The sequence below is a fragment of the Butyrivibrio sp. M55 genome (assembly GCF_900116865.1).
Lineage (GTDB): Bacteria > Bacillota > Clostridia > Lachnospirales > Lachnospiraceae > Butyrivibrio.
Genome location: NZ_FPCD01000004.1, coordinates 229,383 through 330,037, shown reverse-complemented (window position 1 = coordinate 330,037; position 100,655 = coordinate 229,383). Strand labels below are relative to the sequence as shown.

The 100,655-nt window shown below is 40.5% G+C and carries 77 protein-coding genes; 2 read left to right on the top strand and 75 right to left on the bottom strand.

What is annotated here, in order from left to right:
- Nucleotides 1–187: 187 nt before the first annotated feature.
- Nucleotides 188–1,507: an IS4 family transposase gene (locus BM398_RS07415; RefSeq protein WP_026655762.1), complete on the top strand. Its 1,320-nt coding sequence runs from the start codon at nt 188–190 to the stop codon at nt 1,505–1,507.
- 195 nt (nt 1,508–1,702) lie between these two features.
- Here the strand turns inward: BM398_RS07415 and BM398_RS07410 are convergent, their stop codons facing one another.
- The 64 genes from BM398_RS07410 to BM398_RS07095 all read right to left on the bottom strand — a co-directional run bounded on the left by BM398_RS07410 (nt 1,703) and on the right by BM398_RS07095 (nt 83,219).
- On the bottom strand, nt 1,703–2,995 hold the full coding sequence (locus tag BM398_RS07410) for a UDP-N-acetylglucosamine 1-carboxyvinyltransferase (RefSeq protein ID WP_092337095.1): 1,293 nt from the start codon (nt 2,993–2,995) through the stop codon (nt 1,703–1,705).
- 227 nt (nt 2,996–3,222) lie between these two features.
- Nucleotides 3,223–4,824: a LysM peptidoglycan-binding domain-containing M23 family metallopeptidase gene (locus BM398_RS07405; RefSeq protein WP_092337094.1), complete on the bottom strand. Its 1,602-nt coding sequence runs from the start codon at nt 4,822–4,824 to the stop codon at nt 3,223–3,225.
- A gap of 26 nt (nt 4,825–4,850) precedes the next feature.
- Nucleotides 4,851–5,336, bottom strand: a complete 486-nt coding sequence (locus tag BM398_RS07400; RefSeq protein ID WP_092337093.1) for a hypothetical protein — start codon at nt 5,334–5,336, stop codon at nt 4,851–4,853.
- A 307-nt stretch (nt 5,337–5,643) separates the two neighbouring features.
- A complete protein-coding gene (locus BM398_RS07395) occupies nt 5,644–6,258 on the bottom strand; it encodes a GTP pyrophosphokinase (protein WP_442857304.1) in 615 nt (204 codons plus the stop codon).
- 48 nt (nt 6,259–6,306) lie between these two features.
- Nucleotides 6,307–7,236 (bottom strand): glycosyltransferase family 2 protein, encoded by a 930-nt coding sequence (locus BM398_RS07390; RefSeq protein ID WP_092337091.1) that lies wholly within the window; start codon nt 7,234–7,236, stop codon nt 6,307–6,309.
- 186 nt (nt 7,237–7,422) lie between these two features.
- Nucleotides 7,423–8,703: an LCP family protein gene (locus BM398_RS07385; RefSeq protein WP_092337090.1), complete on the bottom strand. Its 1,281-nt coding sequence runs from the start codon at nt 8,701–8,703 to the stop codon at nt 7,423–7,425.
- 149 nt (nt 8,704–8,852) lie between these two features.
- Nucleotides 8,853–10,241: an undecaprenyl-phosphate glucose phosphotransferase gene (locus BM398_RS07380; RefSeq protein ID WP_092337089.1), complete on the bottom strand. Its 1,389-nt coding sequence runs from the start codon at nt 10,239–10,241 to the stop codon at nt 8,853–8,855.
- Nucleotides 10,238–11,209: a glycosyltransferase family 2 protein gene (locus BM398_RS07375; protein WP_092337114.1), complete on the bottom strand. Its 972-nt coding sequence runs from the start codon at nt 11,207–11,209 to the stop codon at nt 10,238–10,240. Before BM398_RS07375 ends, BM398_RS07380 begins: the two co-directional genes overlap by 4 nt.
- 5 nt (nt 11,210–11,214) lie before the next feature.
- Nucleotides 11,215–12,618, bottom strand: coding sequence for a glycosyltransferase family 2 protein (locus tag BM398_RS07370; protein ID WP_092337088.1), 1,404 nt, complete (start codon nt 12,616–12,618; stop codon nt 11,215–11,217).
- A 114-nt stretch (nt 12,619–12,732) separates the two neighbouring features.
- Nucleotides 12,733–14,472 (bottom strand): phospho-sugar mutase, encoded by a 1,740-nt coding sequence (locus BM398_RS07365; protein ID WP_092337087.1) that lies wholly within the window; start codon nt 14,470–14,472, stop codon nt 12,733–12,735.
- 65 nt (nt 14,473–14,537) lie between these two features.
- On the bottom strand, nt 14,538–16,598 hold the full coding sequence (locus BM398_RS07360; protein WP_092337086.1) for a glycosyltransferase family 2 protein: 2,061 nt from the start codon (nt 16,596–16,598) through the stop codon (nt 14,538–14,540).
- Between the two features lie 26 nt (nt 16,599–16,624).
- On the bottom strand, nt 16,625–18,736 hold the full coding sequence (locus BM398_RS07355) for a glycosyltransferase (RefSeq protein ID WP_092337085.1): 2,112 nt from the start codon (nt 18,734–18,736) through the stop codon (nt 16,625–16,627).
- A 9-nt stretch (nt 18,737–18,745) separates the two neighbouring features.
- The gene (locus BM398_RS07350; protein WP_092337084.1) at nt 18,746–20,905 is read right to left on the bottom strand and encodes a class I SAM-dependent methyltransferase; all 2,160 of its coding nucleotides are present in this window, start codon (nt 20,903–20,905) and stop codon (nt 18,746–18,748) included.
- The gene (locus BM398_RS07345; protein ID WP_092337083.1) at nt 20,889–22,295 is read right to left on the bottom strand and encodes an ABC transporter ATP-binding protein; all 1,407 of its coding nucleotides are present in this window, start codon (nt 22,293–22,295) and stop codon (nt 20,889–20,891) included. The genes BM398_RS07350 and BM398_RS07345 overlap by 17 nt, the downstream gene beginning before the upstream one ends.
- A 42-nt stretch (nt 22,296–22,337) precedes the next feature.
- On the bottom strand, nt 22,338–23,414 hold the full coding sequence (locus tag BM398_RS07340) for an ABC transporter permease (RefSeq protein WP_242949778.1): 1,077 nt from the start codon (nt 23,412–23,414) through the stop codon (nt 22,338–22,340).
- Nucleotides 23,411–23,956 carry a dTDP-4-dehydrorhamnose 3,5-epimerase gene (rfbC, locus tag BM398_RS07335; protein ID WP_026655779.1) on the bottom strand — a complete coding sequence of 182 codons (546 nt, stop codon included), beginning with the start codon at nt 23,954–23,956 and terminating at the stop codon, nt 23,411–23,413. The genes BM398_RS07340 and rfbC overlap by 4 nt, the downstream gene beginning before the upstream one ends.
- Before the next feature lie 14 nt (nt 23,957–23,970).
- Complete coding sequence (locus BM398_RS07330; protein ID WP_092337082.1) at nt 23,971–24,345, bottom strand: hypothetical protein; 375 nt, start codon at nt 24,343–24,345, stop codon at nt 23,971–23,973.
- Nucleotides 24,346–24,378: 33 nt separating this feature from the next.
- Entirely contained in the window at nt 24,379–25,248 is an 870-nt protein-coding gene (gene rfbA, locus BM398_RS07325) for a glucose-1-phosphate thymidylyltransferase RfbA (RefSeq protein ID WP_092337081.1), read from the bottom strand.
- A 15-nt stretch (nt 25,249–25,263) separates the two neighbouring features.
- Nucleotides 25,264–26,349 carry a dTDP-glucose 4,6-dehydratase gene (rfbB, locus tag BM398_RS07320; RefSeq protein ID WP_092337080.1) on the bottom strand — a complete coding sequence of 362 codons (1,086 nt, stop codon included), beginning with the start codon at nt 26,347–26,349 and terminating at the stop codon, nt 25,264–25,266.
- Between the two features lie 19 nt (nt 26,350–26,368).
- On the bottom strand, nt 26,369–27,877 hold the full coding sequence (locus BM398_RS07315; RefSeq protein ID WP_092337079.1) for a hypothetical protein: 1,509 nt from the start codon (nt 27,875–27,877) through the stop codon (nt 26,369–26,371).
- 24 nt (nt 27,878–27,901) lie between these two features.
- Nucleotides 27,902–31,186, bottom strand: coding sequence for a glycoside hydrolase family 25 protein (locus BM398_RS07310; RefSeq protein ID WP_092337078.1), 3,285 nt, complete (start codon nt 31,184–31,186; stop codon nt 27,902–27,904).
- Nucleotides 31,187–31,369: 183 nt separating this feature from the next.
- The gene (locus BM398_RS07305) at nt 31,370–31,726 is read right to left on the bottom strand and encodes a multidrug ABC transporter (RefSeq protein WP_026655786.1); all 357 of its coding nucleotides are present in this window, start codon (nt 31,724–31,726) and stop codon (nt 31,370–31,372) included.
- Complete coding sequence (locus BM398_RS07300) at nt 31,719–32,084, bottom strand: transporter (RefSeq protein WP_092337077.1); 366 nt, start codon at nt 32,082–32,084, stop codon at nt 31,719–31,721. The genes BM398_RS07305 and BM398_RS07300 overlap by 8 nt, the downstream gene beginning before the upstream one ends.
- Complete coding sequence (locus BM398_RS07295) at nt 32,081–33,634, bottom strand: hypothetical protein (RefSeq protein ID WP_092337076.1); 1,554 nt, start codon at nt 33,632–33,634, stop codon at nt 32,081–32,083. Before BM398_RS07295 ends, BM398_RS07300 begins: the two co-directional genes overlap by 4 nt.
- 7 nt (nt 33,635–33,641) lie before the next feature.
- Nucleotides 33,642–35,108, bottom strand: coding sequence for a DUF6056 family protein (locus tag BM398_RS07290; protein ID WP_139233793.1), 1,467 nt, complete (start codon nt 35,106–35,108; stop codon nt 33,642–33,644).
- Between the two features lie 16 nt (nt 35,109–35,124).
- Nucleotides 35,125–36,195 carry a hypothetical protein gene (locus BM398_RS07285; protein ID WP_092337074.1) on the bottom strand — a complete coding sequence of 357 codons (1,071 nt, stop codon included), beginning with the start codon at nt 36,193–36,195 and terminating at the stop codon, nt 35,125–35,127.
- Between the two features lie 68 nt (nt 36,196–36,263).
- Complete coding sequence (locus tag BM398_RS07280; RefSeq protein ID WP_092337073.1) at nt 36,264–37,724, bottom strand: MBOAT family O-acyltransferase; 1,461 nt, start codon at nt 37,722–37,724, stop codon at nt 36,264–36,266.
- Nucleotide 37,725: 1 nt separating this feature from the next.
- Entirely contained in the window at nt 37,726–38,439 is a 714-nt protein-coding gene (locus BM398_RS07275; protein ID WP_092337072.1) for an IspD/TarI family cytidylyltransferase, read from the bottom strand.
- Between the two features lie 2 nt (nt 38,440–38,441).
- The gene (locus BM398_RS07270; RefSeq protein ID WP_092337071.1) at nt 38,442–39,320 is read right to left on the bottom strand and encodes a LicD family protein; all 879 of its coding nucleotides are present in this window, start codon (nt 39,318–39,320) and stop codon (nt 38,442–38,444) included.
- A gap of 13 nt (nt 39,321–39,333) precedes the next feature.
- Nucleotides 39,334–40,212, bottom strand: a complete 879-nt coding sequence (locus BM398_RS07265; RefSeq protein ID WP_092337070.1) for a hypothetical protein — start codon at nt 40,210–40,212, stop codon at nt 39,334–39,336.
- 1 nt (nt 40,213) lies between these two features.
- The gene (locus BM398_RS07260) at nt 40,214–41,308 is read right to left on the bottom strand and encodes a DUF6077 domain-containing protein (protein ID WP_092337069.1); all 1,095 of its coding nucleotides are present in this window, start codon (nt 41,306–41,308) and stop codon (nt 40,214–40,216) included.
- A 61-nt stretch (nt 41,309–41,369) separates the two neighbouring features.
- Entirely contained in the window at nt 41,370–41,990 is a 621-nt protein-coding gene (udk, locus tag BM398_RS07255) for a uridine kinase (protein ID WP_092337068.1), read from the bottom strand.
- A complete protein-coding gene (locus BM398_RS07250) occupies nt 41,980–43,470 on the bottom strand; it encodes an SGNH/GDSL hydrolase family protein (RefSeq protein ID WP_092337067.1) in 1,491 nt (496 codons plus the stop codon). Before BM398_RS07250 ends, udk begins: the two co-directional genes overlap by 11 nt.
- 36 nt (nt 43,471–43,506) lie before the next feature.
- On the bottom strand, nt 43,507–44,184 hold the full coding sequence (locus BM398_RS07245) for a DUF4956 domain-containing protein (RefSeq protein ID WP_092337066.1): 678 nt from the start codon (nt 44,182–44,184) through the stop codon (nt 43,507–43,509).
- A 43-nt stretch (nt 44,185–44,227) separates the two neighbouring features.
- A complete protein-coding gene (locus tag BM398_RS07240; protein WP_092337065.1) occupies nt 44,228–44,920 on the bottom strand; it encodes a polyphosphate polymerase domain-containing protein in 693 nt (230 codons plus the stop codon).
- Nucleotides 44,921–44,940: 20 nt separating this feature from the next.
- The gene (locus BM398_RS07235) at nt 44,941–46,797 is read right to left on the bottom strand and encodes a CotH kinase family protein (protein ID WP_175531872.1); all 1,857 of its coding nucleotides are present in this window, start codon (nt 46,795–46,797) and stop codon (nt 44,941–44,943) included.
- A 50-nt stretch (nt 46,798–46,847) separates the two neighbouring features.
- Nucleotides 46,848–48,302: an MBOAT family O-acyltransferase gene (locus BM398_RS07230; RefSeq protein ID WP_092337063.1), complete on the bottom strand. Its 1,455-nt coding sequence runs from the start codon at nt 48,300–48,302 to the stop codon at nt 46,848–46,850.
- Between the two features lie 40 nt (nt 48,303–48,342).
- On the bottom strand, nt 48,343–49,293 hold the full coding sequence (locus BM398_RS07225; protein WP_092337062.1) for a glycosyltransferase family 2 protein: 951 nt from the start codon (nt 49,291–49,293) through the stop codon (nt 48,343–48,345).
- Between the two features lie 63 nt (nt 49,294–49,356).
- Nucleotides 49,357–50,940, bottom strand: a complete 1,584-nt coding sequence (locus tag BM398_RS07220; protein WP_026655808.1) for an NAD(P)/FAD-dependent oxidoreductase — start codon at nt 50,938–50,940, stop codon at nt 49,357–49,359.
- Between the two features lie 778 nt (nt 50,941–51,718).
- Nucleotides 51,719–52,918: an SGNH/GDSL hydrolase family protein gene (locus BM398_RS07215; protein ID WP_092337061.1), complete on the bottom strand. Its 1,200-nt coding sequence runs from the start codon at nt 52,916–52,918 to the stop codon at nt 51,719–51,721.
- Between the two features lie 164 nt (nt 52,919–53,082).
- Entirely contained in the window at nt 53,083–54,321 is a 1,239-nt protein-coding gene (locus BM398_RS07210) for a lipopolysaccharide biosynthesis protein (RefSeq protein ID WP_092337060.1), read from the bottom strand.
- A 14-nt stretch (nt 54,322–54,335) separates the two neighbouring features.
- Nucleotides 54,336–55,277 (bottom strand): glycosyltransferase family 2 protein, encoded by a 942-nt coding sequence (locus BM398_RS07205; protein WP_092337059.1) that lies wholly within the window; start codon nt 55,275–55,277, stop codon nt 54,336–54,338.
- A 35-nt stretch (nt 55,278–55,312) separates the two neighbouring features.
- Entirely contained in the window at nt 55,313–56,470 is a 1,158-nt protein-coding gene (locus tag BM398_RS07200; RefSeq protein WP_092337058.1) for a hypothetical protein, read from the bottom strand.
- 120 nt (nt 56,471–56,590) lie between these two features.
- Nucleotides 56,591–58,408 carry a DUF6044 family protein gene (locus BM398_RS07195; protein ID WP_092337057.1) on the bottom strand — a complete coding sequence of 606 codons (1,818 nt, stop codon included), beginning with the start codon at nt 58,406–58,408 and terminating at the stop codon, nt 56,591–56,593.
- A 28-nt stretch (nt 58,409–58,436) separates the two neighbouring features.
- Nucleotides 58,437–59,456 (bottom strand): radical SAM/SPASM domain-containing protein, encoded by a 1,020-nt coding sequence (locus BM398_RS07190; RefSeq protein ID WP_026655815.1) that lies wholly within the window; start codon nt 59,454–59,456, stop codon nt 58,437–58,439.
- Between the two features lie 27 nt (nt 59,457–59,483).
- Nucleotides 59,484–61,109, bottom strand: a complete 1,626-nt coding sequence (locus tag BM398_RS07185; RefSeq protein ID WP_092337056.1) for a hypothetical protein — start codon at nt 61,107–61,109, stop codon at nt 59,484–59,486.
- Nucleotides 61,084–62,634 (bottom strand): glycosyltransferase family 39 protein, encoded by a 1,551-nt coding sequence (locus BM398_RS07180; RefSeq protein ID WP_092337055.1) that lies wholly within the window; start codon nt 62,632–62,634, stop codon nt 61,084–61,086. Before BM398_RS07180 ends, BM398_RS07185 begins: the two co-directional genes overlap by 26 nt.
- Nucleotides 62,615–63,859 (bottom strand): hypothetical protein, encoded by a 1,245-nt coding sequence (locus BM398_RS07175; protein ID WP_092337054.1) that lies wholly within the window; start codon nt 63,857–63,859, stop codon nt 62,615–62,617. The genes BM398_RS07180 and BM398_RS07175 overlap by 20 nt, the downstream gene beginning before the upstream one ends.
- Before the next feature lie 15 nt (nt 63,860–63,874).
- Nucleotides 63,875–65,011 carry a DegT/DnrJ/EryC1/StrS family aminotransferase gene (locus BM398_RS07170; protein ID WP_092337053.1) on the bottom strand — a complete coding sequence of 379 codons (1,137 nt, stop codon included), beginning with the start codon at nt 65,009–65,011 and terminating at the stop codon, nt 63,875–63,877.
- A gap of 252 nt (nt 65,012–65,263) precedes the next feature.
- Nucleotides 65,264–66,208, bottom strand: coding sequence for a glycosyltransferase family 2 protein (locus tag BM398_RS07165; protein WP_092337052.1), 945 nt, complete (start codon nt 66,206–66,208; stop codon nt 65,264–65,266).
- An 8-nt stretch (nt 66,209–66,216) separates the two neighbouring features.
- Nucleotides 66,217–66,636, bottom strand: coding sequence for a sugar 3,4-ketoisomerase (locus BM398_RS07160; protein WP_026655823.1), 420 nt, complete (start codon nt 66,634–66,636; stop codon nt 66,217–66,219).
- Nucleotide 66,637: 1 nt separating this feature from the next.
- Nucleotides 66,638–68,206: a DUF6056 family protein gene (locus tag BM398_RS07155; RefSeq protein WP_092337051.1), complete on the bottom strand. Its 1,569-nt coding sequence runs from the start codon at nt 68,204–68,206 to the stop codon at nt 66,638–66,640.
- A 15-nt stretch (nt 68,207–68,221) separates the two neighbouring features.
- Nucleotides 68,222–69,313 (bottom strand): GDP-mannose 4,6-dehydratase, encoded by a 1,092-nt coding sequence (locus BM398_RS07150; RefSeq protein ID WP_092337050.1) that lies wholly within the window; start codon nt 69,311–69,313, stop codon nt 68,222–68,224.
- 10 nt (nt 69,314–69,323) lie between these two features.
- On the bottom strand, nt 69,324–70,778 hold the full coding sequence (locus tag BM398_RS07145; protein ID WP_242949777.1) for a sugar transferase: 1,455 nt from the start codon (nt 70,776–70,778) through the stop codon (nt 69,324–69,326).
- 95 nt (nt 70,779–70,873) lie between these two features.
- The gene (locus BM398_RS17390) at nt 70,874–72,316 is read right to left on the bottom strand and encodes a WecB/TagA/CpsF family glycosyltransferase (RefSeq protein ID WP_242949776.1); all 1,443 of its coding nucleotides are present in this window, start codon (nt 72,314–72,316) and stop codon (nt 70,874–70,876) included.
- A 58-nt stretch (nt 72,317–72,374) separates the two neighbouring features.
- A complete protein-coding gene (locus BM398_RS07135) occupies nt 72,375–73,763 on the bottom strand; it encodes a hypothetical protein (protein ID WP_139233792.1) in 1,389 nt (462 codons plus the stop codon).
- A gap of 267 nt (nt 73,764–74,030) precedes the next feature.
- Nucleotides 74,031–75,074: a 5'-3' exonuclease gene (locus BM398_RS07130; protein ID WP_092337047.1), complete on the bottom strand. Its 1,044-nt coding sequence runs from the start codon at nt 75,072–75,074 to the stop codon at nt 74,031–74,033.
- A gap of 17 nt (nt 75,075–75,091) precedes the next feature.
- Nucleotides 75,092–77,377, bottom strand: a complete 2,286-nt coding sequence (locus BM398_RS07125) for a glycosyltransferase family protein (RefSeq protein WP_092337046.1) — start codon at nt 77,375–77,377, stop codon at nt 75,092–75,094.
- 139 nt (nt 77,378–77,516) lie between these two features.
- Nucleotides 77,517–78,146, bottom strand: coding sequence for a cytidylate kinase-like family protein (locus BM398_RS07120; RefSeq protein WP_092337045.1), 630 nt, complete (start codon nt 78,144–78,146; stop codon nt 77,517–77,519).
- A 112-nt stretch (nt 78,147–78,258) separates the two neighbouring features.
- On the bottom strand, nt 78,259–78,972 hold the full coding sequence (locus BM398_RS07115; protein WP_026655879.1) for an ABC transporter ATP-binding protein: 714 nt from the start codon (nt 78,970–78,972) through the stop codon (nt 78,259–78,261).
- 122 nt (nt 78,973–79,094) lie between these two features.
- Nucleotides 79,095–79,853: an ABC transporter ATP-binding protein gene (locus tag BM398_RS07110; protein ID WP_026667453.1), complete on the bottom strand. Its 759-nt coding sequence runs from the start codon at nt 79,851–79,853 to the stop codon at nt 79,095–79,097.
- Between the two features lie 12 nt (nt 79,854–79,865).
- Entirely contained in the window at nt 79,866–80,912 is a 1,047-nt protein-coding gene (locus BM398_RS07105; RefSeq protein WP_092337044.1) for a branched-chain amino acid ABC transporter permease, read from the bottom strand.
- Nucleotides 80,913–80,925: 13 nt separating this feature from the next.
- On the bottom strand, nt 80,926–81,822 hold the full coding sequence (locus BM398_RS07100; protein ID WP_026655883.1) for a branched-chain amino acid ABC transporter permease: 897 nt from the start codon (nt 81,820–81,822) through the stop codon (nt 80,926–80,928).
- A 185-nt stretch (nt 81,823–82,007) separates the two neighbouring features.
- Nucleotides 82,008–83,219, bottom strand: a complete 1,212-nt coding sequence (locus BM398_RS07095) for an ABC transporter substrate-binding protein (RefSeq protein WP_092337043.1) — start codon at nt 83,217–83,219, stop codon at nt 82,008–82,010.
- Nucleotides 83,220–83,451: 232 nt separating this feature from the next.
- Between BM398_RS07095 and BM398_RS07090 the strand changes: the two genes are divergently transcribed.
- A complete protein-coding gene (locus BM398_RS07090; RefSeq protein ID WP_092337042.1) occupies nt 83,452–83,955 on the top strand; it encodes a hypothetical protein in 504 nt (167 codons plus the stop codon).
- Between the two features lie 79 nt (nt 83,956–84,034).
- Here BM398_RS07090 and BM398_RS07085 read toward each other — a convergent pair whose 3' ends face one another.
- The 11 genes from BM398_RS07085 to cobT all read right to left on the bottom strand — a co-directional run bounded on the left by BM398_RS07085 (nt 84,035) and on the right by cobT (nt 100,651).
- The gene (locus BM398_RS07085) at nt 84,035–84,307 is read right to left on the bottom strand and encodes a hypothetical protein (RefSeq protein ID WP_092337041.1); all 273 of its coding nucleotides are present in this window, start codon (nt 84,305–84,307) and stop codon (nt 84,035–84,037) included.
- A 128-nt stretch (nt 84,308–84,435) separates the two neighbouring features.
- Entirely contained in the window at nt 84,436–87,495 is a 3,060-nt protein-coding gene (locus BM398_RS07080) for a family 43 glycosylhydrolase (RefSeq protein ID WP_092337040.1), read from the bottom strand.
- A 76-nt stretch (nt 87,496–87,571) separates the two neighbouring features.
- A complete protein-coding gene (locus BM398_RS07075; protein ID WP_092337039.1) occupies nt 87,572–89,683 on the bottom strand; it encodes an endo-1,4-beta-xylanase in 2,112 nt (703 codons plus the stop codon).
- 184 nt (nt 89,684–89,867) lie between these two features.
- Nucleotides 89,868–90,941, bottom strand: a complete 1,074-nt coding sequence (locus tag BM398_RS07070; protein WP_092337038.1) for a hypothetical protein — start codon at nt 90,939–90,941, stop codon at nt 89,868–89,870.
- Between the two features lie 9 nt (nt 90,942–90,950).
- Complete coding sequence (locus BM398_RS07065) at nt 90,951–92,393, bottom strand: MBOAT family O-acyltransferase (protein ID WP_092337037.1); 1,443 nt, start codon at nt 92,391–92,393, stop codon at nt 90,951–90,953.
- A gap of 70 nt (nt 92,394–92,463) precedes the next feature.
- A complete protein-coding gene (locus BM398_RS07060) occupies nt 92,464–94,074 on the bottom strand; it encodes a spermidine synthase (protein ID WP_092337036.1) in 1,611 nt (536 codons plus the stop codon).
- Nucleotides 94,075–94,130: 56 nt separating this feature from the next.
- Nucleotides 94,131–95,198 carry an adenosylcobinamide-phosphate synthase CbiB gene (gene cbiB, locus BM398_RS07055; protein ID WP_242949775.1) on the bottom strand — a complete coding sequence of 356 codons (1,068 nt, stop codon included), beginning with the start codon at nt 95,196–95,198 and terminating at the stop codon, nt 94,131–94,133.
- Nucleotides 95,199–95,217: 19 nt separating this feature from the next.
- Nucleotides 95,218–97,503: an EAL domain-containing protein gene (locus tag BM398_RS07050; RefSeq protein WP_092337035.1), complete on the bottom strand. Its 2,286-nt coding sequence runs from the start codon at nt 97,501–97,503 to the stop codon at nt 95,218–95,220.
- Nucleotides 97,504–97,671: 168 nt separating this feature from the next.
- Nucleotides 97,672–98,490, bottom strand: a complete 819-nt coding sequence (locus BM398_RS07045) for an adenosylcobinamide-GDP ribazoletransferase (protein WP_092337034.1) — start codon at nt 98,488–98,490, stop codon at nt 97,672–97,674.
- The gene (locus tag BM398_RS07040) at nt 98,487–99,509 is read right to left on the bottom strand and encodes a bifunctional adenosylcobinamide kinase/adenosylcobinamide-phosphate guanylyltransferase (RefSeq protein ID WP_092337033.1); all 1,023 of its coding nucleotides are present in this window, start codon (nt 99,507–99,509) and stop codon (nt 98,487–98,489) included. Before BM398_RS07040 ends, BM398_RS07045 begins: the two co-directional genes overlap by 4 nt.
- A gap of 2 nt (nt 99,510–99,511) precedes the next feature.
- The gene (gene cobT, locus BM398_RS07035; RefSeq protein ID WP_092337032.1) at nt 99,512–100,651 is read right to left on the bottom strand and encodes a nicotinate-nucleotide--dimethylbenzimidazole phosphoribosyltransferase; all 1,140 of its coding nucleotides are present in this window, start codon (nt 100,649–100,651) and stop codon (nt 99,512–99,514) included.
- Nucleotides 100,652–100,655 lie beyond the last annotated feature (4 nt).

Sequence of the window (100,655 nt, the reverse complement as noted above, 5' to 3'; positions counted from 1 at the left end):
ATCAATGTCATTAAGTTAAGATGACAGCCCAAAAGATCTCTATGTCAGAAATGACATAGGGGTCTTTTTTTCTTAAAAGGTATTGACAGATTATCGTAAATGTGTGGCCGCTTTCGCTACTGATGTTTTAAAGGTAGCGAAAGCGGCCCTTGTAATTAAGGAAAACTTGATTGCAAGGAGGTCACATATGAAACCAAAACACATTAAAAAGCTTTTATTATCTGAAATCACTACCACTACTCAAAACATGTTGGATTATGTTGTTAATCCCAAAGTAGATTTCACTAGGAATCGTAAGCTTCCATTCGAAAAAATAGTCAGAGCTATCATCGAGATGGAAAGCAAGAGTATAACCAATGAGATGATTGATATCTTCCATGATGTCAGTTCATTGCCATCTGCCTCGGCTTTTGTTCAGCAAAGACAAAAGATTAAGCCCGAATTTTTTAGAGACATCTTTAAAGGGTTTACAAATAAACTACAAAATCATTCGCATTCTGATTTAACTATTCTTGCAGTTGATGGTTCTGATATTCAAATTCCAACTAATTCTGAAGATAAAAAATCTTATTATCCCAGTGTTAATGGACAAAAGCCCTACAATTTGTTGCATTTAAATGCACTCTATAATCTAGAAAATCATTTATATACTGATGTAGTACTTCAAGGAAAGCATGATGCAAATGAGCACTCTGCATTGCAAGAGATGGTAGATAGATCGCCTATTCCCAAAGCATTAGTAATTGCTGATAGAGGATACGAATCTTATCACAGTATGGCACATATCCAAGAAAAAGGTTGGTATTATCTCATAAGGATTAAGGATGGTACACGAGGAATTAAGAATGGATTAGACCTACCTGATGAAGAAGAATTTGATGTAAATATTGATTTAAAACTTACGCGTAAACAAACAAAGGAAATGAAGGAATTATTTTTGAAGGACAAGAATCACTACAAATTGATTGCACATTCACATCCGTTTGATTATCTCCCAACAAAGCTAAGGAAAAAGGATTCAGTAGCCTTTTATGAGCTTAAATTTAGAATCGTACGATTCAAGATTACTGAAGACACATATGAAACCGTAATTACTAACTTGGACGCTAAGGAATATACGCCAACAAATTTAAAAAAGTTATATGCAGCCAGATGGGGGATAGAAACTTCATTTAGAGATTTAAAATATACTATTGGAATGCTAGATTTTCATTCAAAAAAGGTGATGTGTATTCAGCAAGAAATATACGCACATCTGATAATGTATAACTTTGCGGAAATGATTACCTCGCACGTAGTCATTGAAAAAAAGCAAAGAAAATATACATACAAAGCGAACTTTACCGTTGCTGCTCATGTCTGCAGACTATTCTTGCGTGAAAAAACGACATCACCTAATTTAGAAACTATAATAGCTAGAAATATAATTCCAGTTAGACCTAATAGGCATCGTAAACGAATACTGACAGGAAAAGTATTTCATAGTTTCTTATATAGAGTAGCATAAATAATCAAAATAAAACATGATTAGTAGGTGGATTTTAGATCCGCCTGTTTGTTATGCCTAAAAAGGAAGAAACGGGAATGAAGGTTATCATCTTCATTCCCGTTTCTCTCATCCAAAGCATTATCCCAATGTTAACTTAATGACATTGATCACCTGATTGACCGTCTTATTTATTATCAAAAAGATTATTATTCTTTATGCATTTCTAAGTTTGAATTTCTGCATATCTCTGTCGCTCTCAACTTTCTCGATGTGAGCTCCGAGTTCGCGAAGTTTCTGGTCGAAATCTTCATATCCTCGCTCGATATACTTAATATCTTCTATCGTAGAGATACCGTCTGCAGTAAGTGCCGCTATTACAAGTGCCGCACCTGCTCTTAAGTCAGGAGCCGAAACTGTTGCTCCCGTATATTTGCTGACTCCCTCTACTATTGCTGAGCTGCCTTCAACTTTAATGCTGGCGCCCATTCTGGTGAGTTCGTCTACATACTTGAATCTATTCTCAAAAATACTCTCCGTAACAACACTGATTCCACTTGCAAGTCCAAGCGCAACTGTCATCTGAGGTTGCATATCCGTAGGAAATCCCGGATAAGGAAGAGTCTTAACATGTGTATTCTGAAGTCTCTTTGTTGCAACTACTCTTACCGCATCATCTGATTCATGAACCTGGCATCCCATCTCAATAAGCTTGGCACTTATTGATTCAAGATGTTTGGGAATTACATTTTTTATAGTAATGTCGCCTCTTGTTGCGGCAGCGGCAAGCATGAATGTTCCAGCTTCAATCTGATCGGGAATAATAGCATACTCAGTGCCATGAAGCTTCTCAACGCCCTGAATTCTGATAACATCTGTACCGGCACCTTTTATATTGGCACCCATACTGTTAAGGAAGTTTGCAAAATCAACTACGTGAGGCTCCTTGGCTGCATTCTCGACAACAGTCTGTCCCTCTGCCATAACAGCCGCCATCATGATGTTAATGGTAGCACCTACGCTGACAACGTCGAGATAAATATGATTTCCAACAAGTTTATCGGCATGTGCTGCGATAATGCCATGTTCAATATTTACTGATGCTCCGAGAGCGTTAAATCCTTTTATATGCTGGTCTATAGGTCTGAGACCGATATTACACCCTCCGGGAAGTGCAACTCCCGCCTTATTGTATTTACCGAGAAGGGCTCCCAAAAGGTAATATGATGCTCTTATTTTTTTGATGTAATCGTTCTCTATAACATAGTCATGAATCTGCGAAGCACATATCTTAACTGAATGTCTTCCGGTTCTCTTAACAATTGCTCCGATACTCTCAATAGCCTGCAACATCACATTGGTATCCGACTCATCAGGCATATTCTCTATATGAACAACTTCATCCGTCATAGTTGAAGCTGCTAAAATCGCAAGTGCAGCGTTTTTAGCTCCTCCAATCTCCACCTCACCTACAAGCGGATTTCCGCCTTTAATAATATACTTTTCCATATATAACCTTTCCCTGCCGGGCAATCTCACCACATATGTAGCACCAACCTAATTACACTCGGCATCTAATATTAATAGCACAATACCAACACTGTGTCAAAACAAGCAGAGCCCCCATGGTACCGTGTTTTTTCTGCAAAATGAGCAGGTTTTACATGCATTTTGCTAATATTTTATTAATGATTATATCATTTTAATTAATATATTCCAATGGTTTAATCAAATTATCATTGATTAAGATATTCCAACGGGTTAACCGGATTATCATTGACACGAATTTCAAAATGTACATGAGGTCCCGATGAAACACCGGTATTTCCTGACAATGCGATCTTATCTCCCTGATTTACTTTCTGTCCTACCTGACACGTGATCTTAGAAAGATGTCCGTATCTTGTCTCTCTTCCGTCATTATGCTTAATGTATACGCAGTAACCGTATCCACTACCCCAACCTGCTCTTGTTACGGTTCCTGATGAAGATGCCACAACAGTAGTTCCTACAGGAGTTGCCCAGTCAACACCCTTATGGAATGTACTGGCACCTTTGGTAGGTCTTGCTCTCTTACCGAATCCTGAGGACAATCTTCCTCCGGATATAGGCTTGATGTATGAAGGCGGCTCGATTGTTCCACGCTCGATAACCTTTGGAACAGCTTCCTTTATTTTTACAATCTTTTCAATCTCAGGAGTACCTTCAGCACGATTATCCACATAAGTCGTAAGAAGAACGGCATCACGGATTCCCGGAACCGCTTCCTGAATAACCTGGGTTTCAGTAGTAAACCATTTCTTATTTTTGATCTCTGATATGGGAGCCTGATAGCTCTCATGTTTACGAAACTCTTCCATGACATATCTTACAGAAAGCTCATGTCTCGGAACCACAACAGTTAAGTTATCGTGATCTCTTATGGTTGAAGCTGCATCCTGAAGTTTATCACGGTTCATCTCAACAAGCTGATCGACAGTCAGATTATGATGAACAGCTATACTGTATAAGCTGTCACCCGTCTGAACTTCATATGTTTCTTCTTTATTTTTATCTCCTGTAAGATCGGTGAAAGCCGTATCGGGATTTGCTAATTTATCTGCAGGAAGGTAACTTTCAACGATCTCAATCTTATCTTTGAAATCAATTTTTACAAGTCCGTATTTGAAATCATCAAACTCTTTATAATCGCCCTTTAAGTCCGCAGCATCCGCTGCTTCTCTTATAGTCTTATTAACACCGATATTTGAAAGAAGGGGCTTGAGCGTTCCTTCTTCTTCCTGAATTTCCTCCTTACTCTGAACCTTTGGCATCAGTACATTTACTTCTCTGGTAGGATCAAGTTCGAGACTTACATCAAACATATCCTTTTCATCGTACATTGAAATAACTCGTTCCAAAAGATTCTGTACTTCATCAATACTTGCCAGATTTAAGGAAAACTTATTTATTTTTACAGAATATGTCTTCTGAACCGTATCAAACTTACTCTGATTGAGAATACTTGCCATCTTGGCTGCTATTCTCTCAGGGGATTCTACAACACCCCACATCCTGCTCTCACCTTCGATAGAAAGATCTGCCATTGTAAGAGTCAATCCCTCATTGCCCTTTGCAATTGCTCTTCTGGCATATCTGTAAGCTTCGTAAGCATCATTTCGAGAACCCACGTTACCCACAACAGTTCCATTTATCTTTATCGTAAAGTAGTTATTCTCATTCTTTTCGTAATTGGTCATGTTTGGCATGAACAATATCCACAAAAAGATAATTACCACAGCCGATTCCAAAAACCATATTTTAATCTTCTTTTTAAATACCGTATCTCTTAAATTCATCGCATTAAAGTCTTTCTATAAGCTGGTTAAAGTACTCCGAATATCTTTAGAACATTAAATAAAAGATCTGCAAAAACCATAAGCACTATAATTATCAACAACGGTCCAACCGCATTATTCTTATATTCAACAATATCAAGTACCGTTTCCATCTTCTTATTGATCTCTGCTATCTCTTCCTCGATCTTCTCACGGTTTTTATCAACAATTGCCTGAACATTTCTGTATATCTGTACACCGACATCATGAGTCTTTGAATCACTCTCATGTATTCTATTGATAACTTTTTCAAACTCTTCAGTATAGTCCCTTGAAGCTTCCATCAATTCCTCAAGCTGTTCAAGTTGCTGGCTGTACTCTGCAGCATGCTTGCGCAATTCTTCGATTTCTCTTCTGTAATGCTCGGCTTCCTTCTTGATTCTCTGGGCTTCGGCCATCTCCGCTTGGGAATTGGCTTTTATTATGTCCTGTGGGCTAAACTTTTCAGCAAGTTTGTCCATAAAGTTTTCCATAACTATCCCTCCTCATATATGCATTACTCCCCTAATCTGCATACAATATAGCTTATCATCCATTATGCAAATTAGACAAGATTGTATTATCAAAAAGTTTATTATTGTGTACTTTTACTATTTGTTCATTGGTCGTTCATATTTTATTCATATTTAACTTGTATAGTAATTTCAGAGCAAAAAAACGACGAACTTAATTTAAAATTTAGATAGATTTTTTCATAATAGGCCGGGCGCAGCGATGTGTCTGGCCACTCCTCATTAATACGGTTTTTTAAGGCATTTCCCCATATACCTGTTACTACCGTCAATCGGCGGTAGTATTTTCAATTGCCTGAATTTCGTCATTAAGGGACAACATTCTCGCATCCAGATCCGCCACCATCTTGGCGCATTCATAGAGCTCGGTATTGATATGTACCGGTGCCTTCCCTTCAAATTTATATTGAATCTTGTGCTCCAGCGAAGCCCAAAAATCCATTGCAACAGTTCTTATCTGAATCTCAACTTTTACATTTACTATTCTGTCAGAAAGGTAAACAGGCAGCGAAACAATCATATGATAGCTTCTGTATCCGCTGTCCTTGGGATTCATTATGTAGTCTTTGATGGTCAGCACCTGAATATCCTTCTGGCTGCTGATCATCTCTGCTATTCTGTATATATCGGATGTAAAAGAGCATATTATACGAATTCCGGCAATATCATTCACATAGCGCACCATGTTCTCAATCGTGGACTCGTATCCGTTTCTCTTAAGCTTTTTTACGATACTTTCAGGGCCTTTAACTCTGGCCTTGACGTGCTCAATAGGATTATATCTGTGAACCTCCTGAAATTCCTCGTTAAGGATCTCAATCTTGGTCTGTATCTGCTTGAGCGCAGCATTATAAAGGAGGTTGACTTCCTCCCATGTGTGCATGTCATCGGATATTTTAATATTGCTTCCTGAAAGATCTAATTCCATTATCTACACCCAATATTCCTTGTTCATCGAAAACGCCGTTATCAAGCTCTGCGGCAGTTTTTTGTAATTTCTGCCAAGCTTGTAACCCAGCCATCTGAAGCCGCACATAATTATATAATGCGGTATAAGGTAACCCTTTCCTATATGTCTGAAATGCTTAACGGTCTGTCCGACCATCTTCTTTCCCTCTGACTCGGAACTTATATTACCGAATATCTCAGGATGATCTGTCTGTGATACTCCAAGGTCAAAATTTCTGTGGAACTGCTGCATGCAGGTGTAGTTATGTGAATGAACCACTCCCGCCTCCGGAACATAGCATATAGCATATCCCTTCTGGCATGCATTTCCCGCATATACCATATCTTCATTAAAGATTGTCTTATGCGTGAATCCACCTATTTTATCGTATATATCGCGCCTGTACATGGCACATACATTTGAACAAAAATAAGTTTTTATTCCCAATCTGCAAACATCCGCCTGAGTCTTTCTGATAAACTCGTTAGGATAGTTGAATTTTCTCGAATATCTCTCCGCAAGATTGCAATCAGGCTTCGGATACTGCCTTGCATATGCAGCGGCAACATCTTCATCAAGTGCCTTCGCAAGAGAAGCTATCAGCGCCTTATCTCTCGGAAAAGCATCCTGTGTCATCATAAGGAAATAATCTGCGGAAGAAAGCTTCACACCACGGTTTCTAGTCTCTCCGTGATCAAATTCTTTTTTGCTGACATGTTCAACGATAATATTTTCGTATTTATCTGTCGGATTCGCACCTGCTTTATCTATAAAATCATTCCAATACTTTTCTTCCGTATTCATGATGATAATATGCTCAGGTCTTATCGATTGCTTTTCAAGATCATCGATCAGTTCGAAAAGAGATTTATCCGGCTTATACGTTGGTATTATCACATCAACTTTATACATCTCTACCTCAATTATATTAAATAATCAGTCCCAATCAAAGAGTAACTGATATTTATAATGAACAAAAAGGGCTGAGCTCATACAGAACCCGGCCCTTCTATTTATATTCTGCTAAAAATCGCCTTACTTTCCTGTAACTGCGCTAGTCTTCTTACTTTACTATATTTCTTAATACCCGTAGGTTAATTATTTGCCTGCGCCGGTATCTGTACTGATCTTCTGACTGTACTTCTTAACATCTTCAGATACAGCATACTCAGTATCATTGAAGAGGAATCCGTGAAGCCACTTAACATTGCTCTCAAGATCCACAGGTGCTACAACACTCTTCTTTCCAACTCTGGCATTAGGATTAATCATGCCTTCGCTGGGGAATCCGGCCTGATCTACGATTTCATACTTAGGTACGTTCTTGATCAGTTTAAATATTGCATCAGACTTAAGTGTTGTATATGATTCCTTCAAAATCTTACTTGCAACATCTTCAAGTTCTGAAGGACTCTTCTTTTTAGCCTCTACAAGACAAGCCTGAATTACTTCTCTCTGTCTTGCCGCACGGTCGATATCACCGTTTGCCGTATATCTTACTCGGCAGTAAGCTGTAGCCTGAAGACCTGTAAGTCTCTGAAGTCCTGCTTTCTCTACAGGCTTATATTCCATCTTAAGCTCCTGAGCCATTGTGTTCTCGTAGTTATTAAGGTGCTTAACAACGTTCTCGGGAACATCGATCTCTACACCGCCCAAAGCATCAACAACATCTGTCAATCCTCTGAAACCGATTGTATAACAATGCTTAATATCCATATCAAGGTTCATATTGAGCATCTTGATTGCCTGCTCAGGACCGCCGTATACATATGCAGCATTACACTTATCATAAGAGTCATCACTAAGATTAAGCCATGTATCACGATATACGGAACAAAGTCTGATCTCACCTGTATCATTGTTGATAGAGCAGATTATGATCGAGTCTGTTCTTGTCTTCTTATCAAGCTGACCCTTTCTTGAGTCAACACCAAAAAGAGCAATATTTGTATATCCCTTCATGTGCTCACTGTCTGCAGCTGCATCACTGATACTTTCATTAATCTCAGACTCATCAAGATCGACTCTTCCGACCTTTGTAGCTCCCATCTTAAAGAATATGTTATAAGCAGCAACCAAAAGTAACAACGCAACTGCGATCTCACTTATAAGGAGTATTAATGCTTTATTATTTTTCTTACCATTTCTGGGTGCACCGGGTCTTGAAGACGATCCACCTCTTCTGGGGTCATCGTATCTGGAGCCTCTTCCGTCAGGTTCTCTTCTTCTGACAGGACGCTCATCATAATCATCATAATCACGTCTAGATCTAGAGTCTCTGCCTCTTCCTGAGGCTCTCATATCGTCTCTGTATCTATCATCTCTCTGAGAAGGTCTGCGACCGCCTCTGTCATAATATTCATCATCACGATTAGCCATATTACCTCTCCACTTCTCCATGTTGTCCCAACAAATTGGTCATTGATTATTAAAACTTCCATGCAACACTTTTTAACATTTGCGTAAAAAAGTTAGCGTATACCCAATACATTTTGCCACAAAAGTGAAAAATATACAAGTCTATACGCTCAATATGCATTTTTATTGACAATTCCGTATCTTATCGTCCCGATTATTATTCTGAAATCAAACATCATCGACCAATTTTCGATGTAATAGAGGTCATATTCAATTCTTTTTCTGATAGAAGTATCTCCTCTGTAGCCGTTTATCTGAGCCCAACCTGTGAGCCCGGGTCTTACCTGATGCTTAACCATGTATCTCGGAATCTCTTCCTTAAACTTTTCAACAAACTGGGGTCTCTCAGGTCTTGGTCCGACAATACTCATCTGTCCGATCAATATGTTAAAAAGCTGCGGAAGTTCATCTATACTTGTTTTTCTGATGAATTTACCTATCGTTGTAACTCTCGGATCGTCCTTCGTGGTCCAGCCCTTTTTCTCTTCAGATTCGGTCTGGACTCTCATGCTCCTGAATTTATACATATTGAATGTTTTGCCGTTAAGTCCCACTCTTTCCTGCTTAAAAAGTATTGGCCCGTTGTCCGTACTCTTTATAAGAAAAGCCACAACAAACATCAGCGGCGAACACAATATAATTCCTATCAGAGAGCCGATTATATCCACCATTCTCTTTGCAAGCCTGTTAAACGAATTTGTAAGCGGCACATATCTGATATTAATAACAGGAATTCCCTGTACATCCTCTGTAAACGGATTACTCGGGAAAAGAGATGAATAATCCGGAATAAACTTGGTATGTACTCCCGAATTCTCACACTTTGCCACAAGTTCCTCAAGTCTGTCGTAGTCATTAAGAGGAAGCGTGATAGTTATCTCATCATAATTGTTGCCCTGAAGATAATCTGCAAGTTTATCAATGTTTCCGATAACTTCTATTCCGTGATAGCTTGTTCCGATCGGTACAAAATCATCCAAAACACCTGCGATCACATATCCCCACTGGGGATTATCAAGAATTCTGTTGATATACCCTTCTGCTGCTCTTGAATAACCGACCAGCAAAATGTGCTTTATGTTATAGCCTTTTTTCCTGATAAATTGCAGGAATTTTCTCAGAAGCCCGTGAGCTATCGTCGTCGCAACAACGTTTATCGCAAAAAAGATAACCGTAAGTTTTCGGGAATAGTCGCCCTTGTTAATTACAAACAAAAGTACATACAATCCCAGCACTCCAAGCACATTGGCCTCGAATATATCAATAAACTCATCCCAGAGTTTAAGTGCGCGCCTTGATGTATACAGCTGCATAAGATAATAAAGAAACAAATACGCCGGAACAACATATATCAGATATCTAAAATATTCTTCCTGCGAATACTGTCCTATAGTGGGATCCTTGATTATAAAATAAGACGCAATATATGAACCGGCTATGATCAGCCCGTCCACAATGACATGCGCTCTATTTAAATGTACCTGATTGTCCTTGATCATACTCTTGTTGCCCCAAATCTTCTTGCAATATTAATCCACAGTTCAAGCTGAAGGCCTGCGCATGCAAGAAACTCCTTCTTTCCAAACTTCTGCCTCCTGTCCGCATTTTTCAAGATCTTGGAAAAGCCGGCCATGATTCCCCTGACATGGCTCATTCCCAATCCTTTACGCACATAGAAGACATGCTTAATAATAATCCCGGCGATAATAAAAGGTAAATTTATAATTATCTGCAAAACCGGCATATTCTTATAAATAAAGTATAAGTTATTACCTGCTGTTAATTCAACCTTAAAAGAGTTGTATCTTGAGCCCGAAGTTCCGCTTCCCGCGTGATAAACAAGGGCATCCGGGTCACAGGCATTTATATATCCCTTTATTCTTGCCCTGTATCCTATATCAACGTCCTCAAGATAGCAAAAATGTTTCTCGTCAAAATATCCGATTTCATCAAACAAAGCACGCCTGTATATCGCAGCACCTGCGCAAGCAGATGTTACGGCTGTCTGTTTCGTAAGAAAGCTGCTCTTTTTATCTCTTCCCGGTGAAAATGCCCATCCCAGAGCACAATAATAGTCACCGCAATCGTCAATAAACTCGGGATTTTTGAGCTGAAGAAGCTTTGCCTGAACACTGAAGAGTTTTTTTCCTCTGTTCATGGTTCTGACCAAAGACTCGACTGCCCTCTCATCGCATACCGTATCATCATTAAGTAAAAAAACATACTCGGAATCTGCTGCCTTTATTCCAACGTTCACGGCATTTGCAAATCCGGTATTCTCGTCAAGAGCAATAACTTCGACATCGGTGTACTTACCCATGATATATTCAGCGCTTCCGTCCGTTGAACCGTTATCGACAATGATAACGCGAAAGTCGCTATACGTCTGCTTTTTAAGACTTCTAAGGCAGTCATCAAGATATTTTTTTCCGTTATAATTGGGTATTACCACCGTAACTGTTTCCATAGCGATCATATCCTCTTAACAACCTGCGGATCCCACATAATTCTAAGTCCGCGTTTTCTAACTTCATCGCACACGCGGAAGCTGAACTCTATGATTTCTTCCTCAGAGAGCCCTGCAAATCTGTCATCTGCAGTATTATCATTAAATGTATCTAAATATTTCCGGCCCGTAATCTCTTCATAGGCGCCGATAAACTCAGGTCTTATCGCCATGCATCTTATATCAACCGCATAGCAATCCTGCTGAACTACAGCTCTGTGCTGAAGCCCTCCGCTATATCCTACTAAAAGCCCTTTATAAAGAGCTGTTTTGTCCTTTTCATATATTCCGCCCGCGATCTTCTTTTTATCATCTACGAGCTTACCGCCCACACATCCTATATCTTTTCTGCATGTCAGGATATCGGGCTTGTAATCTACCCTGTAGAAACCAAGATGCGGAAGATTTGAAACTTCTGCTTCTATCTTTGCATCATTAAATGCCGATTCAATCGCACGAAGCCCCGCCTCGTAAGCATACATCTTACTTGCAGGGTTGGCAGCGGTAGATTCGCTGTGGCATCTCCAGTGATAGAGAACCTTACTTATATGCGCCATCTGTCCCGAAGCCATGTCCATAGAAAGAGCCGCTTCGCAACTTGTTCTCAAAAATAAGTCAAAATCCTGCGCACCGTCAAACTTTGACCTTAGTTTTAATCTCTTTATTATATCCCCTCTTATAACCGTAAAGTGGCAGATATAATTATTTGAAAAAAGATAGTCCATGTTAAAAGAGGGCTTTGCATGATGCTCGTAAAAGCGCCTCTCGCCATTGCTGTCTTCAAACTTATCCTCATCTGAATATATAAGCCTTATAGGGCAGTTTTTATATCCGGACAGATGATTTTGCTTCATGCTCTTTTTAATGACTCTAAAGACCTCATAAAGAGCATCAGGAGTAAGAAGATCGTCGTGGTCCAAAAGACCTATATAATCTCCCCTCGCAAATTCAATTGCCCTGTTTGTATTCTCGGAAATCCCTGCATTTTCCTCAAGGCGATGATACTTGATCCTCGGATCGTTCTTCGCATATTCTTCCGCAAGAGTAAGAGCTTCAGGCGAAGCATCTGCGAGCACGAGCTCCCAATTTGCATAGCTCTGCGCTATAACAGATTCGATCATCTCCTTAAGGTACTCCGAAGGAGTGTTGTATATGGGAACAACAATGCTGAAGTTCACCGTCTCCCCTTCCTCTGCGAATCGCCTGTACTCAAGGTTCTGTTCCTTAAGGACATCTTCGGAAAGAGAATGAAATTCGTAATTCTCAGAAGCACGTAATGAAGTTTTTTCAAGGGCAGCAAAAAATGCGGCCTCAACACCATTGCGCTTAGCATATGTTATTGTTTTTATGACCGCATTTTTGATTCCCATAATTATTTATATCCTAACTATTTATTATTTCATATATAAGGAACTTACCTCTCGCTACGCTCGACGTAAGACGTTCGAACCAGCTTCGAAAGAACCTCAGCAGGTTCTCTCAGCTTAGCCTACCGCATTCTTAACAGCTTCGGTAAGTTCATTCTGAAGCTTTTCGGCATCTTCCAAGTTCTTACCTTTTACGCCCATGTAGAACTTGATCTTGGGCTCTGTTCCTGAAGGTCTTGCACAGCACCATGAATCATCATTAAGTGCAAAATACAGAACGTTTGAAGAAGGAAGTCCTGTCTTGGACTCTGCACCTGTCTCCATGTTTATAACTTTATCTGTCTTATAATCTCTGAACTCTTCAACTTTCCAGTTTCCGAATGTCTTGGGAGGATTATTTCTGAGCTTCTCCATGATAGCTGCGATCTGCTCAGCGCCTTCCTTACCCTTCATTGTGATAGAATACTGACCTTCTTTGTAATAGCCGTACTCTTCGTACATATCGATCATTGCATCCCAAACGCTCTTGCCCTGCTTCTTATAGAAAGCTGCAAGCTCGCAGAGGCACATAACGGCAACGATAGCATCCTTATCTCTTGCATGTGTTCCGGCAAGGCATCCGTAAGACTCCTCCAGACCGAATACATAGTTATGAGACTGATTGTTCTCTTCATAAATCTTGATCTGCTCACCGATATACTTAAATCCTGTAAGAACCTCAGTATAATAAAGTCCGTACTTTTCAGCAACACGTTTTGCCATATTTGTGGTAACGATAGTTGTTACAAAAGCAGGGTTTGCAGGCATTGTTTTTGTATTTGTACGCTCTCTTAAGATATACTCACCGATAAGCATACCGGACATATTACCTGTAAATCCGACATATTCGCCTGTCTTAAGATCCTTAGCGTAGATTCCGAGACGGTCTGCATCGGGATCGGTTGCAAGAACGATGTCTGCATCCTTTTCTTTTGCAAGTTCAAGCGCAAGCTTAAATGCCTTGGGATCCTCGGGATTGGGATATTCCAAAGTTGTGAAATCAGGGTCGGGAGCTTCCTGCTCGGGAACCACATACACATTCTTAAATCCAAGCTCTTTCAAAACTCTTCTAACCGGAAGGTTACCTGTTCCGTGGAAAGGTGTATATACAATGCTGAACTTATCAGCCATCTCATCGATAACATCCTGATGGATGATCTGCTTCTTAAGCTCAGCCATGTACTTGTCATCTATCTCTGTTCCAAAAGAAACATAAAGTCCCTGTGCGATTGCATCCTCTTTGGACATTGTCTTAACTTCATGATAGTCCTTTATAGCCACAACCTCAGCAATTATTCCGGTATCATGAGGAGGTGTTACCTGTGCGCCATCTTCCCAATATACCTTGTATCCGTTGTATTCCGGGGGATTGTGAGAAGCCGTTACCATTACACCTGCGATACATCCAAACTCTCTGAGCGCAAAAGAAAGCTCGGGTGTGGGACGTAAGATATCACTTACATAAGCCTTGATTCCGTTTGCAGCAAGGCAAAGAGCAGTCTCATCGGCAAACTCGGGTGAGAATCTTCTGCAGTCAAAAGAGATTGCAACACCCTTCTTAGCTGCATCGGGGCCGCCGTTTTTCTTGATATAATTTGCAAGTCCCTGTGTTGCTTTTCTTACAACGTACTTGTTCATTCTGTTTGTTCCGGCACCTATAACGCCTCTAAGTCCGCCGGTACCAAACTCAAGCTCTCTGTAAAATCTATCCTCAACTTCAGCCTCATCATTTCTGATAGCCATTAATTCCTGTTTAGTCTCGTCATCAAAATATGGATCGTTAAGCCAATATTCAAGCTGTTTTGATGCTTCACTCATTTTTTCTTCCCTCCTTAGGATAAAACTACTGATTTATTATAGCATGATTTATATTTCATCACGCTTTATTGATCCCTTAAACTCGAATACCCCTCAACATTCAGACTGTAATCGCTTCTGTCCAGAGAAAAATTCGGATTGTAATACGGATCTCCCTTATCAAGGATTTCCTTCCACTTTGTTCTAAAGTGTTCCGACTCATCTTCATAGCGTTTCGCATTCTCTCCCTCAAGGTCAAGACCTCTTGAAAGAGATTCGTAATGAAACATCTCAGCAAAAGGAGTAAACACGTTTAGATACCCTTTTTCTCTGAGTTTAAGGCAAAAATCAACATCGTTTAGGCTCACTTCAAAAGTCTCGTCAAGTCCTCCGACCTCATCGTACTTCTTTCGTGAAACCATGAGACACGCTCCCGTAACGGCACTTACATTCTGAGCATAGCAAAGTCTGCCCATATATCCCAGATTCATACCTGCCTGTCCGTAATGGGAATGTCCTGCTGTTCTGTGGGCGCCGAGCTTAAGAACAACACCTGCGTGCTGAATCTTTCTGTCGGGGAAATAAAGCTTTGCTCCGACCGCTCCGACATCCGCTCTCTGAGCGTACATCAAAAGTTCCTCTATCCAGTTTACGGTTATAACCTTTGTGTCGTTGTTAAGAAGGATGATGTACTCACCATCAGATGCCTTCACACCGTAATTTACAACCTTAGAATAATTAAACTTAGGTTTTGAACCGTCAGGATTAAGATTGCTCTTATCTTCGTAGAAGTCTACGACCTTCACAATATCTTTTAACGATCCTGACTTAAGTTCATCATAGTAGCCCTTTATCTCAGAGCCCTTACTTCCGTTCTCAACAACTATGATTTCATAGTTGTCGTAAACAGATTTCTCATATATTGAATCTATGCACCTTCTAAGATCCTCTGCATGTTCGCAATTGGGAATCACAATACTTACCTTAGGTGTTCCCACAACCTCATAGCTTATCTTAAAAATTGTCTCAAAAGCTCTGGTGCTTGTAATCTTAAAGTGATCGTATCCGTGGCGCCTTAAGTGGTCTGCCACGGCTCCCTTTGCAGCCTCTATCGCATAGGGTTTAGCGCTTATATCCGACGCAACGCTTCCCGCATGAGATCTCCAGTAGTATAAAAGCTTTGGAATATGCACGATATGCTCTGCTTTATCTGTAAGCCTCAATATCATGTCATGATCCTGGCTTCCGTCAAATTTAGTTCTAAAGAGCTCTGTTCCGTCAAGGAGAGTTCTTTTAAATACACTGAAATGACAGATATAATTGTTTGCCCTTAAGTTATCAATAGCATAATCAGGCTTAAAGTGCATTGTTATCATCTTGTTGATGTCATCGCCCTTAAAGGTCGTCTCATCGCAATAGATGTAATCCGCATTCTCCTCATTTATAGCCTTAACATACCAGTAAAGTACTTCCGGATGAAGAATATCATCATGGTCAAAAAGACCTATATACTCGCCCTTTGCAAGCTCAAGACAGTGATTTGTATTTCCCGAGATACCCTCGTTCTTCTCAAGCTTTTCGTAGGAAATCTTGCAATTTCCCTCTTTGTCCAAAGCTCTGCCTTCTTTCATATATTCGCTTACAATCTGCGATACAAGTCCGACATGCTCATCATCGGAACCGTCAGCAAGGCAAAGTTGCCAGTTTGAATATGTCTGAACAAGAACAGACTCGATCATATCTCTAAGGAATTTCTCAGGTGTGTTGTAAAGAGGCACCAGTATTGATATCAAAGGCGCTTTCTCGAAAACAGTCTCTTCCTGCTCTTTTCTTACTTCAGGAGTGGGAAAACTCTCCGTTCCGTAATGAGTCATGGCCTTTTTTTCTACCTGCTTGTACTTTATCTTGGCGATAACTCCCTTTACAGAGCCCTGATTTCTCACCCTGTCGATCTGCCTTATCGTAAAGTGCATGGCATTTCTCGCAGGTGTACTTGCCTTCCAGATAGGATTGTTCTTGATCCTTGAAAGCTTAAATTCAAGCTCGCTGTTCTTATCTTCAAGTTCCGCAATCCTTGATGCAAGATCTGCGCTCTTTAACTTTTCTTTTTCATATGCTGCTTTAAAATCAAAATCTTTTTCTGACATAAAAACTTCCAATCAATTCCTTACATTCAATTCTTAACATGTAATATGTTCGGTACCCAGTTAATGAGCTTAAGCCTGCTCGTTCTGTCTATTGCAAGCATTCCGATCTGATAAAATCCGGGTTTTAACTCACCCTTTTTAATCTTAAGCTTATATCCCGTAAGGTCCACATTGACCTGATCCTGGAGTCTGACCCTTATGTCAGGTCTGTACCAGATATAAGGCGTAAAGCTGTAAACTTCAGGTCCCACAGGTCCCGCTCCGTCCTCGTATCTCTCAACAAGTCTCAAAAGGAGCTTTTTATCATAAATCGCATTATCAGATCCGATAACAAAACTGTATCCCTTGAGATAATATCCCTCCATGTTATCGGCGGTGTTAAATCCATAAAGCCAGTTGTCCATAGACGCATTGTACTCGCAACCTACTCTCAGGCACTGGTCTTCTCTCGCGCCCTTGATACCCTTCTCGTGAAGAACGGGCGACATGTAGGGAATATCCTCAACAGGCGTATAGTCTTCTCTCGGAATGATCGCCGATATCGTCTCATCTTCCGTAAGATGCGGGCTGTAAAAAGGATCCTTGTTATACAGGTGTGCGTGTCTCTTCATGAGCACCTCACCCTCGGATGCCAGTCTCTCCATCTTCTTCGGATCAAGGTTATCAAGTCCCCTTGTAAGAGACTCATGATGCAAAAGATATGTATGATTGCAACAAACGTTGTAATAACCCTTTTCAAAAACACTATAGCAGAAATCCACGTCATTGAAAGCAACCTTAAGGTCTTCGGGGAAACCTCCCACATCGTTGAACTTGCGTCTGCTTATGAGAAGGCAGGCCGCAGTCACGCCTATCATGTTGTGTATTCCTCTGTTATAGCCAAAATAATGGCTCTTATTGTCATGCATCTTCTGAAGCTTGTGAACAGGGCCTCTTCTTACATTTGCAATTCCCGCATGCTGTATAAGATCGGTCTTAGGATAGATAAGCTTTGCTCCGACAGCTCCCACATGTTTAAGCTGGGCCTGTGAAATAAGCTCCGTCAACCATCCGTCTTTAACCGCCTCAATATCATCATTGAGGAAAAGAAGATACTCTCCCGTACAGCTTCTCGCTCCCTGATTACACATAGCCGAGAAATTAAAGTCCTGAAGCTTGTATATATAATTTATCTTGGTAAGTCCGTTTTTTCTTGGTGCTCTCGATGCATACACACCGTACTTAACCCTGTTTGACGCAGAACTTCCGTTGTCTATGACAACAATGTCATATGTTATTCCGGCATCCTTAGTTGTCTCGATTATCGAATTAAGACACTGCTGAAAAACCTCCGGATGATCCTTTGACGGAATAATAATACTCACCGTCACTGGCTTAAGCAGCATATGTCTTGAGTTATGAAAACCTCTTCCGTAAAAGACATCCTGCCCTGCGTTTCTGTGAAACAAAACCTCTCTTATATGACCGATCGGAAGCTCCGTTCCCGTCCTCTTCGCAAACGCCCTCTCATGAATAGCGAGCATGCAAAAGAGAACGTCGGCTGAAAGAAGTGATGCTTCAAGTCCGATCTGCTCGGGAGAATTTTTCTTATTCGCCGTTCCTCCGAGCATCTTGACAGCATTGTCATATTCAGGTATTGCATCGTGTACAGTCTTTGATCTGCAAGCAAAAACACTGCCTATATAAAACGCATTTAGATATGAATCCGGTGACCAGTCGGGCTTAAAGAAAGGATGGATATACTTTCCGCCGCTTCCGATCTCATCCTCGTCCGCATAAACAACGTTATGCTCCGGATGCGCTATAAAATACTGTTTTATTACTTCTCCGGCTCTTTTCGTAAGTTTTCCCTTTGGACTTACAAAAATGTATACCGTGTTTTCATCGTTTTTGGCGTCAGTCATCTCCCATACTTTTGCATATGGAACAACCTTTACCTTAGGTTCCGGAAGCTTATGCGGTATAAGTTCTCCGTTCTCTCCCGTCTCATACTGAACGGGCGCTTCCGCCTGGATAACAGGGCTCTTCTCGATGTTCTTTTGCCATTTGTCATAAGCTGATGCCTTGGCATTGACCATCCTGTTGTATTTAGCTGTTCTTTTTGTTGCAAGAGTACTTTTAACTAACCCCTTAAGCATTCCCCGTTTTTACTCCTCGTCTCTGTAATAACGTGCCTCACGCTTTTCAACAATCTTTCTTCCGATTTTCTTTATTATCCCCACTTTTTCCTTTTGCTCAGCACTAGGCTGAAGATCAACGGAATTGATAATAGCATCTGCGGCGTTTTTAGGAACCATCGTAGTAAGAAGTCTCACCGTGAGATGATTATTCTCCTTTACACTGAGTCCGCTTGCCGTAAGATCGAACTCAATATTCGGGTCGTCTGTATTAAACATGAAGGAATCATCTGTGATCCACTCGCCGTTTACAGGCTTAAGTGTAATATCCGCCGAGCCGTCCTCGATAGACAATCCGTTCCATGCAGCCTCTATCACTGTAACCATGCAGGGAGCAAATGCAGGATCAAGCCTCAGCACCTTGCACCTTGAATCTACCGGAATATCGAGACTTATCTCGTTCTTGTCATCGTATTGCTCCTCGGGGAATATCGAATCATCCTCCGAATATCCAAATCCCTCGTCAAAGTAAACCTGAACGCAGTCTGCAGCTCTTGCCGCATCCGCCGACTTTGAGAGTTCCTTTGGAACAATAACTTTTCTTCCTATATCTTTCCAGATCTCAACGAGAGACTTTCTGTTTCCCGTAACATATTTCTGGAATGCATATTCTTCATCAAGAAGAACCTTCATCTCTTTTTCTTTTAACCCAAGTCTCTCATATACAGGCTTCGGATCAAACTTCTCTCTCTTCCTGTCTTCGAGTCTGTAGCAATAGAGTGCTCTCCACACCTGCTCCTTGGGCGGAATACATTTTCCGTAAGTCCACTCATAATCAATTATAGTCCAGATAGGTCCGTTTACCATTATGTTGGAAAAGATAAGGTCGTAGTCGGACACAGGATAATCCGGCTTATAATTAAGTCTCTTAATATACTCATTTATAAGTGCATCGAAGGCTTCCATATCATCCCTGTCTATGCACTGATCAAGAAGTGACGCAAGAGGAACACCGTTTACAAAAGAAAAAACAGCACATCCTTCCGTCTCATCTATCTGGCAATCATTTATCTCAAAATCGCCGCCCCTGAACTTCTCCTGAAGTCCGAGATAAGCATCCCTTAGACCGAAAACATGCTCTCGTGCAGCCTCAGTCAGCGGGAATTTCTTAATAACTTTTCTTCCCGTTCTGCTTATGGCGATATCTGTTCTTATCTTGAATTCATCAACTCTGTCGTTGCTGTACTTACTGTATACGGTATCAAACCCGGGTCCCAGTATTACTTCAAAAGAGTTGGCAAAATCCGGATACATTCCGTCTTTGACAAGATCCTCATATGCATGTTTCTCGTTAAAGAGGATCATTCTGTCCCTGTCAAAGTTTCTGACATTGTCCTGAAGCTCTCCGAACTTAGGGAAATAAGAATCGGAATGGATCATTGTCATGAGCTTGTAATCAGGGTACGGATAGTAGAAATGATAATCATTCATTCCACACTTTTTAAATATATTGATAAGTCCGTTTCTTGTAAAAGTCTTGGCAACGCTGTCAGCCGTATAACCTTCGATTCCCTTAAAGTATGTTCCGAGATGATCTTCCGAACATCCGGCAAAATACTTAAGTCCAAGACGGTTCTCTATGGCAATTACAATTCTTCCGCCCTTTTTAAGGTGTCTGTTAAGCATTCTGAGGAACTTCTCGTACGGATTGTCCGTTCCGATATATCCCTGTCCGTACTCAAACACGCCGATAAGGAATATATAATCAAAATCTCTGTCAAGATCCGGCTCAATATCCCTGAAGTTTCCCACGTGAATGGTCACGTTTCCGCATTCTTTGTTCCTGTAGGCATTGATCTCTGATCTTCTTCTCGAAAGATCGCACGAAACAACACTCGCTGCTTTCTTTGAAAGCATTCCCGTTATCGCTCCGCATCCGGATCCGACCTCAAGTACCTTTGCGTTTGGATCCATAGGAATCCACTCGACAATATTCGCTCTCTGCTCAGAAAGATGGTAGAGGATAGGCCAGCTTGCTTTTTTCTCTATAATTTCCTGAAACTCTTCTTTTTTATGATTTTTTACAATCTCAAGAAGATCGTTCTCTACAGCACCGTCACTGTACAGATCGACCCCGGAATAATGTTTGAAATTAAGTGTGACATTGCCAATCTTAATCTGTTCCTGCATCTATATCTCTCACTTTACATGTTGTGTTCATGTCATAATATCCAACCGTATTCTTATCGGATACGACCGTGATATTAAGGGCATCATACAGCCTGTGGTATACAGTAAAATCATTCTGCTCAAATCCTGTAACCCCAAAGCTTAAAAGATATTCTCCGCCCTGTAAAGACATATTCTGTGTGAAGGTTATCTCCTTCTCATCACCTGCTTTTACAGGTTCCAAAAAAGCTTTCTCAACCATGGAATTGGTACCTGTGATCTCAATTCCCATGATATTCTTGAAGGTAAGTGCAAAAATAGGTGCCGCAACATCCTTTTCGAACCTGACCTTCATGTGCACCGTAAATTCAGTACCCTTGATTATTGAGTTCGACCTCACTCCGTTTGAATCGGTAGCAAAGTACTCATAAATCTTAGCCGATCCGTCGCCGTACTCAAGAGTATCGGGATTTGCACCCGCATCTTCCTCGGAAGCCCATTCACTAAAGGTTTCCTTTCCGTCTTTTCTTTTTCCTTTTTTACCGGCATTTGCGGAGCCTTCGGAACTACTCTTCTTTATCTTGGAATCAGCTTTTTTGTCTGCTTTGGCGGCAGCTTCCCTGATATCGTCATCGTAGAGAAGATTCTCTCCGTCGCTGCTCGGAAGAGGATACTGTCCCACAAGAACCTGCTTGTAGATATCTATCATCTTCTTAGGAGTTCCCTCTCCGATGAGCACTCCCTGATTCAAAAGAACCGCTCTGTCACAGTACTTACTGATACTTGAAAGATCGTGTGACACAAAGAGGATTGTCTTACCTTTTTTCTTAAATTCCTCAAACTTATGATAGCACTTTGCCTGGAAAAATACGTCTCCTACAGAAAGTGCCTCATCTACTATAAGAATTTCGGGATCGATGTTTATCGCAACCGCAAAAGCAAGTCTTACAAACATACCGCTTGAATAAGTCTTAACCGGCTGATATACATAATCTCCGATGTCCGCGAACTCAAGGATTGCGTCCATTCTCTTTTTTATCTCATCTTCGGAAAAGCCGATCATCATACCGTTTAAGTAGATGTTGTCGATTCCGTTATATTCCATGTTAAATCCGGCTCCAAGCTCCAAAAGAGCTGAAATATGGCCGTTTACGTTTACTTCACCAGATGTCGGAGTAAGAACTCCCGTAATTATCTTAAGGATTGTAGATTTTCCGGAACCGTTTGTTCCGATGATACCTACAGTCTCACCCTTTTTTACCGTAAGATTTACGTTGTTCAGGGCAATCTTTTCCTTAAACTTTTTCCTCTTGGCAAGGCCGAGTGAATCTTTAATCCTGTCCCCCGGCTTTTCGTAAAGCGTATATGATTTAGTGAGGTTTTTTACCTCAATAGCTATATCATTCTTCATGTAAATTTCTCCATGATCTATGGATTGTTTCAAAATTATGTATCAAAGCACATCCGCAAAGTGCGGCTTAAGGCGCTTGAATAAAACTGTTCCTATACAGAAAAGAACTACAACACACAGCCAAAAATATGTCGATGAATAAAAATGTTCATAAAACCAGGTTTCACCGTAAATTGAGCTTCTGTAACCTTCCACGATATATGCCATGGGATTAAGCTTTACAAACACCTTTATAAGATCTTCATACATTCTTATTTGCTCTATTGGCATCTGTAAATCATCAGTAAAATGTTTCCTGACAGGCTCTATAATATTGCTGTTAAGATCCCAGAGAATCGGAGTATACCACTGTAAAAGCTGAATTATAATACTTATGATCTGAAGGAGATCTCTGAAAAAGACAACGAGCGCACAGGTTGCATAGCTGATAGACAAAACCAGTATAAATTCACAACCAATGTAATATATGAGCTGAATCCAGTAAATACTGGGTTCATATCCCATAATCCATGCCATCGCAAGGAGCACACCCAAAAAGAATATATGAATAAACATTGCTGCAATTATTTTGATAATAGGAAGAATGCTTATTTTAAAAAGAACTTTTTTTACAAGATAGTTATATTCAAGAAGTGCTGTTGTTCCGTTATTAAGTGCTTCCACAAAAAAGAACCACGGTACAAGACCTGCTGTGAGGTAAAGCAAATGAGGAACTATCTCCCCGTTAGGAAGAACATGAGGATCAGTCGGAAAGACTTTTCCAAAAATAATGCTGTAAAGAATAACCGTAACAACAGGCTGAACTGCGGCCCATAAAGCGCCCCATGAAGATCCGGCATATCTTTTTTTGAAATCATTGACGGAAAGTCTCACGATAAGTTTTCTGCTGTTCCAAAGTTCAACAGGAAGAACCGTAAGTTTGTCATACCAAAAATAGACCAGAATACATCCGACACCTAACAAAATACATCCGCATATTTTTTTAAGCATCTCTGTATGTTGGTCTGCAAGAGGGTTGTTATGCAAAAAAATTATCAGCGCAACCATAAACGCCAATACATAGAAAACGCCCAAGAATTTTTTCTTGGGGGGTTTTCTGATTTTCATTCTTTTTTTCAAAACTCTTTAATTCCTCCCCATTTTTTGTCCTTATCGGAAAGGTTGAGTTCTACACCATCTATAAGCGGCCATTCTACTCCAATATCGGGATCGTTCCACTTAAGTCCGCCCTCATCATTGGGATGATAGAAATCAGAGCATTTATAAGCAAATTCGGCATACTCTGAAAGAACATAAAATCCATGAGCAAATCCCTTTGGAATAAAGAACTGCTTTTTGTTCTCAGCTGATAAAACAACACCGAACCATTTTCCAAATGTAGCAGAATTTCTTCTAAGATCAACCGCAACATCAAATACTTCTCCGTTAATGCAACGAACAAGTTTATCCTGAGGATAATTTTTCTGGAAATGAAGTCCTCTTAAAACGCCCTGCTTGCTTGCAGACTGATTGTCCTGAACGAATTCAACATCAATGCCTGCTTCCACAAAGTCATTCTTGTTATAAGTCTCAACAAAATAACCTCTGGCATCTCCGAATACTGTGGGAGTTATAACCTTAAGTCCCTCTATTTCACATGTTTCAACGCTAATCTTACCCATTTCTTATCTCCAATTCAATTTGTCCCCACAACAGCTGCGGGTTCTATATAATCATTATATTCTTCGTCATCCGTGTCATCGGTAGACGCTTCGGAAGCAGAAGATCCCGCCTCATCCTTTTTTGTAACCACTACAGAAGGTATTTCCTCATTTGCATCAAAAAAACCTTCTTCAAACAAAAAGGCTTGCGTATTATCACCTATCTGCTCTCCGTACATACCGATATCACTGCTTGAAGAGGTCGCGGCAGAAGCCCCCTCGCCGGAAGCTCCTTTCTTACCGAAAATCTCATTTATTTTGTCGGCATTTGTAGCATAGACTATGACCAGCACCAAAATTAGCGCACTGACAATAGCAAGCACCGCCGTCCTGAATACCTTATAGTCCATCTGCAACCTCAGATTCTTATCTTATAAGCCCGATCAAAGTCCGTTAGCAACCTCAACCAGATATTTACCGTAGTCGGTCTTCATAAGAGGCTCAGCAAGCTTAAGAAGCTGCTCTTTGTTAATGAAGCCACGCTTATAAGCAATCTCTTCGATACATGAAACATAAAGTCCCTGTCTCTTCTGGAATGCGCATACAAAATCAGCGGCATCAAGAAGAGAATCATGATTACCTGTATCAAGCCATGCAAATCCTCTTCCCATTGTCTCAACGTGAAGAGTTCCTCTTCTCAAATACTCATTGTTTATGCTCGTGATCTCAATCTCACCACGGGCTGAAGGCTTAACATTTCTCGCTATATCAACAACATCGTTGTCGTAGAAGTAAAGTCCCGGAACCGCATAGTTACTCTTGGGATTCTCAGGCTTTTCTTCAATGCTGATAGCCTTTCCGTTCTCATCAAACTCAACTACTCCGTATGCTCTGGGATCTCTTACATAGTATCCGAAGATTGTGGCACCCTTTTCTCTTGCCGCAACATCTCGAAGAAGTTTTGAAAAACTCTGTCCGTAGAAAATATTGTCTCCAAGAACAAGTGCAACCGAATCATCACCGATAAAGTCCGCACCGATGATAAATGCATCGGCAAGGCCTCTTGGCTGATCCTGAACAGCATAGCTGAAATTCATTCCGAGCTGCTCTCCTGTTCCAAAAAGATCCTCAAATATAGGAAGGTCTCTCGGAGTTGAAATTATAAGTACATCCCTTATACCCGCAAGCATAAGAGTTGAAAGTGGATAGTAGATCATCGGCTTGTCATATACCGGCATTATCTGCTTTGAAATAGCTCTTGTAAGTGGATAAAGTCTTGTTCCTGATCCCCCCGCCAAAATTATACCTTTCATCGTAAATCTCCTCTTTTATCTTCCTGAATACATCTTTGTGTAGTATTTTTCGTAATCGCCGCTTGTAACATGCTCCATCCAGTCATTGTGATCAAAGTACCACTTAATGGTCTTTCTGATACCTTCTTTGAACATGGTCTCAGGCTCCCAGCCGATTTCCTTCTTGATCTTATCGGGAGCGATGGCATATCTTCTGTCATGACCCTTTCTGTCTGTTACATACTTGATAAGGTCATAGCTGAGCTTAGCCTTTCTGGGGTCGCTGTCATCAAGCTCTTCTCTGAGAACATCGATGATTGTCTTAACGATCTCGATATTCTGCTTCTCATTGTGTCCGCCGACATTGTATGTCTCAAAGAGTCTTCCCTTCTCCTGTACCATGTCGATTGCCTTTGCATGATCCTCAACAAAGAGCCAGTCACGTACGTTCTTACCGTCTCCGTATACAGGAAGATCTTTTCCTGCAAGTGCATTATTGATCACAAGAGGAATAAGCTTCTCAGGGAACTGATAAGGTCCGTAGTTATTAGAACAGTTAGTAATGTTTGCGGGGAACTTATATGTATCCATATAAGCCTTTACAAGCATATCTGAACTTGCCTTACTTGCTGAGTAAGGGCTGTGCGGATCGTAAGGTGTTGTCTCATAGAAATAAGCATTCGGATCATCATCGAGTGAACCGTAAACTTCATCAGTTGAAACATGAAGGAATTTCTTGCCCTCTTTGAATGTTCCGTCGGGAAGTTCCCATGCTTTCTTAGCTGCATTGAGCATAGTAGCTGTTCCGAGAACGTTAGTCTCAACGAAAATCTCGGGATTGACAATAGATCTGTCAACATGGCTCTCTGCCGCAAAGTGAACAACTCTGTCTATGTCATTCTCTTTAAAAATCTTGTTGATGGCATCTCTGTCGCAAATATTTGCTTTGACAAAAGTATAATTGTCGCGATTCTCAACATCCTTAAGATTCTCAAGATTTCCAGCATATGTAAGTGCATCAACATTTATGATGCGAATGTCGTCGCCATATTTTTTGAACATGTAGTGAATATAGTTAGAACCGATAAATCCGGCCCCTCCGGTTACAAGATAAGTTTTCATCAAAGTATACCTTTCCTTTTCATTTTTTCGTGGCTATTATATCACAAGTCAGTGCCAAGTAGAAGAGTCCCATACCGTAGCACATATATCTGGGCTGCGGGAATATCATCGATCCCGTAACCACAGAATTTATCGCAATTCCCGAAAGCGTAAGAAATGCAAATAACAGAAAATCAACCTTCACATCCTTTTCATTTCCACGATTTCCAAAAACGCTGCTCAGGAACAAGAGCACAAACGAAGTCAAAAACAGCAGATACATAAAGAATGATATCGGGATAAGAATCTTAGGACTGATATTTGCAACCGATATAACAAACGCTTTAAGTACATTTGCGGTAAATACATATATTATTGCTTTGCCGTCGCCTTTTTTTATTCTCTCAAAAGCATGTTTTAACAGAGTTTTAAAAAGAATTCCTTCTATCTCATCTTCTTTTAGCTGAGCATCACACAGCTCAAGTCCCGGAAAATGACTCGCAACATATTCATCACACTTAACCTGCACGATATCAAATCCTATGACATCATAGCTCTCCGCGTAATGCGATGCCATTGCGGGCCAGTCCGAATTAAATACATTTGCCTGATCTCTCTTTTCATAACCCGGAGCATATTCTATATTAAGCTGCTGCTCATTACAGGTGTTAAAAATATCCGTATATAACGCATCGAGATCCGGATACCCTTCATAATCTTTAAAAAGTTCCGCATCTTCGCTTCTTGCCGTGTACATAACCGTATCAAGACCGCCCTTGCTGTTTCCGATATGCTCAACAAATCTTCCGCGAAGAGCCGAATTATACATTCTGTCAATTCCTTTTATACTTGCAACAGCCGCAACTATCATAAGTATGGTTATAAAAAACTTATGAATGCCTTCCTGCCTGTTTATAAAAAGATAGATCACAAATGCAGAAAAACCCCATAAAATAAGGCAGATAAGCATCTGTTTTCTGATACTTGCAATAAGTATCGCAAGCACAAATACTCTCACAAGATTTCGCTGAAGATATACTCTGTGCAAATTCCACAGCTCTATTGTAAAAACAACAAAGAGAGGTATCGCAAGCGATTCGGTCATAATGCTCTCGGAATACATCGAACCTCTTTTGGCCGCAAATCTGTTGAGCGACGCAACCGCCATCTGCGAAAAGACACCTGCGTATCCAAGAAGCAACGCCCCGCCTGTCTTCAGATAATGGCTTGCAACATTGTAGACTTTATTTCCAAGCCGCCACGACGCATATACCCACAATAGGCTTTGAATTATCACGGCACAGAAAAGATATGAAGGTTGCCCCTTATATTCGCCTGAGAATTTAAAGGTTTCAAATATCTTTCTGATAAGCGCCAAAAAAAGCGGGTAAACAGGCTCTCTTGAGAAATCCATGCTTACATAGCTCTGGGAATCAACGCACCATACAGGGCCGTCCAAAACCGCAATTCCGATATAAAAAATTAAAGGCAAAACAAAGGACAGAATCTTAAAAGATTCCAATCCTTTGTCCTTGTTGATGTTACTCATATATTGTACCTATATTCACATTTATTATCTGTACAAAATGTTAAGGTCAACATTTCCGGAAATACCGGACACTTTACCCTTTGATGTATGCTGCCACATATCAAATCTTGTAGCGTTATATGTAGGATTTGCAGCATACTGCGCAAGCCAGATCTTGTAGTTTGTAATCTGATTGGTATTGATCTTGCTTGTAAACCATGTCTTGTTTGCGTATACACCGGCCTTGTATCCCGCATTCTGGATTGTTCCGCAAAATGCCTTGATGTTGGCAGTTCTCTGCTCAGCACTGATAGTATCGCCTCGACCGTTACTTCCCTCTACATCAAGATATACAGGGAACGAAAGTCCATATCCCTTACAAAGCTCTATTACCATTGAAGCTTCTTCAACAGCTTCCGCTTCGTTTACAGCCTGTGTAAAGAAATAAACACCAACCTTAAGTCCTGCTGCCTGAGCACCCTTAATATTAGTTCTGAAAGTAGGATCCTCGATAAGTGCACCCTGAGATGAACCTCTGTAACCGCATCTGATGATAGCGAATTCGATTCCTTCGTTTCTTACAGCCTTCCAGTCTATAGATCCGTTCCACTTACTTACATCGATTCCTCTTGCTCCCGCAGAAGTTGTAAGGACGCCGTCGCTTCCAAATACGTACTCAACGCCCTGAATAACCTGCTTACCTGTTACGTACTCACAGTTCTTGTTGTAGTAATAGGTCTTTCCGTTTATTGTCTGCCAGCCTTTGTATTTGAAGTTGCCCTCTCCCTTGTCCTTAAGGAAGAAATTCTCTTTGTTATAGTAATCGGCATATGTTGCCTCTCTGAAACCACCTTCTGAGCTCTTTACATAAACCTGCTCACCATCACGAGTCTTAAGAAGCGCCTTCTTATCTACTACCGTTACCTCAATATCAAATGCATTATAACCTGTTGCTGTATATGTAACAGTTGTCTTTCCGGCTTTCTTACCCTGAAGTTCTGTTCCTGAAACGCCTACGATAGAAGCGTCTTTAGCTTTTCCTGAGAATCCCGGATAATCATTTGCATTTATTCCGATATTTGTCTTCTCGTCCTGCACAAGTGTAATCTTCTTGAACTTGATAGGAAGATCTCCTGCTTTCTTTGCATTAACAGTTACAGTGATATATTCGGTCTGATAATTCTCTGCTGTAACAGTCAGCTTGGCTGTTCCTTTAGCTATAGCTGAAATTGTATTGCCGCTGCATGATACGCATCCTGTATTGTCAGAAGTAATCTGAATCGCCAATCCGGATACTTTTGTTTCTATAGCCTTTTTATCACCTTCAGTAAGTGTTATCGCTGTCTCTTTTACAGGAACCTTGCCGTTTTTCTCAAGAAGTGCCTTCTTATCGGCTTCCTGCTTAAGCCTTGAAGCCTCTGCTGCCGCTGCTTCCTCTTGCTCTTTCTTAAGTCTTGATGCTTCTGCTGCCGCTGCTTCTTCTTTCTCTTTCTTAAGTCTTGACGCTTCTGCTGCCGCAGCCTCTTCATCTGCCTTTTTTTTCGCAGCCGCTTCTTCATCAGCTTTCTTTTTTGCTTCCTCTGCTGCCTTTTTTGCAGCTTCTTCATCTTCGCTTTTCTTCTTTGAATCTTCGTTCGGATTATTCAAATCTTCCCCAGACTTTAATGTATCATCTTTGTTTGATTCATCGTCCTTTTGGGAAGTATTGTTTGTTTCCGCTTCACCGTTTGTCTTAAGGTCTCCAGTGGCGTTATTCTCTCTAGCACGCGCAACCGTCCTAAAGTTAGTGAAGTCAATTATCGATGACTGTGACATAGGATCAGCAATGCTGTTTTTATCAATTTCCTTATATGTACCGTTTTTATCGGCAGCCGATCCGTCTGCGGGAATCTTCTCACTCTCAACATACTCAACAGTATCTTTGAGTGTTGATTCCACAACGTTCTTTACGGCTGTATCTTCTTTTGCAACGTTGATCTGTGATTCTTTCTTAACCTCGTTGCTGACATCAACCGGCTTCATCTCTACCTTATCTTTTACAGTTACAGACTTTGTAGATGTATCAAGGCTGTACTGTGAATACTCGGCAGGAAGTGCATTCGGTGTAACCTTATAAGTTCCGGCTTTCATTTCCTTTTTATAGATGATACCGTCTTTGTCGTCATCCTCGTAATCAACTTTAGATCCGTCGGGATTTTCGACAGTTACCTTAAAGGGAACTTTTGCAACGAGCTTTTTATTGCTTCCGATAAACTTTATCTTAAGGTCGCTCTTGATAGAAGAAACACTGAAGCTAACTTTTCCGCCTGTAACTTCTTCCTCTACCTTCTCTTCTACTACTTCTTCAACCTTTTCTTCTTTTGCTTCATCAATGATATTTGCGGTCATCTGCTTTGCTTTTTCAGCATCGGCAACCGCAACAAGTCCGCTCTGTCCAACAATCTGAACATCGCTCATAGTCGATCCGACATCTGCAAAAGCACTGATTTCATGACTTCTGCCAAGTGCTTTTGTATAGAAAACTCCTGTCGCGATCGCACCACCAAGAATCACAACAGCAACAACTGCTGCAGTTCTTTCTACCGCACTCGGACTCTTTCTTGTCTTTCCGGATCTACGTGCACCCTTTTTAGATGCTTTATGTCCACGGCTGTATTCTTCGTTGTCATATCTGTCGTCATATCCGCCGTCATACTCATAATCACTGTCGCAATATCTTGTGTCATACTCATTATCGCCATTAAATGCGCTTGCAAGATCTGCACTCTTAAACTGGCGATCATCTTCCGCATAGTCGCGATCGTCATCCGCATAATCTCTGTCATAATCGGAATCATCATACTTTTCATCGATCATGCGCTCATACCCGCGAACTTCATCGTCATAACTACGGGCATTATTTGAATAATAGCGATCATCATCCGCATATCCGTGGCCGTAATCATCTCCGTTTTCGTAGTCACGATCATCATCGGCGTAATCCCTATCATAATCTTCTTTTTCACATCTTCTGTCGTAGTCATAGCCTGCATCACTATATTTGCGGCTATCTACGTAATCTTTATTATCTTCATAATCACGGTCGTAATCGTAATCATCATAATCGCGTCCAACTTTGTAATCGCGATTATCATCAAAAACCTCATACTCCCTGTCATAGCGACGATCATCATACCCACGATCATCTACATAATCATCATATCCGTCGTACTCACGATCGTCACGAACATCTCTGTCGTATTCTTCTCTATATTCCCTGTTGTCTCGTTTTTTTCTGCCTTTAGAAGTCTTGCGGCCGACAAATAATCCGCGCTTAGTTATCTTTTTCATATACACTCCTCGTACGATTGATCAATTAACGTAACTAAATATATCCTCCCTCGATAACCCCCTATACCATATATAGCATTTTAACATTTTCGAAATACAATAACAACTTTTTGTTATCATTCGGATTTTTTATTTCTATATATCGTATATCGCAGATTCACGCCCCCAATCTGCATATTCATTTTACATAGGTTTATTTAGAAAAAAGACTGCTATCCCACATATAATGAGACTCATCCCCACAATCTTTCTCTTTGATATCTTCTCCTTAAAAACAATCCTCGACAAGATCAATACAAAAACATAGCTTATGGGCTCCATAACTACGGTTCCCATATATCCAAGTTTTTCTTTATTATAGCCAAAGACTACCGTAATGACCATTGACACCATAAGTAGCGAATATCCGCCTATAACAAGGCAGTTAAGATACTCCCTTATGGCCGACGGATAGCTCTTTTTCGAACTCATTTTCAAAAAGATCTGTGAAGAGGATGCTATAAGCTCAGCCAAAAGCATCATTAAAAAATACTTATACACTTTCCGCTTCCTCCTCCGATGAACTGTTCATAACTATAACTCCGGCAATAACAATAAGAACGCCGATTACCATCCCCGGTGTAATATTCTCTGAGAAAATAACAAAATTCCAGAGCATTGACCACATCAATGTTACAGCCTTATTGGAATAAGCTATAGAAAGCTGAAATTTCTTAATGACCTGCTGCCATATAACGGCATAAATTGCCAAAACAACAAATTCAAGTGCAAAAAAGCCGATCCATCCGAGAGATAATGTCGGATATTCGGAAGCGCATTTTGCTGCAACAGTTGAAAGCGAATAGACAATAACTGCTCCCTGCAACTGCAAAATAGCGGCTATACTGTTCTTTTTCATTCTTCCGATTTCCCTTCTTCTCCCGATCCGCTTTCCGTATCCACAATATTCTTATAGACTTCCGCAAAATGCTCCGCTATATGTTTGTTGCATTCGACATTTACATGAATATTGTCAACGAGAAGATCCTTACTGTTCTCCTCTGATATATCTCCGTTATAATTGTCGACAACACTTACACCTGGATTCTCAGCCTCTGAACATACCGTCATCATTCCGAGATAGTACTGGAAAAGATCGCCGTTTCCAAGTTCCAGCTTATCTCCCGCAACTACATTTCCGTCCTTGTCAAAGCCGTAACAGAAAGTAACGGTCATACCGATGATCCTCATATAAGGAAACTTTTCCTGAATCTTCTTGATTCCGGTAGCAAGCGCTCCATTATATGTAACTTCATCAAACTGATTGTCCGGGTTTCTACCTATCCTTCCCTTAAGAAGATCCTGCGCATTGTAGTAGATAACCAGAGTATCAACCTTATCCATATCAACATCTTCAAGTGTTTTTATACTGTCTTCAAACATTGAAGAATTATCAACAGAACTTGTCGCCTCGTGAAGCTTGGAATAATCTCCGCTTGTGATCGCATCTATTACGTTCGGGAAACAGAAAGCATCAAGTGGGTCGCTACCGTTTGCCGAACGAGCAACAGTAGTCTCAGGAAATCCCGCAGCTATGCATTTTGCGCCTGAAGCCTTTTCAATCTGAGCGGCAATTCCTGTATCGCCCAAATCGTGAGTTATAGCATCGTTTCCGACCATAAGAATTGTCTCTTCACCGTCGTTCTTATGTGCTGCCTTCTGCTCTTCAGACAAATAGGTAATAAAATCCTGAACCTCGGCCGCAATATTTTTCTCATCCGACTCCTTCAGTTCCATACTGCTGTGATCCCATTTCACGATCTGCAAAACAAAATACAAGACAATAGCTACAATTACACCTAATACAATAAAGTGAGCCCAACGCGGAATCTTGCCTTTTTTCTCGTAGTCTCCGTCGTCATCATCCTCGGAGTATCCTCTCTTGCCGCTTCTCCTTGCGCTCCTGCTATCCTCATAATACTCTTCATCGTCATAATCATCCCTGTAACGTCCGGATCGATTACCCTTACGTCTGCTGCCTTTGTAATCTCTCATATACTCGTCCTCCTGCCCGTCATCCTCGTAGTCTTCAAAAAACTCATCATCATGATCTTCATCTTCGTAGTCTGCAGGATAATCGTCTTCATATTCTTCATAATCGTCGGAACGACCTCTTTTTCCCGACGATCTTACATTCTCTTTATCAAAATCATAGAAGTCATCCTTGAAGTCGTCTTCATAGCCTTCTTCAAAGCCCTCTGAGTAATCATCCTCATAGTCATCCCTATAGCCGTCGTCTTCATAATCATCTCTGTAATCGCCATCATATCCGGCTTCATCTTCATAGTCGTCGGCGTCTCTGAAGTCATCATCGTTTTCAAATTCTTCCATACTGTCTCCTGCGAGGATATCAAAATCATCATCGCTGTATATATCAAAATCTTCTCTTTTATTTCTCTTATTTCTCATTACTGCATCATTCCTCTCTTATATTGGATATAGAGCTCAATCCGTATACCTTTGCCACATCACTGTTGATCCTGCTGTCCGGATCGTCAAGCAAAAAGAAGGAATAAAAATCCCCGATAGTTTCAGGATTTGTCGGGGCATCAACTTTAACATCCTTGCCTTTCATATTAGCAAAGCTGTCTGTAAGTTTCTTTGTCTCAACATAATTTTTTTGAAGTTCACCACTATAAAGCTTCTTGTTAAGCATAACAACGCTATACTTTCCGGGTGAAAAAGGTGTCGCTATAAAGCACACGAAAATAATTGCATAAAGAACCGCAAGAACGGACATCTTCTTATGTCCTTTCAAAGCTCTTCCCATTAACCATCCGATAAACAATGCCAGATTATCAAATGCGGCAGTCGTAGCCATCACTGTGATAAAAAAGCATCCGTTCGGAATCTGCTCCATGCCATATCCCATTACCTGCGCAAAAGCCGTTACCACCGGAGAAGCAAAAAACATAACTCCGACCACTATCCAAGCTGCCTTACAAAGCTTTATCCTGTCATAGATAAGATATCCGACAACCATAAGGCTGATAACAAGAACAAGATAATTCCTGTTAAAAAAAAGCCACCTTACCACATACTTATAATGCTCTGCCGCATAACCAATTCCGGCTTTTACATCAACTGCGCCGCTGTTTTCAATTCCATGTCCCGTCAAATTCCCCGGCGCGATCATATTTATAACCGCTCCTGCAAGACATGTAATAAATACTATCATATTATCTTTTTCAAGTCTTCTTCTCTTAATCGCAAAATAGATAATAGTACACAAAAGAAAATACACAAATATCCCCGTTATTGCAAGGGATGCTCCGACCGTCGCCGCTCCGAGTATTGCCGCAAAAAAAAGTGGCTCTCTTCCTGTCAGCGCAACTTCCTTGTTAAGGTTATAAATGATAAAAAGACCGATCGACGTAAGTCCAAATGAAATAGGAACCCCATACGCACAGGCTCCGGAAAACCAGTAAAACACTTCCCTGAACGAATCATACGCCGTAAGCGGAAACACAACGATCACGATCACAAATAATACAACATGCACGCCAACATCCGCAGTTTTCTTCATTATGACACAAGTCAAAAATATAACCGCCGCAAATACAAGCACCGCATTGATCACCATAGTGCCCCTCATTGCGGAAAAGCCGCCGTAGATTATGGGATTAAAAAACGAACCGATAAATGAAGTAAAATATGCGCCCTGTTCATGTCCGTATGCCTCATGCGTAAACTTACACGCAGAAACTATACGATTAAAGAATCCATCGACTCCGATTCCCGATCCCGCGTACCAATAATCATCCGACACCGGCACAACAAACATGGCTACTCTTACGATTGTCCCTACCAAAAACGCGATAATCGGAACCGATACGATCACCATTCCCCAATTTAATACTCTTTGCGTTCTCTCGTGTTTCATATACCCGCGATCTTTCTTACCATTTCCTCGAAAAAAGGTCTGCATAATCAAAGTCTGCAACCATTTTTCTAACAGTTAACAACCCCTTATCCATTTCCTCAACGGATTTAATTTCATATTTTCCATCCTTAAAGCATTCTACCATAAATTTGTTAATTGCGGGTTTATAATGTGAATAATCCGCATAATTACTAAGATTCAGGGTCTCCTCCATAGTCTGGAAATAAAACACCCTCGCATTTTTATACCCAAGAAGCCTCTCGGCGACATATCTGTATTGCTCCATCGTCGCCTCAAATGTATTCTCGCGCTTCACATTGTTCCAATACAGGATACTGTAAGGGGGGAAAAAGAAATAAAACTCCGTATCGGGATTTGCCTCCACAAAAGGAAGAATATTCCTTGAAAGATTTACTTCCGTTCTCTCGATAAGCCCATCTTTTTCAGTTTCCACAGGATTTATCTCAGGCTGCTCGTAATTGTGCATAACCCACTGAATATTGTAATACTCAGGTGTCCACCAGCTAAAATAGATTTCCGAAAAATCCGAACCTTTTCCCTGGATAGCGGGACGAAAAATATATTCAAATAATACATCCTTGTTTATGAGATATTTTACATCATTAATGACACTCTTGTCATATAAATACATCGGAAGCGGATACTTTGTTTCATCCGGATCTGCCGTCATAGTCGGAATATCTACGGCAAAGTACACCTGCTTTACAGGCTTTTTCTTCCTCGCATAGGTATTTTTATCAAACACGAAAGAAAGGATATTGTAGTCGTCCCTAGGATACGCCCCGCTGTAACTAAGTTTTACGGTATCGGTTCCAAGGATATCTTTAAAATCATCCGTGTCAAAATTAACTGTCATGGACGATCCTATGATACATCCGTCATATGCCATATTCCTCGCCATTCCGGGATTCTGACTAAGCTGATTGTCAACAATATACGGAAATCCCGCAACAGGAGTATGGAAATGAAAAAAAGGATCCACATACACCACGATTGCCCCACAGATGATAAACACAGCAATAACCATACTTATTAAGATGAAAAAGTACTTTTTATAGCTTTTCATAATTTTCTCCGCCCCCGTGCCGCCTGTTCATCCGGCCGGCACAAATGTATTATCAAATTGAAAATACATTAAAAATTCATATAAAGAAATGTACTTACACCCGAAAAACTGATTATGCTCCAGACCAAAAGCACCGCAGTAAGTACCGTCGTGCCAAAATTTATCTTGCACTCCTTAGAATATGAGACAGCGTTTTTTCCAAAAAAGATAATCACACTGCCCGCAATAAGAAAAAGCCAAAGACAAAGATCCCACGCAATGCTTAACTTCATAAGCGGAGTCATCTTTATCACATACCATATCTCATCGAGATTAAATCCATCGGCAAACGTGCTGTAAAAAGGCCTTATTCCGCCGACAACCATCCTCTCAAAAAGAAGAATAGCATCAGATATGCTACCCGCCCTAAAGAACACCCATGCAGCAGTTACATAAACAAAGGTAAAAAGAGTTCCACAAATTTTCTTACCTGCTGCGATAATCCGGTTTTCCTCACTCTTTTCCGATATCTTTTTCGCTCTTTTCACCATCCTTGTAATGATACTCAGAACGCCATGCATGATTCCCCAGACAACAAATGTGCTTCCGTTTCCATGCCAGATTCCGCTGAGCAAAAATATGAAAAAGATATTCAGATACGTCCTAAGCTGCCCTTTTCTGCTACCTCCGAGAGGTATATATACGTATTTGGTAAAAAACTTAGTGAGTGTGATATGCCATCTGTCCCAGAAATCACCTATATCAACAGCCTTATAAGGTGAATTGAAATTAAGCGAAAGCTCAAATCCCATCATCATACAGACAGATGCCGCAATATCGCAGTAACCGCTAAAATCAAAATACAACTGGAAAGAAAAAAACACAGCGGTAAGTATCGCCTCCATCCTTCCAAGATTGGGAATCGCAGAAAATCCGTACTCGACAGCCTTTGCAAAAGTATCCGCAAGGATTACCTTCTTAAACAATCCCATGGATAAAAGAAGCAATCCACGCATCAGTTTTTCCCAATCCATATCATCTTTATAAGCTTTTTTTAGCCCATCGTTAAATGCCGCAAAGCCCATCAAAGGCCCTTGCAGAATCTTTGGGAAAAACAAAATATAGATGAGATAGTCCATCAGATCATGTTCTTTGATCTCACCGCGATAAAAATCAACAATATAGGAAATCTGATTGAATGTGTAGAAACTGATTGCAACAGGAAAGAACATTCCAGCGTAAACAACGCTGTACTTAAAGAAAAACAATATCGCAATATTTACCGCTACGCCTGCGATCATCCAGATCTTCGTGTTCTTCTTTAACCTGATGCAATTTATGACATTTATGTTGAGGAAGATACTCATACATAAAATAACTGTGTTTTTAATCTCAAAAAGACTATAGAAAATAAGAGAGCCCAGAATCATCAATATATTCAAAAGGCTTTCTTTTTTCTTATAATCTTTGATTTTTGTCCTTATCAGAAAATACGCCGCAAGAAATATCGGCAGAAATAAAAGCATGAACTCATATGAATTAAAAAGCATTTTACTTCAACCATTCACTCCTTTTGCTCATGAGGAGCGCCTTAAAGATGTCAATATCGTCTACTGTCGTGAGTTTTATATTTTTCTCAGAGCCCTGTGAAAAATATACTTTCCTGCCAAGTTCTGTCATAAGCGTACAAGATGCGACAGAATTTGTTATCCCTTTTGAAAGAGCTTCTCTGTGAAGATCACAGATCTCTCCGAGCCTGAATCCCTGCGGAGTCTGAGTTCTCTTAAGGTTGTCTCTTGGGTATGTCTTATCAGACATTTCGCCATCCGTTGTGGTAAGCATAGCTTCCGCACAGGGAATAGCCGTGATGGCATTTCCGTACTGCTTTGTCTTCATGATGCAGTCGGATATGATCTCCGCAGAAACCATAGGTCTTATCGCGTCGTGGATAAGCACTATCGAATCGGCTTCAAAGTTTTTCTCAAGTTCATACACACCGTTTCGTATGGAACCCTGTCCGTTCTCTCCGCCCGGAACGACGTGCTCAAGTTTTGAAATATTGAACTGGCGGGCATAAGCCATAAGCATCTGCTCCCAACCTTCAACACACACTACGGCGATAGAATCAATCTCGGGATGATTCTGAAACGCCTCAAGCGTATATACAATAACAGGCTTCTCATTTACCGTAAGAAACTGCTTGGGAATGTCCTGCTTCATTCTGGCTCCCGTACCGCCGGCAATTATAAGTGCTATTGTTTTCATAATTATAGGTCCTCGTTTTTCTTTATAACATTAACGTGCATTGGAACTCTTTTATCCTCAGGCGGAAGACTCATGTAGTCCTTGTAAGTCTTCTTAAGCCACTTGTCGTGGTTCTTCGGAATAGGGAATTCCTTGCCCCTTATCATGGCTGTATCAGGTCCGTATATAAGGTGATCCGCATCAAAATCAAGTCCCCAGTATCTTGGATCGGGCTGCTCATTTGAGATGAAAAGAGTTGTCTCATCTCCCGAGCCCTTCTCATTACCCGGCGCTCTCTTTGCAAGTCCTCCGAGTGTCTGAAGCTTAATATATTTATATGCTATAACCTTAAATGGTATGCACTTTCCGACAGTTGTAAGAAGATAGGAAACAATCTTCATCACGCCCTTAAACTTCGAATAATCGACATAAGGTCTGTGCCCCATGGCAAGTGCATAGAGAAGCTTCATCCTGATAAGCTGCCACTTGTGATTATCCGCCTCTTTATCAAATACAAAAAGGTCGAGCGTAGGATGAGAATACCTGTGATCGTAGAAATCTTCCGCTCCAAAAGCTGTCTCCTCATAAGTAAGATCGTAATCCGCAATCTTGGTTATAAAATCAAAAAACTGAGGATATCTCTCAAATCTAAGAAGTTTAAATCTCTTATCCGCCTCTTTTTCATATACGTCAAGAAATCTCTCGTAATCTTCACGCAAAAAGAGAATGTCCACATCGTCATCCCACGGAATAAAATCCTGATGTCTTACAGCACCAAGGAACGTGCCTCCGTGAAGATAATACTGTATATTATGTTTTTTACATATTCTGTCAACCTCCGATAGCATTGCAAAATCCGACTCATGCACCCTGTCGAGGTATTGTTGTACTTCTTTATCCATTTAATATATTTCCTTAGTTCTTCTCTGCTGCTTTCTTTTCCTCAAGCGCTTTAACTACAACAGGATCTTCATAAACATAAAACTTACCGACTTTATCAACAACCTTCAGCCCGAATGTCGTAAGATCCTTACTCAGCTTCCTTTTCTCGGTATCCTCGGGCATAATGACATATCGGCACTCATCATTTCTTGTAGCATCGACAAGTGCTTTGGCATCCACTATTTCAACGCCTTCCGGTGTTACCTCAACATTTTTCATTGCATCATACACAGGATCCCAATACATACCTTTGGCTTCGCCTTCAATAATATCCGCTCCGTAAGGCATAAGGATATGCGTATCATACTGTCTCACAAACCATGTAAGTTCTTCGGGAAACGCCGCTCTGGGATTGTCTTCTCCCTCAGCCGGCTTGATCAGCTCACATATATCAATAACGTCCTGCTTAATATGATAAATATTCTCCGCCTTGTACATGAATTCGTTAGTATATACAAGCTTACCGGTAAGCATTATCACAATAACCACAGCGACCATTACAGCTCTTCTTATCGCGTCGCTCTTCATTTTCATCATGACCAAACATGCAGCATATGCAATAACGATATACATAGGTATCAGCCATAATATCCTGTAATATGTTTCAGGACTGTCCGGATCAATATGGCCGACATATATTTTCCTTGTGATCGGTAAAAGAAATCCCACGATCATAACCAGTGGCATTATTCCGAAGAGTATCTTTTTAACTTTATCTTTTTCCTTGACTATAATAAAGATAACAGAAGCAAGGAAAACGGCCATGTTCAGATAAGCTCTTATATCAGTTGCCGATTCTCCGCCAAAATACCGCCTGAGCGCGACAAAACACTCCATAAATATTCCGAACATATTATGCCCCACCTCCCATCAAAAAATATATCGCTATATAGATGAGATTTGGAACAACCGACAAAAATGCTCCTATAAGCACAGTCCATCTCTTTGATACATATAACAAAACAAGTGTAAGGATTGCAATAAGTCCGCACCCAAACGCAACTCCAAGTTCTGTACAGATACATGAAAGCACATTTACAAGAGCAAGCATTATCCACCATGTCGCAGTATGCTTAAGCTTTTCTTTAGTTCCTGTCGTCTCGCTTACTTTTGATGCATCTTCAAACATAAGCAGAAACATCCAAGCAATCATCGGAAGAACAAGATTGGAAAAAACAGCCTTACCCTGCCAGCTTCTCATCAAAAGAAATGTCGCAGGAGTACTGAGTGATACATTTCCAAACATAAAAAGAACATTTATAAATATCATAAACACGGGAAGGATTTCTTTTTTCTCCTTAAAAAGAATCTTTCCTATCCGATAATACACGTAATAAACAAGCGGTAACACAAAGAGCGGCATTACTGCATGTGACACTATCGTAGCATGTACGGATGAGCTCTTGGCTATAAAAGCTATCCACATCGTAATGGCAGCAAGTACATTTCGAACTTTAAGATCTATAGGTCCTCCGACATTGGGATCAACCCTGTTCATAGATCCCCATTGCTGCGCTATAAGAGAATTTGTCACATATTCGGCATCGTCCCCATTAAACGGAGCATACGCAAAGTTCATTACCAGCTGAAAAAGTACAAGTGCTATAAAGATTCCATAATAAATCTTGGTCTCCGTCTTAAGATCACAAGCAATCTTACGTGTAAACATTGCCTTGTTAAATCTGAAAGCACCTCCGATCGCAAGAAGTGAAACTATCACTACATAGAGTTGCCTGCAATGCGTAAATGACTCATAAACATAATTGATTATGCAGGGAATCGCGATTACTTCAAATATAGCAATGTAAATAAGAAATCCAAGAACAAAGGTTATCCCTACCGTCTTTTTTTCCTCAGGTAATATAAAGTTAAAAAGCTGTCCGATAAGATATGGCACTATTAACATCCAATAGATCAGGCGCACTACGGACCATGCAACCATTAACATATGTCATTCTCCTAAAGCAATTTTCTTATACTTAAAGCCGCATCACAGCAAACCATGCTTATCATATGACAAGCATGCTCTTTATGTGCTGCTGCAAAATATTGATTCCCGTGAGGTTTTCGCCACCTCTGGGAATAATAATATCTGCATATTTTTTACTGGGTTCGATGAACTGCTCATGCATAGGCTTAACCGTATCTGCGTACTGATTAAGTATCGACTCTATACTCCTTGCACGCTCGACCATATCACGCCTTATTCTTCGCATAAGTCTTTCATCAGCATCCGTATCAACGAAAACCTTGATATCCATAAGGTCTCTTAATTCTTTATTTTCAAGAACCAGGATTCCCTCAAGAATTATAACATTCTTGGGAACAATGTGTACTGTGGCATCTGCCCTGTTATGAACAGAAAAATCATAAACGGGAATATCAACTTCCTCGTTATTCTTAAGTTTTTTTACATCCTCGATCATCATCTGTGTATCAAATGAATCCGGATGATCGTAGTTAAGCTTGGACCTGTCCTCATACGAAAGGTCGTTGTGCGCTTTATAATATGAATCATGGTTGATGACAACAATATCATCTCCAAAATTCTCTTTTATCTTTCTTACTATTGTCGTCTTGCCCGAAGCGGTACCACCCGCAATTCCGACAATACAGATCTTACCTTGCATATCTTCCTCCTTTTGAAGTGTAATACTCCTGTTCCACCACTTCTCCGGTCTCTTTATCATATATTATTATCTGAATATCGGCACTCGCATGAGCGTCGTCATACAGATAGTTTGTATCCTGGTCGTCCGCCTCATAGAAAAGTCTGAAATCCTGCTCAACAGGCTGATAATACATATGTCCCATCGCTGTCTCAACATTCTCAAGATTCCCGTCGCCTGAAGCCTCATATGTCTTGCCCGTCTTTGGATCCTTGATAAGTATATACGGTCCCGACGTAGTCTTTATCATATTTGAATCCGCCAATCCACTGATGACATGTTCCATTGATTTATCCGTAAAGACCTGTGAACCTTCATTACAGTAGAAAACAAAGCCATACTCTTCAAGAGACAAAAGGCTTAACTTGGAAATAAGATTGCTCTCATCAATCGTATCATCTCTTATCGAATCATAGAAATTATCGCTCTTCTCATCCCAGTACGCATATGCCTCGTCGCCCCTGTGATCTACAAGCTTTGAATTGCTCTTAAGCCACTTTCCTATCGCTTTGGTCGTCTTTGTAGATCCGACAGCGTTCAGATGGCCGTGATCGTTTAAGTCTGAATATATATCGATAACATCCGAGTTAAGCATATTAAGATAAGGCACATTGTAGGCTTTTGCTATCGCTCCCGCTGAATTTGCGGCAATAATATCTTTATACTCAGGATTAAATGGATCGAAAGTCACAAGCACTCCGATGTTTCTCTTCTTACACTCTTCAATGATAGCCTCAAGATAGCGCTCTCCAACCGTTTCCTCGGGAAGAACTTCTCCCTTTTCAGGTTCCTTACAGAAAGTAAAAGAAGTCTCAACATCATATCTCATCTCTGCGCCGAACAATTCGTTCTTGGACTCATCTCCGAATACCGACTTAAAATCATCCTCGGAAATATATTCCCACCTGTTGTGATAAACAAGGAAATTAAAAAGAAATTCCCTTCTGATCGATTTATCCTGTATTAAATCGTTTACCGCCTCAACTTTGAGGTCGTTAAACGGCCACACGTCCATATTTAGGTGAAGCTGCTCAATAGAAGTATTTACTTCATCCTCATCGGGATTAGTCTCCCTGTCATCAAGATAACGATAGTTCTTCTCAAGCATATAGGCATCAACAACAACCCACTTCGGAGTTGTATACTGAAGTGCCTCTCTAAGTTCCCAATATGTCGATTGAAGGAGCGAACCGTGTCCTCCCATATTGTAAGAAGTATAACCGTACTCATTATAAAGAACCGTAGGGTTTATAGCATTTATTACGTGTGACGAGCCGATAAAAAGAACGTCTATCTGATCTTTTTTAGCCATTTCAAAGAAATCGGCATACTTATACAAGCTGTCTTTTCTCTCCAAAACTATCGTCGTTGCATATAAAATAATACCCACGGTTATAGTAAAAAATATGCACTTTAAAGCTATGTTTATCTTTCTTTTCATAAATTCATGCCCTTGTCAGTGCCTTCAGCACTACGCTTAATATGTTACTTCGCCGTCATGCTTAAGGAGTGATACACTGTTTACTCCGTCAAGTCCCGAAAGGCTGCTGCAAAGTTTTCTTCCGTCAGATGTTCTGATCTCGAAAGCCAGACTAATCTGTCCGTTTGTTATTGTTCTGCTCTTCTCACTGTAATAACTCTTACTCTCTGTAAGTATCTTCTCAACACCGTCATTAGTCTCGTCGCTGTCTCTGAAGCTTATCAGAAGAATCTGAGGAGCTTTTGCCTGAGGAACAAGCTCAAGAACAAGAATGAGTATCGTGATCGATGCGGAAAGCACCAGCGCAATCCCAAACAATCCGGCGCCGCAGATGATTCCGACAGCTATTGACCAGAACAGGAACACAAGATCCATGGGATCCTTTATCGCGGTACGAAATCTTACAATAGAAAGCGCACCTACCATACCCAGAGAAACAACAACGCTTGACTGGATAGTCAGTATGATTGCCGCAGTTATTATCGCGATTGATGCAAGAGAGATATTAAAACTCTTTGAATAAAAACTCTTTTTGGTAACAACTCTGTAAAAAAGATAAATGTATATTGCAAATACACATGTAAGCGCGATTGCTATTATTATTGTCCTAATGCTCATCTCCGTCTGAGCATAATTCTCCAAAAAAGATTTCTTTAAAATATCTTTAAAACTCATTTCTCATCCTCCGTTATAATGCTGTGCTTGATATGTCATCCTATCAAAATGCCCGCATCGGCATTCGACGGCACAATTCGTATTTAGAAAAAGATGTATATCTCATATTCTCAAGAATCATCACCTGTCTCAAATGATCGGGCAAAAGCGTATCGAACTTCACCTCGAGAAGATCAAGGTCTCTTGCCATAATAGGTCTTATCGGCAGGTCTTCATCAAAGAACCGGTCAAACATCTCGCTCGAAGAAAGACATCTGTCGATCGTGATACGAACATTTGAAGGTCTCCAGATATACGGAATCCTCTCGTATTGAACAATTGTTGCCGGTCTGAAGCCTTTCGTCATAACCTGCAATGCAAAATCATTCCATAAGGGTTCTCTGTTCTTATCCGGCTCGATATTTCCGGCAATTGCCGCTTCAACATCCGCTCTTGAAATCGTTATGCTGTCTTTATGTGTCATATTGCCCAGTTTTTCTTTACATTCAAGATGTATCACTTTGTCGCTGCAATTATATATTCTGATTCTCCATTTTCTTCGGAAATTAACTCCGTCTTCCTTCTCATGAAGGCAGGAATTGTACGGATCGTCAAAATACACACTGCGAATCAGATAAGACGTGCCGTCACGCACATGCGGATCTTTTTCCATCATGGCATCAAGCCTCATCTTAAGGATAGCGACGTCAGCTTTATTCATAAGATACTTCTGTTCGTTTCTGTATCTGTTACCCATAAAACTCTGCTCTGTCCTTCCTAATGCTGTTTCTGCGTAAGTACCATGTCTTTTGTGACCACGGTTTCGGGAGTAAATAACTCCTTGCCATAGTACCAATCATTGCTGTCATTGTAAATCGGGAGCACATCCTCACCTATCGTATATCCCTTTTTAACCGGAACCATCAGATCAATTCTGGCTTCATCCAAAACAAAAGTCACAATATAATAAGCATCTTCATTCTTATAATATGCATCAAGGAACTTAGTCCTGTCAGCAAAAACTCCGGTAATTTTCTTTACCGAATTTGCAAAAGAATCCGCCGGATCATTCGGCTCATCAATATCTTCACCGGACCACCTGTAAGCATCTGCAATTGCTGATTTTTCAATTTCTTTTTCCCATACAGGCACATCTTCCGAAAGAATCTTTTTAAGCTGCGGCTCAGCCTTTTCAAAGAAAAATTTCTTCATTCCGTCATGAAAATCTTTGTGGGAATCAAACTGCTTAAGCCACATTATCCCCGAATTGTCTTTATCCTTTACTGCTATTGAATTATTGTGAATCGATCTGATCATATAATTCAATCTTTCATTCTGAATAAAGGAAACATAATCGTTTATTGACTTATCAAAGTCCCAGGCCGGACCACCGTATAACTTCCTATCGTTTTCTTTAATATGGAAAAACTCGCTGTTATACTCCGTATCATAATTTATCGATATCTCCTGAAACACATACTGGCGCATCCATGATTCGGGATCATAATAGTCAGACCATATTTTCCCAGATCCGGTCTTTTCACCGTCAGAAAGATAAAGAGCCTGTTCCGCCTCATTAACAAGATCTGTCAAATACTTATGCTGATCTTCTGTAAGATTGGACGGCGACTTCACTTCCATCCATCTGTTAGGTGTCTCTACAATAAGATTTTCCGGAGTATCCTGAAAAGCATCGGCCGCTCCAAGCTCAACGAGATATCCTCCGGTGTTATTTTGGTTCATCTTCCTATCGCCGGCAACATTATTAACGACCTCAAGATTATTGAGATCAATATTTCCGCCATCGATATCAACCTTTTGTAAAAGCAGATAAAGTCCCTCATACTGCCCGTTCAGATAGACATTCACATAGCGAAATTCAGGAGAATACTTATCTCCCGTATTCTTAGAAAGCCTGTACATTATGGCATCTTTCATAAATGATCCGTCAATAAACTCCGATATAAGGACCCACTTTCGCTGCGCAGGCATCCCAAGTATTCCCACATCAGATTCAAGATTGAACTGATACGAACTCTTATCGAAGAAAAAGGATGAATTTCCGTGAACACGAATATTGCAGTTTCCGCTATAATCTTTGGAATCATCTCCATTTAAAACTGTGCAAAAACCTGCAGCGGTATTTCCCTTTACTTCCTTCAAAAAATCTTTTGTATCATTATATGTTCCCAGATATACCGAAGGAATCCCACTTGCCGCTATAAATCTGAAATCAGCCGTTTCGGTGCCTACTCCGGGAACATCTATCTCACCGTTCAATCTTTCAAATAAAGGTACATTTAAAACATCTCCGCCTGTATAAGTTTCATTACCGACAGTAACTTCAATACCTTCATCGCAAACAAGTTCGATTTCTTCTCCCTCATCCACAGGAAGATATACGTCATAGCACAGCTTACCGTCACTGTCAAAATGCGCATTTATTCCGCTCGCCGTTTCAACAGGATTGCCGCAAGCCACAAATCCCACGCTCTCCCATATTGCGAAATCGGAATCTATGTACTTCTCTGCACTTCTTTTTTTATCCGTTATAAGAAAAACCGTTACCGACAATGCTACAATGAGCAGCGTCAGTATGAGCCATATGCTCTTTACTTTTCTTCCACCGATCAACCGAAAACTACTCCTTAAAATTCCACTTTCAAAACTCTTTTCTAAATAGATTAAAACTGCTTATAGATGAAATCAGACACATCATAGCCGGGTCCCCAGATACCGCACACTACGGTAACCACGATTCCCACTATCATAATGATCCATCTAAGCCACAATCCCTGGCACAGTATCTTTTCCCTTATAATAATTCCCCTACTGTTCACAAGATCAACAATGATCATAAGCAATATGCCAAATACGCCAAGAAGAAAGTTTCCTCTTGTAAGCCCGAACTGATACATACTTCCGTCAACAATTTTCCAAGGAGTAAATGCAAAAGAATTTCTTATAATCCTTACAGCCTGCATTATATCGTCCGCTCTAAAGAACACCCAGGCATATGCTACCAGAATAAAAGTTCCCACTGTCTTTACGATTCTGTGAGAAAAGCTCGCTCTACCTATATTGAATGTCTTTGTAATCTTATCTCTTACAGGAGTAACTATGCTTCCAATCACTTGATATACACCGTGAAGAAGTCCCCATGCGAGGAAAGTGAAATCCGCGCCGTGCCAAAGACCGCTCACAGTAAATACAATAAGTATATTGATAAACTTTCTGATTGTTCCTTTTCTGTTTCCACCAAGCGGAATATACAGATAATCTCTAAACCATGACGAAAGTGAAACATGCCACCTTCTCCAGAACTCCGCAATCGACCTTGCCAGATAAGGACTGTCAAAGTTATTCATTACATCAATTCCAAGAATTCTTGCTATTCCGATTGAAATATGTGAATAGCCCGCAAAATCCGCGTAAATCTCAAATGTATAGAACAGGATTGCAACAAAAGATACCGTACCCCTTATACCGTCTTCGGCATCAAATACAGCTTTGACAAAAATAGCAAGTCTGTCCGCAACAACAAGCTTAAGGAAATATCCCCAAAGCACCTGAAGAAAACCGTTTCTGAATCTGTCAAAATCAATAGGCTTGGGATTATCGAACTGTTTTAGCATATTCCCCGCTCTTTCGATAGGGCCGGCAAGAATCTGCGAAAAGAATGAAACGAAAAGAGCAAATTTAAGATAATTCTTTTCAGGGGCAATATCTCCCCTGTAAACGTCAATCAGATATCCTACGGACTTAAGTATGTAAAAAGATAGTCCGAGAGGAATGATCATATTATTCAGCTGTATATTTCCATAGGCTCCGTCTGTGGCGATACCCAGAATCTGCATAAAGAAATTGAAATATTTGAACACAAAAAGAATTCCGAGATTAAAAAGCAGGCACAAAAGAAATACGAGCTTTGCCTTCTTCTTTTTTCCCAGATAAATACCTGTTGCATACACCGAAAGCATAGAAAGTACGAGAACGATCATCGCCCCTATGCCTGCAGTTGAATAAAATACCATACTTGCTATAAGAAGCCAGATATAGCGATACTTTATCGGAACTATGAAATTGATCAAAACGGCGCATGGCAGAAATACCATAAATGCAAATGATATAAAGGTCATTGTTTCTCCCTGTGGTCTATAAATCTAGTGAACTGTCACATTATTTATCATTATCAAAATTAATGCGTTTTTCCTCAACAACTATGGGACGTCCGATAACTCTTGTATTGATGTTGAGGATATACTCACCTGTAAATCCGATGAAAAAGAGCTGTATCGCTCCCATAAGGAACATTCCGATGATCATCGGCGCATAACCTGCGTGGAAGCTGTACCAGTGAGTAAGCTTGAGTATAAGATATACAAATGCAACGATCATATCTATGATCGCACAAGCAAATCCCGCTAAAGTGCAAAGACGCAGTCCTACCTTGGTATATGATGTAATACTAAGCATTGCCGCATCATACAGGGTATAGAAATTGTTATGTGTCTTGCCTGCTCTTCTCTTAGGCTGTTCATACTCAACCGTTGTCATATTGAAACCGGCTCCGTACTCGGCAACAATTCCTCTTATGAACGGAATCGGATCGTTAAGCTGCCTTAGAAGAGTTATAAAGGTCTTGTCATAAAGGCCAAAACCTGTAAAGTGCTCAATCATCTGAACACTGGAAATATTCTTTATTGTCTTATAGTAGACAGTTCTGAGGAAATAAATGAATCCGTTTTCCTTACTCGAAGCTTTTACACCGCTTACGATCTTGTGACCCTCTTCCCACTTTTTTACAAATACGGGAATAAGCTCAACCGGATCCTGGAAATCGGCGCACACGGGAATAACACAGTCTCCGTCAAGAGAGCACATGCCATGGAAAGGCGAATTGAACTGTCCGAAATTTGTGACATTAAATATCGCCTTTATCTTATTATTTCCCTCACAGATCTTTTCAATCTTATCTCTTGTTCCGTCTGTAGACGCATTGTCTATGAAAACGATCTCATAATCATAGTTTGAAAGATCTTTTTTTATAACTTCTTCAATTGCGGAGGAAATTCCCTCCACGTTCTCCACCTCATTAAAACAGGGGATCAAAACACTTATTTTTTTCATAATACTCCTAAAAAATGCGGTGCTATATCATCCTAAAGCACCGCATTAAAATTTAATGTATCGTCAATCTATTTCCACCTCATCTGCTTCATCTTCGGAAGTAGATGTTTCATGGTATTCCTCCTCAGTGTTAACGTTCCATATGTTGCTGCGGTCTGTCTCTCCACTTATGATATTCTTAACAGCCTCAAAGGATGTACACATTGAATGATCGATATTGTTATATCTATGCTGACCATTTCTGCCTACGCAATAGAGATTGTCGATAGTATCAAGATACTCGATGAGCTTGTCCATCTCATCATATGTATCAAAGTAAGCAGGATAAGCCTTTTTAACTTTCTCCATGTGATAGTCAATAACTTCATCCGCTTTGTCGATAAGTTTAAGCTTGACCATCTCATCGATTGCCATCTTGGCAAACTCATCCTCGGTCATATTCCACATGTTATCGCCTTCAAAGCAGAAATATTCAAGTCCGACCCATACAGTATTCTCAAGATCTTTTACAAGATAAGGAGACCAGTTGTTGTAAATCTGGAATCTTCCCATCTTAACATTTCTATCCTGAACATATACCCAGTTATCAGGCACAATATTTCCGATAGTCTTGATCTTGGTCTTATTCTCAAGATTAAGCTTGGGAACAAGTACACCGAGAGTCATATAATCACGGTAAGGAAGTCCTGCTGCAATTCTTGCGGGGTCTGCGGGAACATCATTCATTCCTGCAACAAGATCCTTTATCGGCATTGAGCTGATAACTACATCGCCGTCAATCTCAATCTCTTTTCCATCAACAAGATAAGATACGCCTTTGATATGATTGCCGTCTTTCCTGATTCCGGTAACCTTGGCATTTACAATAATTGTACCACCGAGCTTCTTAATCTCCTCAGCAGTCACGTCCCAGAGCTGACCGGGTCCGAGCTTGGGATACTTGAACTCTTCTATAAGTGAAGTGTTAACCTTACGGTTCTTAACTTTAAAAAGTCTTCCAAGATAGTCCTTGATTATTCCGAAAATAGATAAGCCCTTAGTTCTCTGCTTGCCCCATGAAGCATCGATCTCGCTTGGATGTCTGCCCCAGAGATTCTCGGTATAATACTCGAAGAACATTGAATAAAGCTTCTTACCAAAGTTATTGATATAGAGATTCTCAAGATTGTCCTCAGGTCTCTTGTGGAAAACAGAAGCCATATATGAGAATCCAACCTGCATCGTAGTCAAAAAGCCGAAGTTCTTAAAAGTCTCACCCTTGAGTGAAATCGGGTAATCATAAAACTTGGAATCAAAAAGAATACGTGAGACACGATGTCTCTTAAGCATTACTCTGTCTGTTTTCTCAGGATCAGGACCACCCTCTGTCATCTTCATCGGTCTGTCGAGAACTATATCATCATAAGTAGGTTTTCCCTGTCCGGGAAGCATCTTATCCCACCATGCATTAACTTCGGGAACCTTGGTAAAAAATCTGTGACCACCCATATCCATGCGGTTCCCTTTGTACTCAACTGTTCTTGATATTCCTCCAAACTGGTCGGTTTCCTCAAAGATTACTACCTGATAATCCTTTGACTTGGTCAAAAGCTCATAAGCAGCAGTAAGTCCCGCAGGACCTGCACCAATAATTAAGGCCTTCTTCATCACATTTATCCTCATTTTCTAAATAATCGTTCGTTCATTATCTTGAGCACGAACAATAATAGTAGTATACCCCACCCCATAACATTCTTCAAGATAGCACTCCACGCTACTCCCCACGCGGCATTGGGGTTATTGGCGATATGCGTTCCATAAGTCAGGTTTGCACAGGGGTTATGTTCGTTGACATTCAAGGCATAAGCAATCGGTAATCTTTATTCTTCGCTCCTAAACTCGCCCATAAATGGGCTCAGACAGACGGAGCGAGAGCAGAATAAAGATTCCCGACCGCTTAAGCTCTTGAATGTTACAACTCACATAAATACTGTGAAAACCTGACTTATGGAACTACACAGTGGCAAATAGCCCCACTGTTCACCACACTTGGTATACGTTACATTAACAAAGTATTAACATTTTATCACAATATCCCCTGCATATCAATTACAATATTTATAGAATCTATAGCGCAAACATTCACCTAAGTATGTGCCGTGCGGCATATAGTAAAAAAACAGACCTATATGGCTATTTATCACAGCCTGCAGCTACGGGTTCAGTTTTGAAATGTGCAGTTCTCGGACGAGCAAGATAATTTTCAAATTAAATAAAACCCGAAAATGCCGACTTCCCTGAGCAACGTCGAAAGGAGGCATTTTCGGGTTTTATGAAATTATGAAAATCACTGCGCAGCCGAACACAAGCATTTCAAAACTGATACCGTCGCTGCAGGCTGTGATAAATAGCTATATAGGTCGTCCGTTTACAATATCCCTCGGCGTCACTCAGCTCCTGCGCCGTGCTCTCTGGCGAGTGGATATGCTCCGGCCTTGAGCTTCTCATAGGCCTCGGGATAATCGTCCTTGAGCTTGTCATCTGAGATCATGAAATACTCATCGGGATCGAATTGTCCAATCTTTATAATGTCATTTTCAAGGTATGCGAATGGCTCATTTTCCTCATAGTAATTCGGAATGTGAGCAAGAAGCCTTGAAAATACCTGTCTTCCCTTCAATGTAAGGTGAGTTCCGTCCAAAAGATACTCTTCTGCGGTATCAAGATAGAGATCGCACTTCTTATCATCGTTCATCGCATCAAAATCGATAACATCGAGATCCTCTGCTACGTTAAGTGCTTTTCTTGCATAATTTGCAAGAGTATCAATTCCGTAACTTACTACGTAAGAGTCACCAAGGAACTTACCCTGTGAATCCTTATAAATTCCATAGAAAGGAGTCATAAGAATAATTCTTGCATTAGGGCTTATCTCCTGGAGAGTTTTTACACCTTCCTCAAGTGCTTCATAATATGAATGAAGCGGATTGCCTTCAAACTGTGTTTTATCAAGCGGCATCTTATCAAAGAAGTCGTTTGCACCATACTCTATAAAATAATAATCAACCTTCTCAGGATTAATACTATTCATATTATCCAGAACTTCGGGATAATTCTGAAAAACTCTGTCTCTGTCAATCTTTCCTGCAAGACCGTAGGTTATTCCGTTAAACGAAATAGAATCCCACTTAGACAAAGATGTATCAGATGTTGAATGTTCAAGCGCAGCTGTTGTTCCGCCGATTCCAAGATTATATGCAACAGAATTGGGAACTCTTTCAGATACAAGAGAAGCAATATCGTTACTGCTGTCTCTTCCGTTCTCAATCTGGCTGTCGCCGATAAATACCATGACTACTTTATCATCGCCTTCCTGCGGCTGCTCTTCTTCCACTTTAGTTTCTTCAACCGAAGCAGACTCTGAAGCCTCAGCTTCTTCAAGTGTCGGCTGATAAATATCTTTTGCCAAAACCAATGTTCCGGCCTCTGAAGCCTGATCACTTTTACCGCTCATACTAGCGGCAAGATCGTCATTTATAAATTCCAGTGCAGTGTCTGCATTTTTATCAATTGCAGTACATCCGCAAGTCAGCATAGCTACTGTTGTTACACCCACAATAAAACTAATTATTTTTCTCTTCTTCATTTTTCCTCCTCGCTGATACTTCACCAAGCCCTATTTTAACACCAATCTGTCAAAACATTTCGACAGGAGTACAAAAATTAATGAAATCTACAATCAATCTTAAGAAAGTCTTAAGAAGTTACCTTTCACTCGATAACGCATGTGCGCAATATTGGCAATAACTATTACTGTTCCGTCTCTTTCTTTTTTCCGAGTTTTACAACTCCAAGTATTATTACAGTAACGAATCTCACGATGTTCACCGCAACGAGACCATAGGCAAATCCTACCATTCCCCACTTATACGTAACCGGGATCACTATGGTCACGAAAACAATTCCATAAATGAGATTGATAATAAACTGAAGTTTTTCTTCCGTAAACGCAAGAAGCACGACCATCAATGAACCCGAGATAAAATAAAGGAGCTGTCCGAGGTTTGCCAAAAAGAAAAATTTCGAAGCCCCATCATATACATCGGGAGTAAAAAACAGCTTTACATATATCATTGAAAAGCCGCTACACACAAGCGCTCCGAGGAACGTAAGTGCCAAAAAAGCCGATCCGATCGTGGCAAATATCTTTTTATTCATCTTAATCTTATAATTTGTAAGATAGCTTATGACTACACCATTTAGCGGAGTCGTGAGCATTGCTACAATCTTACCGATAAGGCTGGCGGTATAAAAATCTGTAACCTGACCTGACTCGGCAAAATGCTTTAAGAGAATCCTGTCTGAATTAAGTATCAGATTTGCCAGCACGTTTCCCATGGCTATGTACCATGCAGACTTCATATTCTCTTTAAACGCACCCGACAAATTAAAAAACGGCGCCCTAAATATTTTTCCGGTCGCAACAGTAAAAATGATACCGAAAATCTCTCCGAGGAACATCACGAGAACCCAGTTCTTGGTAACCGGGTACAACATAAGTCCCAGCACATATCCCACAGATACAGATAAGAAGAAAAAGAAATATTCTTTAAATCTTATGTTCATCCTGTACTGAACATCCGAATAGTACCTGAAAACCGTAACTATCATGAGAACAAGTACGGGAACAAAGAGTTTTAGCGATATTCCCTCCGCCAGATAAATGGCTCCGAAAGTAACCGGAATAGAAAGAACGGCGATCATCAAAAGAAATACATTGTAATCTCCGTTTGTTTCCTCTCTGTCTTTTTTTGCCATCATTCTCGAATAACTGGCTGCAGTTCCAAATCCCGCACCCATTACAGAAATAATGGAAATTAAATAAAGAACGGTGTCAAATCCGCTCCTTCCAATGCTTTTTTCAATCTTGGAATAAACAAGAAGCTGCAGAACACCGTTATAGATGACCAGTGCAAGAACACTGAATATAAAGTCTTTGGAGGCTTTTTTTACAAGCCCCGACTTATTTTTTTTATTACTATCTTCCATTTGACCGCTAATCCTTATTTCATCATGTCTGTTTCTTTGTGACGCTGAAGCATGTTGAGCTGCATTTCAAACTCACGTCTGTTATTTACCGCAAGTGTTGACAGTATAACTCCCGCAAAAAAGCTCTGAACCGCAGAAAGCATGATAAAGCAGCAAACTATCAATGTAGGGAATCTGGGCACAAGGCCGGTGCGCCAATACTCTGTGAGGATAGGCACAAAGAAGAATACCGCAATAAGTGCAAGCACTGCCGAAATTATAAGGAAGAACCCAAAAGGCTTGTAGTTTCTGTAAAGCTTTGCAATGGTCTTAAGAACTTTCATACCGTCTTCATAAGTATTGAGCTTACTCTCAGATCCTTCGGGTCTGTCTCTGTATTCGATAACGACATTGTCAATCTGCATGTTGTTGTAAACAGCATGAATAGTCATCTCTGTCTCTATCTCAAATCCCTTTGAAAGAACGGGGAATGTCTTTACAAACTCATAGCTGAAAGCTCTGAAACCTGTCATGATATCTCTGATATTGCATCCGAACAGCTTGTTGATACTTCCTCTTACGAGATTATTTCCAAAGTTATGGAAAGGTCTTTTGTTCTCCTGATAATATGTTGATGAAAGTCTGTCTCCGACTACCATATCAGAATTATGATTAAGAACAAGGTCAACCATCTCGGGAGCCGAATCCATGGGATATGTATCGTCTCCATCAACCATCACATATACAAGAGCATCGATCTCGCGGAACATACGTCTTATAACATTACCTTTTCCCTGCATAAATTCATTGCGCACAACAGCGCCTTCAGCTGCTGCAATTTCTGCAGTGCGGTCTTTCGAATTATTGTTATATACATAAATAACCGCCTCGGGAAGTGCCGCTTTGGCATCTCTTATAACCTTCGCTATAGTCTTTTCCTCATTGTAACAAGGTATCAGTACTGCAATCTTATCCATAAATATCCTCTTCAAGTAATCATTATAAAGTAATCTTAGTATGTCTTTCCTTTTGCATAGGAGCTCACCTGGCTGTTAAAGGTTTTCTTTTTGCCATTTATCCAGGCATTTGTCTGCGCCTTAACCGTTATTCTGACATCATAGTCACCCTGCGCAGTATATGTATAGTTAGGTGCGTTAGTATATGTAACTTCCTTTATATCATACTCGGACTCTGCACTTTTTTTGTGTTCAACTACCACTTCATAGTGCTCGGCACCATCAACAGGCTCCCAGGCAAAATAAACTTCCGTGCCGGTCGCGCCTTTGCGGGTAACTCCGTCTTTTACTTTTGGAGCTGTAAGAGCATCTTCGCAGGTATTTCCGAGAGCAAATTCACTCCAATCTCCGCAAATGGCTTTCTTTGCATCGCCTTTATATGCCCTTACTTTGATCCTGATGTCATAATTGATCTTATCTTTGTATGTATAAGTGGGCTCATCCGAATACACATCCTCAATATGAGAATATGCTGTGCTTTCATGAGGCTTTCCTTCGACAGATATTTCATACCTGTCTATGTTCTCATCAGGTTCCCATTCGAAAGTTACTTCTACTCCTCTGTCACCGATCTTGGTAACTCCGTCTTCAATCTCGGGAATTATTATTCCATTCTTGGATTTCTTCTTTACATTTGATTTATCATCGGCTTTCTTATCATCAGTCTTTTTATCATCCGACTTATCTTTTGTCTTATCCTTTGACGTATCTTTTGCTTTATCGTCCGCAGACTTTCCTTTAGAAGCGCTGTCACTTGCAGACTTGCTCACCGACGAACCTGTTGATGCGCTACTTGCCGCCGCGCTGCTTTCCGAGCCTTTCTTCACATCCTTACTTACATCACTGATTTTTGAAGTAACATCATCCGAAGATAACTTTGATGATGCCGTAGATGCTGATGCTGACGATTTTTCTTTTGACGCATCAATTGAATTTCCTGTTGATGCAGATGTCGACGCTTCTAATGACGACGCCGTCGATGCTTTAACAGAAGCATCCGATGCTTCATTTGATGCCACTTCTGAGGAGCCCACAGATGCTCCATCCGAGAATCCTTCGATAGCGGCAGATGATCCCTCACTATAAGAAGTGCAACCGCTCATAAGACCGATTGTCATGCATAATGCTGCAACAAATTCTATTTTTTTTGACATTGTATAAATCTCCCTTTGTCAAAACACCCAAAAGGTAAACCACTTAACAATTAATAAATCCATAGCATTATAACATAATTCACATCATTATTCAGCATTTCCTTTGTTTCGAACCAATCCTCACTCTAATCCGTAAACATAGATATTGTAAGGAGAATTGTATCCGCTGTATTCACCGATTGGCGTAAGTCCTTCTTCACGCGCATTGGCTATATCAATTCGTGAAAAAAGATATTTGCACCCAAGTTTCTTAAGTTCTCCCGCATCAATATAAATATTGTTATCGGTAACACCGTACATACTCTTTGTCGCCATTACTATCGTCGCATCGGTTCCGGAATAGAGATAACATCTTGCTCCCCATTCATCGAAGTATGCTGCGGAGCTTGGATTTTTTGAAAGTGCCGGCGCGATTACTTTTCTAAATTCTTCTTTATAGCTCTGAGGATAAAAACCCAGATAGCCGTCAAGCGTTGCAATTCCGTTATATTCAAGGATTGCCGGATGCATTCCGTAGGCAACACTCCATTCACCTTCTTTGTAGCCAATCCCCTTTTTCACATCCGAAAAAAGTTCCTCTGAATAGAACTCTCTATAATTGAGATCATCGAGCTTATTTCCCTGGATATTTTCTTTTACTACATGATAAAGCGTGCCCCTAAGATCATTGTATCTTGTCGGCGTAATGATGACGATCACCACCGCCATCGCAATAACCACATATGACAAAACGCCCTTAAGAATTTCTTTCTTGCTCATTCTGTATGCGATAATAAACAGCATTGCGCACCAGATAAACGGGCTGAAAAAGACCGTCCTGTTAAACTGAAATCCTTTTAAAGGCGGAACCACTGTCGCAAAAACATCGTTAACTTCCCTGATAAAATAAATACCGTAAACAACCGCATTAAATACAAGGATCAACGCACAAAGATTATATACATCCGTAAATATTCCCCTGAAATTCTTTTTATAAACAAATCTTCCGTTCAAAAAGATCAGATATAAAAGACACACAGGCATTACGAAATACTTGTGACAATCCTCCGCATGCATCATGCCGTTTACAAACACATCAAGGATAAGCCCGGGCACCTCAGATGCCGGAACAAAGCTCTGCACCATCGTATCCCTTATAGTAATAACATCGGAAAAGAGCATCATTCCGAATAATCTGTATTCGAAGACGACGAATCCCACCGAAAGCGCCACAAGCCCCGCGATAAGCCCAAAGCTCGGCTTTTTGTCCCGAATCCACATCCATATGATTCCTATGAAAAGATATCCCAGAATAAAGAATCCAAAGTATGAAAAATACGAAACAAACGGATAACAGAAAATAAGCACAACATACTCTGCCATTTTCCGAACCCTCTTTGGATCGTCACTTTTCTCCGTCAAATATATTCTTCTGAGAAGATAGACTATAAGCGGGATTGAGGCAAAAGAAATCCCAAACGCCGGAAAAAGATTTAAGACTCCGTACAGAAATCCCGCACCGACAGCAAGATTTAATTCCGACGCGTATTCTTCCTTAAGGCAAAATCTTGCACGCTCAAAGAATGAATCTATTTTTTCACCCGAAAGAATCGTGCAATCAACAAATAACAGCACGCAGGAAAAGACAGCAATGCCAAGCTTTAATACATATCCAACTATATAAGCCGTAAACGGTGAAAAGATCATATACAGAACTGTATACAAAGAAGCTTCACCCGGAAGCACATCTCTTGACACTCCGCCAAGAAAAGGTGCGCTGACTCCGTGCGAAAAAAAAGTGCCGGTGTTTCTCAGCATCGCAAACTGAGCGATAAAGAGGTCCATGTTGTCATGAACCCCTATATAGCTGTTCTCACCAATGGCACAATAAAATACTGAAATAATCAGAATAAACAAAAGAACTGCAAATATAACAAAACGCCTTTTCAAGAGTTTCATTTTGTCAAATTCCCCTCAACGCCGACGATCATTTAATGTTGTCATCCTCGTTATTCTTATTGCCAATCTTCATTCTCTCATGACCGCCGAGCTTGTTTGCAGCGTCCTGGTCACCTCTTAAAATTGCATTGACAATCTGCATACGGAAGCCCGCATCAATAAAGTCACAGTGCTTACAGAACGGATAGTTCTGTCTTCCCTCTGCAATCTTCTTTCTTACTGCCTGGAACTGAGGACTTCCCCATGCTTCCTTAAGACTCATCTTGGTAAGATCGCCAAAATCGGTAGTCTCAAAGTTATCGCAGCAGCAAAGTCCCATCTTGCCGTTGGGCATGATCCACATATCTGTGAAAGGAAGAAGACAAGTCTCCTTAATAACCTTCTCGGTTGCCTTCTTATTGGGCGCACTTCCCGCTCTGTTTGTAAGAACTTCCTGAAGATATCTCATCTGAATCTGGATATCAAGGTCCTTAAACTCATCGGGATGAGCCTTTACATAATCATAGAGTTCCTGAATATTCTTATGAAGCTTCATCTCCATCGAATAGTTGTTGATGATAAGCTGATTGATATATGGAGCAACCTCTTTTACCTTATCGATTGTAAGAATAAGTCCGTTGGTAGACATGAAAATAAAGCTGTCCGGAAGTTTCTCCCTCGCATACTTGTGTCTCTCAACAATCTTGGTATCAAGAAGGGGCTCATTATTTCCGTAAAGTGTAAGATGTCCCTTATATCCCCAGTCTGCAAGCTGATCGATGATATTCTTATAAACATCGTCGTCAATCTTTGCAAGAGGTCTGCACTCCGCATGAACATTAGCTGTACAGAATGCACATGTGGAATTACATCTGTTTATAGTCTCGATATTTACCACATTGGGCATCGGAACTTCCTTGGAATTAAGGAAGTAATCACAATAAGCCTTCTGAGACTTACTTCTTGTAAAAAACTGTAATTTAAGGTATGCGTTACTTGCAAGCATAGGAAAATGTTTTCTTGCAAACCAGCCAAATTTTCCCATGAAACTGTTTACTCTTATAGGCATTAAAAAATCTCCTTACCACTCAGCCGATCACTCAGCCTTTTTCTGATACAAATAGTATGTAGCGGTCTGATTCGGATCCCATGGATCGATGAAGTCTTCCTGCAGAACAAGGTCGTAATCATCAACACCCTCCGCAGGCTTATTGACAGATATCACAAAATCAACAATTTTTTCATGAGTGAATCTTTTTTGTTCCTCAAGAACTTTTTCCATATGCTCTGCGTTCACAGTCTGTGTCTGGAAGTAATAGCATACGGGCAATGTATCTGTCACGGTGTAAAGTCCCGCATCAAAGCCGTTCTCATTTATGATCTTCGGATTCTCTATTCCGCTTGAAAGCACATGATCACGGAAATGATAGAGCCAAAGGTCATTTTTCGCAATTTTCATATACGAAACATTTGGTGAGATATTATACGCAGTAATTCCCGCTACAAGCAGCATCAATATCATAACCGCACTTGTAAGCTTGGTAAGTTCGTCCTTGAAGCCGTCACGATTTAGCTTAAGGTACAATCCTTCGAGCAAATAACCTATCACGGTAACTCCAAACACCGTAAATCCGTTTATCGGGAACGGATAATATGTTATGCTGACTCCTCCGATGAAAATGATCAGCGTAAGGAATCCCAAAAGCATTGCTATATTGACATATTCCACGACTTTAAGCGGAATTACAACTATATCTCTTTTTATAAGCTTGTATTTATCTTCAGGAATAAAAGAAAATACAAGAGCCACAGTAAAGTATAACGCACCGATAAAAATAGTCAAATACACTAATTTATTATCGTAAATATGATCGGTCATCTTATCGTAGATAACGGCCATTCTCTCGACAAAAGACAGTTTTTTCGAATACCCGAAAACATTTTCGTAGATGTACACACGTCCCCAGTCGACGATTGCATTATTCATTCCGAAATATACAAGTCCCGGTATAAATGTGATCGCCATTCCGCCAAGAAATACAACGCAGCTGACAAAAGCTTTTTTTACAGCCTTAGCCCCTATGATATCCGCAAAGAATACCATCGCCATCCATGCAAAGAAAAATCCCAGTGAATTGAACTTGATATGAAAAACGCATCCCGCAAGAATTCCGCCAACAAGAACTCTTTTGTATCTCATGGGTTCCGGATAGTTCTCTTTAAAGTGCCTTATCGAAATATACATTTCCCACATGATAAACGGGAAAAGAAACTCCTCAGCACTTCCGCCCCAGTAAAAGCATCTTGATGTATATACGATCATTCCCACAACCGGCGTTAGGATGTATGGCATGGAAACAGATCTTAAGTACACCTGCATAATCCTGAATGCCGCTTTGAGAGCCATTGTACATGCCAATATCTCAATTATGTACACACCCAGAAACGTTGTTCTAGAGATAAGAGAAGCCAACATATATATACTGTACTGAAAGATTCCCTTCTGATCGAAAAGATCCCTGTACGGCACCATACCGCTCAGCATACTCTTTCCGACAGTAAAATAACTGTTAGAATCATCCCATATATTAAATGCGTACAGGAAAGAAGATCTTGAGCATATTGTCATTATCACCGCACCTGTTATAAGGCACCAGACAAATGAAAACAGCCCGTCTCTCCTTTCATCGGGAGTATCATATTTTTTTGAGTTTATGTTCATGAATAAGTCCAAGTAGCACCTTTAATCCGCACGCAGCAAAAGGAAGCTGATAAATGTAATATCTCATTGCATAGCGTGAGGACCCTTCCCAAAATTCGTGGAAAACCATTCCACCAAAGATTAACAGTAACATCAGCATCTCGTAATCCGAAACATGCCTTTTCCTCAGAACTTCTATAAGATATACCACTACGCCCAAATAACAGAGCGTCATAAAAACATTCATAATCCAAGCTAAAACAGTACTTCCAAATCCAAATACAATACTATTTCCCAGCGCCGATATTTCATGGTGTCTGCTTACATAATCAAGATTTTGCGTTGATATGCAAACAGGATCGGCCCACTGGGTTATATATTTCCTTGTAAAAAATCTTGCGGCATAAAATGGATGATGTGCAAAAAGATCGATCCTCTCTTTGATATTTGCGATAGCCGCTTTCTTCGTAAGTTCCGTATCGTAATTATTTTCTCCAAAAACGGCATAATTATAACCATTAAACCACCCGGGTTCCAGGCCTCCGTCTTCCTGAAGTCCCATTGCTATATGTGCCACGGAAGGATTACCTTTGGGTATTTCCTCAAGTCCCGTAACCTTCGTGTAGTGATTGTTTATATACGCCTTTTGGCCGAACACAAAAATCAGCATACATATTGCTATGATCACTCTGTTTTTTAGCTTAACTTTTACATCATCATCTTTGGATCCGATACCATTAATAAACAGTATCATTATAAGCGCAATTACAGTAATTTCACAATTGGTTTTCAACATGACACCGATAGCAATGGCCAAGCCCGATCCAAGCCCGTATCTCTGCTCTCCGGTCTTCATGTACCTGATCATCAGATACAGCGCCAACGTCTGCGGTCCCATGCTGAGAATATCGCCGTAAATATAAGTCACATAATTGTAAAAAAACAATGCTCCCATAGATAAAAGCGACATAATGCCGCATATTTCCGCATCTTCAAAACACTCCATGCATATTTTATCCAGAAAATACATTGTAAAAAGAATCGATATCAGCTGCGCAATATCCCACGCAAGATAATTTCCGGAGCCAAAAACCTTAGTCATAAACTCGCCGAAAAAGACATATCCCAGCTGGAAAGGCCAGGTATAAAGATAGCCGCCTTTTTCCGTAAGCTGCGAATAATCACCTCTTACAAAGCTGTTTATGTACATATCCAGCATATCAGAATCATTGACCGGCATCGGTCTTATCGAAAAGATCAGCGTCAGGCAATACAAAACGCAGAACACAAGCCCTATTACCACAAGCTTTTTGTTCTTTGCAAAAATCTCTTTTTTCTTGAGAATGTAAAAGATAAACAGACTAAGCCCGACAGATATAACAAGAAGCGGGATATTTTCCATTTTAAAGTACAGCTTATCATTCTCCTGATGCATCTTGTAATAAATTGTTGTAAAAAAACTGCACCCAAGGATCAGCACCGCACCGAGAAGAAGACATGCGCAAATTGCCATATTAAAAGCTTTTTTAAGCTTCACTTTTCTCATTACCTCCGTTCAAAAGACCAATGATATCAGCGGTAACAAACAAATATGAAGCGACATAAAATACCGAAATGAAAGCAATATCAATTATTTCCGCCCCAAACAGCGTAATGCCGTAAACTATCAACGAGCATATATTTGCAACTATCATAAAAAGCATTATCTTCTTTCTCACCATCATCGCAAAAGGAGTAAGAAGGATAAGCATCGCATAATCATATCTCTCATGCATTCCAGGAAGAAGGATCACGCAAGTCCAGGATGTCCATATCGCAAGGTAAAGAACAAGATTTCTGTCTATCTTTTCCCTGAATCTGTAACAAAAAAACGCGATAACAACAAGCACAGCAGCAAGTACCATCACAGCCGCCGTCGAAAGAAGCTTGTAATGATCGTCGAACCCCCAGTTATAAATATTGGGGCAATAAGACACCATTCCGTATCCTTCCGAATCAAGCTCCCCCGTCTGTTCCAGATAAGCAAAATAAGTTGCTCTTAGTCCGTGCTTTGCAAGAACTTCCGGAAGTCCGGCAACAAGATAGACAAACGGAATCCACAGAAACTCAAGAATACTGAAAGCCGTCTTTTTAGAAAGCTCTTTTCCCTCATTCTCAGCACCGTTAAATCCGCCTGTAATGTAAATTATCAGGTAAAGAGGAAGGAAAAGTATCGCCTGAAGCTTAAACGCAAAAGCAACAGAGTACCAGATCATTGAAGTCCTGTATTGCTGCTTTAAAAGCTTGTACATCGCGATCATCAAAAAGCATGTATATACCGCATCAACCTGCTTCCAAAGTGCTCCGTCAAAAATAACGAAAGGCAGGTAAAGCGTCATAACACCGATAAAAACAGAGCAGCGCTTTTTTTCCGTAAGAAGATAAAAAATCTTGTAGATAAAAAACGCTGATATAAATTCACATATTGCTGGAACGATGCTGAGCGGCACCCATGCTTCGCAAGGAAAAAGCGAAGACAGTGCATAGATCACGTTAAACGGAACATAGTAATCCCCGGGAGCGTTTGAAAGTCCCTTGATGATTCCGTTTTGTCTGTAGAACTCAACCCATTCTTTATAATAAAAATTATAGTCCGGAGAAAGCTCTGTATTGGGCGCAAGTTTAAACCTTATGAATACAGAAATAAGAATAAGTAATCCGATAGCTATCTCGAATAAATACTTATCTATAAGGTTTCTTATGAGTTTGTCCAATGCAAGTTCTTTCTTCATGTATATTATTCTCCGTCATTTAAAAGAATTCACGCAGGCTATAACTCTGTCCTGCTCATCTCTTGTAAGTCCCGTGTACATCGGAAGAGATATTACCTCCGAAGCAAAGCGCTCAGTGATTGGAAGACTTCCCGCGGGCACACCCAGATATTCATACGCCTGTGCCATGTGAGGCGGGATCGGATAATGGATCAAAGTCATGATGCCGTTATCTTCAAGATATTGTCTTAATCTGTCGCGCTCCGAAGATGCTTCCTTACCGTTTTCTCCGGCACCTTCCGTCGGAACTCTAAGTACAAACTGATGCCATACACAGGTTGCATTATTCGCAACAGACGGCTTTATCACCTTTTTATTGTCAATTCCTGCCGTGTAGTAGTTCGCAAGCTCTTCTCTCTCTTTTGTTATCTCATCCATGTGAGTAAGCTTAACCCTAAGAAGTCCTGCCTGAAGCTCATCAAGCCTTGAATTTGCACCGACCACCATGTTATAGTAGCGCTTCTCACTTCCGTAGTTTCTGTATATCTTAACAAGTCTTGCAAGCTCCGGATCGTCAGTAGTTATAGCGCCTGCATCTCCGTAAGCTCCCATGTTTTTGGACGGGTAAAAAGAGAAACATCCGATGTCACCAAACGCTCCCGTCATCTTGCCGTTATATTTTGCTCCGTGAGACTGTGCACAGTCTTCGACGAGCTTAAGATTGTGTTTCTTGCAGACAGCACAGATCTTATCCATGTTTGCGGCATGACCGTAGAGGTGGACAACAAGGATTGCCTTAGTCTTGTCCGTTATCTTCTCTTCAATCTTATCTGCATCTATTTGATAGTATTCATCAGGCTCAACAAATACAGGTGTCGCGTCATTTATGGTTATTCCCATTACGCTTGCGATGTAGGTGTTGCCCTGAACAATGACTTCATCGCCCTTGCCGATTCCAAGTACTCTGAAAGCAAGCCAAAGAGCATCAAGTCCGTTTGCAACTCCGACCGAATGCTTCGTTCCTACATAAGAAGCAAACTCTTCCTCGAACTTCTCAACTTCTTTTCCAAGGATGTACCATCCCGAGCGAAGTACCTCGAGAGCCTTCTCCTCATATTCTTTCTGATATCTGAAATATCCGCGGTCCATACGGCCCTGCATGATTTTTTCCATACGTTGGTGGCGCCTTTCTGTTACTGAGTTCCAATGTTGAAACCATATCTATGTAAATGTTTCCTCGTTGTGATTTCCATAGATTCATATCAGAAAAAAAGTCTCATTTCATGGTCATTCAAAACATTCGACTTTTTTCTGATATTTCATCTTGGAAATCATCAACTCGTGCAAATATTTACATAGATATGGTTTCAACATATTCACTTAGTAACTCTCATTTCACTTATACTTAATTATTCAAGCTATAAGTTATTTAACATCCTTATCATCTTGTGAACGTTTTACTTCATCGATAATGAAAGGAGGACGCTTACGTGATTCCTCAAGTGCACGCCATATATATTCGCCGAGCATTGAAAGCATGATAAAAATGAGTCCGAATCCGAAAAGAACAACGCTCATAAGAGATGCATATCCAAGGATTGGAGTTCCTGTTGTAAGTTTCTCTTTTATTGTTAATATAATACCCACAAGCGATAATAATGCAAAAACCGATCCTATCGTCGCCATGCATCTGATTGGGAAATAGGAGAAGCTCATCATTGAATCCACAACGAGCTTGATTTTCTTTCCGAGAGTCCAGCGGGATTTTCCGACTTCTCTGTCTTTTCTGTGGAAGTAGATTTTTTCTGTCTTAAAACCTACCCACATAACCTGAAGTGTAAGAGATGAATTCTTTTCATCCATCATCTCAAGTACCTTGATTACCTGTCTGTCTACAAGATAGCAGTCGCATCCGCCCTGAGGCATGTCTTTATTTATAGTCTTTCTTACAAGCCAGTAATAGCAGCCGGCAAAAAACTTCTTAACGGCATTCTCATCTCTTGAGCCTCTGATAGCCAGAACCACCTTATTGCCGCGTTTCCAGCTCTCGTACATCTCAAGGATAAGTGTTGAATCTTCCTGAAGATCGGCCTGCTTGGTAACGGCGCAGTCACCTGTACATACGGAAAGTCCCGCAAGAAGCGCCGCGTGCTCACCAAAGTTTCTTGAAAGCTTGGTAGCTACAACGTTTTTATCCATAGCGGCAATCTTGTTTATGATTTCCCAGGAATTGTCGCCCGATCCGTCGTCAACAAAAACTATCTCATATTCTTCAAGCTTACCGAGAACTTTTTCCTTGAGGTCGTCATATAAAAGCTCCAGTGTATCCGAGTTGTAATAAACAGGAATAACAATAGAAAGTTTACTCATAATATCTTTTACCCATTAATTTCTTTTATAAATTCATCGTAGTCACGAATGTACTCGCTCTCGATGTAATGTTCGCTTGCAAGGCAAAGAAGAACCGAATCGGGTGAAAAATCATACATTTCCTTCCACACCATAGGTCCGAGATAAAGTCCCATTCTGGGCTTATCGAGAGCCACAACTTCTCTCTTCTTGCCGTCATCGATAAGAACCTTACTGCTTCCGCTTACATTTATAAGCACAAACCTTGTATATCTGTTGGCGTGATTGCCTCTCTTGATATCCCTCTCAGATCCGTATATATAGAAAACCCTTCTGATGTCAAAAGGAATGTCAAATCCCGATCCTTCAGCAACCACAAGATTTCCCTTCTCGTCTCCAAACTCTTTAAATTCAAGAACTTTATAGTTCTCGTCAAAGTCACTTCTCATATTATTTCCTCTCAAGTATTATCTCTTTCTTGTTGTAATACTCTGCCATTTTTTCATTTATCCAATAATTGCCTTTACCGGGTTCATCTATATCTGCAAAAAATAATATCTCCGGTTTAGCTGTATACTCTTTCAATACCGGGGCATCCACAGATGCATCATTTAATATTCTGAATCGTTCTTTATTTTCAGCCGCATATCGCGCAGCATTACCATTTGCAAGTTCATAAATACATGACGTTACCGAATAATAATGCGGACTCGGAATAACACAAAGTGCCGAGCCAAAAGCCAAAAGAGCAAGCAAAGTCAAAATCAATGATGAAGATGCATTCGAAAATCTGTCACCTGCATCACCGATCTTAAGTCCTTTATTTCCCTCAAGGTACTGTTTTGCCCACAATGTCACATAAAAAATCGTAAGAACCGCGAAAGCCACAAAATCCATCCATGCAAGACCACGCATTCTTCCCGAATCAAAATTTCCGACCCCGTACAATGGTGCCGTAAGATTTGCCGAAATCATTCCGTAAGCAAAAACCGTAAATACAAACGGATGTCTGAATCTGTATTTTATGTTCTGTCCCATTTTCCAAAAAATCGGAACAAGAATAAGCAGGAACACTATAGTTTCCCATCTCATCATTTTATCTATAATAACATCAAAAGTAGAATATAGCGATAAAAGCACCGATTTAACCGCACCGTAATGCGCTGTTATTTCAGCCTCTCTGTTCTTATTGCCGGGAGCAAAGCAAGAGCACATAAATCCGACAAGATTAAAAACAGCCGGAACGATCAACAACTTAAATCTACCCATCATCTTTTCATCAGCGTCATACAAAGTAACAATATTCTTCTTTGACAAAACTCTGATAACTATCAGTAAGAACGAGCATATAGCAAGTTCGAGAGATGTCATGTAATTAGCTCCGCCCAGACAAAATCCCCAGATGCACGCCCATACGAATCTCTGCTTTTTCTTTTTGTCATTATCTTCGTACACGCATCCGATCAAAAGTCCCAACCAGAAAAATGCCATTGCGAAAGTAAAAGTGTAATTTACAGCACCGCAGTACCAATAAAATGCTTCGGCTCTGACCGCTGACACACTTATAAACTGAGTCATCATGATCAGCGTTATCATCGCAACGGTATTCGAAAGATACTTATCAGCCTTAAAAACTTTAACGAAAAGAGCATTGAAAAAATAACAAATACCAAACGTAAGCATTCCAAGGACTATAAACGGAACAAGAAAATAAAACTGCGCTCCGTACGCATTGGGTCCCAATGCAGTCAAAAAGCTAGAAAAGAAATATCCCTCATAATGAAGAGTAAGATCTACTGCCTTCTCCACTGCAGCCCATATAACAGCAAAAATATTTCCGGTCTGAACAAACTTTTGATGCGGCTGAAGCATCATCGAAAAATCATCGGCGCTTGGATAATCAAAAAGGCCCATGATCAGCATCGGAACTATTCCGATCACATACAAAGCCGTAAAAAAAACGCTTAGTTCTTTTATCGTTATTTCTTTTTTCAAAAAAGGAAGTTTGTAACTAAACATAAGTATTGTTTATCCTTAACCGTAATATTCTTTATACCACTTTGCGAATTTTCTTAGTCCGTCTGTAAGCGAAGTAGAAGGCTTAAATCCAAAATCATTTTCAAGAGCCGTCACATCGGCATAAGTGATCTCGACGTCACCGGGCTGCATAGGTACAAGCTCTTTGTGTGCCTCGAAATCATAATCACTTGGAAGAACTCCGGCAGATATAAGTTCTTTTTGAAGAATATCGACGAAGTCCAAAAGATTGACGGGATCGTTGTTTCCAATGTTATAAACTTTATACTTCACACCGTTTTCATTCTCATCGGGAGACTTCTTCATAACATTCACGATACCTTCAACAATATCGTCAACAAACGTGAAATCTCTTTTACAATTACCAAAGTTAAAGATCTTGATGGTCTCGCCCTTAACAAGCTTGTTGGTAAATCCAAAATAAGCCATGTCCGGTCTTCCGGCAGGTCCGTAAACCGTAAAGAATCTAAGTCCGGTTGAAGGAATACCGTACAGCTTTGAATAAGCGTGCGCAAGAAGCTCATTTGATTTCTTTGTCGCAGCATAAAGAGATACCGGATTATCAACCTGATCTTCCACACTGTAAGGAATCTTCTTGTTGCTTCCGTAAACGCTTGAACTTGAAGCATATACAAGATGAAGAACGCCCTTATATGAATCGTCAGCTACATCCTCATCGTAAGAATGTCTGCATGCTTCAAGAATATTGTAAAATCCGATAATATTGGAATCTATATACGCATCGGGATTTTCAATCGAATATCTGACACCCGCCTGAGCCGCAAGATTTACGACAACTTCAGGTTTAAACTCTTTAAAAATCTTATCGATAACACTTCTGTCGGAAATACTGCCTCTTACAAGTGTAAAAAGCTTAGAATCCCCTCCTGTAAGTTTATCAATTTCCTTAAGTCTGTCCTCTTTGATCCCTACATCGTAGTAATCGTTCATATTGTCTATTCCAAGAATAGAAATACCTGTATCTTTATATTTTCTTATAAGTTCAAGCACGAGATTCGATCCGATAAAACCGGCTGCTCCCGTTACAAAAACTCTTTTTCCGCTAAGATCTATATTACTTGCTAACATTTTTAACCTCTTATTCGGCTCCTCTTCCAAAGAGCACGACATAAACAGTCTTCAAAATTATCCTGATATCCTCAGTAAGGCTCCAATTATCAATATACTCAAGATCAAGCTTAACCACTTCATCGAAGTCAGTGATATCACTTCTTCCGCTTATCTGCCAAAGTCCAGTAAGACCCGGAGTCATGGAAAGCCTTCTTCTGTAATGCTCGTTATAATTCTTGAACTCTTCTTCCGTTGGCGGTCTTGTTCCCACAAGACTCATCTCACCCTTTAAGATATTAAGGAACTGCGGAAGCTCATCAAGGCTTGTCTTTCTGATAAAGGCACCCACCTTGGTAATTCTGGGGTCGTCCTTCATCTTGAACATAAGTCCGCTCATCTCGTTCTTATCTTCAAGTTCCTTCTTGCGCTCCTCGGCATCTATATACATCGATCTGAACTTGTATATTTTGAAACGCCTTCCGTTCTTTCCTATTCTTGTCTGGGAAAAAAAAACAGGTCCCTTTGAATCGATCATTATCGCAGGTGCAAGGAAAAGTGTCACAATGCCTGTGATGATAAGTCCTACGATTCCGCCGAGTATATCAAGTCCTCTCTTTATAAAGAGACGCTTATAACTTGTTCTGTTCATCGAATAAGTAAGAACCGAGTAATCCAAGAAATCATCAAACTGCGTATTTGCCTTGCCAAATCCGGGAAGCTCCAGATTATAGTGAGTCGTGATTCCCATCTCCTCAAATCCCTGAATGATATCTTTCATATCTTTTTGAGGAATATTGGGAGTATTTATAAATACTTCATCGAAAGGATCCGTTATAAGACGCGATGTCAGATTGTTTATTCCGTCATGGACATGTATACCGTCTATGTACCACGGCTCACTTGATGTTTTCTGCGTATCTGAACTCTCTTTACTTATACCGCCCGTGCTTTTCTCTTTTGCATCCGCTGCATAAGCTCTTACGATCTTATAACCAAGATTGCCGGCATTACCGATCAATTTGCGGATAGTATCTTCCATAAGATTTCTCTCGGCTACGACTACCACACGAACTGCATTATTATCGCTTGAAATATATTTCCTAAAAGCATCCTTGAATATTATTCGCGAAAAATAAGTCAGAAGAATATCCAAAAATACAAATATGACAACAAAAAGTCTCGATACACTCTTTCCCCAGTTAAATAAGAATATAACAACAGAAGATGCCACCAACATTACAGTTATAAATCTTACAATGGAAAAGAACTCCCTGATATATCCTCTTACTGCAAAATCCCTGTTCCAGTCAGCAAGAAAAGAATAGACAACACAAAACAGGAGAAAGACAACACATACAAGACGATGTTCTGTCTCATCTCCGTACCCCTCTATATTTGGGAATCTGCTCCAAAATACATGTAACATATAATCACTGTATCTAAGCCATGTGGCAAATGCATATGAAATTATGATACATGCCATATCTATCAGCCAAAGCATGTACGTTTGAAATGTTTTATTTTTATTACTCATACTGAACCATTATATCATGATTTACGGATAGTCATTCTACAGTTCTATATCTTTCTGTTTTTCCTTATAAAATCACATATCAGATAACATAAAAACTTTGTATTTGTGACATAGTAACGCTTAAATAATCGTTCAGGATCTTGAAATAATCTGTATAACCACTCAAGTCCTATCTTTCTGATCCATTCGGGCGCTCTTTTAATTGTTCCGCCATGGAAATCAAAACCGGCTCCAACGCCCATCATAACACCATTAATCTTATCTTTATGGGCAAGCATCCATTTTTCCTGCTTGGGTGCTCCAAGTCCGATCCATACTATATCGGCACCCGACGAATTTATCATCTCAACATCCGCAGCATCTTCTTCTTCAGAAAGAGGTCTGAACGGAGGCGAATACATTCCAACAATATTTATACCGGGATATTTATCAAGAAGATTTTTTCGAAGTTTCTCAATAGTTTCTTCCGAAGATCCGTAGAAAAAGTGTGCTACCTTTCCATCAGTTGTGTTTCTAAACATGTGCTCCATAAAGTCAGGTCCCGCAACTCTCTCAGCACCTATATACCCTTCCTTTTGCTGAAGCTTTGCTATAGGACTTCCATCAGCAAAAATAAAAGCCGAATTATTAAGTACATCTCTATACTCAGGATTCTCTCTTCCCATAACAGAAGTATGCACATTAGAAAAACAAATATATTTTCCTGATAACTCTTTTAAATGCTTAAGAACATGAAATACCGCTTCTTCCGTTCTTGCAACCGCATATTTTATGCCAAAGACATCAAAACGTTCGCTGCGAACAGCCGCAGGTATTGCCGCGTAGTTCTCAATATCTGTCACAATTCCGGATCTGACATTATACCCATTTGCTCCAAGAGTAAGATATGTACGTATTCCACGTTTCTCCGTTTCCTCCAACAGTTCTTTTGCCGATGCCTGATGATCGTTCGCACCTATAAGAAGCATATCATCACAACCTGATATATAAAACTTTTCAATTATATCAGCAATATTCGTAACAGGAAGTAGCACCTTGTACGTCTTGTTATCTCCCATAGAAAGAAACTTGTCCTTATTTTTCTTCCTGTAAAGCATTCTGAAAACATACGAATATAGAATACTTATAGGAAAGAACAAGCCCATTACAGTTCTTGATGAAGCACCACCACGCTGAATAGCATATAGATACATCAAAGAAAAAGCATATACAATAAACTTCCCCTTGACTACCATCATAAAGTTTTCAAACGGATCCATTAAAAAAATGTGTTTTCTTCTACAATCGTAAAGCAAAAATACAATTACCTGAATTACACATGCAGTGACTGTAATTGAAAAATACAATATCGTATAGGAATTATCCCACACCATTATTGCAGCACCAAATTTTATGATCAGTTCAGTAGCCATTGTAAAAACAAGCGCCAGCTCATCAATTATAAATATTCTTTTTACAGGAAATCTCTGTTTTTTATAATTATTCATTTTTTGTTGATCTCCTAGCGTTATATCCGCCTCAACCGTGCTATTCTGTAGTAGATTATCATAAAAGCCTTCTAAAAAGCAATGCAACCACTATTCCCAAAAAGAAAATACTGGCACTAAAACGCGCTTTCTCCACTTTGGCCGCATTAGGTGCATAATATCCTCCTCTAACAGGAGATTCTTCAGAAGTATAATATATATACATCGGTTCATTTTCGTCAGTATAATTTAATACTATGTTTCCTTGTTTTTCTATATTATCTATCTCTTGCTCGGTGTACGTACCGGCAATTAGATCCTCATATTGTTCCACAGCATGCTCGCCGGGGCCATGATCTGCAAGAATGTATCTTGCGTCAGGTCTTTCTACATATACCATGACAGAAGTTACAAAAGAAAAAAGAACTATCGCAATACTAACAAGCTTTGCATTCTTACCCTGTATGTTACAAAATATTCTTTTTTTTCGAAAAATTGAAGTTGGAATGCTCAGCTTTTTTTGTAAAGCCAAAGTATCCCCCCTTCTAAAAGCAAGCGCCCCCGGAACTCTGCAAGATTTCTTTTCAATTATTTCCCATAGCTTTCTGCCCATAAAAACAAAAGCCAGATTCTTAAATCCTAAATTATACAAAAAAGGATCCGTGATTCCCATTATCAACATGGTAAAAGTGATCAATAATTCTCCAATGTTATTATTCTTTACCTCATCGCATATAAGAACAAACCATAAAATTGTAACTACAACAAAAGCAACTAATCCAAGCTGTAATAAAAGATATAACTGAGACATATCTACCGAAACATATGGACTTGATTCGGGATTACTGAGACGTTGTCCAAATAAAGTAAATCCATTATTGTACAAATAATACCTTGCAATTTCCCACCTTGATCCCAGCGTGTCATCATATTTTCTTACCAATGCTACTGTTTCATCTGTAGCTATCATGGGCCCGATTATGCTCAAAAACCATAAGATTGGAAATAATATAACCAAGACAATTTTTTCAGGTAAACCTATCTTATTTCTGTATAAATAAAACAAGTTAAGACAAATAAAGCCAACTATTACTAGTATCCCCGTCTGACTTCCAGAATATATAAACGGATATAATGCAAAAAACAAAATCCATGCAGAGCTTTTCCATACTCTGCGCTTGTCATCTCTACCAACCAGATACATTACCATTATTGAAAGAATAGTATAAGACGAACTCAATACGTTGGGATGAGAACCTCCAAGCGATCTTCTAAAAACTTCTCCAAAACCTCTTCTATACTGAATATATGCAACATCTTCCAATAATCCGAAAGCTGCCAAAAAAGATCTTATTGCCATACCACAAGCGCCGGTAAATGCCCCCCACTTAAACAATCTCCGGATATTTATTCCCTTCATCCCCATCATCAAAGCAAAATACAGCAATATTCCTTTTTCACCGCTCATGCAATAAACCAGCAGAGAAAATCCAATGGCAAACGCAATCAAAAGATATTCATAGACATTATGATCAGTAAAAGCTACGCCGATTCCCCAAAGCACAAATCCAACAACAAGCAATGGGCCATACATAGGCTTTCCTTCATATATCCCCCACATTCGCATTCCAAACATAAGTGAAAAGAATATTACTATGAATAATTCACCATATTTTATCGAACTTTCATTATCAGCAGTGCGTATCATTTTATATCTCCAAATCTAACTCACATTTCAAAATATAATCTTATCTATTAAAGACTTAAAGCCATACTTTTCAAACTCACTCTTCGCTTTGTCTGCATCTATATTTATCTTGAAATCATCAAGAGACTTTCCAAACTCATAGTCTCTTCTGATTGTGGCAAGATCCTTGGACAAAAGAGCCATCTCTTTGTACTGAATCATTGCTTTCAGAGGACTCCTTGTGATTCCGAGCTCTTCTTTCCACATTGCATTAAGCGCCTTCTGTTCCTTGGCATCCTTGCACTCCTCGATCGCTTCATAGATTTTTTCCATCGTTCCGTATCTTGCAAGGAGCGGCATTGCCGCGCTGCTGACGCCCTTAACTCCCGGAATGTTGTCACTTGTATCACCCTGAATGCCCTTAAGATCGGGAATCTGCTCAGGACGAACTCCATATTCCGAAAGGCAAAGAGGCGGTGTCACTTCAAACGCCTTATCGGGGATAGACACCATCTTACTGTTAAATCCATATTCCGCGCCGTACTTATTATGGAGCTCATCAGCTGTTTCCTGCTTGGTCTGAATAAGCCACACTCTTGTGTAGTCATTTACGAGCTGAAGATAATCGTGATCCTTGGTGATGATATATGAAGGTATCTCCTTCTCAAACTTTGCGGCAACGCTACCAACGATGTCATCGGCCTCATACTGCATGTCATACATAACCTGGAATCCCATATCTTCAAGCAGCTTTTCCATATTCACAAACTGCTCCTTAAGTGGCTCCGGCGTCTCACCGCGATTTCCTTTATAATCCGGATACTTTTCCCTTCTGAACGTATCCCTCGTCATATCAAAGGCAAACATCATATGCGTCGGTTTCTGCTCCTTGATTATCTTAAGGATTGCACGCATCATTCCGTACATAGCGTTTGTGTACTGTCCCGCGTCATTATGCATTATCTGTGAAAAGAGCTTTTCCTTTTTCACAGGATCTTTTTCAAATAAAAGAGCCTTCGGAAGGTTGCCGTAATAGTTTGTAACCAGCATTGAACTTCCGTCTATAAGAATAAATTTTTGGTTATCACTCATACTATCTTTTTCCCCACTTAATCCTTTTTAGTCTTCATATATTCTCGCACGATAAAGACTAATGTTGCAAGTGTGATGAGTTCCGACAATCTCCACAAGACCGGTTCCCTGAACCATATCTTTATCTTTCCGCTGTATCCTGCAGGAATTTCTACCCAAAGCTTCTTGTTATCTCCCATGAATGCTTTGAGCTTTTTTCCGCCCGCTTTTGCGGCATAGTATCTGTATCCCCAGAGAGGTGCTTCCGTCACAACCGTATTTTCCGTAGGGTTATCTACCTGCGCATAAATGGTCGTTCCGTTTTTCTTAAGTATCTTCGCCGTTGCGCCGGAATCTTCCCTTATTATCATATCTGTGTCAGTATACGGAACTGATTCTTCAATGTCCGGAATACTGAACTCAGCAATTGCCACATTACTTATCTCAGCATCATCATACATTGTAATGGGATGCGCTGTTTTCACAACATCTTCAAGAAGTGTGTTGCCCTGAATAACGCATGCAAAGCATATGACTGTCATCGCAACATACGTCGCATTCTTTTTATTAAGTTTACATACTGCATTCTTCGCAGTAACCGCAAACCAGAAAACAACCATGCCGCAGGAAACATCCAAAAAGTGCCATGGAAACTGCATATTGGCAAGAAGTTTGTATAGGATCGGCACATCCTGATAAAGCGTAAAATAAAACATCGAGTTGGTACTAAGAAGCACAAAAACAATGCTCAAAGCAAATACTCTTGCATATATCAGGCTTTTCCCTTCAAACTTTCCTGCAATAATAAAACCGAACGCAATTGTAAGTACTGCTATCGAAAATATTCCAAGCCCCAAAAACCCGCTCGTATCAAGCTCTTTCGCCTGCGAATAGCCAAAGAACGTAACAAGATCTCTGCCTCTTGCCCAGATCATATCCGTTATACTGTTTCCACTCACATTTTTAGATACCATATAATCCACGAGCGGAACCACAAAATGCAGATTTAAAAGTAGGATAGCTGCAACTGCCTTTAACAGAGGGATCAGAATATCTTTTTGTACTGTCTTTTCCACAAGAACCAGACAAAAAATCGGTATCACAAGTGCAAGTATAAATGTCGAAAGCACGTGACACGACAATGTAAGCGTAACTCCTAATGCAAGATAGATATAAGCGTTCTTGCTCTTTTTTGAATATATTTCCCACAAGCCAAGTATGACAAGCGGCAAGAAAATAAACGCACCAAACTCGCCAACCGTTGCCCCCGTGTAAACGCTGTGAAGTCTAAATCCAATAAGCGTGAAAAGAACCGATGAAGCAAGTCCCACATTCTTATCATCGGCTATTTTTCCAAACGAATAATATGAAACAAGTGCAGTCAACACATTTGTCAGAAAAATATAGAACTTATAGCCCGCCTGCAACGTAAAACCAAGATTCACCAATATTGCCGAAGGATAAAGAAGCAGATCTCCGTAGCCAACACCTGCAGCATAACCGTAGCCCCTATCCCATCCGGGATATATGTGCACAGGGAACTGACCACACTTAAGCCCTTCACCAAGATACACGATTCGTCTAAGATGATAAAAAATATCATCACCAAAATAAAGCTTATCGCTAAGAAGCGGATAGCTTGCATAAAGAACAGTAAAAAGAAGCACTCCGACAATAAACGCTTTGTCTTCAAAGAAACGCTTTGTCTCTTCTTTTTTTATACCAAAAAGATACAATACAATATCAAGAGCCATGAACAGTAATAAGAGCTTAGCCGTCTCATAGATTATTGTTTTGCCCCTTAAATACGTGATGCGTACTTCATTTGCAAGAACAAAAAAGCCGTCTCCCGTTTCATCCCTCTCGGGTCCCATTCTCACTTCAAAATCTGTTTTGTATCTGACCCATGAATCATAGCTGACTTCATTCATTTCCATAGGAAGTGCTATATGATCGCAATAAGCAAGATGTGCAGCCTTATCCTTTGATACATCAAGGCATGCCTGAAGTGTCGTATAACAAAAATGCCAGTTTTCTCCTGCGTTCGAACTATAATTTACATAAATGTTATATATACCTTTCCCCAGGTGCAGCGGCTTAGTTACAACATATGACTGCTCCTTGTCGGTGTGATCCGCATAAGCTCCGCTTTCACGTTCATATTCATTTGTTTCGCGATTCAAATAATCAACAAAAAAATCATCCTGAGAAAAAGAATAGCTCTCAGTTCTGTTGAATCTGAATGCATTTAAAACAAGCAAGATCAGTTCTGCAAGGACTATAGTTATTATAATGTTCTTCTTATCAGCAAAAAGTTTTTTCATAAATACTATCCGAAAGTTTATTTAAACATCCTTTCTTTGAACTAGCTATCTTACTCAAGCTTTTTTATCAGCAAAAACATAGCGAGGAACAAATTTCGTTCCTCGCCCTATTTTAAGAGAAATAACTTCTGTATTCAAGTTATAGATCATCCCCAAATCTTACTTTTGCATAAGCCTTTATTGCCTCAACGCATTTCTCAAAGCCAAGCTTACTGCTATCAAGACAAAGATCGTAGTTCATGGCATCTGTCCACTTGCATCCTGTGTGATGTTCGTAGTAGTCAGCCCTGTACTTATCTTCTCTGGCAATGAACTTCTCAAGTTCTTCACCTTCAAGGCTCTGAACCTTTCCTGCCTGCTCCATAAGAAAATCCTGCGGAGCATGGACGAATACGCTTATGACATTATCATAATCCTTGAGCACGAAATTGGCAGCTCTTCCGATTATGACACCGCCTGTAGTTTCAGCAATCTTTTTGATAGTAGCTGCCTGAAAATTAAAGAGATTATCAAACGAAGTAAAATCTTTGCTGTCAGGCCCAAGTATTTCGCCCGTATAAACATTTGCAGGCATCTTAAAAAAACCTATGGTCCTGCAACGTTCATCGGCATCCAAAAAGAGATCCTCGTTTATTCCGCTCTCTTCGGAAGCAAGGCGCAAAAGTTCTTTGTTATAGTAATTGATCCCAAGTTCTTTTGCCAGCATCTTGCCGACTGTCCTTCCACCGCTTCCATACTGTCTTGCAATCGTGATAGTAATATTCTTCATTGTATCCCCCTACTCTGGGATATACACTAAGCTGAATGAAGTCATGCTCTCGTTTCGCTCGCCATGACACGTTCGCACTAGCTTCGATAAAACCTCAGCAAGTGCTCTCAGCCTACTCACCCAGATATGCCTTTTTAATCGACTCATCATTCAAAAGATCGGCTGCATTTCCTTCTTTTACGATCTTGCCTGTCTCAAGGACATATGCTCTGTTAGCGATTGAAAGAGCTTTTTTTGCATTCTGCTCAACCAAAAGAACTGTCACACCGTCTTTATTAACATCTCTGATGATATTGAAAATCTCATTTACAAATATAGGAGAAAGTCCCATTGAAGGCTCATCCATCAGGATAATGTCGGGATGAGACATAAGTGCTCTTCCCATAGCAAGCATCTGCTGCTCACCGCCTGAAAGTGTTCCTGCAAGCTGTCCGGATCTCTCCTTAAGTCTTGGGAAACGTGTGTAGATTTTCTCAAGTGTCTCCTGAAACTCTGCACTATTATCTCTGGTATAAGCACCCATCTTAAGGTTCTGGAGAACCGTCATCTCCGCAAATACTCGTCTTCCCTCGGGAACCTGAGCCATTCCCATAGACACGATTTTATGTCCGGGAACTTTGGTTATCTCCTCTCCCTTATATTTTATCAGACCTGCATCCGCTTTGATAAGCCCTGACAACGTATGAAGTATTGTAGTTTTTCCCGCACCGTTTGCACCGATAAGCGCTACAACTTCACCCTTATTTACTTTGAAGGAGATACCCTTGAGAGCCTGGATAACTCCGTAATATACGCTTAGATCGTTTACTTCTAAAATTGATTCCATAAATATACCTCAAAAACTAATGTAGACTTAATATTGATATAAACAAGGAAGTCATGCTCTCGCTTCGCTCGCCATGACACGTTCGCACTAGCCTCGATAATACCTCGGCAAGTGCTCTCAGCCTACTCACCTAAATAAGCTTTAATTACTTCCGGATTGGAAAGAACTTCTTTTGTCTCGCCCTGGCAGAGAACCTTACCGAAGTTCAGAACCGTAAGCTTCTCACAGATTCCTGAAACAAGCTTCATATCATGCTCGATAAGAAGAATCGTCATCTCAAATTCTTTTCTGACAAGCGCGATAGTTTCCATGAGTTCTTTTGTCTCGTTGGGATTCATTCCCGCAGCAGGCTCATCCAGAAGAAGAAGCTTGGGATCTGTCGCCATAGCTCTTACGATCTCGAGCTTTCTCTGCTTTCCGTAAGGAAGGTTCGATGCAAGAGTATCTCTTTCTCCGTCAAGGTCAAATACTTTCAGAAGTCGCATAGCTTCATCATCAATCTGCTTCTCGACTTTTTTGTATCTTCCCACATGAAGGATTCCCTCAAGTGTGCTGTATTTGAATCTCTCGGAAAGTCCGACCTTAACATTGTCGATAACAGACATCTGCTTAAAAAGTCTGATGTTCTGGAATGTTCTGGCTATTCCCGCATGATTAATTTCTATTGTGTTTTTTCTTGTTATGTCTTCGCCGTCAAGCTTTATCTTGCCTTCATTTGGCTTATACACGCCTGTAAGAAGGTTGAACACCGTAGTTTTACCGGCACCGTTTGGCCCGATAAGTCCGTAGAGCTCACCCTTTTCGATTGTCATATTAAAATCGTCAACCGCGCGCAATCCACCGAAGGAAATGCTCAGATTGGTTACATCTAAAAGTGCCATTATTTCACCACCTTAAACCTTTTTCTTAATCCCAAAATTTGCAAATGTTTTCTTTCTCCACTCTATTACCTTCGGTGACCAGTTCACGATCATCATTACAATGAGAACGATTGAATAAATAAGCATTCTGTACTTGTTAAGGCCTCTGAGCAGCTCGGGAAGAAGGTACAATATGCAGGCAGCAACAACGCTTCCTCTGATGTTTCCTATTCCTCCGAGAACCACATATACAAGGATCATGATAGATGCATTGTATCCGAAGTACTGTGATGAAGCAGTAAGTGTCGTAATGTTATGTGAATAAAGAACTCCTGCAGCACCTGCGATCGCAGCTGAAATGGTAAATGCGAGCATCTTATATCTTGTCACATTAATACCCGATGCCTCTGCAGCAATATAATTATCCCTGATTGCCATGATTGCACGGCCGTCTCTTGAATTGATGAGATTAAGCACTACCACAAGTGAAACAAGAAGCATTACTATTCCTATGGTAAAGCTTGCATCATGTGGAGTTCCCGTAATTCCCATCGCTCCGTTTACAACCATCAGCCCATCCGGTTCAAGTCCGAGAGCCATCTGGTTTTCCATGGAAAAATGCATTCCCTTGCTGTCTACTCCGATATAAAAAGCATTGATTACGTTCTTTATGATCTCACCGAAAGCAAGTGTAACGATTGCAAGATAGTCGCCTTTAAGTCTGAGTACGGGAATACCGATAAGAAATCCGAACAATGCCGCAAATGCTATTCCTATAACAAATGCGATAAGAAATCTCGGACCTGAAGGTATCTTTTCCGCAGTGATCTTGGAAAACGCTGCACTTGTAAAAGCACCGATACACATAAAGCCGCAGTGTCCGATACTGAGTTCTCCGAGAATACCTACGCAGAGATTAAGTGCAACCGCGATTATCGCATAATATGTCATCGGAACAAGAAGTCCCTTGATATGATTTGTAAGATGTCCCGTTGAAGCAAGTGCCTGTACAATAAGGAAAGTTGCAACAACGATTCCGTAAGTTATCAGATTGTCTTTTGTCTTTTTGTCTATACGCATAGTCGTCACCTCTTTAAACCTTTTCCTGAATGACTTTACCGAGAATTCCTGTAGGCTTAACAATAAGCACGATTACAAGTATTCCGAAAACTATGGCATCAGACAGCTGTGAAGAAATATATGTCTTACTGAGAATCTCTACGATTCCGAGAACAATTCCACCGATCATCGCTCCGGGTATAGAACCTATTCCTCCAAGAACTGCCGCAACGAATGCCTTAATACCGGGCATAGCTCCGACATAAGGAGACAGATTCGGATAAGCCGAACACAAAAGTGCACCGGCTACAGCTGCAAGAGCAGAACCAATCGCAAATGTAAGCATTATAGTCTTATTGACATTTATTCCCATTAAAGTTGCAGCGCCCTTATCCTCTGCAACAGCAAGCATTGCCTGTCCCTGCTTAGTCTTATTTATAAAAAGCTGAAGGCATACAAGAATAATGATACTAACCGCAATAGTAACGATAGTAACACCCTGAATCTTGAGTTCTCCGTTTGCAAAAGAAATTCCTTTCCATGTTATTACAGATGAAAAAGACTTAACGTCAGCACCGAAAATAATAAGCGCAAGATTCTCGAGGAAATAGCTGACACCTATAGCGGTAATAAGAACTGCCAGCGGAGAAGCTGCCCCTCTGAGCGGTCTGTACGCAATAAATTCAGTTGTGATTCCGAGAAGTGAACACAAGATTATGGAAACCACCACAGCAATGATAACTCCCGTTGTAGAATTGCCGCCCATTGCTCCAATCACAGAGAATATTACGTAACATCCTACCATGATGAAATCGCCGTGAGCAAAATTGAGCATCTTGGCTATTCCGTAAACCATGGTATATCCAAGTGCAATGATGGCATAAATACTACCAAGACTAAGTCCGTTGATGAGATAAGTAAGAAAGCTCATCGTATACCTCCAAAAAAATTCCTAATATTTCTTATGATATAAATAATACCACACAAACAGGACTTTTATCCTATTCCGTGATATGAAAACGCAGGACACCTTTTGAGGGTATCCTGCGTAGCACTTCACTGTGCAGTTACGCGGATTACGCGCGTTAAACACTTTAATCTGTGTTTCCTTGCAGATTACTCTGCTGAAACATAAGCGCCTTCCTTGATAACAACAGCCTTAGGCTCTTTGTTAGGCTCACCTGAAGCATCCCAAGTCATCTTTGCAGATGTAAGGCCTGCTGCCTCAATCTCTGTCATAGCTGCCTTAACAGCTTCGCAGATATCTGATGTACTCATATCGGGAGTTACACTCTTAGCTTCGAGTGCCTGCTTAATGATATATACTGCATCATAAGCATCAGCTGCGAACTGGTTAGGAACTTCACCATATTTTTCCTGATACTTCTTAACGAAGTTAACTGTAAGATCATCCTTAGCATCTGCTGCGAAAGGTGTAAGAAGCATTACGCCCTCAGCAAGCTTTGTATCGAAGTTCTCAACAGAAAGAATTCCGTCCATACCGTCAACACCGAAGAATACAGGTGAATATCCCATTGTGTTAGCCTGTGTAAGGATAAGTGATGCTGCCTGATAGTAGATGGGAAGGAATACAAGATCTGCACCCGCATCCTTTGCCTTCTGAAGCTGAACTGAGAAATCAGTAGCATTATCAGCTGTGAAAGCTTCCTCTGAAACGATCTCAAAGTTCTTTCCTGCTGCCTCTTCCTTGAACTTCTGATAAATACCGTTTGAATATACGTCTGAGTTGTCGTAGATTATACCAACCTTAGTTGCAAGATTGTGATCTGCAATGTACTGCGCTGAAGCAATACCCTGGTTAGGATCTGAGAAGCATACGCGGAATACGTTGTCATACTTAACGCATTCTTCAGCCGATCCTGAAGGTGTAAGCTGGAACATATTGTCAGCTTTTGTATTCTCTGAAACTGCGATTGAACATGCACTTGTTGTTGAACCTACAAGGATCTGCATGCCCCAGTCTTTAAGAGTATTGTAAGCATTTACTGACTTCTCTGCATTGAGCTCGTCATCTTCCTTGCTATACTCTACCTGATATCCGTTGATACCGCCTGCCTCGTTGATTTCCTCAACTGCAAGCTCCGCTGCGTTACATACAGCATTACCATATACTGCTGCTGCACCTGTAAGAGGTCCGATAGCACCAATCTTGAATGTAGCTCCGCCATTTGCTGAGCTCTCTGTTCCCTGTGCCTGCGCCTGAGTATCAGGTGTCTCTGTGCTTGCTGCATCTGTGCAGCCTGCAAGCATTGATGCTGCCATTACGGAAGCCATAAGCGCACTAACTGCTTTGCTAAACTTCTTCATAATTTTTTTCCTCCTAATCACAAACCAAAACCAAAATGTATATTTGTATACAATCTTGTTTTTATTTTTAATAGGTTAAATTATCATAGGAAAAAAGTCAACACTTTTAAGGTATCAAAATGCAAATCTTTATAAATCATGGGTTTATAACAATTTTTATCTTTTAAGTGCGCTATTTACGTTGCATTAATCACTTATGCTTGTTACAATTAGCTAAAGGGGGAATAAAATTATGCTTCAGTTGTCTTACTTGGGGATTGCTTTTGCATTTGTGTTCTACTTAATCTTCGGTATTACTGTAAAATTCATGACTCTGACTGTTTATGAACAGAACAAAGCAAGGCTTGGGATAATACTCACATCACTGCTTGTTTTCGCAGTGTCCTGTTTTTCTTCGGGATTCATACACATTCAATCAGCCAAATATATCTATGGGCTTTTATTCTTTCTGTTTTCCGGAATATCAGTATTTATATTTGTAACGCTTATAGTTGAACTCCATCAAATAAGCACTCGGGCAAAAATGCGCCGTTTCATGCTTTTGTTTGATATAGTCGATCATTATATGAACGAAGGTAAGACAAACGAGGAAATTCTCGATTATCTTATAGGAATACAGAATCTCTCTGTAAAAGAAGCAACCGATTTTCTCACTTTCATCACAGATCCTACAAATCACGAGTTCTTATCGGACGTAAATGAACAGATCCGTGAAGCACAGTTATTAAAGACCTGATTAATTTAATCTATAAATAAAGTAAAAAGAAAGACCTAAGCTACTCATAGTGCTTAGGTCTAATATTTTGTCTTCTTTATCAAGTCGATATGATTCTGAATTCATCAAACTGTGGGTCTTCCACAAAATCCATAATGAGGTTCAAAGGTGTAAGCCCGATTGCCTCGTGATGAATCTGCTCTCTTATGACCATTTTCTCATAAGCAGAAAGATTATGAAACTCCGGATGGCTTTTCTCATACTTCTCATTGAGCTGGTCAAAAAGATTATACTCCGGATCGCCCCACGCAAATACTTCGGCTGTCTTCAAATTCGGTTTGAACGGAGAATATTGAAGCTGGCTGTTTTCCATAGGAAGTCGCTCCTTTCTCGTCAAAAAACACGGTTGAATACGCTAAGTACACTTTCTACTAAATAATATCATATTTTAGACAAAATTTCATAAATTATTAGAATTTTTTTATTTTTCACTTAAAGTTATTACTTAAAAGCAATCTGTGCAAAATTGTAGAATCCAAGGTACCAGATATTGAAATCATGAGAACCGTTGAGTTCCTGCCATGTAAAGTTCTTTCCTGCCACAAACTGGTTGCATGCTGCCGGAAGATTCTTTGCTGCTGCAGATGCACTTGAATAAGCTGTTCCATCCTGAAGGCCACAAATGTTGTAGAAATAGTGGATAGGATACTTATTATCCTTCAGGATTGAAGCTGTCTTATCTGCTGTGTTACTTGTCGGTGCAGCTGAGAATGCTCCGAAATATCCAAATAAATCAACACACTCTCCAAGACCAATGTTAATTGTCTGCATACCACCCATTGAAAGACCGGCGATAGCTCTGTGATCTCTGTCAGCGTATGTGCTGTAGTTAGAATCAATATACGGAATCAGATCGTTTCTAAGCTCTTTTCCGAAAGAATAGAAAGAATCTGTTGAGCCACTCTGTGAAGCTTTTCCGTTAGGAGTTACTACGATGAATGAATCAATGTCACCATAGTATGAAAGGTTATCCATAATAGCCTTTACCTGGGAATTATTTCCTGTCATTCCCCACTCGTTTTCATTTCCGCCGATTCCGTGAAGAAGATAAAGTACGCTATACTTCTTGTCAGAGCTGTAATTAGCGGGAAGGTAGATATTTGCCTTCTTTGTATATGTATGTCCGTCTGAAGCATCGTGGGCAGTATAAGAAATATTCTTGATAGTACCAGCACCTTCACCGTTTCTAACTGCAGAATACTTTGAAGGAATGCTGTTCGCTATTGTTGCTGTAGCATTTGCATTCTTATTGCTTGTCTGATTATTCTGCTTGTTATTGTTATCTGCCTGCTTCTGGTTATCATTCTGCTTATTATTGTTATCTGTCTGCTTCTGGTTATCGTTCTGCTTCTGATTGTCTGTCTTCTTCTGAGTGTCCGGCTGATCTGAAGACTTAACAGGTTCAAACTTCCACTGCTGGTTCTTCTTTCCGTTAGCCTTCCACTGGCATACATTTGAGCCGTCAGCTGTCTTATGCTGATATACATCAAGAACTTTTGCGCCACCTGATGACTTTGTTCCTACAGTATAAACACCGCTGGTCTTAGTAGGCTTTATAACAAACTGCTGTGCGTCATGACCTACCGCATCATAAATCTGGACATTTGTGCCGTCCTTGTTCTCTCCGTATGCTACATCAAGCATAAACTCTCCGAGAGCTGACTTAAGAGTGACATAACCGTCTCCCTTATTCTCAACATACCACTTCTGTCCCTTTACGCCTGTACCCTTGCTGATAATAACATTGGTAACCTTCTTTGCGTTATCATCCTTTACGGTAAGGTACTTCTGTGAATTAACATCCTTCAGATAATACCATCCATCCTGAACCTCTCCCGATACAGTATTATTTTTTGTCTGATCGTTACTCGGCTGAGGCTGAGGTGTAGGCTGAGGCTGAGGATTAGTCTGACCGTTATTATTGCTGTTATTATTGTTGCTATTATTATTGTTATTATTTTTTGTATCCTTGTTTTCCTTATTGTCCTTCTTATTAGACTCTCCGTTGCCGGTCTGTGATCCATTATTGGTATTTCCGGCTGCGTTACCGCTATTAGCTTTCCAACGGTCAAAAGAGAATGAGCCTTTAAATACAAGACAGATGTCTTTTGAACCTGAAACGCCCTTTACATCACCTGAGAAATCTTTGAAAGAGCCGCCGGTACTTGATACATTGATAGTACCGAGAAGATTTCCCGAAGGAGATCCTTCTCTTACTTCAATGCTTCCGTTTCCGTTACTCTGAACCGTTGCAGTTATTGAAGATGCTCCATTAGAGAAGTTTACTCCCTTAATCTTTGTATAATCACCGTTATCTATATTAGCTACAAAAGCTGTTCCGTTAGAGTTACCCTTTACAGAAATGCCTGCCTGAGTGAACATTGTCTCTGCTTCTACCCAGTTATAAGGATCAACGCTTGGCTTCATGGGAACACCGTTAAGCGACTGCTGTACAGTATTGATCTTGCCATTTGTCACATTCACCTTATCGATGTGAGTTGTTCTGTATCCAAGGTTATTACCTACCACTTTGGATTCTACTGTGTGAGTATGATATGCCATGTAGTAGCTGCCTCTGAACTCAAAGATCTGGTGATGGTTGTTTCCGTCAGATCCCTTGAATGTAGATCCGGGATTTGCCATGATCTCGCCCTGGTGACTGAAAGGTCCCATAGGATTCTGGCTTGTCATAACCTGAATTGTTGCGTTTCTAAATCCGTTTCCGCAATTCCAGTTAGAGCAATATGAATAATAATATGTATTACCGATCTTATTGATTCCCGAATCTTCAAAAAGATAAGGTGCATCAATAGTAGCTGCAGTTCCTGATGTACTTACCATATCTGCGCCGAGCTTAATTACTCTTGCAGTCTTGGGATGTGCATCCTGTCCCGAAGGTACACCGCCTCCGAAATACAGATATCCTGTTCCGTCGCTGTCTACAAGTACGGCAGGATCGAACAACCACTCAACATTACAATTCGGAGTGGATTTTGTTATAAGTGCATGACCGATCGGATCTGTCCAAGGTCCTGTCGGACTATCCGATGTCAAAACGCCGATACTGCTGGCATTATTTGCAAAATATAAAAAGAACTTGTCTTTTCCGTTAATCTTCTTGGTACAGATTGTAGGAGCCCATGAGTTACTTGCCCATTTAGCCGCTCCGTTTCCACCCGCAATATTATATGCGCCGTGATCAGTCCAGTTTACGAGATCCTTAGAAGAATAGCAGTTGAGCTGATTTATCTTCTGATATGTATTTTTGTTGTTTCCCGCAAACTCCTGTGAGTCATTGGTTGTATATATATATACCGTATCGTTATAAACGAGTACGCCCGGATCCGCGCCGTAACTCTGAGTTACAAGCGGGTTATTTTCATTATCGCCTTTGACATAGCTTCCTTTCTCAACGCCTGCGGCTTCTGTCGTTACAACAGAGCCCACTACCAGCGTGCACGCCATTGCTACGCCAAGCATTCTTTTTATCGACTTTACCATAAAAACCTCTCATCTATGTTTGAAAAAAACGAGTGACAAAATATAGATATTGCCACTCGTTTTGTTATTGTTTATATTACTCTACGCTAAAAGTTACTGAGCTTCCAACGCTTCCGTTTCCTACGAAACCGATCTCTATGCTCTGACCTTTACCGATAGACTTATTCCAATCAACAGGAGTGATAACGTAGTAATCTCCACTGGTCTTAACATTCATGTTCCAGTAATTGCTGATATTAACATCGCTCTTCTTAACTTTAAGGGTCCAGTTCTTTACAGTGTTGTTTGAAGTATTCTTAATCTTAATACCCATTGTATATCCTGTTCCCCAGCTGTTTACAGCGTAGCTGACATCAAGAGCCTTTGAATCGTCATTTCCTGACTTAGGCTGCTCCTGCTTAGTTGCTTCCTCTTTTGCAGGCTCAAAGATCCATTCCTGATTAGGATTGCCGTAGAATGACCACTGGCATACATTTGTGCCGTCAGCTGTCTTGTGCTCGTATACATCAAGAGTCTTTGTTCCCTTAGATGACTTTGTTCCGATTGTATAAACTCCGTCCTTCTTGGTTGTCTTTACGATAAACTGCTGAGCATCGTGACCTACAGCATCATAAATCTGAACATTTGCTCCATCCTTATCTTCGCCATTGGCAACGTCAAGCATGAACTCTCCGAGAGCAGACTTAAGTGTGATGTAACCGTCTCCCTTGTTCTTTACATACCACATCTGTCCCTTTGCTCCGCTACCTTTTCCGATAACGACAGAAGTTACCTTCTTTGCTCTGTCACCCTTTACTGTAAGATACTTCTGTGAAAGAGTGTTCTTAATGAAATACCAGCCATCGGGAATGTTCGCTGTTGCATTGTTGTTTACCTTTCCACTGCTTGACTGTCCGTTATTATTATCTTTGTTGTCTTTATTTTCCTTGTTATCTTTGTTTTCTTTATTATCCTTTTTGTCTGACTGTCCGTCGCTCGGCTGAGGCTGAGGCTGTGGCTGAGGATTGGTCTGTCCGCTGCCGGGCTGACCGATAACATCTGTATACGCCTGAATAACCTTGTTGTAAGCCTGCTTAGGCTGTCCGGGTGAAGAGAACAACAAAGGCTTTGAATTGTTGATCCATGTTGTCTGATCTGACAATCCCCACCATGTAATACCTGTAACGTTTCCGCCGTTCTTCTTGATCTGGTTGATCTTCTTAAAGAGATCGTAAGAGTAGTTGGCCATATCGCCATCGCCCTTATTTGTGATATCAAGCTCTGTTACCTGTACTTCAAATCCTGACTTAAGGAATGAATTCATAGCATTGATATATGTATCAACCGAAGGGTAATTTGTTCCGAGGTGAGACTGCATACCAACACCTGCGCAAACTTTTTTGCCCTGATTTATATAATTAACAAGAGTAGTAACCTTCTGTACTTCCTGATATGTGTTGAAATCGTTGTAGAAAAGCTTAACTGAATTTGTAAGCTTATACTTTTCAAGTGTTTCATAAGCATAGTTAAATGCCTTCTTTACATAAGAAGCATTGGTTCTGTTATTTCCGTAAACTGCTTCCCAACCTGAGTTGTTTGCATGGATTACTTCGTTTGCAACGTCCCATGCATAAACGCATCCACCATACTGGTTTGAATATACGTGATTCATAACTGTCTTTACATACATCTCAAGACGAGCATCCATTGTCTGCTGATTTACGAATCCGTTATTTCCTGCGTAATTGCTTCTAAAGAACCATGACGGTGTCTGAGAATGCCATACAAGTGTGTGTGCTCTCATGCCAAGACCGTTCTGGCTACAGATTTTCATTACTTCATCTATTGTTCCGAAATTAATCTGGGGTACATTTGATTCACGATAACCGTCAGGGATATAGTATCCTCTGTTCTTTGCCTCTGATACTGAGATCAGCTTGGGTGAACTTCCAAGCAAAGCATCCGGCTTCATCTCGTTCTCAAGTGTGATAGAATTGAAATGTTTCTTCAGAATGTTTAACTGATTTGAATCCTTTAACTGATATAAATTAATACATGTTCCTGAACGACCATATGTACTGCCATATGTATTCAGAAGTGTTGCGTCCGCAGCCTGTGCATCTACCGTAGATCCGCCTACGCACATTGAAAAGGCACACATAAACGCCATAACTTTGGCAACAACGCTTTTAATACTTTTTACCTTCATAGCATCCTCCCGTTAATAATATGTTAAACTCTTCCCCATCGAGTAAACATATTGTAACATATTATTTCACAAAGAGGTATACAAAAATTGCTGGTTATTTATCATAAAGTGCTGTCAATACTGCACAACTCGTTTTTTCGATTTTTATTTAACTTTTAAACAGTAAATGCAAATGTAACATTTATCATTTTCTATTATAAGCGTTTATTTCCTGCTCCAGATTATCGATCACTTCCACAGCATTTTCCTTATTTACAAGACATCCAAACTCCACAAGGCTCATATCTGTCTTGGCTTTTTTCACCGCTATATTTTTTATCTCCTCATCGCCAAACATGACCTTTTCCATCTCAAGTCCAACTAACGGCCTAAAATGTGAAGCATCAAAATAGTACTCGGTTCCGACAGTATATGTATTGATTCCGGAAAAAAGATAAAAATCCGTAACCTGCGCCACATCATAGAGAAAGTCCAGATAATCGTTAGAGATTGCCATCTCATATGTAGATTCAAGAATCGGAGAAGTAACGACAATAAGCTTAATCCCCTGCTCATCACACAACTTGGAAAGATTCTGTATCGCCTCAATTACTCCGGATCCGCCGTCATATATCAGAGAACTCTCCGGCTCAGGCATATCTCCCGAACCTCCTATTTCCATTTTAGTATTCTCAATATCCACACCATAACTATAAAAAAGCTTTTTATTCTCATTGTTATCTCCAAGCTTATACTCAGTAAATATCTGCGGAATGATTCTCCATACCGGTTTTAGCTTAAGATACGAATAATAAAATCTTAAAGGTGACTTCTCATATGTCTGATAGGTTGTAAATATCGGATTATCCAGTCCTATGGTAGCCCCCTTCCACATAGATATCTCATCTATCAGCATTATCACTTCATCAAGTTTCACTCCGCCATCCGTCAACGTCTTAACCGTATCGTAGTTTTCAGCGGGATTCCCCATGGCATAGGTCATATTGTACCAGTTAAGCTCTCTGCCATCGTCCGTCTCGGTAGGAAGTCCTTCTCTCGGAAGATTCGCCACCCTTGATGAGCCAAGTAATATCGCATTGAATTTACTTTTGTTTTGTAAAAGATATTTTGTCTTAATAAAATTCTGATTAGGCGTAACATCCGTAAGTCTCACATTATTCACATGAAAAACGTTATATGCATCAATAAAAATGCATGCGCCGGCATAGATAAGCACCGGAATTATAAAAAGACAAAGACGTGTTATCAGTTTTTTCATCATCCTCACCTAAAACCTGTTATATACAAACTCTTCAACACCGGACTGTCCAAGGAAAAGTATTATAAGAACAAGCGCAAAATATGCACTCCACCTTACCATCGATTTTTTTTCCCTAAGCATCTCTATTCCCGATTTCTTATATGTAACCACGCTTATAACCATGTATGCCACGATTCCGATGATCATAAGCGACAAGCTGGCATTTGTCGGTACCATAAACAACGTCCTTAGCGCTTCACTTACAGTAAGTCCGCTTCCTATAAGCTCCGGCATTACTATAAATAACTCACCCGGAATCCGTTTAAAAGATGCTATGATTCCCACCGCTTCACTAAGACTATCCACAGAAAAGATAATCCATCCGAAAGTTACGATCATAAACGTTATAACTACCGAAAATGCCGACTTTTCCCTGTTCTTATTTCCAAACGCACGCTCGATGCAAAGACATATTCCGTGAAACAGCCCCCACAGAATCCATGTAATTCCCGCTCCGTGCCAGATTCCGCTTATCGCAAAAGTTATAATTAGATTTCTGTAAACCTTCCACTCCCGTGTCCTGCTGCCGCCAAGCGGTATATAGACATAATCTCTGAGCCAACTGCTAAGCGATATATGCCACCTTCTCCAAAACTCTCCTACAGAATGTGAAAGATACGGATGATCGAAATTCTTGCCAAGATCATATCCCAAAGCCCTTGCGCAGCCCGTAACAATATCCGAATACCCCGAAAAATCAAAGTAAAGCCTGAACGAATACAGAATTACCGTAAGGAAAAGAGCCATTCCATACCGCTCTCCCTCGGCGCTCCTCACAGAATCAATGTATAGCGCAAGGTTATCGGCAAGCACCAGCTTTTTCATAAAGCCCCATGCCATCAGTATCAGGCCTTCAACCGCTCTTTCGTAATCAAAAAATTTTTCTTTTTTTATCTGAGGAAGTAAATTCTCTGCCCTCTGAATAGGGCCGCTGGAAACACAAGGAAAGAAACAGACAAACAAGAGAACATTTAACAGATCTTTTTCTGCGGGAATTTTCTTTTTATAGACTCCCACTGTATAGGTCACAATCTGCAAAGAAAAGAATGAAAGTCCAAGAGGGATCAGCATATCACCGTGATGTGAATATCGAAATATTACCCCCAGCGCCCTTACAACGCAGATTGGTAACACTTCCACAACCACAAAAAGAATCATAACCGCTTTTCTGAGGGTTTGATCCTTTTGGGAGCCATCCGCTCCAAACCTTTCTATTATGAATCCCGAAGCGTATGTAACAAGTCCAAAGACTATTATCACAGGGACAAATATCACTCCGCCCCATGCATAAAAAATAAGGCTCGCCAGTAGTAAAAATACATTGGTAAGCCTTATCGACAAGTGTTTTATAAAGTTAATAAAGAATATCGCCAGAAAAAAAGCGACAAATAATTTCGTGTAAACCGGCATATAAGTTATCGCCCTTTCGAATTACTAGAATCATTATAGCGATAATTTATATTTTTTGCCATATTAATTTTCAGAACAAACCTTCGAGTCCCTGAGTCTTATATATTTCCTTATAATACTTAACTTCGTCCTTGATTATCGAGTCAATCTGCCTCATTCCAAGAAGCTCAACAGGCGCCTTGTCGTCTGTCATTATGTTGTTACCCGCATCGTAAGGAACACAGTTTGCTTCAACAATCTCCATCATCTCACGAAGCTTCTCATCACCTTCAAGCTTACTGTTTTCGGATAATCTATTCATAAACTCCCCATTATCCGTAGCAAAGAGCTCTTTATTTGTAGAATTAGGGACCTTTACCGTAACAACATTGTCAAACACCGATGAAATGGTATCTGCGAGATATCTGTTAATTGTAGACTCGTTATCATCGCTATACATGTTCATATTAACAACCATAACCCCACCCGGATTAAGGTGTTCTTTTACCATGTCAAAAAACTCCGTCGATGACATCTGAAAAGGAATCGTAATGTCCTGATATGCATCTACCATTATGACATCGTACTTCTTGTCTACTGCCGCAAGATAAGCTCTTCCGTCATATGTCGTAACCTTGGCTTTTTCGGGAAGTTCAAAGTATTTATGCGCAAGATCCGTGATCTTATCATCGATCTCAACGCCTTCTACATTTACGTTGTCAAAGTATTTAAGTATCTGGGTCGCATATGTTCCCGTTCCCATTCCGAGTATCAGAACTTCAGTATTTTCTCCCGCTTGAGCCTTTTCTTTTACCCCGCTCATATAGGGCGCAGCCATTGCGTAGTCATAGTACATTCCGGTAAGTTCACCGCTCTTGATGCGAATTGACTGAACTCCGAAAAGAACGTTTGTCGAAAGTATCACGCTGTACGGATCTTCTTTTACCTGAAGATAGTTATAAACAGACTCACCCTCATAAGTCAGGTCATTTTCCCAAAAAGCAAACGAGGTGCTGTGTCCGAAAAAACAGCATACTATAAAAATAATAAGTCCTGATGCCGCTTTCACAGTGACTTTTTTACCCGTGCTGACAAAAAAAGCGATGCAAAGCGCTATCAGTATTCCCGCAAAAATAAGAAATGTTATTGTCGTTCCCACCGCAGGAATCGTAACAAATGTCGGCACAAAAGTACCTATGATACTTCCGACTGTGTTAAAAGCCCCAAGTGTTCCGATTATCTTGCCATTGTCATCAAGTGACTCCGTTGTGTACTTGGCAAGCGAAGGTGTTACTGTTCCGAGAAGAAAAAGAGGGAACACAAACACGATCATGCATGTCGCAAATGCAGCTATAACAAGGAAATTGCTGTTAACCGCAAATATAACCGCCGCAGAGATGGCAATTATTATGTATTTACCAAGAACAGGAATTGCTGCAATCCAAATGGCAGCGATAAGAATTCTCTTATAAAGTTTGCCGGGATTGGGATCCTTGTCTGCAGCCTTGCCACCGTAGATATTTCCAAGCGCCATGGCTATCATTATCGTTCCGATAATAATCGTCCACACAATCTGTGAAGAACTAAAATAAGGAGCAAGAAGTCTGCTTGCCCCAAGCTCAACTGCCATAACAGACATTCCCGCAAAAAACTCTGTCATGTACAAAAACATTTTGTTGTTTAAGATTGATTTTTTATCCATTTCACCTACATCCGTTTTTTATTTTCGTAAATTATCATCCGTATTGGAGTATACCATTATCGCTGCTTCACGAAAATATATATGACAAAATAAATTATCACAAAAAGAGCTGTCGTCATATTCATAAGAAGTATACTGCGTTTTATGTCTTCAGGCTCTATCGGTCTATGCTCATCCCCTATAAACTTCTTGTCATGAAGCTTACCAAAGTAGCTCGCCGGTCCCGCAAGCTTAAGTCCCAGAGCACCTGCGCATACGCTCTCGCACTGCGCCGAATTTGGGCTTGCATGATTATACCTGTCTCTTACAAAAATCCCGGCTGCATTCTTTGTGCTGTAATTAAATGCATTCTTTTTTCCAAATAATGCTCCGCACACTTCCAAAAGAGCCGTTCCCGCGATCATAAAGACAGCACTGAGTCTTGCGGGGATATAAGCAAACACGTCATCCGTCTTAGCCGCAAATCTTCCGAAATACATGTACCTGTCATTCTTATATCCGATCATTGAATCCATCGTACTGACCGCTTTATACACATACGAAAGTACAGGCCCTCCAAGCATCTGGTAAAAAAGCGGGCAGATAACGCCGTCATTCGTATTCTCCGCAACCGTTTCAACCGCAGCCTTTGCAATCCCTTTATCATCAAGGCTCTGCGTATCTCTTCCCACGATCATAGACACCGCTTTTCTTGCCCCTTCAATATCCCCTTTTGAAAGCGGAACATACACCGCAATTGCTGCATCTCGAAGGCTCCTCGCCGCGATGCACTGCCAGCACATCACACTCATTACCGCAAGCAAAAGATATGTATTTATCCTGTATGCAAGATAGCAGATTCCAAAAGAAACACCTCCCGTAACCGCTACAACAACTATTACTTCTATTAAGCCAAGCACAAAGTCTTTTGAATTGCTGCCCACTTTGGCGTTTTCCTTAGTATCTCCGCCTGATTCGGTCACTTTTTTCCTGCGCAAAAACATCTCCAAGATCTCTATCAGCTTTCCTATGATCTGCACAGGATGCAGCAAAAAAGCAGGGTCACCGACAACAATGTCGATTATGACCCCTGCCAAAATTGCAATAGCTATGTACTTATAATACTCCGCCCAAAATCCCATCATATTTGCATCATATCATCTTCTATTCTTCCAGCATAGCCTCAAATTCATTAAGCGGCACAGGTTTGGAGAAATAATATCCCTGAAAAAGATTGCATCCAAGCTTGTTCAGTTGATTAAATACTTCCTTGGTTTCCACGCCTTCGGCAAGCGAAACAATACTAAGATCTTCCGAAAGTCTGATAACATTCTTTATAACTATGTCTGCACGTTGTTCATCGCTTGATTTTCCAAGGAACTTCATATCAATTTTAAGTACATCCACAGGCATGTCTTTGAGCATATTAAGTGATGAATAGCCGCTTCCGAAATCATCCATCTCTACAATAAATCCCTGTTTTCTGAATTCTTCCAGAGTCCTCATCCTGTCGTCAGTATCCCTCATCATACTGCTCTCTGTGACTTCAATACGAAGACTCTTTGTATCTATTTCATATTCTTTGACAAAACTGACTATATCCGAAAGAACATCCGTTAAATAAAAATCTTTCGGAGACACATTAACGGAAATAAAAAGTTCCGGATGTTTTACTTTCCAGTCCGCCAGTATACGACAGGCAGATTTCCAGATATGCTTGTCCAGATCAACAATCATACCGTTTTCTTCAAACAAAGGAATAAAATCTCCGGGAGACATGAATCCATGCACAGGATGAATCCATCTGGCAAGTGCCTCTGCTCCGACAATCTTTCCGGTGTTGTCTGCTATAGGCTGCAAATAAGGAACCACCTGGTTCTGAGCTATAGCGTTATCAAGCTGGGCAGAAATTTCCTGATTCCAGACCATCTTGTCCCTGATTTTCCTGTCAAAGAATACAACATGCCTCTTATAATCATCCTTGATTGAATCAAGAGCCACACTCGCCCTGTCAAACAAAACAGATACATCCTGATCTTCATCACCTATCTCGCAAAATCCCAAATGTACCATGAGGTTCTGCTCAATGCCACCCATTCGCACCGTAAAATGTGCCAGATCACTCTCAAGAATTTCCTGTGAGAACTCGCTCTTAGGAAGACATGAGCCAAAACTGTCTCCGCTTAAACGACCGTATATGCATCTCTCATCAGAATATTTCCTTATCCAGTCAGCAACCTGTTTAAGAGCCGCATCACCGAACGTTTTTCCAAAAACATCGTTAAACACCTTAAAATCGCAGACATTAATTCGTGTAATATAATAATCTTTAAGCGCATGCTGCTTAAGCTGATCCGAAATCTTCTTGTACGTATATTCTTTGTTATATAAACCTGTCAATTCATCATGATTGGACGCAAACATTTCCTCTTCTATGCGCCGTTTTTCTTCTGTTATATCCCTGACTCTGACATATGATCCCAGATTTTTTCCGCTTCCGTCAAAAAAACTGCCTCTGGCTACCATAAAACTCTGCTCATCTTCACCCGCTTGCCTGATTATCTCTGTCTCCTGTGATTCCGGAATTTGGCCTATATCACCAATAAGATCTCTGAGCGCATTTGAAGCGCCGTCAAAATCATTGCCTTTTATACCGGTAAATTTTCTGGCAAATTCATTTACCCATATGCATCTTCCCTCAGGCGCGTACAAGAACACTGCCACCGCAGTATCATTGACAATATCAGCAAGCATGCTGTCCAGCAAGCGAAGCGGTCTGTAATGAATTGAAAAATAGAATATCAAAAATCCGAACACCGCAAATCCTATCATCGATCTGTCAATCGGAGTACGGGAAAAAATATAGTATGTTTGCCACAAAGTACCGACTATCATACTGAAGAAAATAACAATATAACGCTCCCTATAGAGCCTCGGAACCTGAAAACTCCTGATTATAAAAACCATCATTATCATAGCCATAGCACCATAGCAAACAACTCTGTGAACAATCTGGCCAAGTAGAGGTTTCATAATGAAATAAGGCTTTCCGTACGCTTCAATTTCCTGTAAAACAAAAGCGTGTTTGAACACTATGTTCATAATGAGCTGCGCCGCATCAATTACAAGCAGATATTTAATCCACTCCGGTACAATTCCTCTTTTTTTGTCCGAATCATTCTGCCTGATGCAATATTTGTTTGTAAAATTTATCAAAGCGTACATCACAAGATTCATGCCGATGTAGTAGATATAGCAACCGACAGAAGCTATATTTTCAGTGGTTGCACCGACAATTATCATGTTTCCGAGAACCGGAGGAATAAGAGAAAAACAAAACAGGCATACAGATCTGCCTATAGCCTTTTCAGAGCGTAGCGAAGCAATACCACATAGCAATAATATGGCAATAAGTAAGACAAATATAAAGATAAATACCAATCTGATCATTCTGCCTCACTCCTCCAAAGCCCTCTTCGAAGGCTTTAATTTCCACGACTTACAAACCGATGCTTATATTCAGTGTATGCCTATATTATAAGCAATAATTCTGCTGTTTTTTATAAAAAAAGATTAAATATTTTCACAAAATTGCGTTTATTAAATACAAATATAACACTAAACTCCTAAAAATCCTCCCAAAAGCACGTATGCACATATCGCTACCGCAATCGCAGTCTCGGCAAGACACAAAAACCAACCTGCCGCATCACCGGTAATTCCGCCAAGTTCTCTGCCCGTCCTGTATTTGTAATATGCAAATACCAAAAGCGCCGCACAGACCGCACAAACTCCGCAAATACCCCCGATCAGTATCATCGCTATCGAAACCACCAGTGCTTCCTTTATCAATATGGAAAGACATCTCTTCTTGTCCGCGCCTTCAGCAAAGCTGTAGAGCGTTCCTTCACTCTTTGCACATGGGAAACTCACAACAGATATTCCGCTGAGTGCCCTCGATAAGATAAATCCAAGCCCAAGGATAATCGAAGCTTCTCCCGAAAAAAACAATGACACATCCGAAAGAATCTCTTTATCCAGAACAATAGTAATGCTTGCAAGGTAAACCGCCGAAAGCGCAAGCACTCTGATGACCGCAAACGCACCTATATGCGGATCCTTTAAAATCTCAAGTTTCTTCTCCCTGTCCGCATATGAAGAGAAAGCATCGCTGCAATCCATGTACCCGTCAACGTGAATTCCGCCGGTAATAAGAACAATCGCAGCCATCATAAAAAGCCCCGTGGGAATACTTCCCATTTCAAGAATCGCCCCAAGACACCTTATCCCGCCTAAAACTGCAAACAAAACAGCTCCGATAAGCGGAAAGAAGACAATGCTGTACTTCATATCCTCTTTCTCCCAGGTAAACTGAGGCATCGGAATCTTGGAATACATTGAAAACGCTATGGCAAAAGACCTGAATAAACTTTTCATCCTATTTTTTCCCCTATTCCGCAGATTACTCTGTAAACTGTCCTGTTCGTTGCAAGTGCCTGCATAAATCTTCCCGCATCTTCACGCCATTTCCTGTCTGGGGCATCCACAGGAACAATTCCGCAGGTGATATCTTCACATATAACTATCGCATCTTTGGAAAAGAGCTCCGAAAGCTCATCTATGCTTACATCTGTTCCGCGAACAAGGCGCTCTACATGGTAATAGATCTTGTAACCACCGGGAACAGCCTCGGCTATATCATTACAATCTTCTTTATGTTCAAAGGTATAAATATCTTTATCACTGATATCGAAACCTTCTCCGACATCGTCGATTTCTCTGACTTCTCTGATAAACTGCTTTGCAAATTCAAGCTTTCCCTGACCCGCGCCGCCAACTATAAGAATTCCGCGATTTTCCCCGTCGCTCATTTCACCATTTCCCTTCTTGTGCAAAACAGCTTTTCCGGCACACATCTCTATGACTTCATCCGCAATTTCCGAAACTTTCCTCTCGATAAGAGCCAGTCCCTCACGATATGCCTCTGTGCTCATATCGTAAACCGCTGCATCGCTGTAGATTCCATCGCTCACAAAAATGAGATTGTAATCCTTCTCCTTGCACAAGATTCTTAGATCATCGCACACTCTCTTTGTCGCAAAGGAATCCTCCGTGAAATTTCCGTCTTTATCCACACGAAACATCTCATTTGCAAGAAGCGCTGTCAGACTGTCCACAAGAAATGTATTTGTTTTGCATTCATCCGCCGCTTTAAAAAACTTCTCTTTTTCCGTACTAAGTCTCTTTATATCTCTTGCAATCTCTATCGTCTCAAAGCCAAGCCCTGCTCTGTTTTCCACATGCTTCCTGATGCGATAGTCGTCCTCTTTACCGGTGGACTCCATGGTCGCAACGTAGTAAAGCCCTCCGCCCGACTTATCCCTGAGACTGCAGGCAATGTCCTGAGCAGTATTCGATTTGCCGTTTTTACAGCCTCCCGTCAAGAGAACTATCATCTTTACCTGATTCCTTCCAGATACGAATCGTCAATTCCGCCACCTTCAAATGTAGCCATATCATTCATCATCGCGCACGCGCCTTCGATTACCCCAAACGCAAGAACGCATCCGCTTCCCTCTCCAAGCCCCATATTTAGGTCAAGATACGGGCTAAGTCCCAGCTCTTTAATCGCAAGCATATATCCGGGCTCCGTAGATACATGTGAGGGAAAAAGATAATCCGACACCGCAGGACAAAGCTTTACCGCAAGAAGAGCCGCCACTGCCGAAATATATCCGTCTATCACGGCTCCTTTTCCGGAGTACGCAGCTCCGATAAACGCCCCGCACATAGCCGCAATATCAAGTCCTCCTACTTTGGACAAAATATCCGTAACCGCTTCAAAGTCATCGACATACTTGCCACACGCATCTGTAAGTCCATGCAAAGAAAGAGCCTTATTTATAACTTTCTTTTTATTGTCATATGCATCATCGGAGATTCCCGCTCCGCGCCCCGTAAGGTCGTCGCTGCAAACACCCGTGATCGCTGAAAGAACTGCTGCCGAAGTCGTGGTATTTCCTATTCCCATCTCGCCGATCCCAACAAGATCGATATATCCGGGCTCCGCGCCATCATCTTTTCCAACCGCAATCTCAATTCCCGTCAATATGGCACACAAACACTCATCAATGCTCATAGCAGGCTCGCATACGATATTTCCGGTACCTTTTCTGATCTTTTTATCTATAATAGGCGCCTTTTTCCCATCAAATGTAAGCGGAAACTCAGTTGCAACCCCAACGTCAACAACCACAACTTCCGCACCGAAATTCTTTGCAAGCGCGGACATTCCCGTTATTCCTAAAGTCATGTTGACTGCCTGGCTAGCCGTCACGGAAACGGGCGCAGAAGCGACTCCTTCAGCCGTCACACCGTTGTCAGCACAAAAAACCAGAATCTTTTTGCTTCCGATCCAGTTCTTAACCCGTCCCGATATTCCCGAAAGCTTAACCGCGATATCTTCAAGCTTTCCAAGACTGCGAGGCGGCTTTATAAGCGCATCGTCATACTCTTTTGCTCTGTTCTTCGCACCTACGTCTGCACTTCCGACACCTTCTATGTAATTTTTTATTATTTTCTCTGTATTCCCTGTCATACGT

What these genes read in the sequence shown, in the direction of transcription:
- BM398_RS07385 (WP_092337090.1), bottom strand. Translation starts at nt 8,703, where the DNA reads ATGGCTAATCGTGATGATGAATATTATGACAGAGGCGGTCGCAGACCT.
- BM398_RS07175 (WP_092337054.1), bottom strand. Translation starts at nt 63,859, where the DNA reads ATGAAGAAAGAACTTGCATTGGACAAACTCATAAGAAACCTTATAGAT.
- BM398_RS07315 (WP_092337079.1), bottom strand. Translation starts at nt 27,877, where the DNA reads ATGAGTAACATCAACAAGGACAAAGGATTGGAATCTTTTAAGATTCTG.
- BM398_RS07180 (WP_092337055.1), bottom strand. Translation starts at nt 62,634, where the DNA reads ATGAGAAAAGTGAAGCTTAAAAAAGCTTTTAATATGGCAATTTGCGCA.
- BM398_RS07245 (WP_092337066.1), bottom strand. Translation starts at nt 44,184, where the DNA reads ATGAGTTTTAAAGATATTTTAAAGAAATCTTTTTTGGAGAATTATGCT.
- BM398_RS07395 (WP_442857304.1), bottom strand. Translation starts at nt 6,258, where the DNA reads ATGCACACATGGGAGGAAGTCAACCTCCTTTATAATGCTGCGCTCAAG.
- BM398_RS07050 (WP_092337035.1), bottom strand. Translation starts at nt 97,503, where the DNA reads ATGATCAGATTGGTATTTATCTTTATATTTGTCTTACTTATTGCCATA.
- BM398_RS07100 (WP_026655883.1), bottom strand. Translation starts at nt 81,822, where the DNA reads ATGAGCTTTCTTACTTATCTCATCAACGGACTTAGTCTTGGTAGTATT.
- BM398_RS07270 (WP_092337071.1), bottom strand. Translation starts at nt 39,320, where the DNA reads ATGGATAAAGAAGTACAACAATACCTCGACAGGGTGCATGAGTCGGAT.
- BM398_RS07120 (WP_092337045.1), bottom strand. Translation starts at nt 78,146, where the DNA reads ATGAAGAATATTACTATCACGATTGCAAGACAGTATGGAAGCGGTGGA.
- BM398_RS07290 (WP_139233793.1), bottom strand. Translation starts at nt 35,108, where the DNA reads ATGAAACACGAGAGAACGCAAAGAGTATTAAATTGGGGAATGGTGATC.
- BM398_RS07365 (WP_092337087.1), bottom strand. Translation starts at nt 14,472, where the DNA reads ATGAGTGAAGCATCAAAACAGCTTGAATATTGGCTTAACGATCCATAT.
- BM398_RS07230 (WP_092337063.1), bottom strand. Translation starts at nt 48,302, where the DNA reads ATGACCTTTATATCATTTGCATTTATGGTATTTCTGCCATGCGCCGTT.
- BM398_RS07240 (WP_092337065.1), bottom strand. Translation starts at nt 44,920, where the DNA reads ATGGGTAACAGATACAGAAACGAACAGAAGTATCTTATGAATAAAGCT.
- BM398_RS07115 (WP_026655879.1), bottom strand. Translation starts at nt 78,972, where the DNA reads ATGGAATCAATTTTAGAAGTAAACGATCTAAGCGTATATTACGGAGTT.
- BM398_RS07195 (WP_092337057.1), bottom strand. Translation starts at nt 58,408, where the DNA reads ATGAAACTCTTGAAAAGGCGTTTTGTTATATTTGCAGTTCTTTTGTTT.
- BM398_RS07355 (WP_092337085.1), bottom strand. Translation starts at nt 18,736, where the DNA reads ATGCTTAAGGGGTTAGTTAAAAGTACTCTTGCAACAAAAAGAACAGCT.
- BM398_RS07210 (WP_092337060.1), bottom strand. Translation starts at nt 54,321, where the DNA reads ATGGAAGATAGTAATAAAAAAAATAAGTCGGGGCTTGTAAAAAAAGCC.
- BM398_RS07135 (WP_139233792.1), bottom strand. Translation starts at nt 73,763, where the DNA reads ATGAGCGGTGAAAAAGGAATATTGCTGTATTTTGCTTTGATGATGGGG.
- BM398_RS07215 (WP_092337061.1), bottom strand. Translation starts at nt 52,918, where the DNA reads ATGAAGAAGAGAAAAATAATTAGTTTTATTGTGGGTGTAACAACAGTA.
- BM398_RS07330 (WP_092337082.1), bottom strand. Translation starts at nt 24,345, where the DNA reads ATGGACTATAAGGTATTCAGGACGGCGGTGCTTGCTATTGTCAGTGCG.
- BM398_RS07150 (WP_092337050.1), bottom strand. Translation starts at nt 69,313, where the DNA reads ATGTTAGCAAGTAATATAGATCTTAGCGGAAAAAGAGTTTTTGTAACG.
- BM398_RS07185 (WP_092337056.1), bottom strand. Translation starts at nt 61,109, where the DNA reads ATGAACATAAACTCAAAAAAATATGATACTCCCGATGAAAGGAGAGAC.
- BM398_RS07285 (WP_092337074.1), bottom strand. Translation starts at nt 36,195, where the DNA reads ATGAAAAGCTATAAAAAGTACTTTTTCATCTTAATAAGTATGGTTATT.
- BM398_RS07065 (WP_092337037.1), bottom strand. Translation starts at nt 92,393, where the DNA reads ATGCCGGTTTACACGAAATTATTTGTCGCTTTTTTTCTGGCGATATTC.
- BM398_RS07400 (WP_092337093.1), bottom strand. Translation starts at nt 5,336, where the DNA reads ATGGAAAACTTTATGGACAAACTTGCTGAAAAGTTTAGCCCACAGGAC.
- BM398_RS07410 (WP_092337095.1), bottom strand. Translation starts at nt 2,995, where the DNA reads ATGGAAAAGTATATTATTAAAGGCGGAAATCCGCTTGTAGGTGAGGTG.
- rfbC (WP_026655779.1), bottom strand. Translation starts at nt 23,956, where the DNA reads ATGGGTAAGATTAGCGTTGAAACATGTGAAATAGAGGGACTTAAGGTT.
- cobT (WP_092337032.1), bottom strand. Translation starts at nt 100,651, where the DNA reads ATGACAGGGAATACAGAGAAAATAATAAAAAATTACATAGAAGGTGTC.
- BM398_RS07360 (WP_092337086.1), bottom strand. Translation starts at nt 16,598, where the DNA reads ATGTCAGAAAAAGATTTTGATTTTAAAGCAGCATATGAAAAAGAAAAG.
- BM398_RS07070 (WP_092337038.1), bottom strand. Translation starts at nt 90,941, where the DNA reads ATGAAAAAACTGATAACACGTCTTTGTCTTTTTATAATTCCGGTGCTT.
- BM398_RS07160 (WP_026655823.1), bottom strand. Translation starts at nt 66,636, where the DNA reads ATGAGAAGTGACTTTGACGAGAACTATAAAGTTCTTGAATTTAAAGAG.
- BM398_RS07200 (WP_092337058.1), bottom strand. Translation starts at nt 56,470, where the DNA reads ATGTCAAAAAAAATAGAATTTGTTGCAGCATTATGCATGACAATCGGT.
- BM398_RS07380 (WP_092337089.1), bottom strand. Translation starts at nt 10,241, where the DNA reads ATGATCAAGGACAATCAGGTACATTTAAATAGAGCGCATGTCATTGTG.
- BM398_RS07085 (WP_092337041.1), bottom strand. Translation starts at nt 84,307, where the DNA reads ATGGAAAACAGCCAGCTTCAATATTCTCCGTTCAAACCGAATTTGAAG.
- BM398_RS07190 (WP_026655815.1), bottom strand. Translation starts at nt 59,456, where the DNA reads ATGCCTATAAGAGTAAACAGTTTCATGGGAAAATTTGGCTGGTTTGCA.
- BM398_RS07250 (WP_092337067.1), bottom strand. Translation starts at nt 43,470, where the DNA reads ATGAAAAGAAAGATAAACATAGCTTTAAAGTGCATATTTTTTACTATA.
- BM398_RS17390 (WP_242949776.1), bottom strand. Translation starts at nt 72,316, where the DNA reads ATGAATAATTATAAAAAACAGAGATTTCCTGTAAAAAGAATATTTATA.
- BM398_RS07045 (WP_092337034.1), bottom strand. Translation starts at nt 98,490, where the DNA reads ATGAAAAGTTTATTCAGGTCTTTTGCCATAGCGTTTTCAATGTATTCC.
- BM398_RS07125 (WP_092337046.1), bottom strand. Translation starts at nt 77,377, where the DNA reads ATGAAAAAACTTTTTGCTGATAAGAAGAACATTATAATAACTATAGTC.
- BM398_RS07390 (WP_092337091.1), bottom strand. Translation starts at nt 7,236, where the DNA reads ATGTATAAAGTTGATGTGATAATACCAACGTATAAGCCGGATAAATCT.
- BM398_RS07275 (WP_092337072.1), bottom strand. Translation starts at nt 38,439, where the DNA reads ATGAAAACAATAGCACTTATAATTGCCGGCGGTACGGGAGCCAGAATG.
- BM398_RS07345 (WP_092337083.1), bottom strand. Translation starts at nt 22,295, where the DNA reads ATGAAGAATGATATAGCTATTGAGGTAAAAAACCTCACTAAATCATAT.
- BM398_RS07155 (WP_092337051.1), bottom strand. Translation starts at nt 68,206, where the DNA reads ATGTTTAGTTACAAACTTCCTTTTTTGAAAAAAGAAATAACGATAAAA.
- BM398_RS07060 (WP_092337036.1), bottom strand. Translation starts at nt 94,074, where the DNA reads ATGGATAAAAAATCAATCTTAAACAACAAAATGTTTTTGTACATGACA.
- rfbA (WP_092337081.1), bottom strand. Translation starts at nt 25,248, where the DNA reads ATGAAAGGTATAATTTTGGCGGGGGGATCAGGAACAAGACTTTATCCA.
- BM398_RS07090 (WP_092337042.1), top strand. Translation starts at nt 83,452, where the DNA reads ATGCTTCAGTTGTCTTACTTGGGGATTGCTTTTGCATTTGTGTTCTAC.
- BM398_RS07075 (WP_092337039.1), bottom strand. Translation starts at nt 89,683, where the DNA reads ATGAAGGTAAAAAGTATTAAAAGCGTTGTTGCCAAAGTTATGGCGTTT.
- BM398_RS07280 (WP_092337073.1), bottom strand. Translation starts at nt 37,724, where the DNA reads ATGCTTTTTAATTCATATGAGTTCATGCTTTTATTTCTGCCGATATTT.
- BM398_RS07105 (WP_092337044.1), bottom strand. Translation starts at nt 80,912, where the DNA reads ATGCGTATAGACAAAAAGACAAAAGACAATCTGATAACTTACGGAATC.
- BM398_RS07310 (WP_092337078.1), bottom strand. Translation starts at nt 31,186, where the DNA reads ATGAAAAAGATAACTAAGCGCGGATTATTTGTCGGCCGCAAGACTTCT.
- BM398_RS07220 (WP_026655808.1), bottom strand. Translation starts at nt 50,940, where the DNA reads ATGAAGAAGGCCTTAATTATTGGTGCAGGTCCTGCGGGACTTACTGCT.
- BM398_RS07405 (WP_092337094.1), bottom strand. Translation starts at nt 4,824, where the DNA reads ATGAATTTAAGAGATACGGTATTTAAAAAGAAGATTAAAATATGGTTT.
- BM398_RS07080 (WP_092337040.1), bottom strand. Translation starts at nt 87,495, where the DNA reads ATGGTAAAGTCGATAAAAAGAATGCTTGGCGTAGCAATGGCGTGCACG.
- BM398_RS07205 (WP_092337059.1), bottom strand. Translation starts at nt 55,277, where the DNA reads ATGGATAAGATTGCAGTACTGATACCTTGTTACAATGAGGAAAAGACT.
- rfbB (WP_092337080.1), bottom strand. Translation starts at nt 26,349, where the DNA reads ATGAAAACTTATCTTGTAACCGGAGGGGCCGGATTTATCGGTTCTAAC.
- BM398_RS07225 (WP_092337062.1), bottom strand. Translation starts at nt 49,293, where the DNA reads ATGAAAAAAATAAGTGTTTTGATCCCCTGTTTTAATGAGGTGGAGAAC.
- BM398_RS07130 (WP_092337047.1), bottom strand. Translation starts at nt 75,074, where the DNA reads ATGAGTGATAACCAAAAATTTATTCTTATAGACGGAAGTTCAATGCTG.
- BM398_RS07375 (WP_092337114.1), bottom strand. Translation starts at nt 11,209, where the DNA reads ATGGAAACAGTTACGGTGGTAATACCCAATTATAACGGAAAAAAATAT.
- BM398_RS07300 (WP_092337077.1), bottom strand. Translation starts at nt 32,084, where the DNA reads ATGAAAAAGAACAGTATAGCCGCTATTTTGCAGTTGCAGGGAGCAGTT.
- BM398_RS07370 (WP_092337088.1), bottom strand. Translation starts at nt 12,618, where the DNA reads ATGGGAATCAAAAATGCGGTCATAAAAACAATAACATATGCTAAGCGC.
- BM398_RS07040 (WP_092337033.1), bottom strand. Translation starts at nt 99,509, where the DNA reads ATGATAGTTCTCTTGACGGGAGGCTGTAAAAACGGCAAATCGAATACT.
- BM398_RS07165 (WP_092337052.1), bottom strand. Translation starts at nt 66,208, where the DNA reads ATGAGTAAACTTTCTATTGTTATTCCTGTTTATTACAACTCGGATACA.
- BM398_RS07295 (WP_092337076.1), bottom strand. Translation starts at nt 33,634, where the DNA reads ATGAGAAATAAGAGAAATAAAAGAGAAGATTTTGATATATACAGCGAT.
- BM398_RS07095 (WP_092337043.1), bottom strand. Translation starts at nt 83,219, where the DNA reads ATGAAGAAGTTTAGCAAAGCAGTTAGTGCGCTTATGGCTTCCGTAATG.
- BM398_RS07260 (WP_092337069.1), bottom strand. Translation starts at nt 41,308, where the DNA reads ATGTTAATGGTTGCATGGTCCGTAGTGCGCCTGATCTATTGGATGTTA.
- BM398_RS07145 (WP_242949777.1), bottom strand. Translation starts at nt 70,778, where the DNA reads ATGGCATGTATCATAATTTCATATGCATTTGCCACATGGCTTAGATAC.
- udk (WP_092337068.1), bottom strand. Translation starts at nt 41,990, where the DNA reads ATGCAAGGTAAGATCTGTATTGTCGGAATTGCGGGTGGTACCGCTTCG.
- BM398_RS07265 (WP_092337070.1), bottom strand. Translation starts at nt 40,212, where the DNA reads ATGTTCGGAATATTTATGGAGTGTTTTGTCGCGCTCAGGCGGTATTTT.
- BM398_RS07415 (WP_026655762.1), top strand. Translation starts at nt 188, where the DNA reads ATGAAACCAAAACACATTAAAAAGCTTTTATTATCTGAAATCACTACC.
- cbiB (WP_242949775.1), bottom strand. Translation starts at nt 95,198, where the DNA reads ATGATGGGATTTTGGGCGGAGTATTATAAGTACATAGCTATTGCAATT.
- BM398_RS07170 (WP_092337053.1), bottom strand. Translation starts at nt 65,011, where the DNA reads ATGGAAAAAATCATGCAGGGCCGTATGGACCGCGGATATTTCAGATAT.
- BM398_RS07110 (WP_026667453.1), bottom strand. Translation starts at nt 79,853, where the DNA reads ATGGCACTTTTAGATGTAACCAATCTGAGCATTTCCTTCGGTGGATTG.
- BM398_RS07350 (WP_092337084.1), bottom strand. Translation starts at nt 20,905, where the DNA reads ATGCAGGAACAGATTAAGATTGGCAATGTCACACTTAATTTCAAACAT.